This window comes from Marinomonas posidonica IVIA-Po-181 (genome assembly GCF_000214215.1).
GTDB lineage: Bacteria > Pseudomonadota > Gammaproteobacteria > Pseudomonadales > Marinomonadaceae > Marinomonas > Marinomonas posidonica.
The window spans coordinates 2591237-2706579 of record NC_015559.1; the positions used below are offsets into that span (position 1 = coordinate 2591237).

At 44.9% G+C, this 115343-nt stretch carries 105 protein-coding genes, 1 pseudogene and 1 riboswitch (2 of these 107 running past the window's edge); of the genes and pseudogenes, 52 read left to right on the forward strand and 54 right to left on the reverse strand.

Translation table 11 applies throughout. The annotated features are described in order from the left end of the window. From MAR181_RS12020 to MAR181_RS12065, 10 genes are all read left to right on the forward strand, one after another. Positions 1-207, forward strand: partial view of a non-heme iron oxygenase ferredoxin subunit gene (locus MAR181_RS12020; RefSeq protein ID WP_013796869.1) — the 3' portion only. The gene continues 108 nt to the left of window position 1, outside the view; only the last 207 of its 315 coding nucleotides appear in the window; the start codon falls outside the window, past its left edge; it ends in the stop codon at positions 205-207. A gap of 77 nt (positions 208-284) precedes the next feature. Beyond that, positions 285-1247, forward strand: coding sequence for a TAXI family TRAP transporter solute-binding subunit (locus tag MAR181_RS12025; RefSeq protein WP_013796870.1), 963 nt, complete (start codon positions 285-287; stop codon positions 1245-1247). 41 nt (positions 1248-1288) lie between these two features. After that, the gene (locus MAR181_RS12030; protein WP_013796871.1) at positions 1289-3232 is read left to right on the forward strand and encodes a TRAP transporter permease; all 1944 of its coding nucleotides are present in this window, start codon (positions 1289-1291) and stop codon (positions 3230-3232) included. 9 nt (positions 3233-3241) lie between these two features. Further along, the gene (gene maiA, locus MAR181_RS12035; protein WP_013796872.1) at positions 3242-3883 is read left to right on the forward strand and encodes a maleylacetoacetate isomerase; all 642 of its coding nucleotides are present in this window, start codon (positions 3242-3244) and stop codon (positions 3881-3883) included. A gap of 38 nt (positions 3884-3921) precedes the next feature. Beyond that, complete coding sequence (locus MAR181_RS12040; RefSeq protein WP_013796873.1) at positions 3922-4953, forward strand: cupin domain-containing protein; 1032 nt, start codon at positions 3922-3924, stop codon at positions 4951-4953. 35 nt (positions 4954-4988) lie between these two features. Continuing rightward, positions 4989-5687, forward strand: coding sequence for a fumarylacetoacetate hydrolase family protein (locus MAR181_RS12045; RefSeq protein WP_013796874.1), 699 nt, complete (start codon positions 4989-4991; stop codon positions 5685-5687). A 260-nt stretch (positions 5688-5947) separates the two neighbouring features. Then, positions 5948-7021: a TRAP transporter substrate-binding protein gene (locus MAR181_RS12050; protein WP_013796875.1), complete on the forward strand. Its 1074-nt coding sequence runs from the start codon at positions 5948-5950 to the stop codon at positions 7019-7021. Positions 7022-7274: 253 nt separating this feature from the next. Further along, complete coding sequence (locus tag MAR181_RS12055; protein WP_013796876.1) at positions 7275-7907, forward strand: TRAP transporter small permease subunit; 633 nt, start codon at positions 7275-7277, stop codon at positions 7905-7907. An 8-nt stretch (positions 7908-7915) separates the two neighbouring features. Beyond that, positions 7916-9265 (forward strand): TRAP transporter large permease, encoded by a 1350-nt coding sequence (locus MAR181_RS12060; protein WP_013796877.1) that lies wholly within the window; start codon positions 7916-7918, stop codon positions 9263-9265. Between the two features lie 190 nt (positions 9266-9455). After that, positions 9456-10226 (forward strand): IclR family transcriptional regulator, encoded by a 771-nt coding sequence (locus MAR181_RS12065; RefSeq protein ID WP_013796878.1) that lies wholly within the window; start codon positions 9456-9458, stop codon positions 10224-10226. A gap of 34 nt (positions 10227-10260) precedes the next feature. On the opposite strand, the gene MAR181_RS12070 is transcribed toward MAR181_RS12065, so the two are convergent. Beyond that, positions 10261-11265: an AraC family transcriptional regulator gene (locus MAR181_RS12070; protein WP_013796879.1), complete on the reverse strand. Its 1005-nt coding sequence runs from the start codon at positions 11263-11265 to the stop codon at positions 10261-10263. Between the two features lie 189 nt (positions 11266-11454). On the opposite strand from MAR181_RS12070, the gene MAR181_RS12075 reads away from it, so the two are divergent. The 13 genes from MAR181_RS12075 to MAR181_RS12135 all read left to right on the forward strand — a co-directional run bounded on the left by MAR181_RS12075 (position 11455) and on the right by MAR181_RS12135 (position 28375). Next, positions 11455-12906 carry an FAD-binding oxidoreductase gene (locus MAR181_RS12075; RefSeq protein WP_013796880.1) on the forward strand — a complete coding sequence of 484 codons (1452 nt, stop codon included), beginning with the start codon at positions 11455-11457 and terminating at the stop codon, positions 12904-12906. Positions 12907-12950: 44 nt separating this feature from the next. Next, positions 12951-14237 (forward strand): (Fe-S)-binding protein, encoded by a 1287-nt coding sequence (locus tag MAR181_RS12080; RefSeq protein ID WP_013796881.1) that lies wholly within the window; start codon positions 12951-12953, stop codon positions 14235-14237. Next, a complete protein-coding gene (locus tag MAR181_RS12085) occupies positions 14237-15913 on the forward strand; it encodes an FAD-binding oxidoreductase (protein WP_013796882.1) in 1677 nt (558 codons plus the stop codon). Before MAR181_RS12080 ends, MAR181_RS12085 begins: the two co-directional genes overlap by 1 nt. 62 nt (positions 15914-15975) lie before the next feature. After that, positions 15976-17496 carry a class I adenylate-forming enzyme family protein gene (locus MAR181_RS12090; RefSeq protein WP_013796883.1) on the forward strand — a complete coding sequence of 507 codons (1521 nt, stop codon included), beginning with the start codon at positions 15976-15978 and terminating at the stop codon, positions 17494-17496. Positions 17497-17531: 35 nt separating this feature from the next. Next, positions 17532-18962, forward strand: coding sequence for an aldehyde dehydrogenase family protein (locus tag MAR181_RS12095; RefSeq protein WP_013796884.1), 1431 nt, complete (start codon positions 17532-17534; stop codon positions 18960-18962). A 138-nt stretch (positions 18963-19100) separates the two neighbouring features. Then, complete coding sequence (locus MAR181_RS12100; protein ID WP_013796885.1) at positions 19101-20033, forward strand: NmrA family NAD(P)-binding protein; 933 nt, start codon at positions 19101-19103, stop codon at positions 20031-20033. Between the two features lie 366 nt (positions 20034-20399). Then, entirely contained in the window at positions 20400-21371 is a 972-nt protein-coding gene (locus MAR181_RS12105; RefSeq protein WP_013796886.1) for a fumarylacetoacetate hydrolase family protein, read from the forward strand. 2 nt (positions 21372-21373) lie between these two features. Further along, the gene (locus MAR181_RS12110) at positions 21374-21886 is read left to right on the forward strand and encodes a cupin domain-containing protein (protein ID WP_013796887.1); all 513 of its coding nucleotides are present in this window, start codon (positions 21374-21376) and stop codon (positions 21884-21886) included. Between the two features lie 113 nt (positions 21887-21999). After that, positions 22000-22935 carry an NAD-dependent epimerase/dehydratase family protein gene (locus tag MAR181_RS12115; protein ID WP_013796888.1) on the forward strand — a complete coding sequence of 312 codons (936 nt, stop codon included), beginning with the start codon at positions 22000-22002 and terminating at the stop codon, positions 22933-22935. A 22-nt stretch (positions 22936-22957) separates the two neighbouring features. After that, entirely contained in the window at positions 22958-24565 is a 1608-nt protein-coding gene (locus MAR181_RS12120) for a carboxyl transferase domain-containing protein (protein WP_013796889.1), read from the forward strand. A 95-nt stretch (positions 24566-24660) separates the two neighbouring features. Further along, positions 24661-25452: an enoyl-CoA hydratase/isomerase family protein gene (locus MAR181_RS12125; protein ID WP_013796890.1), complete on the forward strand. Its 792-nt coding sequence runs from the start codon at positions 24661-24663 to the stop codon at positions 25450-25452. A gap of 5 nt (positions 25453-25457) precedes the next feature. After that, positions 25458-27479 (forward strand): acetyl-CoA carboxylase biotin carboxylase subunit, encoded by a 2022-nt coding sequence (locus tag MAR181_RS12130; protein ID WP_013796891.1) that lies wholly within the window; start codon positions 25458-25460, stop codon positions 27477-27479. After that, positions 27476-28375, forward strand: coding sequence for a hydroxymethylglutaryl-CoA lyase (locus tag MAR181_RS12135; protein ID WP_013796892.1), 900 nt, complete (start codon positions 27476-27478; stop codon positions 28373-28375). The genes MAR181_RS12130 and MAR181_RS12135 overlap by 4 nt, the downstream gene beginning before the upstream one ends. Positions 28376-28404: 29 nt before the next feature. Here the strand turns inward: MAR181_RS12135 and MAR181_RS12140 are convergent, their stop codons facing one another. Further along, entirely contained in the window at positions 28405-29316 is a 912-nt protein-coding gene (locus MAR181_RS12140) for a LysR family transcriptional regulator (RefSeq protein ID WP_013661360.1), read from the reverse strand. A gap of 147 nt (positions 29317-29463) precedes the next feature. On the opposite strand from MAR181_RS12140, the gene MAR181_RS12145 reads away from it, so the two are divergent. The 10 genes from MAR181_RS12145 to MAR181_RS12190 all read left to right on the forward strand — a co-directional run bounded on the left by MAR181_RS12145 (position 29464) and on the right by MAR181_RS12190 (position 41835). Next, positions 29464-31059, forward strand: coding sequence for a DUF1302 domain-containing protein (locus MAR181_RS12145; protein ID WP_013796893.1), 1596 nt, complete (start codon positions 29464-29466; stop codon positions 31057-31059). Between the two features lie 15 nt (positions 31060-31074). Beyond that, positions 31075-32436 carry a DUF1329 domain-containing protein gene (locus MAR181_RS12150; protein WP_013796894.1) on the forward strand — a complete coding sequence of 454 codons (1362 nt, stop codon included), beginning with the start codon at positions 31075-31077 and terminating at the stop codon, positions 32434-32436. A 158-nt stretch (positions 32437-32594) separates the two neighbouring features. Next, positions 32595-33752, forward strand: coding sequence for an alpha/beta hydrolase family protein (locus tag MAR181_RS12155; RefSeq protein ID WP_013796895.1), 1158 nt, complete (start codon positions 32595-32597; stop codon positions 33750-33752). 22 nt (positions 33753-33774) lie between these two features. Beyond that, positions 33775-34728, forward strand: coding sequence for a VOC family protein (locus MAR181_RS12160; protein WP_013796896.1), 954 nt, complete (start codon positions 33775-33777; stop codon positions 34726-34728). Between the two features lie 242 nt (positions 34729-34970). Further along, complete coding sequence (locus MAR181_RS12165) at positions 34971-36137, forward strand: MFS transporter (protein ID WP_013796897.1); 1167 nt, start codon at positions 34971-34973, stop codon at positions 36135-36137. Beyond that, positions 36134-37195 (forward strand): WD40/YVTN/BNR-like repeat-containing protein, encoded by a 1062-nt coding sequence (locus MAR181_RS12170; protein ID WP_013796898.1) that lies wholly within the window; start codon positions 36134-36136, stop codon positions 37193-37195. Before MAR181_RS12165 ends, MAR181_RS12170 begins: the two co-directional genes overlap by 4 nt. Next, positions 37192-39711, forward strand: a complete 2520-nt coding sequence (locus MAR181_RS12175) for an efflux RND transporter permease subunit (RefSeq protein ID WP_013796899.1) — start codon at positions 37192-37194, stop codon at positions 39709-39711. Before MAR181_RS12170 ends, MAR181_RS12175 begins: the two co-directional genes overlap by 4 nt. Next, complete coding sequence (locus MAR181_RS12180) at positions 39708-40073, forward strand: Rieske (2Fe-2S) protein (RefSeq protein WP_013796900.1); 366 nt, start codon at positions 39708-39710, stop codon at positions 40071-40073. Before MAR181_RS12175 ends, MAR181_RS12180 begins: the two co-directional genes overlap by 4 nt. 1 nt (position 40074) lies before the next feature. After that, positions 40075-41205, forward strand: coding sequence for an FAD-dependent oxidoreductase (locus MAR181_RS12185; RefSeq protein ID WP_013796901.1), 1131 nt, complete (start codon positions 40075-40077; stop codon positions 41203-41205). Between the two features lie 45 nt (positions 41206-41250). Beyond that, positions 41251-41835: a cupin domain-containing protein gene (locus tag MAR181_RS12190; RefSeq protein WP_013796902.1), complete on the forward strand. Its 585-nt coding sequence runs from the start codon at positions 41251-41253 to the stop codon at positions 41833-41835. A gap of 201 nt (positions 41836-42036) precedes the next feature. Here the strand turns inward: MAR181_RS12190 and MAR181_RS12195 are convergent, their stop codons facing one another. Further along, positions 42037-42276, reverse strand: coding sequence for a hypothetical protein (locus tag MAR181_RS12195; protein WP_013661371.1), 240 nt, complete (start codon positions 42274-42276; stop codon positions 42037-42039). Continuing rightward, positions 42273-43859, reverse strand: coding sequence for a phytoene desaturase family protein (locus MAR181_RS12200; RefSeq protein WP_013796903.1), 1587 nt, complete (start codon positions 43857-43859; stop codon positions 42273-42275). Before MAR181_RS12200 ends, MAR181_RS12195 begins: the two co-directional genes overlap by 4 nt. 116 nt (positions 43860-43975) lie before the next feature. On the opposite strand from MAR181_RS12200, the gene MAR181_RS12205 reads away from it, so the two are divergent. The 4 genes from MAR181_RS12205 to MAR181_RS12220 all read left to right on the forward strand — a co-directional run bounded on the left by MAR181_RS12205 (position 43976) and on the right by MAR181_RS12220 (position 51113). Beyond that, on the forward strand, positions 43976-44923 hold the full coding sequence (locus MAR181_RS12205; protein WP_013796904.1) for an AraC family transcriptional regulator: 948 nt from the start codon (positions 43976-43978) through the stop codon (positions 44921-44923). A gap of 375 nt (positions 44924-45298) precedes the next feature. Then, positions 45299-46675, forward strand: a complete 1377-nt coding sequence (locus MAR181_RS12210) for a TolC family protein (RefSeq protein ID WP_013796905.1) — start codon at positions 45299-45301, stop codon at positions 46673-46675. After that, the gene (locus MAR181_RS12215; RefSeq protein WP_013796906.1) at positions 46672-47934 is read left to right on the forward strand and encodes an efflux RND transporter periplasmic adaptor subunit; all 1263 of its coding nucleotides are present in this window, start codon (positions 46672-46674) and stop codon (positions 47932-47934) included. The genes MAR181_RS12210 and MAR181_RS12215 overlap by 4 nt, the downstream gene beginning before the upstream one ends. After that, complete coding sequence (locus tag MAR181_RS12220) at positions 47931-51113, forward strand: efflux RND transporter permease subunit (protein ID WP_013796907.1); 3183 nt, start codon at positions 47931-47933, stop codon at positions 51111-51113. The genes MAR181_RS12215 and MAR181_RS12220 overlap by 4 nt, the downstream gene beginning before the upstream one ends. A 98-nt stretch (positions 51114-51211) precedes the next feature. Here the strand turns inward: MAR181_RS12220 and MAR181_RS12225 are convergent, their stop codons facing one another. Beyond that, positions 51212-53104, reverse strand: a complete 1893-nt coding sequence (locus tag MAR181_RS12225; RefSeq protein ID WP_013796908.1) for a methyl-accepting chemotaxis protein — start codon at positions 53102-53104, stop codon at positions 51212-51214. Between the two features lie 131 nt (positions 53105-53235). Continuing rightward, a complete protein-coding gene (locus MAR181_RS12230; protein WP_041651332.1) occupies positions 53236-53436 on the reverse strand; it encodes a hypothetical protein in 201 nt (66 codons plus the stop codon). A 173-nt stretch (positions 53437-53609) separates the two neighbouring features. On the opposite strand from MAR181_RS12230, the gene MAR181_RS12235 reads away from it, so the two are divergent. Together MAR181_RS12235 and MAR181_RS12240 are read left to right on the forward strand one after the other, a co-directional pair. Next, the gene (locus MAR181_RS12235) at positions 53610-54083 is read left to right on the forward strand and encodes an Lrp/AsnC family transcriptional regulator (RefSeq protein WP_013796910.1); all 474 of its coding nucleotides are present in this window, start codon (positions 53610-53612) and stop codon (positions 54081-54083) included. 38 nt (positions 54084-54121) lie between these two features. After that, positions 54122-55804 (forward strand): aminotransferase class V-fold PLP-dependent enzyme, encoded by a 1683-nt coding sequence (locus MAR181_RS12240; RefSeq protein ID WP_013796911.1) that lies wholly within the window; start codon positions 54122-54124, stop codon positions 55802-55804. Positions 55805-55830: 26 nt separating this feature from the next. On the opposite strand, the pseudogene MAR181_RS18620 reads toward MAR181_RS12240, so the two are convergent. The 4 genes and pseudogenes from MAR181_RS18620 to MAR181_RS12255 form a co-directional block, all read right to left on the reverse strand. After that, positions 55831-56106, reverse strand: a pseudogene (locus MAR181_RS18620) (MOSC domain-containing protein); the annotation flags it as partial. 18 nt (positions 56107-56124) lie between these two features. After that, positions 56125-56286 carry a hypothetical protein gene (locus MAR181_RS18625; protein ID WP_245546155.1) on the reverse strand — a complete coding sequence of 54 codons (162 nt, stop codon included), beginning with the start codon at positions 56284-56286 and terminating at the stop codon, positions 56125-56127. Between the two features lie 9 nt (positions 56287-56295). Beyond that, the gene (locus MAR181_RS12250) at positions 56296-56718 is read right to left on the reverse strand and encodes a GNAT family N-acetyltransferase (protein WP_041651334.1); all 423 of its coding nucleotides are present in this window, start codon (positions 56716-56718) and stop codon (positions 56296-56298) included. Then, a complete protein-coding gene (locus tag MAR181_RS12255) occupies positions 56700-57350 on the reverse strand; it encodes a DUF6500 family protein (RefSeq protein WP_013796913.1) in 651 nt (216 codons plus the stop codon). Before MAR181_RS12255 ends, MAR181_RS12250 begins: the two co-directional genes overlap by 19 nt. A gap of 152 nt (positions 57351-57502) precedes the next feature. On the opposite strand from MAR181_RS12255, the gene MAR181_RS12260 reads away from it, so the two are divergent. The 5 genes from MAR181_RS12260 to MAR181_RS12280 all read left to right on the forward strand — a co-directional run bounded on the left by MAR181_RS12260 (position 57503) and on the right by MAR181_RS12280 (position 60793). After that, entirely contained in the window at positions 57503-57763 is a 261-nt protein-coding gene (locus tag MAR181_RS12260) for a DUF4212 domain-containing protein (protein ID WP_013796914.1), read from the forward strand. A 6-nt stretch (positions 57764-57769) separates the two neighbouring features. Next, complete coding sequence (locus tag MAR181_RS12265; RefSeq protein WP_013796915.1) at positions 57770-59536, forward strand: sodium:solute symporter family protein; 1767 nt, start codon at positions 57770-57772, stop codon at positions 59534-59536. An 89-nt stretch (positions 59537-59625) separates the two neighbouring features. Then, positions 59626-60132, forward strand: coding sequence for a hypothetical protein (locus MAR181_RS12270; protein ID WP_013796916.1), 507 nt, complete (start codon positions 59626-59628; stop codon positions 60130-60132). 61 nt (positions 60133-60193) lie between these two features. Then, the gene (locus tag MAR181_RS12275; protein ID WP_216086343.1) at positions 60194-60457 is read left to right on the forward strand and encodes a nitroreductase family protein; all 264 of its coding nucleotides are present in this window, start codon (positions 60194-60196) and stop codon (positions 60455-60457) included. Positions 60458-60589: 132 nt separating this feature from the next. Beyond that, entirely contained in the window at positions 60590-60793 is a 204-nt protein-coding gene (locus tag MAR181_RS12280) for an RSP_7527 family protein (RefSeq protein ID WP_013796917.1), read from the forward strand. Positions 60794-60941: 148 nt separating this feature from the next. On the opposite strand, the gene MAR181_RS12285 is transcribed toward MAR181_RS12280, so the two are convergent. From MAR181_RS12285 to MAR181_RS12295, 3 genes are all read right to left on the reverse strand, one after another. After that, positions 60942-61469 carry an Mpo1 family 2-hydroxy fatty acid dioxygenase gene (locus tag MAR181_RS12285; protein WP_013796918.1) on the reverse strand — a complete coding sequence of 176 codons (528 nt, stop codon included), beginning with the start codon at positions 61467-61469 and terminating at the stop codon, positions 60942-60944. A gap of 247 nt (positions 61470-61716) precedes the next feature. Further along, a complete protein-coding gene (locus tag MAR181_RS12290; protein ID WP_013796919.1) occupies positions 61717-62199 on the reverse strand; it encodes an FKBP-type peptidyl-prolyl cis-trans isomerase in 483 nt (160 codons plus the stop codon). Positions 62200-62414: 215 nt separating this feature from the next. Further along, on the reverse strand, positions 62415-62777 hold the full coding sequence (locus tag MAR181_RS12295; protein ID WP_013796921.1) for a DOPA 4,5-dioxygenase family protein: 363 nt from the start codon (positions 62775-62777) through the stop codon (positions 62415-62417). 153 nt (positions 62778-62930) lie between these two features. On the opposite strand from MAR181_RS12295, the gene MAR181_RS12300 reads away from it, so the two are divergent. Then, positions 62931-66374 carry a PAS domain-containing hybrid sensor histidine kinase/response regulator gene (locus MAR181_RS12300; protein WP_013796922.1) on the forward strand — a complete coding sequence of 1148 codons (3444 nt, stop codon included), beginning with the start codon at positions 62931-62933 and terminating at the stop codon, positions 66372-66374. 269 nt (positions 66375-66643) lie between these two features. Here MAR181_RS12300 and MAR181_RS12305 read toward each other — a convergent pair whose 3' ends face one another. The 17 genes from MAR181_RS12305 to ppsR all read right to left on the reverse strand — a co-directional run bounded on the left by MAR181_RS12305 (position 66644) and on the right by ppsR (position 80077). Next, positions 66644-67264: a TetR/AcrR family transcriptional regulator gene (locus tag MAR181_RS12305; RefSeq protein WP_013796923.1), complete on the reverse strand. Its 621-nt coding sequence runs from the start codon at positions 67262-67264 to the stop codon at positions 66644-66646. Between the two features lie 81 nt (positions 67265-67345). Continuing rightward, positions 67346-67717: a DUF2750 domain-containing protein gene (locus MAR181_RS12310; RefSeq protein WP_013796924.1), complete on the reverse strand. Its 372-nt coding sequence runs from the start codon at positions 67715-67717 to the stop codon at positions 67346-67348. A 24-nt stretch (positions 67718-67741) separates the two neighbouring features. Then, entirely contained in the window at positions 67742-68431 is a 690-nt protein-coding gene (locus MAR181_RS12315) for a 16S rRNA pseudouridine(516) synthase (protein WP_013796925.1), read from the reverse strand. Between the two features lie 18 nt (positions 68432-68449). Further along, positions 68450-68980 (reverse strand): GNAT family N-acetyltransferase, encoded by a 531-nt coding sequence (locus tag MAR181_RS12320; protein ID WP_013796926.1) that lies wholly within the window; start codon positions 68978-68980, stop codon positions 68450-68452. Between the two features lie 145 nt (positions 68981-69125). Beyond that, positions 69126-69746: a YitT family protein gene (locus MAR181_RS12325; RefSeq protein ID WP_013796927.1), complete on the reverse strand. Its 621-nt coding sequence runs from the start codon at positions 69744-69746 to the stop codon at positions 69126-69128. A gap of 129 nt (positions 69747-69875) precedes the next feature. Further along, positions 69876-70175: a S24/S26 family peptidase gene (locus tag MAR181_RS12330; RefSeq protein WP_013796928.1), complete on the reverse strand. Its 300-nt coding sequence runs from the start codon at positions 70173-70175 to the stop codon at positions 69876-69878. A gap of 84 nt (positions 70176-70259) precedes the next feature. Continuing rightward, positions 70260-70763 (reverse strand): superoxide dismutase, Ni, encoded by a 504-nt coding sequence (gene sodN, locus MAR181_RS12335; RefSeq protein WP_013796929.1) that lies wholly within the window; start codon positions 70761-70763, stop codon positions 70260-70262. Continuing rightward, the gene (locus MAR181_RS12340) at positions 70753-70974 is read right to left on the reverse strand and encodes a hypothetical protein (protein WP_013796930.1); all 222 of its coding nucleotides are present in this window, start codon (positions 70972-70974) and stop codon (positions 70753-70755) included. Before MAR181_RS12340 ends, sodN begins: the two co-directional genes overlap by 11 nt. 31 nt (positions 70975-71005) lie before the next feature. Further along, entirely contained in the window at positions 71006-71449 is a 444-nt protein-coding gene (locus tag MAR181_RS12345; RefSeq protein ID WP_013796931.1) for a tetratricopeptide repeat protein, read from the reverse strand. 213 nt (positions 71450-71662) lie between these two features. After that, a complete protein-coding gene (gene cobO / locus MAR181_RS12350; protein ID WP_013796932.1) occupies positions 71663-72277 on the reverse strand; it encodes a cob(I)yrinic acid a,c-diamide adenosyltransferase in 615 nt (204 codons plus the stop codon). A gap of 22 nt (positions 72278-72299) precedes the next feature. Next, positions 72300-72914, reverse strand: coding sequence for a trimeric intracellular cation channel family protein (locus MAR181_RS12355; protein ID WP_013796933.1), 615 nt, complete (start codon positions 72912-72914; stop codon positions 72300-72302). 46 nt (positions 72915-72960) lie between these two features. Then, entirely contained in the window at positions 72961-73575 is a 615-nt protein-coding gene (locus MAR181_RS12360; protein ID WP_013796934.1) for a histidine phosphatase family protein, read from the reverse strand. Beyond that, entirely contained in the window at positions 73572-74357 is a 786-nt protein-coding gene (locus tag MAR181_RS12365; protein ID WP_013796935.1) for an adenosylcobinamide-GDP ribazoletransferase, read from the reverse strand. The genes MAR181_RS12360 and MAR181_RS12365 overlap by 4 nt, the downstream gene beginning before the upstream one ends. 46 nt (positions 74358-74403) lie before the next feature. Continuing rightward, positions 74404-75465 carry a nicotinate-nucleotide--dimethylbenzimidazole phosphoribosyltransferase gene (gene cobT, locus MAR181_RS12370; RefSeq protein ID WP_013796936.1) on the reverse strand — a complete coding sequence of 354 codons (1062 nt, stop codon included), beginning with the start codon at positions 75463-75465 and terminating at the stop codon, positions 74404-74406. A gap of 10 nt (positions 75466-75475) precedes the next feature. Further along, entirely contained in the window at positions 75476-76243 is a 768-nt protein-coding gene (rlmB, locus tag MAR181_RS12375) for a 23S rRNA (guanosine(2251)-2'-O)-methyltransferase RlmB (protein ID WP_013796937.1), read from the reverse strand. 44 nt (positions 76244-76287) lie between these two features. Beyond that, positions 76288-78864, reverse strand: coding sequence for a ribonuclease R (rnr, locus tag MAR181_RS12380; RefSeq protein WP_013796938.1), 2577 nt, complete (start codon positions 78862-78864; stop codon positions 76288-76290). Positions 78865-79237: 373 nt separating this feature from the next. After that, the gene (gene ppsR, locus MAR181_RS12385) at positions 79238-80077 is read right to left on the reverse strand and encodes a posphoenolpyruvate synthetase regulatory kinase/phosphorylase PpsR (protein ID WP_281001628.1); all 840 of its coding nucleotides are present in this window, start codon (positions 80075-80077) and stop codon (positions 79238-79240) included. A gap of 210 nt (positions 80078-80287) precedes the next feature. Here ppsR and ppsA point away from each other — a divergent pair, with 210 nt between their 5' ends. After that, positions 80288-82684 carry a phosphoenolpyruvate synthase gene (ppsA, locus tag MAR181_RS12390; protein ID WP_013796940.1) on the forward strand — a complete coding sequence of 799 codons (2397 nt, stop codon included), beginning with the start codon at positions 80288-80290 and terminating at the stop codon, positions 82682-82684. 169 nt (positions 82685-82853) lie between these two features. Here ppsA and MAR181_RS12395 read toward each other — a convergent pair whose 3' ends face one another. Both MAR181_RS12395 and MAR181_RS12400 read right to left on the reverse strand, forming a co-directional pair. After that, complete coding sequence (locus MAR181_RS12395) at positions 82854-84026, reverse strand: enoyl-CoA hydratase/isomerase family protein (protein WP_013796941.1); 1173 nt, start codon at positions 84024-84026, stop codon at positions 82854-82856. A gap of 175 nt (positions 84027-84201) precedes the next feature. Then, positions 84202-85401: an MFS transporter gene (locus MAR181_RS12400; protein ID WP_041651789.1), complete on the reverse strand. Its 1200-nt coding sequence runs from the start codon at positions 85399-85401 to the stop codon at positions 84202-84204. A gap of 101 nt (positions 85402-85502) precedes the next feature. On the opposite strand from MAR181_RS12400, the gene MAR181_RS12405 reads away from it, so the two are divergent. The 3 genes from MAR181_RS12405 to MAR181_RS12415 all read left to right on the forward strand — a co-directional run bounded on the left by MAR181_RS12405 (position 85503) and on the right by MAR181_RS12415 (position 89494). Next, complete coding sequence (locus MAR181_RS12405; protein ID WP_013796943.1) at positions 85503-86384, forward strand: LysR family transcriptional regulator; 882 nt, start codon at positions 85503-85505, stop codon at positions 86382-86384. A gap of 100 nt (positions 86385-86484) precedes the next feature. Next, positions 86485-87126, forward strand: a complete 642-nt coding sequence (gene tmpT / locus MAR181_RS12410) for a thiopurine S-methyltransferase (RefSeq protein ID WP_013796944.1) — start codon at positions 86485-86487, stop codon at positions 87124-87126. 124 nt (positions 87127-87250) lie between these two features. Then, a complete protein-coding gene (locus tag MAR181_RS12415; protein ID WP_013796945.1) occupies positions 87251-89494 on the forward strand; it encodes a YgiQ family radical SAM protein in 2244 nt (747 codons plus the stop codon). Positions 89495-89534: 40 nt separating this feature from the next. Here the strand turns inward: MAR181_RS12415 and MAR181_RS12420 are convergent, their stop codons facing one another. From MAR181_RS12420 to iscR, 19 genes are all read right to left on the reverse strand, one after another. Beyond that, the gene (locus MAR181_RS12420; RefSeq protein WP_013796946.1) at positions 89535-90146 is read right to left on the reverse strand and encodes a hypothetical protein; all 612 of its coding nucleotides are present in this window, start codon (positions 90144-90146) and stop codon (positions 89535-89537) included. Between the two features lie 220 nt (positions 90147-90366). After that, positions 90367-91707 carry a ribosome biogenesis GTPase Der gene (gene der, locus MAR181_RS12425; protein ID WP_013796947.1) on the reverse strand — a complete coding sequence of 447 codons (1341 nt, stop codon included), beginning with the start codon at positions 91705-91707 and terminating at the stop codon, positions 90367-90369. An 87-nt stretch (positions 91708-91794) separates the two neighbouring features. Further along, positions 91795-92928 carry an outer membrane protein assembly factor BamB gene (bamB, locus tag MAR181_RS12430; protein ID WP_013796948.1) on the reverse strand — a complete coding sequence of 378 codons (1134 nt, stop codon included), beginning with the start codon at positions 92926-92928 and terminating at the stop codon, positions 91795-91797. Positions 92929-92930: 2 nt separating this feature from the next. Beyond that, positions 92931-93572, reverse strand: a complete 642-nt coding sequence (locus MAR181_RS12435; protein WP_013796949.1) for a YfgM family protein — start codon at positions 93570-93572, stop codon at positions 92931-92933. Positions 93573-93632: 60 nt separating this feature from the next. After that, positions 93633-94904, reverse strand: coding sequence for a histidine--tRNA ligase (gene hisS, locus MAR181_RS12440; RefSeq protein WP_013796950.1), 1272 nt, complete (start codon positions 94902-94904; stop codon positions 93633-93635). 9 nt (positions 94905-94913) lie between these two features. Beyond that, positions 94914-96026, reverse strand: coding sequence for a flavodoxin-dependent (E)-4-hydroxy-3-methylbut-2-enyl-diphosphate synthase (ispG, locus tag MAR181_RS12445; protein WP_013796951.1), 1113 nt, complete (start codon positions 96024-96026; stop codon positions 94914-94916). Positions 96027-96034: 8 nt separating this feature from the next. Continuing rightward, the gene (locus MAR181_RS12450; protein ID WP_245546156.1) at positions 96035-97204 is read right to left on the reverse strand and encodes a RodZ domain-containing protein; all 1170 of its coding nucleotides are present in this window, start codon (positions 97202-97204) and stop codon (positions 96035-96037) included. 1 nt (position 97205) lies between these two features. Next, positions 97206-97931, reverse strand: coding sequence for a hypothetical protein (locus MAR181_RS12455; RefSeq protein ID WP_013796953.1), 726 nt, complete (start codon positions 97929-97931; stop codon positions 97206-97208). Between the two features lie 132 nt (positions 97932-98063). Beyond that, positions 98064-99179 carry a dual-specificity RNA methyltransferase RlmN gene (gene rlmN / locus MAR181_RS12460; protein WP_013796954.1) on the reverse strand — a complete coding sequence of 372 codons (1116 nt, stop codon included), beginning with the start codon at positions 99177-99179 and terminating at the stop codon, positions 98064-98066. A 145-nt stretch (positions 99180-99324) separates the two neighbouring features. Next, positions 99325-99732 (reverse strand): nucleoside-diphosphate kinase, encoded by a 408-nt coding sequence (gene ndk / locus MAR181_RS12465; protein ID WP_013796955.1) that lies wholly within the window; start codon positions 99730-99732, stop codon positions 99325-99327. Between the two features lie 166 nt (positions 99733-99898). Then, positions 99899-101050 carry an IscS subfamily cysteine desulfurase gene (locus MAR181_RS12470; protein WP_013796956.1) on the reverse strand — a complete coding sequence of 384 codons (1152 nt, stop codon included), beginning with the start codon at positions 101048-101050 and terminating at the stop codon, positions 99899-99901. An 18-nt stretch (positions 101051-101068) separates the two neighbouring features. Next, positions 101069-101494, reverse strand: coding sequence for a SufE family protein (locus tag MAR181_RS12475; protein ID WP_013796957.1), 426 nt, complete (start codon positions 101492-101494; stop codon positions 101069-101071). A 132-nt stretch (positions 101495-101626) separates the two neighbouring features. Next, complete coding sequence (gene sufT, locus MAR181_RS12480; protein WP_013796958.1) at positions 101627-102157, reverse strand: putative Fe-S cluster assembly protein SufT; 531 nt, start codon at positions 102155-102157, stop codon at positions 101627-101629. Between the two features lie 5 nt (positions 102158-102162). After that, positions 102163-102513, reverse strand: coding sequence for a HesB/IscA family protein (locus MAR181_RS12485; RefSeq protein ID WP_013796959.1), 351 nt, complete (start codon positions 102511-102513; stop codon positions 102163-102165). Between the two features lie 8 nt (positions 102514-102521). Beyond that, positions 102522-103739, reverse strand: a complete 1218-nt coding sequence (locus MAR181_RS12490) for an aminotransferase class V-fold PLP-dependent enzyme (protein WP_013796960.1) — start codon at positions 103737-103739, stop codon at positions 102522-102524. A 12-nt stretch (positions 103740-103751) separates the two neighbouring features. Next, positions 103752-105011, reverse strand: coding sequence for a Fe-S cluster assembly protein SufD (gene sufD / locus MAR181_RS12495; protein ID WP_013796961.1), 1260 nt, complete (start codon positions 105009-105011; stop codon positions 103752-103754). A gap of 3 nt (positions 105012-105014) precedes the next feature. Beyond that, positions 105015-105791 carry a Fe-S cluster assembly ATPase SufC gene (gene sufC, locus MAR181_RS12500; protein ID WP_013796962.1) on the reverse strand — a complete coding sequence of 259 codons (777 nt, stop codon included), beginning with the start codon at positions 105789-105791 and terminating at the stop codon, positions 105015-105017. A gap of 13 nt (positions 105792-105804) precedes the next feature. Beyond that, positions 105805-107241, reverse strand: coding sequence for a Fe-S cluster assembly protein SufB (gene sufB, locus MAR181_RS12505; RefSeq protein ID WP_013796963.1), 1437 nt, complete (start codon positions 107239-107241; stop codon positions 105805-105807). A gap of 74 nt (positions 107242-107315) precedes the next feature. Next, positions 107316-107804 carry a Fe-S cluster assembly transcriptional regulator IscR gene (gene iscR / locus MAR181_RS12510; RefSeq protein ID WP_013796964.1) on the reverse strand — a complete coding sequence of 163 codons (489 nt, stop codon included), beginning with the start codon at positions 107802-107804 and terminating at the stop codon, positions 107316-107318. Positions 107805-108068: 264 nt separating this feature from the next. Between iscR and MAR181_RS12515 the strand changes: the two genes are divergently transcribed. Further along, positions 108069-108581 carry a hypothetical protein gene (locus tag MAR181_RS12515; protein WP_013796965.1) on the forward strand — a complete coding sequence of 171 codons (513 nt, stop codon included), beginning with the start codon at positions 108069-108071 and terminating at the stop codon, positions 108579-108581. Positions 108582-108632: 51 nt separating this feature from the next. Here the strand turns inward: MAR181_RS12515 and MAR181_RS12520 are convergent, their stop codons facing one another. Then, the gene (locus MAR181_RS12520) at positions 108633-110654 is read right to left on the reverse strand and encodes an NADPH-dependent 2,4-dienoyl-CoA reductase (RefSeq protein ID WP_013796966.1); all 2022 of its coding nucleotides are present in this window, start codon (positions 110652-110654) and stop codon (positions 108633-108635) included. A 123-nt stretch (positions 110655-110777) separates the two neighbouring features. On the opposite strand from MAR181_RS12520, the gene MAR181_RS12525 reads away from it, so the two are divergent. Further along, positions 110778-111377 carry a TetR/AcrR family transcriptional regulator gene (locus MAR181_RS12525; RefSeq protein ID WP_013796967.1) on the forward strand — a complete coding sequence of 200 codons (600 nt, stop codon included), beginning with the start codon at positions 110778-110780 and terminating at the stop codon, positions 111375-111377. A gap of 26 nt (positions 111378-111403) precedes the next feature. Here MAR181_RS12525 and MAR181_RS12530 read toward each other — a convergent pair whose 3' ends face one another. Next, complete coding sequence (locus MAR181_RS12530) at positions 111404-112084, reverse strand: energy-coupling factor ABC transporter permease (RefSeq protein ID WP_013796968.1); 681 nt, start codon at positions 112082-112084, stop codon at positions 111404-111406. Positions 112085-112144: 60 nt separating this feature from the next. Further along, positions 112145-112369: riboswitch (cobalamin riboswitch) on the reverse strand. A 269-nt stretch (positions 112370-112638) separates the two neighbouring features. Here MAR181_RS12530 and MAR181_RS12535 point away from each other — a divergent pair. Continuing rightward, positions 112639-114030: an EAL domain-containing protein gene (locus tag MAR181_RS12535; RefSeq protein ID WP_013796969.1), complete on the forward strand. Its 1392-nt coding sequence runs from the start codon at positions 112639-112641 to the stop codon at positions 114028-114030. A gap of 330 nt (positions 114031-114360) precedes the next feature. Here the strand turns inward: MAR181_RS12535 and MAR181_RS12540 are convergent, their stop codons facing one another. Next, positions 114361-115343 carry the 3' portion of an FUSC family protein gene (locus tag MAR181_RS12540; RefSeq protein ID WP_013796970.1) on the reverse strand. It continues 88 nt past the right edge of the window, so 983 of the gene's 1071 nt are visible here — the last part of the coding sequence; the start codon falls outside the window, past its right edge; it ends in the stop codon at positions 114361-114363.

Here is a 115343-nt window from a genome sequence, read left to right on the forward strand (position 1 = left end):
GAAATCTTTGCGACAGACAATGTCTGCACACACGGGCATGCCCTATTAAGCGATGGATTTTTAGAAGACGGAGAAATCGAATGCCCGCTTCATCAAGGGAGATTCTGTATAAAAACGGGAAAAGCCATGAGCGAACCCTTGACTGAGGATATCAAAGCATACGCAACTCGAATGGAAGACGGGCAGGTTTTCCTAAAGTTTAGATAAGATTAATAGCTCGTTCGTAGAACCATCGCGAACCACTTAGCCAGCAAAAAATAACTATAAATAACCTGGAGAGAACAATGAAAAAATCAATATTAGCACTGATCACTGCAAGCGTTATTACACTAATCTCTACCAATGTATCGGCACAAATTTTGTCGATCGCGTCACCACCACAAGGTTCTATTTGGAACACCATGAGTAACGGCATGGCCAATGTTGGGCGCTCTAAAGCCAATATCAATTTGGTTGTTCAACCCTATAGTGGTAATCGCGCTATGATGGATGCCGTTAACCAAGGCTTAGCCGAGTTTGCTATTAATGATATCAATGACGCCATTGTCGCGGTACAGGGAAAGGCTGATTATAAAGGTAAACAACGTCGTCATTTAAAAGTAGCACTGCGCATTAGCCCTCAGCCGATTGGCATTTTTGTCAAAAAGCAATCCGACATTAACCGCATCGAAGACCTAAAAGGGAAACGAGTCGCTTCGGGGTGGAATGCGTTTCCGATTGGCCGCCCTCATATGGAAGCTATGCTGGCGACTGGCGGCTTAACTTGGGAAGATGTAAAAAAGGTTCCTGTCCCTGACCTAATCCGTGCCGCAGACAATCTTTCATCAGGCCGACTGGACGCCACTTATTTTGCCATTGGTGGACCAAAAGTAGCGGAAGTAGATGCTTCCGTAGGCGGTGTAAAATTCTTACCCGTTAACACAGATCAAACGGCACGCGATGCCATTCTTAAAGTACGTCCAGCCTTTTATTTTTCCGAAGTAAAACCAGCGCCACATCTAGTTGGCATAGACAAACCAACCCAAATGCTGACTTGGGATAACGTTCTAATCGTTAACGATAAAGTATCTGACGAAGATGTTTATCACATGGTAAAAGCCATTCTCGAGAACAAAGACGCTTTAATTAAAATATTCCCAGGTTTCAAAGCACTCGCGGTTAATACCGTGAATAAAAACTATCCGGGGATTCAATATCATCCTGGTGCCATTCGTTACTTCAAAGAACAGGGCCTTTGGGAGGAATAACCTCCTTTCATCACCCTATTTTTTCTGAAAAGGTACTTTAAATGAACGTTGAATCGTCCAACCCAGAAACCATGATGACTGAACCTGCGATAATGTCAGCATTAAGAAATGGCTTAGGTGTCCTGATTGCTTTGGCAGCCATTGCTTTTGCTGCTGATCTGTTTAGCCGAATTGGGATTGCCATTTATACCGAACAATACCTTGCCGTGGTGTTGGGAATAAGTCTCTCGCTGGTTTTCCTAAAACCACAAGAAAAGGCCATTCAACGCCTGTGCAATGCTGCTATTGCTGTCATTGGTTTGCTGACCAGCTTGTATTTAGCGATACAGTACCCTGATTTAGTTGAGCGCCAAATGGATTTGCCTTTGGATGCATTGGTGATCTCCGCATTGTTGTTTATTTTAGTGTTAGAAGGTTTAAGACGAGTTGTCGGCATTACCCTCGTCATTGTTGTTTTGTTGTTTATGGGCTTTGCCCTGCTCGGCAGTCACCTTTCCGGCCCTTTGCAAACCCGCGAAATAACCCTAGATAGACTGTTCGTTTATCTAGGGGTGGACACTAACGGCATGCTGGGCTTAACCCTAAACGTTGCCGCCACCATAGTGATTGGTTTCATCTTGTTTGGACAACTCTTATTGCGCTCTGGCGGTGCCGATTTTTTCAATGATGTGGCACTGTCACTGATGGGGAAAAGTCAGGGTGGTTCAGGTAAAATCGCCACCATTGCTTCGGCCTTATTTGGCTCTATTTCTGGCGTCGTGGTGTCCAATATCGTGGCAACGGGCGTCGTGACCATCCGCATGATGAAGAAAGGCGGTTTTAAACCCCATACTGCGGCGGCCATAGAAACAGTCGCCTCGACAGGCGGGCAAATTATGCCACCTGTCATGGGCGCTGTGGCGTTTTTAATGGCTGAGTTCTTACAAATCAGCTACAGCCAAGTGGTTCTAGCCGCTTTGGTTCCAGCCATACTCTATTATGCTGCTCTTTATATTCAAGTGGACTTGGAAGCCGCCAAACAACAAATAAAACCCATCGACCCTAAACTGATACCTTCCAAACGAGACGTTATCAAAAGCGGTTGGGTGTTTATCATTCCTTTCAGCGCCGTGATCCTAGCTTTGTTTACCTTTAATCAACGACCTGAAACCGCCGCGCTTTGGGGCGCTCTTGGCGCACTTTTTGTTGGCCTATTAAAGGGCTATAAAGGCAAACGCATGCATGCCAAAGACGTAGTGGCCAGTTTAGAAGAAACAGGTCATTCCATCGTCGACATCATCATGATTGGCGCCGCCGCCGGTTTCATTATTGGCATACTGAACATTACAGGTTTGGGTTTCGGTTTAACCTATTTCTTGGTGGAGTTAGGGCAAGGTAATCTATTCCTCTTATTGGTCATTTCAGCTGTGGTTTGCATCGTTTTGGGAATGGGGATGCCAACCGTTGGTGTCTATCTATTGCTCGCGGTTTTGGTCGCTCCTTCTCTGATTCAGGTTGGCGTAGAGCCTATTGCAGCGCACCTATTTATCTTCTATCTGGGCATGATGTCCATGGTTACACCGCCCATTGCCATTGGCGCTTTCTTTGCCGCCAGTATCGCCAAAGCCAATCCGATGAAAACCGCTATGACGTCAATGAGATTGGGCTGGACGGCTTATATTATCCCCTTCTTATTCGTTACTACGCCCTCTCTTTTGCTCATCGGCGAGACGTCGCAAATTGTGATTACCGTGATGAGTGCCTTGGTCGGAGTTTGGGCTGTATCCATCGGCTTTGCAGGCTACTTCAGAGACAAACTCAAGCCCTTCTTTCGAATCAGTTTTGTCATAACTGGAGGCTTGTTTCTACTGCCTAATTTACAAGGTGGAGAGACACCTATTATGCCGAAAATAGTAGGAATTGGAGTATTAATGACCTTGATATTCGTTACTTATTTGATCAAAAAAACAGCATCAAAACCGTCACCTAATTCGACCCAATCATAGGAAAAAACCATGCAGTTATATAACTTTTTTAACAGTTCAACGTCCTACCGAGTGCGAATTGCACTCGCCTTGAAAGGACTAAGCTACGAGCATCACGGCGTCAACATTCGTATTGGTGAGCAAGCAACCGAGAGCCATATAAAACTCAATCCAGCAAAGGGCGTCCCTGTGCTGATTACGGATGACGGCCAAACACTCACACAATCCATGGCTATTTTGGACTATTTAGAACTCACCTACCCTGACTCGCCGTTACTGCCTAAAGACACATTAGAACGGGCAAGGGTTTTAGAAATCTGTCACATGATTGCAAGCGACATGCATCCGGTTAATAACCTTCGCATCCTAGGCTATCTCAAGCAGCAACTAGAGGTTACGGATGAACAAAAAACGGCGTGGTATCAACACTGGATTCAAGAAGGGTTCGAAGCACTGGAAAGCCGTTTAAACGAATACGGCTATGGAGATTATTGTTTTGGCGATCAGGCCACATTGGCGGATTGTTGCTTAGTCCCACAAGTGGCCAATGCTCTGCGTTTCGGCTGTGATTTGTCGTCTTTTACGAAAGTCTTAAGCATTTATGAGCACTGCCAACAAAACACGGCTTTTCAACAAGCCGCGCCCAACCAACAACCCGATTTCATCGCTTAATTTTGTGAAATTGAAAAATAAATAATAAGGAGTTTCCCATGCAATCATTAGGTACTCTTGAGGATTTACCTCAATCCTACCGCGATAAATTAACCGATTTAAACCTGGTGCCACTCTGGCCCAATATGCGTGCCGTTTTGCCTCATAAGGTCCCGAGCCGTAAAACCCAAACGTTAAATTGGCAATTTGACACACTTCGTCCTCTGTTAATCGAAGCTGGCGATTTAACGCCGATGGAAAAAGCCGAACGTCGCGTATTGGTGCTGGCTAATCCAGGACACGGGCTGACCAACATGCAAGCCACTCCCAGTATTTATATGGGCTTGCAGTTAATATTACCGGGCGAAACCGCCCCCAATCACCGCCATACACCCAACGCCGTACGCATTATCATTGAAGGCGAAGGGGCAACCACCATTGTCGACGGCGAGCCTTGCATCATGGAACGAGGTGACTTGATTCTGACGCCATCTGGAAAATGGCACGAGCACCAGCACGACGGCGACGGACCGATTATTTGGTTAGACATACTCGATCTGCCTTTGATGTATCAATTAGAAGGCTCTTGGGCCATTGAGGGAAAAACTCAGACCAAGGTGCTTGAACGGGATAAATCCTTTGCCGAATACAGCGCCGCAGGCGTGGTGCCTGAATTGGATTTTAAAAGAGAGAATACGGATTCGCCGATGCTGCGCTACCCATGGACAAGAACACGGGCTTGTTTGATGGAAATGGCTCAGCACTACAGTGACAGTCCAATCCGCATCGCTTATGTCAATCCAGAAAACGGAGCCAGCTTATTCCCCAGCATTGGCTTTGGCGCCATGATGCTACGCCCTAACGAAACCCTATCTTTGCCTAAGCGCACAAGCGCCTGTGTTTTCCATATTGTCGAGGGTCAAGGCTCTCTACAAGTGGATTCAAACGACGCTTTGCAATGGACAGAAAAGGACACGCTCAGCGCGCCCGGTTACAGCAAGGTAACGCTCAGCAACAACTCTGCAACTGAGCCTGCGTTCATTATCACTGCCGACGAAGCGCCACTACATCGTTACCTCGGTATTTTTTAACCCTTATCAATACACCATTAATAAAAGGAAAAACCATGACAAATAAACTCGTATTCCCCGCTAAAGAAACCATTTTGGCGCCCATTGAAGGCTCTGATAGCCTGTTTCCTATCCATCGTATTTTTTGTGTGGGACGAAATTACCATGCTCATGCGGCGGAAATGGGTGCCACCGTTGATAAAAGTGTACAAAGTCCTTTTTACTTTATTAAGGATGCCAGTACTTACGTGGCAACAGGGGCAAGCATTGATTACCCTCCCCAAACAGACAACTACCATTATGAAATGGAATTTGTCGTTGCGATTGGTGAAGAAGGCTTCAATGTCAGTGAAGAGAAAGCCGAAGACATCATTTTCGGCTACGCATGCGGTTTGGACATGACCCGTCGAGATCTCCAGTTAAAAGCGAGAGAAACAGGCCGTCCTTGGGATCTGGGTAAAGACTTTGAAGAGTCTGCGATTCTGGCCCCCATTGTGCCAATAGGTAAAACAGGTGTGTTAAACGACGGCAAAATCGAATTGGCCGTGAATGGTGACACCAAACAATCTTCGGATATAAATTTGTTAATCTGGAACGTGCGTGAAATCATCGCCGACTTGTCCAAATTTTACCATCTACAACCCGGCGATTTGATTTACACTGGTACGCCAGATGGCGTTGGGCCTGTCGTTTCTGGAGACAAAATAACCGGAAGTATCGAAGGTGTCGGCGATATTCAGCTAACCATCCGTTAATCCCCCCGTCAAAACATCATCAATAAAAGCTCCCAAATTAATGAAATATAGGGAGCTTTTTCTTAAGTGCTAAAAAACGACCATGACTAAAACCGAAAAATAATTTATATCGATAAAATAATTATCACTATAAGATGATTAGTAGGTTGACTGAACAAAAAATATACATAATGATAAATATCGTATTAGAACGATACACCTGTGTAGGACAATAAAAATAAAACTGAGAATATTCTCGGACACTTACAAGGAAAATAGTCATGTTTCGCATTAAAACGTTGGTCAAACAAACTTGTGTTGCTGCCACTGTCGCAACGCTTCTCGCCACCACAGCAAACGCCACATTCGCTGCTGAAGATAAAATTCGTTGGAAAGTCCAAGCCGTCTTTGGTACTCATCTCCCTGGATTAGGAGATCCCATCATTCACGTTGCCAAACAGCTCAAAGCCGCAACAGATGGCCAGATCCAATTTAAGGTCTATGAACCAGGTAAAATTGTTCCTCCTTTCAGCATCACTGAAGCCGTCAGAAACCACCAACTCGATGCTGGCTATGCTTGGCTAGGTTACGATCAAGGTAGAATTCCCGCTTCGGCCTTGTTATCCGCCGTCCCCTTTGGCATGGAACCTTGGGAATACTCCGCATGGTGGTATGACGGCGAAGGTAAAAAATTAGCCGAAGACTTGTACGCCAAACACAATGTACACCCTGTGTTATGTAGCATCATTGGTCCTGAAACAGCAGGTTGGTTCAAAAAAGAAGTCAATGCCATGGAGGATCTGCAAGGTCTTAAAATTCGCTTTGCGGGTTTAGGAGGTAAAGTCCTTCAAAAAGCAGGAGCATCGGTGACCGTTCTGCCCAGCGGTGAAATATTCCCAGCGTTAGAAAAAGGCGCGATCGACGCGACTGAATTTTCTATGCCTGCGATAGACAAGATCATGGGCTTCGACAAGGTCGCCAAAAATAACTACTTTCCCGGTTGGCATCAAACCTTCACTGCGTCTCATTTAGTCATTAACAAAGGCGTTTGGGATGACCTGTCGAGTGCCACTAAAGCCACCATTGATATGGCCTGCACAGCAAGTACGTTCCGCGCGCTGACCCACGGTGAAGCGATCCAAGGGAAAGTACTGGCTGAACTAAAAGACAAAGGCATTAAAACTCGAACGCTGAATCCTGAGATGCTCACTGGCCTCAAGAAAATTACCGATCAAGTCATGTCTGAACTGTCTGCAGAAGATGAAGATTTTAAAAAGATCTACGACTCTCAACAGAACTTTAGAGCGGAATATAAAGAGTGGCGTAAACTCGCTTATCTTCCTTTAGATCTTTAGATTTCTAATCACGGTTTCCATTCCCATTAACGACCTAGTTAGCACCTAGGAAACAACGAATAAATACACGGACGGTCATTAGAGAAGGTATCTCTCCTCCTCTAATGACCCCTAAACGTCTGCGTTTTCTAACTAGACTGACGCCATAGTGCTTAATCCAAGCCTAACGAAGTGATTTTTCATCGTCACACCTGGTAGGAAATAGGCATGGGAATGTTGGTGTGACTTAAGCGTATTTACTCAGGAGGATATTATGCAAATGGCCCCTAATAATAAGACTGATAATGTTGCGGCGACGAAACTATCTAGTTCTAAGCTATCTAGTTCTCAGCGACCGAATACGAAACTTCCCGAGACCAGACTTTCCAAACATATCGACAGCCTATTAAAAGCCATAGGTAACGCAGCGTCTTGGATTTGGGTGGTACTTATGGGGGTTATCATTCTGAATGTCTTCATGCGTTATGCATTGGGCGAAGGGCGTATTGAATTTGAGGAATTGCAATGGCATTTTTATGCTATCGGCTGGCTTATTGGTCTTTCTTACTGTTTTGCTTATGACCAGCACGTCCGAGTGGATCTGATTCATGGTCACTTAAGCTTGCGAGCTAAGTCTTGGATTGAGCTATTCGGTATAGTGCTGCTTCTATTGCCGTTTACCTGCACGGTGATTTGGTATTCTGTTCCTTTTATTAGCTATTCATGGGAAATGCATGAAATTTCCTCTGCGCCCGGTGGCTTACCTTACCGCTGGATCATCAAATCGAGCCTATTAGTGGGTTTCGTTTTGTTGGCACTGGCGATCATCTCGCGCCTCTCTCGTGTTCTTGCCTTGCTGTTTTTGCATCCGCGTTCTGACACTCAGTCTATTACGACACAAGCTTAGGAGAGATCATGGAAATTAACGAAATCCTCGCTATCTCAATGTTTGCGACCTTTATTGTTTGTTTATTCAGTGGCTTTCCGGTTGCTTGGGTATTGGGGGGCATTGCCATTGTGTTTGCAGTGATCGCCATGGCAGCCGATTATTGGTTAGACGCTTTTATCGGTGTCGATTGGAATTATGTATCGATCACGGTCCAACGTATCTGGGCCGTGATGACAAACTGGGTTTTAGTGGCATTGCCCATGTTCGTGTTTATGGGGTTGATGCTGGATCGATCAGGTGTTGCCGAAGATCTCATGGGGAACCTAGCGCGACTATTTGGTCGAGTGCGTGGTGGACTTGCCGTTACCGTGACCTTCGTCGGTCTGCTATTGGCGGCCTCTACCGGAATTATAGGGGCATCTGTCGTATTATTAGCGGTGCTGGGTATTCCGATGATGTTACGGGAAGGCTATAGTAAAGAATTGGCTTGCGGCACAGTCTGTTCAACAGGCACTTTGGGGATTTTAATTCCGCCCAGTATCATGTTGGTTATGATGGGAGACCGTGTTGGCATTCCTGTCGGTGACTTGTTCCTCGGTGCATTATTACCGGGGCTTTTACTGGCAGCTATGTATGTTGCTTACATCATGATTTATGCGTGGTTGAAGCCACACGCTGCCCCCGCCCCACAAGACAGTGAAAACGTCACCTTTAGCATTCTTTGGAAGGTTTTTAAGGCGGTATTACCCACTGCCGGCCTTATTCTCGCCGTACTTGGGTCCATTTTTTTCGGTATAGCTACCCCCACTGAAGCGTCTGGTGTTGGCGCATTTGGAGCCATGCTTCTGGCTTGGAGCAAGAAACGTTTAAGCATCAAAGTACTTCGTGAAGTGGGTCGTGAAACCACCAAGACCACCGCTTTTATCTTCGCCCTTCTACTTGGTGCAACGGCTTTTTCATTGGTATTTCGAGGGCTCGGTGGCGACGAAATCATTGAAGGCGCCTTAACCAGCTTGCCGTTTGGCCCAACTGGTATCGTGATCACCATATTATTTGTGACCTTCCTATTAGGTTTTTTCCTAGATTGGATCGAACTCACCTTGATCATCCTTCCATTGGTTGCCCCCGTTGTCTCAGGGCTCGGGTTTGATCTTGTATGGTTTACGATATTGTTTGCCGTCTGTCTGCAAACCTCTTTCCTGACGCCCCCCGTTGGTTTTGCGCTCTTCTATTTAAAAGGGGTAGCCCCTAGTGGCATCAACCTAGGCCATATTTATCGGGGTGTTATACCCTTTATTTTAATTCAGCTGCTTGGATTAGCGATCGTCTTTTATTGGCAAGGTATCGTGACTTGGTTGCCTAAGATTGCTTATTAGGGCTTGAACAAGGCGGTGATTCCAACGTAATAAATCTGACCTCACCGCCTAGCTATGAAATACATTATTTTAGATATGAGAGGCATTAGTCGATTCGAACGTCAAACGCCAAATTGCGCTTGTTGTATGCCTATTCGGCATTTATTATTTTTTAATGAAAAATGCCGAAAGACAAGATTAAGGTTTATTTATGAGCACGCAGCGTCGCGAAAAAGGTTCAAGTATTTCCCGTGTACTTGAAATTATAGAAGCCATTTCTAAATCCGAGCACCCTCTCAGTGCAGCGGATCTCTCCGAGTTATTAAATATCCCTAAACCCAGTGTGCACCGTCTATTACAGCAATTAGAAGCCGAAGGATTCTTACAAACCAATATGCGAGGCTTGTTAGTGCCTGCTGATCGCCTTCATGATATTGCCTTGGGTATTATCTATTCCAGTCGTTTTAAAGCACAACGCCAAGCAATTTTGCAACACTTGGCCGAGAAAATTGGTGAGACCTGTGGCCTCTCCATTCCGAGTGGCACAGATATGATTTATTACGATCGCGCACAAACAAACTGGCCATTGCAAATCCATTTACCGGTTGGTATTCACACGCCTATTTGCTGTACTGCCAGTGGTAAACTCTATCTGAGTTCCTTAAGTAAGGAGCGCCGTCAACGTATTCTTGGCGCGATACCCATGAAGCAGTACACACGAAACACAAAAACGAACCCAGACTGTTTAGAACATGAACTGCTCTATATCCAGAAAACCAATGTAGGTACCGATAATGAAGAATTTATCGACGGCATGGCGGCGGTCTCTGTGCCAGTTGTCGACAGTCATGGACGGCTGATCGCTTGCCTATTCTGCCATGCTCCCGTTATTCGTAAGAACCTCGAGGAGTTGCTGCATTTTCTCCCTGAATTACGTGCGGCGGCAGTTGACATCGGAAAACTAGCGGAAGAAGTGGATTAGAACAGGTTACTGACGATTTATGTTTAAACATTCATCATGACTTAGAAGCGTTGCTTTTCGAATACTCTTTAGGGCTTTGTCCGGTCATTTTCCGAAAGGCGGTCCGAAAAGCCGATTCTGACTGATACCCTAATTGCTGAGCCAATGTGGTGACGGTTGTATCAGTGGTTTCCAATGCTAATCTGGCCAGATGCATGCGCCATGCACAAACATAATCCATCGGAGACTCCCCCATGACGTCGGTAAAACGTTTGGAAAAAACCGATCGAGACATCCCCGTTGCTTGCCCCAGCGTCTCAACACTCCATTTATAGCCAGGATCTCGGTGAATACAGGTTAAGGCTTTGGCGATTCTTGGATCAGAAAAACCCTTTAACCAACCTTCTCTATCACTGCCATAAGTCACCGCAAAGGTTCTAATGGCATGAATTAGAAATAATTGTGCTGTTTGTGCAACAAGGGAACCAAAACCCGATTGCTCAGGGTGCGCCTCTTTGAATAGAAAGCTCACCATAAGGTTTTGCAAGGTGGTACCTGCCTCTTCAGCATTGATCCTCATTAACTCAGGCAAGGTATCAATCAGAGGACCATAACATTGATCAAACCAATGAAAGGCAAACGAAAAAATGCGGACCATACTGCCGCCACCGCCCCAACTAATATGTTGAGGATCGGCCAAGTTAAATGGAATATGCTGACCTTTATCAAACAGCTCGTTCGCGGTGATCCAGCTTTGCGGAAACTCTTCTGAAGACGAGATATAGTAAGGCTTACCACGCATGCCTTTCGGTAAAATAAAGGTATCCCCCGCTCGAAAACATTGCGTTACCCGGTTTTGATCACTCAACCACAGTTCACCTTCCACCACAGTACAGCTGATGGGAACTTCATACTCTATTTTGATGGCCCATGGCGAGGTAAATTCAAAAAATACCACAGCGGAATCGGCCACCAACAAAGAGGACAAAACGTCATCAAGAAAATCTCGCTCTGAGTTGGCTTCAATTGGAATATAAGGCGCACGTGTTGGAAGTTTCATGGGCAAATTATGTCAGGTTTAAAAAAAAAGTCATCGCTAATCTAGTTAAATTAGTCGTTATTTTCTAATTGAGATACAAAATTCAGGACGATTTAGACCATATGAGAGATTTATTCGGCGGTATAGTCTCTAATCAATCCCTATAGTAACTCTCGTAATCTAATAATAATAAATGATGAGAAGATGCTAATGATTAATGACGCGTTTCCGCTTCCAAAATTTGTCACCTTTGAAAACGCCACCATAGCGAAAGAATTTTTAGGTGTTTCTACCGAGAATTCACTCAAGGTTCAAGGTATTGCTAGGCCAGAAGACGAACAACAAGTCCAACAACTTGTTCAGTGGGCCAATGAACACGAAGTGACGCTTGTCCCTTTGAGTTCACCATCAGGAAATCGTCGACACGGACTCGCCGGCTTAAAAGATGCGCCTTTTGTCGTGCTTGATATGTCGAAAATGTCTCGGGTAATTCATGCTGATGGCGAAGATGCCATTGCCATTATCGAACCTGGGGTTACCTTTCCTGAGTTCGATGCTCAGTTACAAAAACATAACCTACGATCGATCAAACCTTTCCTCCCCAGAGCAAGCAAGTCAGTACTAGCCTGTTACCTAGAACGTGAACCGACAACCTTACCCAATGAGCACTGGGATTCAACCGATCCATTAGCAAGCCTAAGCCTCACTATGGGCAGTGGAGAAAGTTTTCGAACCGGTGGTGCCGCACTGTACGAAGACCTTGATGAAGCTTTAAAAAATGGTGCTCGCCAAATGATGGCTTCCGGTCCAATCGGCACAGATTACACCCGTGTTATGTTAGGCTCTCAAGGCACATTAGGCGTTACTTCTTGGGCCTCCATTTATTGTCAACGAATCCCCAGCATTGAACAGGGATTCCTTTACGGTGCCGAAGACGTCACCACGCTAATCTCCATTGTACGTCATCTGGCATTGCATCAGCTTGGCGCACAGTATTTTATGCTTAGCCGAGTTCAGCTCGCCGCAGCATTAGCCAAGGACAGCACCCACTTTGCGGAGTTACACCAACTCTTTGGCAAAGATGCGATGCCCGCTTGGTACCTCTATGTCAACATTGCTTCGCGTGACGTGTTACCCGAAGAAAGCATGCAGTGGCAGTTAGCAGACCTCTCTTCCTTAGTCGATACCTTGCCGGTAACCACCATATCGCAACAGTATCCCAGCTACCTTGCTGAGCTGGAAGCGCGCCTAAGTACACCCTCTAAAGAATTTTATAAAGACGTGCCTTGTGGCACCCATACCGAGGTGTTCTGCATCACCCAAATGAGCAAGGTCGCCAACCTTGTAAACCTTGCTCAAAACCTACTGGCGGACCTATCGGATGTCCAAGTGGGCTTCTATTTACAGCCGATGATTCAAGGCACGAATTGTCACCTCGACATTTCCCTATTCCATACAGATGAGCAAACAACACAACTGGCTGACATCGAAATGCAATTGGTAAAAGTATTAGCAGATAACGGAGGTTTCTTCAGCCGACCTTATGGCAAATGGTCCGAGGATGCGTTTGCTCGCAATGAAACCATTGTGCCTCACCTTCGCAGGGTAAAAGACATTTTTGACCCTGCTGGAATTTTAAGCCCTGGGAAACTGTGTTACTGAGTTTTTCGAGACCTATCTAATAACAATAACCTGGTAGAAAAATTATGTCCTTAGAAGATCGAATTCATAATATTGAGCAGTGTAACCGCTGCTCTCAGTGCAAATTTGTGCACATGCCTAAAAGTCAGGAATTTTCGAGTATTTGTCCCAGCAAATATCAGAGCCGCTTTCATGCCTCCTCGGCGGGAGGGCAAGTTATTTCAGCCTATGGCTATCACCACAAATTGATTGAAGCATCACCAAAGATGATCGACAGCGTTTTTGCATGCAGCATGTGCGGTGCCTGTGAAACCATGTGTAAAAGCCATATGGGTGACAATGTTGAACCCTTTGATACCATTTTAGAATTCCGTGCGCAGTTGGCTGAAGATGGCAAGGTTCCCGAAACCTTGAGCAACATGGTCAAACACCTAGAACAAGAAGGCGCACCTCATGGCAAACGTGATGAGCGTAGTCGCTGGGCGGAAGGGTTAGACATCAAAGATGCCCGTAAAGAAACCGTCGACGTGCTCCTGCATATCGGCAGTGGCCAAGCTTATAGCGAAAAACAATGGGATAACCTTCGTTTTATCGTCAAATTGTTAAAAAGCGCAAAAGTCGACTTTGGCATTGCTTATGATTCAGAAAGTGACAGTGGGGGTTTAGCGTACGAAATTGGCTACCGCTCTGTTGCCGACAAACTGGCTCAAGAATGGGCGGATTTGGTTCAAAAAAGTCAGGCAAAAACCCTTCTCGCCATCAGTGCTGAAGCCTATTCCGCGTTTAAGAATGTCTACCCTCGTTTAAACAAAACACTCTCCTCAGTACGGGTTCTGCATACTACCGAGTATTTCGAAGAATTGCTTCAACAGGGCAAGTTATCACTGGGCATGAAAAACACCGGCAAGGTTGCCTACCATGATTCTTGTCGTCTTGGACGACGCAGTGAAGAGTACACACCTTGGAACGGTGAATACATTCGAGTTCTGAACACTATGGCGGTGACCGACACGCCTCGTAAAGTCAATTATGGTAACGATGGTAACTATGACGCGCCTCGCCAGTTGCTATCAAGAGTCGACGGATTAGACATGGTCGAGCTAGAACGCACTCGACAATATTCTTTTTGTTGCGGTGGCTGCACAGGTGTCAAAGAAACCTACCCTGAGATGGCCGACGGCGCAGCTCAAGAGCTTTTGCGCGAAGCCGAATCCGTGGGAGCTGAGGTGTTAGTCAGTGGTTCTTCGTGCTGTCAAGCAAACATGGCGGCGGCGGCAAAACGCAGCAACTCCTCCGTCAAGGTCGCCTATCTTTTTGACTTGCTAGCCGACTCAATTCAGGAGGGCGCGTAATGAGTAATCTACCTCCACACATATTAAAAGCCTTTGAAGCCGTCGTTGGTCCAGACAATGTGTCTGACGAAGATTTTGTTGTTAACTGTCACGACTGGATGGGCTTAGGCGCAGACCCTTCTACCCGTACTTTATTAGGTAAAGCACCGGCCGCAGTGGTGATGCCGGGATCAACTGAAGAAGTGGCGGGGGTCGTCAAGGTATGTAATCAATATAAATTGAAGTTTAAAGCGCACAGTACAGGATACGGTAACTATTCTGGTGTCGGCACTAAGGGCTCCATTTCCATCGATTTATGCCGTATGAAAGGCTTAGAAATTGACCCAGAAAGTCGTATGGCGATCATCCAACCCTATACCACCGCAGGTGAATTGGTCTCTGAAGCCCATAAGCATCAATTAATGTGCCACATCATTGGTGCTGGCCCAATCCATTCCCCGCTCGCCTCTGCCACCTCATTTGTGGGGGTTGGGGTCGCAGGTAATCATACCAGTATCAACTCACGCAACATGTTGTCCTTAGAATGGGTCACACCAGAAGGTGAAATCGTGCGTATTGGTAGTAGCGGTTCGGACGCAGGCTGGTTTACCGGCGAAGGCCCTGGGCCTGGATTCCGCGGCATGATACGTGGTCTTTATGGGGCCGCGGGTGGCTTAGGCGTGTTTACCAAAATAGGCATCAAACTTTATCCTTGGGCAGGCCCTAAAACCCTTGAATGGAGTGGTCCACATCCATACAGAGGCACACCGCCGCCAGAAAATTTCGCCACCTACCAGCTTGATTGGGATAACTGGGAAGACGCGACGAAAGCCACCCAGATGATGAAAAACAGCAAGGCAGTGGCCTTCATCAATCGTATGCCACCCGCCGCCGTTGGACACTGTCTCACGGCGACCAATCGTGAGTATTATGATTTACAACGCACCGGCAAATTACCGGACATTGCCACAAAAGCCAATGCAGTCGGCTGGTCTGTCACCACCATGGCATGGACTAAGGCGCAATTTGACTGGAACGAAGCGGTACTGAATAAAATCCTCGCCGAAACCAATGGCCGTAAAATGGACATTTCCGAACGCGAGCGAGATATCCTCACGGCAGCCGTGCTGACCTCTCATTACGTCGCCCGTTTCAACCGTATGGGTGACTGTGCGGGAGTCAGTATGGGCGTACTCGATTCCATCAATCTTATTCCAGAAGTTGTCAAACGAACCAACGACGATATTGGTGATAAAGAAACCAAAGCTGGTGGCAAGATGATGGAAGTCGACACCGAACAAAACTGGATGTGGTTATCAGAAGGCCGACACTTCTGGACAGAAAATAACCCTGCCAGTACCCGTAGTTTTGTGAAAAACATTGTCGTTTGTGTGGACTTTATCCTCAGTAGCTTTATTAGCAATGAGAAAAAACCACTGGGTGCCGCGCTCTTTGTTCATGGTGAAGCGAGTGATTTATTTGGCCCCAAACTTGGCCACCCCAATAAATGGATGCGCAAGGTAAAAAATACTTGGGATCCAAACAATCTCTCAGATTCAAAGCACTTTATTCAACCCGAAGCGGCAAAAGAGTCAAAAGCTTGGCCAATTGCTAAAAAGATATTTTTCCACCCTTGGGGCAAGCCTATCTTTCGGAAGATCCTGACCAAAGAGTTTGGTAAAGACGATCCCAAGTAAAAAGCTACTGCGTTGCTGATCTCAAAATATAACCAATAAAAAGAAATTTAGAGGTGAGAACAATGATAAAAAATTTAAGCGACGTCATCACCCTGTCGGCAGAAAAGTTCGGTGATAAAACAGCCTTAATCTACAACCAGCAGTCTTTCACTTACCGTGAAATAAATCGTCTGGTCAACCGATTAGCCAGTGCACTTAAGAAAAAAAGCATTGGCCCTGGCGATAAAGTCACCCTTTACGGTGAAAACTCATGGCAATGGCTGGTCAGCTATTATGGCATTTTGAAAACCGGGGCTGTGGTCAACCCTGTTAACGTCATGTTAACCCCTAATGAAGTCGAATTTGTCGTCCAAGATTGTGATGCAAAAGTCATCATTGCCTCTCAATCTAAAGGCACGCCTCTTGTAGGAATTCAGCAAAAAACGGGGGTTGAATCCCTTATTTTGTATGGTGAGGATATCCCTGAAGGCGCGGAATCTTTTGATCACTTTTTAGAACAAGGTCGTGATGACTTTACCAGCTTTGAGGTTAACACCAATAGCCTTTCGACGATTTGCTATACCTCTGGCACTACTGGCAATCCGAAAGGCGCCATGTTGTCCCATCGTTCGGTAATCAGCAACTTCTTGATGACGGCACAAATGCACGGTCGCTCAGAGAAAGACACGGTTGTTTCAGCCTTACCCTGTCCGCATGTTTACGGCAACATTGTCTTCAACAGTACCTTTTACAAAGGTGGCACCTTAGTTATGCATAGTCTGTTTAATGTGGAGGAGGTATTTACATCAATCAACCAATATCAAGCCACCATGTTTGAAGGGGTACCGACCATGTACCTATATATGCTGGATCACCCCAACTTATCCAGTGTGGATTTTTCTCATATGCGGATCTGTACGGTAGGCGGACAAACCATGCCAACCAGCAAGATGGAAGCCGTTGAGGAAGCCATCGCCTGCCCGCTCATCGAACTTTGGGGAATGACTGAAATCGGTGGGCTTGGCACCACCTTCGCTCACGATGGCGAATACAAACATGGCTCTATTGGCGTGGCATTACCCTATACCGGAGCAAAAATTGTCGATGTCGACAACGCAGAAGTAGAGGTAGCACGTGGAGACGTCGGCGAACTGATGATCTCCGGTCCTTTGGTTATGCAAGGCTATTATGGCAATCCTCAAGCGACCCAAGCAGCCATCACTGCCGATGGCTGGCTACATACCGGTGATCTAGCCAAAATGGACAAGGACAACTGCATTTTTGTCGTCGATAGAAAGAAAGATTTAATTATTACCGCAGGGTTCAACATCTACCCCGCCGAATTAGAACGGGTGATCGCCAATCACCCAGATGTCGCCATGGTGGCAGTGGGGCCTATTGCAGATGAAGCCAAAGGTGAACTCGCAAAAGCCTATATTGTTGCGAAACAAAATACCACCCCCGACATCGACCAGATTATCGCTTATTGTCGTGAACATTTGGCCGCCTATAAGGTGCCTCGTGACATTCAATTTGTCGATGATTTACCCAAAACCTCCAGCGGTAAAGTGATGCGCCGCAAACTCCATACCTTAGATAAATAACAATAAAAACTGTCATTCAGTTAGGAGCGATACTCATGTTCGATGCACATAATCACTATCAAATGGTCATTAATGGCGAGCTCATTGCCACAGAAAAAAGCTTGCCTGTGTATAACCCAGCAACCAAAGCAATCATTGCACAGGTGCCAGACTGTCCAAAAGAGTGCCTTGATACGGCGGTATACAGCGCTAAAATCGCCTTCAAAACTTGGTCAAAAACCAGTTTTGATCAGCGTAAGGCTGTACTTACTAAGCTTGCCGACGCATTGGAAGAAAATGCCGAAGACTTCATGGCTCTATTAACTCGTGAACAAGGTAAACCTCGCTCCGGTACAGAATGGGAAGTATTTGGCTCGGTTGCTTGGTTACGTGCCATTGCCGAACAAAAACTGGAAGACGAAGTCGTTGATGAAAATGACGAACGCTCTGTTATCACTCGCTACACGCCACTGGGTGTGGTCGGCGCAATTGTGCCTTGGAACTTCCCTATTTTGCTATCGGTATGGAAAATCGCACCCGCATTAATGGCTGGCTGCACGGTAGTCGTCAAACCTTCGCCTTATACCCCACTGTGTAATCTTAAATTTGCTGAAATGGCAAAAGACATTGTGCCACCAGGTGTGCTCAATTGTGTCAGTGGTGGCAATGAACAAGGTCAATGGCTAACAGAGCACCAAGACATCGCTAAGATTGCTTTTACCGGCTCAACGGCTACTGGTCGTAAGGTAATGAGTGCCTGCTCTGAAACCGTGAAACGGGTCACGTTGGAACTGGGTGGCAATGATCCGGCCATCGTTCTGCCAGATGTCGATCCGAAAGAAGTTGCTCCAAAACTTTTCTGGGCTGCTTTTCAAAATAATGCACAATTTTGTAACGCCACCAAACGACTCTACATTCATGATGCTGTCTATGACCAAGTACGAGACGCCTTGGTGGATTATATTAATAATGAAGTCATTGTTGGCGATGGTGCCAAGGCCGATACCACACTCGGTCCGATTCAAAACAGCATGCAGTTTGAAAAGGTAAAAATGTACTTTCAAGACTGCATAGATCAAGGCCAAAAATTTGCAGTCGGCGGAGACATTGACGATAACGCCGACGGCTGGTTTGTGCCTGTGACACTGGTTGATAATCCATCAGACGATTCTCGTATTGTCACCGAAGAACCGTTCGGTCCTATTCTGCCATTACTGCGCTGGTCCAATGAAGAAGACGTTATTGCCCGTGCTAATGACACGATTTATGGCCTAGGTGCCAGTATTTGGGGTAATGACGCAGCCGCAACCCAACGCATCGCGGAGCAAATCGAAGCCGGAACCGTATGGATTAATGAAGTGCATCAATACTCTCCGGCACAAGCTTTCGGGGGCCATAAACAATCCGGTCTTGGCTGTGAAAACTCGCTGCATGGCTTGATGGAATACACTAACTGGCAAACCATTACTCGCAATAAACAGGCTTAATACACGGTTTTTAACAGGATCAAATAACTTATGAAGAGCACTGTTTGATCCTGTTCACCCAGCTTATGGTCGTTAAAGGTTTACAACACATTCTTAGTATTTGCTTACTTAGTATTAAATAATTTTTAGGAAACATTTATGAGCTATATCAAAAAACAAATCCCCAGCAGCATTTTGATCTTTGGCGCGGGAAATCACATTGGCAAACCCATGGCCAAATTTATTGAGAAGAACGCCCCTCAAATTAAACTGCGCTTGGTTTCCAGCCGAGAAGAAGGCATTGAACCACTGCGTCAAGAATTCCCTAACGCTGAAATCGTACAAGCAAACTACCTCGACTTGCCTTCCATGGAGGCTGCCGTGGATGGCATGGAAGGGATTTATATGTCAGTCCCCAATCACCTGCCTTTCTTACCCGTTACAAACAACTTTGTCGCAGCGGTTAAAAAGAGCGGCACAGCCATTCACATTGTCCGTCAGGTGGCCATGGTACCAGGTTACAACTACCGCCTAATGCCAGAAGCGATGAAGAAAATGATGGGTGACGAATACCCTGATTTGGTCACCAAACGAATTTACGAAGAAAATGATTTACCGACGACCTTTTTGAACTTTGGTGCCAGTTTTATGGATAACTTTACCACTCGTGCCGGTAGAGCCATTAAAGAAGACAAGCAGTTGATTTGGCCACCAAGAAAAGTCCCTTACATAGATGCCAACGAGATAGCAGAAGTAGCGGCACAACTATTGCTCTCCGATAACCAAGGTCACATTGGTCAATTGCACACGTTAAACAATGGCCAAGACAACCTACGTGGTCACGAAGTCGCTGACATCATGTCAGAAGTTCTAGGCACTAACATCGACTATGTCGGAAACAAAGAGGCGTTTGTCAAAGAATACACTCGTATCTTTGGCCCAGCCGCGCCGATGATTTGGGGATTTTTTGAGTTTGAAGCCACCTATGAAGAAGGTTGGGTACTGAGTGATTTTGTTGAAAGAATGATTGGCCGTAAGCCCAAATCACTCCGCACATGGCTTGCAGAAAATCGTGATGCGTTAATGAGCTAACCTTTACGATTTAACACACTGACCATGTCCCCAAAGCAAGGTTAGTTGATGAATTGATCATTCGATAAAGCTGAATGATCAATTCGATTTAAAGGGTTTTTCTGCAAAACCAAGGGTGCTCTATATTGATTGACATTGTTCTGAACAATAAAAATAAAACTTACTCGGTAGGAAGAACACGTGAAAAAAATCCATATTTTCCTCTTAAAGATCTGCTTAATTTTTTCAGCTGTTATCTCTGTCAAGGCGACGACCAATAGGTTTGATCAATCTGCGATTAAATCGATTTCAAATTAGACAAGCTAGTCGACTATTAAGTTGTTTTTTCTGCCTAACCCTATCTATCTAAAATGAGAACCTATCAAGATGAAACTTGCGACATTCAATAATAATACTGCAGACGGTCAATTGGTCGTTATCTCCAACGATGGTACACGTTTCGCGCCAGCAGGCACTAGTATGCAAGCTGCATTAGAAAATTGGGCGAGCTTTGAAGCATCATTAGAAGCCATTTCAACCGCACTGAATAGCGGCACACTTGCAGGGCAAACCGTTCAAACCACAGAACTCTGTGCCCCACTCCCTCGTGCATGGCAATGGCTTGATGGCTCAGTATATAAAAGCCATGCCGACCTGATGGGCGCCGTGACGGGGATGGAAGTAAAAACACTCGAAGGCCGCCCATTAATGTACCAAGGAATGTCCGATACCTTTCTCAGTGCGACGGCGGATGTGCCGATGGCCAGCGAAGCCGATGGCATCGATTTTGAAGGCGAATTTGGCATCATTGTCGATGACGTTCCAATGGGTGTTACCCCAGAACAAGCACGTCAACATATCAAATTAATCGTGCAAATAAACGACTGGTCATTACGGGCGTATTCCGGCCCTGAAATAAGCACAGGCTTTGGTTGGATTCACGCTAAGCCACCTTGTTCAGTAGCCCCCTTTGCCGTGACGCCTGAAGAACTTGGCGAGCACTGGGAAAATTGCCAAGTACAACTTCGTCTTAATATCGAGTGGAATGGCAAAAAATTTGGTCACGCTCACGGCGGTCACATGCAATACGGCTTTGATGAGCTTGTTGCCCACGCCGCTAGAACACGCAATTTGGTTGCTGGCACCGTCATTGGATCAGGAACCGTTTCCAATTACGAGTACCGAGAAGTGGGGTCATCTTGCATTGCTGAACGTCGTGGCATTGAACTGCTTGATCAGGGCGAAGCAAAAACCGGCTTTATGCATTATGGCGACACGGTTCGCATGGAAGCAAGAACACCAGACGACCAAGTTGTATTTGGTGCCATTGAGCAAAAAGTGACGCAGCCTGGGAGCTAACGATGACAGTCTATAAACCCTTTCAACGTGTGGTCACCGGACATGATAAAAGCGGTCATGCCATTATCCGTTCAAATGAGAATATTGTTCCAACAGAAATGCCCGGTGCAGATGGTGCTGGCTTTGCGACAATTTGGTCCGCCCCTGAGATCCCAGTGGATAACAACGATGAAACGGATGGCCGTGACCGCAACGCTGGCATCACGCTCCCCGGAGGCTCTGTGATACGCATGGTTGATACACCTCCAGGCTCAGAATCCCCAATGCACCGTACCAACTCCATTGATTACGGCATCGTGTTAGAAGGCGAAATCGAGCTTGAACTCGATAAAGGCGTCAAAACCATAGTCTCAACCGGAGGCGTTATTGTGCAGCGCGGAACCATACACGCATGGCGAAACGTCAGCGACACGCTGTGCCGTATTGTCTTTGTATTAACCGAAGCCAAGCCCTATTTGGTCAATGGCGTACCACTGGACGACCTTAAACCTGAGGATATGGACGGCTTTCATTGATGTAACTGAGTTTATATGGCGCCATTCGCTTAAACACCGATTCCTGTGAGTTCGATCACTTACGAATGCGGTATTCATATTATAAAAACGTTTTAAAGCACTGGAGAATACAGATGACAGTTTTAGTAACAGGCGCGGGCGGCTTCATTGGCTCCGGCGTTGTAGAAGCACTGTTAAAGGCTGGCAAGTCTGTCGTTGCGACAGATCGTGAATTAACGGCACTAACACAACATCAAGCCTTAACCCTTAAACAAGGTGACCTAGCCGATGCCGGTTTCCGTGCGTCACTGTTTGATCAAACCATAGAATCAGTGATTCACCTTGCAACCATTCCAGGCGGTGGCGCAGAAAGTGCTCCCGAGTTATCTTTCAAAATTAATGTAGAAGCGACCGTTGACCTTATTCAATTAGCCGGCGCAAGCACAGAAAAGTGCCGTTTCGTCTATGCCTCGGCCATTGCGGTATACGGTGATGCAATTCCCCCTGAAGGTGTGAACGATGACACGCCGTTACAACCTAAACTGCATTATGCCATGCATAAGATGATGTCTGAGGTCGCACTGGGAACCTTTACCCGTCGTGGCACAATTGATGGTGTCGGTGTTCGCTTACCCGGTATCGTGGCTCGACCACAAGGCGCTGAAGGGTTTAAATCAGCGTTTATGAACGATATTTTTCATGTCATGCTCGCTGGTAAAACGATGACGATGCCCGTCTCTAAAACGGCACAAGTTTGGTTAATGTCCCGCACTCAAACAGTCAACAATCTCGTTCATGCGCTCGGTTTAGACAGTCAAACCATGCCAGAAGACAGAGTCGTCACCCTACCGGCTATTCACGTCGTAATGGGCGACCTTATTAATGCTCTTTCAAAGACGACAAGCACCTCAGTAGATAATATTCGTTACGACTCTGACCCTCAGTTAGAAGCCGCTTTTGGCGCTTACCCTCCCCTTACAACCTTGAATGCTGAAAAAGCCGGTTTTGTACATGATGGTAGTGTAGAACAGCTGATCAGCAACACATTAGCCGACATTCAGTCACGTTAATCAATGACGATAAGGCATATTTATGGCAATTTTAAATACCAAAGTGAATACGCGTAGTACCGAATTCACAGAAAATCAGGCCGCTATGCAAACTCAAGTGGATGACCTTAAATGTAAAATAGCGGAGGTCAGTCAAGGCGGGGGGGATAAGTATCGCCAACGCCATGTTTCACAAGGCAAGTTGTTAGCCAGAGATCGAATTAACGCGTTGCTGGATAAAGGATCGCCTTTTTTAGAGTTGTCTCAGTTAGCCGCCTATCAAGTGTATGATAGCCCCGTACCGTGTGCCGGGGTGGTAGCTGGCATTGGTATGGTTTCAGGCCAAGAATGCATGATTGTCGCTAATGACGCCACCGTAAAAGGCGGCAGCTACTTCCCGTTGACCGTTAAGAAGCACATACGCGCACAAACCATTGCCGAAGAAAACAATCTACCCTGCATTTACATGGTGGATTCCGGCGGTGCAAATTTACCCAATCAAGACAACGTCTTCCCCGACCGAGAACACTTTGGTCGTATTTTTTTCAATCAAGCCAATATGTCCGCACAGGGGATCCCGCAAATTGCCGCTGTGATGGGGTCTTGTACTGCTGGTGGAGCCTATGTACCAGCAATGGCGGATGAATCCATTATCGTCAAACAACAAGGCACTATTTTTTTGGCGGGCCCCCCCTTGGTCAAAGCCGCGACGGGGGAAGTGGTCAGTGCTGAAGAACTCGGAGGCGCGGATACCCACTGTCGCACGTCCGGTGTCGCCGATCATTATGCTCAAAATGACCAGCACGCGATTTCACTGATCCGTCAATCCGTGTCTCGACTTAATCGAGTTAAGCCTAGCCAACTTGATACACAAGCCTCCCGTGAACCTTTGTATGACAGCCAAGAGATTTACGGCATCGTACCGAAAGATAAACGACAGCCATTTGATGTTCGCGAGATCATTGCTCGTATCGTCGATGCTTCGGAATTTGATGAGTTCAAAGCACTTTATGGCACCACCCTAGTCTGTGGTTTTGCTCGGCTTTATGGTTACCCCATCGGCATAGTGGCCAACAATGGCATTATGTTTGGCGAGTCCGCTGAAAAAGGTGCACACTTTATCGAGCTCTGTACTCAGCGAAAAATCCCGCTCATTTTCTTACAAAATGTCACCGGTTTCATGGTGGGTAAACAATATGAAGCGGGTGGTATCGCCAAACATGGCGCAAAAATGGTCAATGCCGTGGCGTGCGCAAAAGTGCCCAAACTGACGGTGTTAATCGGCAGCTCATACGGTGCAGGTAATTATGGTATGTGTGGCCGCAGTTACGATCCACGTTTCCTGTTTATGTGGCCAAATGCGCGCATCTCAGTCATGGGCGGTGAACAAGCCGCTGGCGTACTGGCGCAAGTTAAACAAGCGCAATATGAACGTGAGGGCAAGCCTTGGACAGACACCGAAGAAGCGGACTTTAAACAACCTATCTTAGACATGTATGAGCATCAAGGGCACCCATATTATGCCTCAGCAAGACTTTGGGATGATGGCGTTATTGACCCGGCAGACACCCGAAAAGTACTCGGTTTAAGCCTTTCTGCTGCATTGAATAAGCCTATTGAAGAAACACGATTTGGTGTCTTCAGAATGTAACGAATGCTAATTATTGCGGATTCACTTGTTATACCTTGCGAGGTCTATTTCGTAATCCGTTGAATAAGTGAGTAAAACCATTAAAGAGAACACTTATGTCTGACTCAATTGTCCTTTATAGCCTGAATAAGTCGGGGGTCGCAACGGTGTGTTTAAACCGAGCGGAAAAGCATAACGCCTTTGATGACAAGGTCATTGCCGATTTGGAAATGGCGTTCCAACGTGCTGCTGACGACCCTAAGGTGAAGTTGGTGATATTGGCCGCAGAAGGAAAAAGCTTTTCCGCTGGCGCTGACCTGAATTGGATGAAGCGCATGGCGCAATATGATTATCAAGACAACCTTCGTGATGCTCAAGGCTTAGCAAGTATGTTGAAAACGCTCAACTTTCTTGAAAAGCCCACCATTGCCCGTGTTCAAGGCGCGGCCTTTGGTGGCGCGGTGGGTTTGGTATCCTGCTGTGATTTTGCGATTGCCAGTGAACAGGCTTCTTTTAGCCTCAGTGAAGTAAAACTCGGCTTAATTCCCGCCACCATCAGCCCTTATGTCATTGCCGCCATCGGTCAACGAGCCGCTCGCCGTTACTTTCTGACTGGCGAGCGCTTTTCGGCCAAAGAAGCTGAACAGTTAGGACTGGTAACAAAAATAGCCAGTCACGATGAACTGGATTCAACCCTAGATCAGTTAGTTAATCAGCTACTTAACAACAGCCCTCAAGCACTCAAACAGGCCAAGCAATTGGTTTTTGATGTGGCCGACAAAAACATTGATGACGCTTTAATACAAGACACTTCTGAGCGCATTGCTGCCATACGTGTGTCGGATGAAGGTCAAGAAGGATTAAGCGCCTTTTTCGACCAGCGCCCTGCCGCGTGGATAGGAGAATAACCAAGATGTTTGACAAAATACTCATTGCTAATCGAGGCGAAATCGCCTGCCGAGTGATTAAAACCGCTCGAAAAATGGGCATTCGTACTGTTGCTGTGTATTCTGATGCTGACCGTCACGCCCTCCATGTTGAGATGGCGGATGAAGCCGTACACATAGGTCATGCCCCTTCTCGCGAATCGTACCTCGTCATAGAAAAAGTCATTGCAGCGGCAAAACAAACCGGGGCTCAAGCCATTCATCCGGGTTATGGTTTCTTAAGTGAAAATGCCGATTTTTGTCGAGCTTGCCAAGACAACAACCTAGTCTTTATCGGCCCGCCTGTTGGTGCGATCGAAGCCATGGGGTCAAAATCGGCTGCCAAAGACATCATGGGAAAAGCCGATGTGCCATTAGTACCGGGTTATCATGGCGCGGATCAAGACCCAGAGTTACTTAGAGCAAGTTCGGAACAAATGGGCTACCCCGTACTGCTAAAAGCCGCCGCCGGAGGTGGTGGTAAAGGCATGCGCCAAGTTTGGCAAGCCGAGGATTTTGATGAAGCTTTAGCGGCCGCTAAACGCGAGGCGATGAATGGTTTTGGTGACGACACCATGTTAGTGGAGAAATACTTGACCGAGCCTCGTCATGTGGAAATTCAAGTTTTTTGTGATCAACACCACAATGCCGTTTATTTATTTGAGCGCGATTGCTCATTACAGCGCCGTCACCAGAAAGTTATTGAAGAAGCTCCTGCTCCCGGCATGTCAGACTCTTTACGCCAACAAATGGGTGAAGCCGCAGTCAGAGCAGCCCAAGCGATTGATTATCAAGGCGCTGGTACAGTGGAATTCTTGCTTGATCATGATGGCCGCTTTTACTTTATGGAAATGAATACTCGCTTACAAGTGGAGCACCCTGTTACCGAAATGATTACGGGGCAAGATTTAGTAGAATGGCAACTGCGTGTCGCCGCGGGACAAACATTACCCTGCCGACAAGAGCAATTAACGATTCATGGGCATGCATTTGAAGCTCGGGTATACGCTGAAGACCCCGATAAGGATTTCTTACCCGTTACCGGTCAACTGCATTTGCTACGCCCCCCAGCCAGTAACGATAATGTTCGAGTGGATACCGGCGTTCGACAAGGCGATGAGGTCAGCGTTTACTACGACCCCATGATTGCCAAACTCATCGTTTGGGATGAAGACAGAGAAACGGCGTTACAACGCTTACGCCAGTCCCTACGTGACTACCAAATTGCAGGCATGAAAACCAACCTACCTTTTCTCTACAAGTTGGCCAGTGTCGATGCGTTTGCCCATGCTGATCTGGACACGCGATTCATCGAGCGCCATGAGCAGGAGATCTTCAAGCCCGATGAACATGACCAGACAAAGCATTTACTACTCGCCACATTATTCATGCTCCTGAAAGAAAGTCCGTACCATTCTAGCGACGCTCATTCATCTGTCGATAACCTTTCACCTTGGTTGGAAACACATGACTGGCGCATGAATTTAGTTCATTGCCAACACATCACGCTATTGATCGATGACGAGCCTCATCATCTCAAAGTCCAAGCCACCACGCGAGATACACTTGATGGCTACAGGATTGAATATGACGGACAAGACTATTTTGTCGCTGGGGAACGGTTTGAACACGAGCTTATCGCTCACATTGAAGGACACCGACAAACAGCAACCGTGTCGCTCCAGGATAACAAAGGGATGCTATTTACTCAGCAAGGAAGGCTTGAATTCACCTTGCCGGAAGTCGATTTAGGCATGGAGGATGCCAGCCAGTCACAAGGCGCGCTAGCGGCACCCATGAACGGCACAGTGGTTGAACTGACCGTCAAAGCCGGTGAGAAGGTTAGCAAAGACAGCCTATTACTCGTCATGGAAGCAATGAAAATGGAGCACAGTATTCGTGCGCCAGCCGACGGTTACGTAGAAGAATTCTATTTCATCGCTGGTGATTTGGTCGACGGTGGTGCGCAACTTATGTCCTTTAATACGGAGGCAGAGACCGCCCTATGAGCTTACCTAAAAGGGTCAAAATCGTTGAAGTCGGCCCAAGAGATGGTTTGCAAAATGAGTCGCAGATCATCTCAACTGAAACCAAGATTGCACTGGTTAAAAAGCTCGCTGAAAGTGGTTTAGGCTATATTGAAACAGGCAGCTTTGTTAACCCTAAGTGGATTCCCCAGATGGCCGACAGCGAACAGGTATTTAGCGGCATAGAACGGCTGCCCGATATTACCTATGCGGCCTTAACGCCCAATCTAAAAGGCTTCCAACGGGCAATGGACGTAAAGGCTTCTGAGGTAGCTATTTTTGCCGCTGCTTCAGAAGCTTTTTCTCAAAAAAACATTAATTGCTCGATAGCCGAAAGTTTACAGCGGTTTGAACCACTGATCGCCGCCGCCAACGAGCAAAAAGTAGCGGTGCGCGGTTATGTATCCTGTGTTTTAGGCTGCCCCTATGAAGGCGATATTGCCCCCAGTAAGGTCGCAGACGTGACAGAACAATTACTCGCCATGGGCTGCTATGAAGTCTCCCTTGGCGACACGATAGGCGTGGGCACCCCAGCTGCCGTTGAACGCTTGTTAGATGAGGTTTTAATCAATACCCCAACAGACAAACTGGCGATGCATATGCACGATACTTATGGGCAAGCGTTGGCCAATATCTATGCCGCCCTATTGCGTGGTATCTCCGTGGTCGATGCGTCCGTGGCTGGATTAGGCGGCTGTCCCTACGCCAAAGGCGCGTCTGGGAACGTGGCGACAGAAGACGTGGTCTATCTACTCAATGGTTTAGGTATTGAGCATAAGGTGAATCTAGGAAAACTGATCGAAGCGGGTCAATTTATCAGCTCTGCTCTTGGGCGGAACAATGCGTCTAAAGTAGCTCACGCCCTTTCTCAGCAATAAAGATGCTTATAAAGCTGACATGGGATCCTTTAGGATCCCATGTTTTGTGCCGCCTCTTGAAAGGCATTTCGTAGCCAAATAAGCCCTTCGTCTTTGTGACGATACTGGTGCCATTGGGCACATTGTTTTAAGACTGGAATATCAAATGGCAGAGGGTGAATTTTTAGCGGCCATGCTTGGGCCATCTTATGCGCTAACCTCGCGTGAATCGTCGCAATATTGTCAGTGCCAATGACTAAAGCGGGCAAGGAGGCAAAACTGAAGGTAGTCGCCGCAATACGACGCTCTATATTGTGTTGGTTCGCAAAAGACAGTTCAAAAAAGCCTTTTTTCATACCACCTGGGCGCATCACCACATGACCTGCCTCAGCATATTTTTGCTTAGTCAACTCGCCTTTTGCCAGCTCACTATGCTGCCATACTACACAGGCAAACTCTTCTTCATACAAAACATCGTTGGGATGCTCCTTCGAAACAAAATCGGAAGGAATGATTAATAAGTCTGCTTCACCGCGCTCTAATTGCTCATGAGGGTTATCGATTTGCGCTAAAAACTCAAAACGTGCTGTGCATTTGTGCTGCCCAACCACCTCAAGTAAGTAGGGAATAAAAACAGTTTGCGTATAGTCGGAACAAAAGATGCTAAAAATTCTATCTGTGTTCTGTGGCTCAAACGTAGGCTGAATAAGAATCGTGCTTTCTATGTTATTCAAGGCATTGCGTACATGCACTTTTAAGTTCTCACCAAACGGTGTAATCAGCATTTTTCGACCCACTTGTGCCAGCAAGTCATCATTAAAATACTCTCTCAACCTAGATAAAGAATTGCTCAGTGCCGAGGGACTCATATTCAGTTTCTCTGCCCCTTTGGTAATGCTTTGCTCCGTCAGCAAGGTGTCTAATGCCACCAGCAAATTCAAATCAAGCTTTTTAAAACGCATGGGAATCTACCCTTCTTTATTATTTTAATCATTCGATAGTATCGAATCATCGATTCAATTTAAAGGGCTCTTGTGAATGATAAAGCTGACTTATAGTGGACTTGTTCTTAACGATAAAAATAAAACCTTCAACGAGAGGAAGAACAAATGAGTAGATTTAACTCCGCGTCATTTCGGCTTACGTCTGTGGCTGTCGCCATTATTTCCAGTACGTCAACCGCCTATGGCTTCAATATCGATACCGGCAGCTCTGATTTTAGGCTCAGCCTAGACAATACGGTTAAATACAGTACGGCGCTTCGCTTAGAAGACGCATCTCCTGGCCTGACAAACAGCGCCAACCAAAACGACGGTAACAATAACTTTGATAAGGGTCTGGTTTCCAACCGGCTTGATTTGTTCAGTGAACTGGATGGTTCCTATAAAAACATGGGCTTTCGAGTGAGTGGTGCCGCTTGGTACGACGACGTCTATAACGGTTCTACCGACAACACCAGCAGTACCGCTAATAACACACCTGCCAGCGAATTTTCTGATAACACCAAAAAAATCATGGGTGATGATGCTGAAATACTGGATGCCTTTGTCTATGGTTATTTTCCCGTTATGAATGGGATGGAAGGAACCGTTCGTTTAGGTCGTCACTCACTCTTATGGGGTGAGAGTTTATTCTTCGGATCTAATGGTATCGCAGGCGGACAAGCGCCTAATGACGTGGTGAAACTGCTATCTGTTCCCAACTCCACATTCAAAGAAACCGTTCGACCAACGGGTAAACTGTCGGTCGACATACCAATCAGTGATGAAGCAACCATTGGCGCCTATATCGGCTATGAATGGGAAGCGTCACGGATTCCACCTGTCGGTTCCTACTTGTCCAGTGGCGACGCCATTGGCTCAGATGTCTTATTGGCTGGTACAAGCACCATTGAAAAAACCGATGATGAAGAAGCCAGTGACTCCGGGCAATATGGTCTGCAATTGCGTTGGACTGATAATGATCTGGATGCAGATTTTGGTTTGTATGCCATTCGCTACAATGCTTATAGCGCCAGTAACCAGTATATGGTTGCACCTAGTGGTTTTCCTGAGCAATTCAAATTTGCCTACGCCGAAGGCATCGAAGCTTACGGTGCCAGTATGGCGAAAAGTGTTGGCGTTTGGGGTCTGGCAATGGAAGTATCTTATCGCCGTAATGCCCCTCTACAAAGTAAGGGCCAAACAATCACAGCAACGGGCGTGCAATACGACAACAATGATAATCCAGGTTATGCGGTCGGTGAAACAGCCCATGCTCAGTTCTCTTGGATGGCAAGTCTAGGACCAAGTTTTATCTCTAAAGAAGCCAGTTTTATGGGCGAAATTGCTTGGAATACTCGAGTCAAAACCACCGAAAACGAAAGTATGCTAAACCCCAATGCTGACCGCTCTGCGGTCGGTTTGAGAATGGTGTATAGCCCAACTTACCGTCAAGCTTTTGATGGCCTTGATCTGTCTCCATCCGTTGGCTTTGGCCACACTTGGGGGAAATCGTCTGCAGTAGGCGCCTTTGGGGTTGATGGGGGCGGTGATGTCAATGTCGGCATTAAAGCTGTCTATCTAGATCGGTGGAATATGTCCTTAAGCTACACCAAATTCTTAGGTGAAGAAGGCAACTTCCTCGATGACAACAATTATGCGCAATATAAGCAAACGTTGAAAGATCGAGACTTCCTTGCAGCTTCTATTAACACCACCTTTTAAGTTTTGGAGAACGAAATGTATAAAAACAAAAAACACCGTTTGAACGTTCTTTTCACCTCAGTACTGTTGAGCGGATTTGCTTCACTAAGCTTAGCCGCGGTCAGCCCAGAAGAAGCGGCTCGTTTAGGTCAGGATTTAACCCCTCTCGGCGGTGAAAAAGCAGGCAATAGCGCAGGCACGATTCCCGCTTGGACAGGAGGATTTAACAAACCTATCCCTGGGGAGATTCTAGGAGGAAAGCGCTTAGATCCATTTAAAGATGAAAAGCCGCTGTATTCCGTCACCGCACAAAATATGGCGCAATACAGTGAACATCTAACAGATGGCGTCAAGGCGATGCTTACTAAGTACCCGGATACCTATCGTTTAGATGTCTATCCTACGCACAGAACGGCGACAGCACCACAGTGGGTCTATGACTTTACGATGCAAAATGCACTCAAAGCAAAGTTAGAGGGGCATAAACTGATTGACGCTTATGGTGGCACCCCATTCCCTATCGCTAAAAATGGTCTAGAAGCCATTAATAATCACAGATTATCTTGGCGTGGCGTAAGCTGGGAAGCCGCATTCAACCAATATCAAATTACGTCAAGTGGCAAGGTGGTACTGACTACCGATGGCTTTATAAAACGTCAAGTTCCCTATTATTTTGAAGATGGCTCAAGTGAAGACTTCAATGGCTACTTTGAGCAGATTCTGCTGGAGAATTATGGTCCGCCAATTCGAGCTGGAGCACTGATTGGTGGACAAACCAATCTCAATTCCTCGAAAACCAAGTCGTACGTTTACTTAGCTGGCCAACGCCGAGTAAGAAAACTCGCCAATCCTTGCTGTGATACACCAACGCCTGCTACCGCTGGCTTGATGTCCTTTGATGAAATAAGTGTGTTTTCTGGACGTACCGAAACCTTTGATTGGAAGTTATTAGGTAAAAAAGAAATTTTCCTGCCTTATAACCAGAATCATTTTTTGCAATACCCAGACAAAGACATCATTACTGGAAATCACTTAAATCCAGATGCGGTTCGCTGGGAGCTACACCGAGTCTGGGTGGTTGAAGCAACTGTGGCGAAAGGCAAACGTCATCAAGCCGCACGTAGCCGATATTATCTTGATGAAGATACTTGGCAAGCCATGTTGGGCGATCGCTGGGATTCAAAAGGACAATTATGGAAAACACTTTGGGGTTTCAATTACATCATGCCGGAATTCCCAGGCACCATCCCTCAGACATTCGGCTTTTATAACCTACTGTCAGGGGAAGGTTACGCGGCTAACGTGATGAACGATAAAGCATTTCATTATCGTCCAAGAAAGCGTTTTCCTACCAGTACCTTTACCGGTCAAGGTATCGCGCGACAAGGTATGAGGTAACTAGAAATAAATTGAGTTGAACGGTTTGCCTTGAGGAGTGAGTAGCCTTACTCCCCTTTAGGTTACCTCATTGCCTTGGGGCAAACTGCTTTTTATCTATCAAGTTATTAAACAATTTAAACCGACTATTAAGCTGAAATAAAACAATTGGAGAACTTATGTTTCGTTATTTTCCGAGCAATTATCCATGGGACCTTTCGATCAATCTGGCACTAGAAATGGGGGCTCGTATAGGGGAAATTGAAGAGATGTGCGCACCGCTAAAAGAAGCGGCTAAAGCTAAAGACGAAGCAGGTTCAATAGCCTTTAGAGAAAGCTGGGAACGCATGGCGGATAAGCTGTGTGATTTGGCACAAGAAGACGAAGACAAGGGTCGATTGTTATCGGCTGGTGACAAATATGCTCGAGCAGCAACCTATTATGGCACAGCTGAACGCTTGCAAGGCCTTGGAAGCGAAAGTCGACTAACCCTATACAAACACTTTTTAAAAGTCTTCGCTAAAGGAACGACCTTAGCGAAAGAAAACTGTGAACGCGTTGAGATTCCTTACGAGGGTAAACACATATCCGCCTTATTTGTTCGCGCCGAAGGCGTCGAAGGCAAAGCGCCCATTCTCGTTCAAGTCAATGGCCTAGATTCTATTAAAGAGATGATCTATCGCGTAGGCGTGCCTCAATTATTAGCAAAACGTGGCATTTCCTCTCTCATTGTTGACCAACCAGGTACAGGCGAAGCCATACGCCTACAAGGGTTTACTGCCCGCTATGACAGTGAACATTGGGCCAGTCGAATTGTCGATTGGTTAGAAACACGTGACGAAATTGATGCCAAAAGAATTGGCTTACAAGGGGTTTCCCTCGGCGGTTATTACTGCCCAAGAGCCGTTGCTTTTGAACCTAGATTTGCCTGTGGCCTTGTATGGGGTGCTAACCATGATTGGCGTGATGTACAAAAACGTCGCTTAGAAAAAGAAGGTGACTTTCCCGTTCCGCACTATTGGGATCATGTACGTTGGGTGTGGGGCGCAAAAGACATGGACGAATTTATGCAAATCGCTGAAAACGTCCACCTTGATGGTGTACTCGATCAAATCAAGGTGCCATTCCTCGTCACCCATGGTGAAAAAGATTCTCAGATCCCTCTTAAATGGGCGTACCGAACCTATGAGCAACTCGTCAATAGCCCTAAACGAGAACTTAAAATTTTCACTGATCGAGAAGGTGGTGTACAGCACTCTAGCTTTGATAACTCCGCCAATGCAGGTGCCTACTTAGTCGACTGGGTGGCAGAAACGCTCGGTGGTCATACAGCCTAACCACTTACTAGAGGAAAGAGATATGAAAGTTGTAGGTTTAGAAACCATTATTTTTGGGGTAGACGATATCCCTTCTTGCGCCACCTTTTTAACCGATTATGGTCTCATTCCAGTCGATGTTACTGATGAGGGTGGGCGCTTTGAGGCGCTGGATGGCACAGGCGTTGTTCTGGCTAAAACAGAGGATCCGAGTCTGCCAGCCAGTGTTGGCAATGGCTGTATGATGCGAAAAACAATCATGGGCGTCGCTGACCAACAAAGTCTTGACGACCTGTATGCTGAGCTCAGTAAAGACCGTGCAGTCGAAACATTAGCAGATGGGTCTATCGAATCTCATGATGACTCAGGTTTCGCCATCGGCTTTCAAATCTCTAAGAAAAAGCAGATTAACCTAGTGGGCGAAATTTCAAACCTTCCAGGCTCGCCATTTCAAAGACCGGTTAACCAACTGGGCGTCGACGTCGATGCAGAACAAATTCGTCCGATAAGCCTGTCTCACATTGTGTATTTTGTGCCAGATGTTAAAAAAGCAGAAGCCTTCTATGTTGAACGACTGGGCTTTCGCTGTACCGATCGTTTTGAAGACATTGGGCCGTTTTTACAACCGAGCGGCAGTTTAGAACATCATACTCATTTTTTAATTGGTGCACCGCCGTTCATGCAAGGTGTTGAGCATTTTACCTTCCATTTTAGTGGCCCGACTGAGTTGATGCAAAATGGCGAGCGTTTTATCAAAAAAGGTTATCAAGCCTTTTGGGGACCAGGTCGTCATATTTTAGGTTCAAACTGGTTCTGGTATTTCAACAGCCCGTTTGCTTGCCATATTGAAATGGACGCCGACATGGATCTTCACGACAAAAATTGGACGCCTCGTGTTTCACCAATGGGAGCAGATGCTTCACAGGCTTTTTTGATGCGAAATCGAGAGAAATGGGCGCCTGGGGCAGACACCCCTCACAACGGTGATTATGAATAAAGGATCGAGAGAAAAAGGGTCGTTCTTCCCTAACAAAGCGTGGTACGAAGCACCATTCCCCCTTGTTTAATAACAAGGGGGTCGGCCTATAACAACGGCCTTTAGACTTCGCGACCACAGAATAAAAATAAATAACGTGGGTGATAAAATATGTTGATACTAAGAATCACAAACCAGATACGCTTTGGCAAAGCAAAAGCCAGAATTTGCCGACCTATTATTTTCCAATTAGGAGAAGTGTTATGAGTCAGCGATTTGGTTTAAAAGGTAATGTCGCTATCATGGCGTCGAACTGCGCAGGCATGCTTGATTTGGTTGCGTTACCCCTCTGGATAGGCGTGTTAGTAGCGGCTTATCATTATGACGCTCAGCAAGCTGGCGCGTTAGTCACTCTCTTTCTCATCGGTGCTGTTTGCGCAAGCCTATCAATTGCACCGCGTTTCAAAAAAATGAATCACAAACTGGTGACTACGGTTGGTTATCTGGCCGCGGGGGGGTGTTTTTTTATTGCCTCACAGACTTCCAGCTTTTTGCATTTAGCCATACTGCACTTGATTGCTGGTGCTTGTGCAAGTTCAGCGCTTAGCATGACCCATGGCACCGTTGCACGGGCTGAAAACCCTCATAGATTATACGCTATGACTGGGTTCGCATCCGGCTTGTTAGGCTTGGCATTTATGGCCGTTACGCCAAACATCATCCAGCTAAAAGGTGGCCATTCCTTGTTTATTATCTTTGCGGGAGTAATGGTCTTAGCCGCTTTAATCTGTGCCCTAGCCTTCCCTAGAGTCAATTTTGACAAGCCAGAGTTAGAGAAAAGCGAAACCCTAACTCATAAAAAAATCCCCACTAATGTTTGGTACGGCATGATAGGCATTAGCTTAATGGTAGTGACACAGGCCATGACCTTTAGCTTTATGGAACGTGTTGCCAATGAGAGAGGCTTTAGCGCAAAGGAAATCACCTTCATTCTAGTGGCGCTTTCCCTATTTAACCTTTTTGCTACTGTCATGGCTGGTATCTCAGAAAAACGTATCTCGACTCGTTTAGTTCTTTTCCTTGGCCCTGTCATACAGGTGATCTTAGCCAATATTATTATGAATTCGTCGTCATTAATGTTATTCGGTGCCGCGTCTATCGTCTTTGTCTCACTCATCATGTTCACCCATACCTTTGTATTTGGCTTGTTAGCCAAATTGGATACTTCTGGACGTGCTTTAGCCGCCACACCTGCAGTACTAATGATAGGCGCCGCCATCGGCCCGGTTCTCGGCGGCACCATTGTCAAGCTAGCCGGCTATCATGGTATCGGTATTGCGGCACTGTGTTTTGGCAGTCTCTCTGTGTTTTGTTTTATGCGGGTTTTTCACCAAGCTCCTCTAATGGTTAAATCGGAGCCTACAGTATGAAGGGACAAGGTGGAAAATTAGGCTTCTATCCTATCGCACTACTGCTTTTGCTTATTTTCTCTATCAGCAAAAGCCAAGCGGCAACCAAGGATGCAATGGAGCGCGCTGCGACCCAATCCGATTTAGGTGATCATTCTGTTCTATTAGGTGCCGCCTACGCGGGCGCTTCTCTTTTTACCGTGGGTGAAAGAGGCTTAATTCTCCGCTCTAACGATAATGGTGAAAGCTGGCAACAGGTCCCCTCTCCAGTGAGCGTGACCTTAACTGGCATAGCCTTCAGCGATAAGAATAACGGTTACGCGATTGGGCACAGCGGCATTGTCTTAGGAACAAGCAATGGTGGTGACAGTTGGCAAGTTAAGTTAAATGGCCAAGCCTTAGCAAAGCAGTTACTCACGGAAGCCATCGATGACGGCGATGACCAAACGATTCAAGAGATGCAGCGTCTCGTGACAGATGGCCCAGACAAACCTTTTTTGGATCTTTTACAACTGGGTCCAAAACATTTGGTGGTCGTCGGTGCCTATGGCCTTGCCGTTGAAACAAAAGACGCAGGAAAAACGTGGCAATCTTGGATGGGGCGCATCGAAAACTTTTTCGGTTACCACCTTTATGCCGTCAGAAAACAAGGCGATCGAGTATTAATCGCGGGGGAACAAGGCTTCATTGCATTATCCGTGGACAATGGACAGACCTTTAAGACACTAGAGTCGCCATATGAAGGCAGTTTTTTCACTGCTGAGTTACTCCCAAATAACGATCTGATTGTTGCAGGCCTTCGAGGCAATGCTTTTGTTTCTCATGACAAGGGTTCTTCTTGGGAAAAAATCATTGATCCGCTACCTGCGTCTATTACCGCCTCGCTGATCAGCAAAAATGGACAGCTGTTTATGTCAAATCAAGCCGGCATGATACTGTCATTAGCAAACGACCAGTTGCTTCCTATTAATCACAAACCACTTCCGCCACTAACTCATCTAATAGAAACCTCTAAAGGTAATCTGCTTGCTCTTAGTATCAGTGGTTCCATTCCAGTACACATAGGAAACTCAAAATGAAGTATGAAGTCCCTGTTTCCGACACTAAAAAAGCGCCTTTCGACCCAAACTCTGGGCAGCTGATTGAGAGAATACTGTTTAATCATAGATTGATTGTGTTGATGATTTTTACCGTTTTGTCGGTCATTCTTGCATGGCAATCCAGTAAACTGACCATTAATGCAAGCTTTGAAAAGACTCTTCCGACAGAACAAAGCTATATCAAAAATTACCTTAATTACGAGACAGAACTGACCGGGCTAGGCAACGCGCTTAGAATTGCCGTCGCCAACCCTGGCGGCAGTATTTATGATGCCCACTATCTTGAACTCTTGCGTCAACTAAGCGATGAAGTCTTCCTTATGCCAGGCGTGGATCGTGTCCAAATGAAATCCCTTTGGACACCTTCTACTCGCTGGATCGGTATCACCGAAGAAGGCTTAGAAGGCGGCCCAGTTATTCCAGAAGGATACGACGGTTCTCCTGAAAGCCTACAACAGCTTAAAGCGAATGTTGCTCGCTCTGGGCAAATAGGCCAACTCATCGCCGCAGACGAAGAATCGACTGTGATTTATATGCCGCTGTTAAATCAAGACGCAACAGGCAAGCCTCTTGATTATGCAAGCTACTCTGAAAAATTAGAGAAGCTACGTGCTAAGTATCAAGAAAAAGGATTAGACATTCACATAACGGGCTTCACAAAAGTGATGGGGGACCTCATTGCGGGAGTGCAAACCGTTATTTGGTTTTTCGTTGTTGCTGTGGTCATCGCCACGTTAATGGTCTTTTGGTACACCCGCTGCGTTCGCTCCACTGGCTTAGTGGTGTTTGCTTCTTTATTGGCTGTGGTATGGCAGTTGGGCATATTGCCAACGCTAGGTTATGACCTTGATCCCTATTCCATCCTAGTGCCCTTTTTAGTCTTTGCGATCGGTATGAGCCACGGGGCGCAGAAAATGAATGGCATAATGCAGGATGTAGGCCGAGGTTTTGACAAACTTGTCGCGGCTCGATTTACCTTTAGACGGCTGTTTCTAGCGGGTCTTACCGCCTTACTTGCTGATGCGGTAGGTTTTGCCGTGCTATTAGTGATTGATATCAAAGTCATCCAAGAATTGGCCATCGCCGCTTCCATAGGTGTGGCGGTACTGATCTTCACCAATTTAATTCTACTTCCTATCCTGCTTTCCTATGTGGGTGTCAGCACTTCGGCGGCACAACGCAGTGTCGTTAACGATATAACGTCCGATGAAAGCAAAAAAGCGCCCATTTTATGGCGTCTTTTGGATAAATTTACTCAACGAAAATGGGCAACCGCGGCCTTAATCTGTGGGTTTATATTAGCGGCAGGCGGCTATTATCAAAGTACTTATCTAAAGATTGGGGATTTGGATCAAGGCGCACCAGAGTTACGTAAAGACAGTCGATACAATCAAGACGTTGCCTTTATGAATAAGCATTATGGCGCTTCCAGTGATGTATTAGCCATTATGATCAAAACCCCGGATGGTCAATGTTCTCAATATCAAACACTGAATAAAATTGATGCGCTAGAATGGCAGTTACGCCAATTACCGGGCGTAGAATCCACCAATTCACTCCCTTTATTGTCCCGCAGAGTGTTAGCTGGATTAAACGAAGGCAACCCAAAATGGTATGAATTTTTAGAAAACCAAAGAATGTTAAATTACATCACTGCTGGTGCGCCCCGTGGGCTGTACAACAACAGTTGTAATTTACTGACTATTTATACCTATCTTGAAGATCACAAGGCCGACACCTTAAGCCGGATTGTGTCCCACGTCGAACAATTCGCTGCACAAAATAATACTGATGATGTCCAATTTCTGCTAGCGGCAGGCAGTGCTGGTATTCAGGCAGCAACCAACATAACGGTTAAAGAAGCTTGGTATAACATGCTCTTTCTTGTTTACGGGGCGGTCATCATTCTCTCCTTTATTACCTTTCGCTCATGGCGCGCCGTCGTGGTGGCGGTGCTTCCGTTAATGCTGACCTCCGTGTTAGCTGAAGCGCTAATGGTGCAACTTGAGATGGGCGTAAAAGTCGCTACCTTGCCAGTTATCGCCCTTGGAGTAGGTATTGGCATCGATTACGCCTTGTATATTTTATCCATTACTCTGATGGAGTTACGTCGAGGTTCAAGCCTATCAAAGGCTTACTTAAGAGCACTTAATTTCACTGGAAAAGTGGTCATGCTCACAGGCATAACCTTATCGATTGGTGTTATTACTTGGGTACTTAGTCCCATTAAATTCCAAGCCGATATGGGACTATTGCTGGCCTTCATGTTCTTATGGAACATGTTAGGAGCGCTTATTTTGCTGCCTGCGTTAGCACACTTTTTATTAAAGCCCAGTTATGCCAATGCAAACCAGCAGGAGGTAAGTGAGGCTCGTGATCAAGATGTCACGCCACCTCAAACAATGAAAGCTGAGAAAGCCGAGTCGATAGCAGACGCGTCATCAGAAAAGACGCTGTCTGATACAAGCAACCGGCCCCTATCAACATCATTATGAGTAAGTTCTCTCCTCTATGTCATGTTGATGACCTAGAGAATGACAGCACAAAAGGTTTTCTAGAAAACGAAAATGGGCAGGATGCCATTTTTATCGTGAAGAAAAACGGTGAGCTTTACGGTTGGAAAAATGCGTGTCCGCATGTGCAGGGAGCGCCGATGGCATGGCGTAAGGATCAGTATCTGAATACTCAGAAAACGCACCTTACCTGCTTTGCTCACGGTGCATTGTTTGACCCTACCACAGGGCTTTGTATTCAAGGTCCCTGTCTTGGTAAGACATTAGAAAAAGTTGAACTCTTCGTCAGTTCTGAAGGCATTGTTTCATTTTTAGACCTAAACAATAAAAATAAGGAGTCATGATATGTCAGCTGTAAATAAAGTTTTGGTGATCGGTGGTGGTTTCTCGGGAATGGCCGCGGCAATCAGGCTATCTCGCAACGGAATCGATGTCGACTTGGTCGAGATTGACCCAGATTGGTGTGAACTGGGTGCTGGTATTACTATTAATGGTGTCTCCATGCGAGCTTTAGAGATCCTCGGTCTTTATGATGACGTCGTTAAGCAAGGGTGTGTAACCGATACCATCGGCATGTATTTAAGTAATGGTCAGCTGCTAACCAATCTACCGACGCCAAGCCCGGTCGGTTCGAGCGTAGGGGGTTGTGGCGGTATTTTTAGACCGACCTTGGCACGCATTATGTCCAATGCAACACTTGAAGCAGGCGTTAACGTGCGTTTGGGTTGTACTTATAACAGCATTACTCAGGCAGAAAATGGGGCGGAAGTGACATTCACTGATGGTACGACAGGCCAATATGATCTCGTCATCGGTGCGGACGGTATCCACTCAAAATTACGCCAAGAATTTTTCCCAGAGGTGCCAGATCCTGAATATGTCGGTCAAGGTGTATGGCGTGCCATTATGCCTCGCCCAGAAGAAATTGACCGTGTTCATATGTGGTTGGGTCAACACCTAAAACTGGGTGTTAATCCTGTTTCTGATTCGCTCATGTATATGTTCATCACCGAAGATCGTCCAAACAAAGAGCACATTGATAAATCTACCTGGCCAACCCTGTTTGCCGAGTTAATGTCGGAATTTTCCGATCCCATTGTTCAAGCCTTGATTCCTCGTGCTTATGATGAACGAGCCAGTATTGACTACCGCCCTCTGATGAACATCTTAGTCAAAATGCCTTGGAACCGTGGTCGCCTTGTTTTAATCGGTGATACCGTCGCCGCCACCACTCCTCACCTGGCCTCAGGCGCTGGTATTGGCATTGAAAGTGCCATCGTTTTAGCAGATGAGTTAGCCAGAAATGAGGATCTAGACAGCGCGTTTGCAAGATTTCACGAACGTCGTTGGGAACGCTGCAGAATGGTTGTTGAAAACTCGGCTCGCCTCTGTGACATCGAGATTCATGGTGGTGACAAAGAAGAACATTCCGCCATTATGCGTGAATCTTTAATCGCTCTGTCTCAACCTATTTAATGAACCTTCTTTTTTTAACCTGCTGTACTATAGGAGTGAAGCCGTATGACTCTTCCGACAACTCATCGTGTTATAACGGGTCATGATGAAGAGGGTAATGCCATTATTGTCGAAAATGGCCCAATACCCACTACGATGGATTTCGACGCCATTCCAGGGACAAAATTTCATGAGATATGGAACACCACGGAAACACCAAGTCTCATTAATCTTGATGATCAAGACCCAACATTAGGACCAGTTGTTTTATCGCCGCCAAAGAATGGGACACGTATTCGTTTTGTCGATATCCCGCCAGATACGGAAGAGTTTTTAACTCAGGGTAAAGACAAAATGGAGGGGGTCTTTTCGAGCATTGGTAGTAGTGAGTTTTCAACGGTAAAAGAAAATTCACCTCATCCCCTAATGCACAGGACAGAATCCGTCGATTACGGCATCGTCATAGAAGGAGAGCTGACCCTCATTGTGGACGATGGAGAGACACAGCTAAAACCTGGCAGTGTGGTCATACAACGAGGGACAAATCATGCTTGGGCGAATAAATCCAACAAGATGTGCCGAATTGTCTTTATCTTGGTTGATGCTTGTTATGACGCGGAATTAGACAAGGCTTTAACAGCTAACAATTAGCCAATAATCAAAGTTCAAAAAGCCATTCCAGCGGAATGGCTTTTTTTGTTATTAAACAGGATAAGTCTTTGCAGTGACATTCCTGAAAATAACGGATTCTCAGGAAAATAGAATAGATGGCGAGCGTCCAAATTGAAACGTCCTGCATTGAGAATAGCAACATAAAACCATCGTTACTCTCAATACAGGACGTTTAATTGGTTACGATTTCGAACGACGAAATAAAATGGTCAGTACGAATAATATCGTTTTGAAATTAAGCAACTTAAGAGCGGCTCTGGCTTCTTCAGGCTTAAGTCGCGCTTTCATTGGCATCGATCCAAATATCTTTCCCGTTATGACCAGATCGTCACCATCTTGCTCCAGCGCTCGGATGGTCATCAGCTCCTTACCTTGACCATCGTATACCATCATCTGTTTTTTCTTGTCGGAACGGCTCATCGCACTTCCTCATTGAATACTTTATCGTAGTCAATACCAAGGTCGTCCATCATTTGAATAGCAGTTGCACGGCCTCCGCCTGTCACGCCACCACCTGGGTGCATAGCGGGGCCCACTAGATACAAGTTTTCTACTTCAGGGACTCGGAAATCGCCAAGGTCAGGGGTCGGTCTATGCCCCATACTTTGATAAAAGGGATTTGCCGCACCATGAATATCGCCATTCAGAAAGCTGTTCGGGCTATAACGTTGATGGTCCATTGGCGAACCAATATGACGCGCTATAATATTGTCATCCTCAAGGCCGTCATAAAACTTACGATATTGTGCTAAAGCTTCATCAGCAATGGCTTCTTTGCTCTCATCCCACCCTTCTAATCCGCCTTCATGCAGTTTGGCAGGCACTAGATGTACACCGTAAAACACCCCACTGCCCGCCGGCGCTCTGGATGGATCAGTGTGAGTGACATCAAACCCACCAATCAAACGAGATGACGGTACTCCGCGTCGAATTTTATCAAACTCCATGCACATGTCGCGAACCGTATAAAAGTCCATCAGTTCTACCGCATGTGAGTGATACTCTTTGCCGACCTTCAGGGTCGCTTGCTTTTTCAAATTTAGGTGAATCATATTGACCGATATTTCAGTGGTCGTAACGCGCTTTGCACGCTTAACAACAGGCTCTGGAACCCCCTCAACGAACTTATCCAAAACGTGCGGATGGATTGCGCCAATCACACCATCTTTCGCCATAAAGGTTTCGCCGTTTGTTAGTTCAAGTCCTGTCGCTTTTCCAGAAGAGACGATGACGCGTGCCACTTCAGCATCACATCGCACTTCCCCACCATAATGCTCAATACATTTAACTAAGGATTCAGAGAGTTTGCCAGATCCCCCTTTCGGGACACCACCGCCATAGGTATGAAGCATGGCGTTAGACAAGAAAGCCGCAATACCCGTACCCAAATCGTCAGGATTAATCAAGGCTTCAGCGACGGCACGAAGCAAATGCAATTTAACCAGTTCATTTTCAAATGTTTCTTCGATAATGTCGCGAGCGCTACGCTGCATCATATCAAACATAAAACGTCCCTGATCGGATTGATCCATCATGGCGACAAACGCACCTAATGGCGTTGGCGGAATAGCAAGTCCTGTCATCATCATGGGCAAAACTTTCTGCCCCGCTTGAACAAACTGTCGATACACTTCGGCATCACGAGGAGAAACTTTCGCAAACTCTTCACAGGTCCGATCAAGATCTTTCCATGAAACGAGAACAGTGCCATCATCCCACACACTCACGACACTGCGATCCATGTAGTCATAACTCAAACCAAACTTAGACTGCAAACCCAGTTCGTCATTTTGTATTAAAGGGTTCGCTAAAATCATAACGTGCGTTGCGGAATGCTCGTCATTAAAATAACCAGGGGTCATCAACTCTCTTGTTGTGACACCACCACCGTAAAAAGGCTGCCGCTCCAAAACAATTACTTTTTTGCCAGCTTTCGCCATGTAGGCAGCAGCAACCAAACCATTGTGGCCGGCGCCCATTACAACAACGTCATAATGACTCATCTCACTTACTCCTATTATTTTTTTTATAGATTGGGTTATAGTCTATCCTTCCTGAAAAACACCAATAAGTGCGAAATACACCTCTTTTTAGATCAAATCGTACATAAGGAAGGGCTATGGATCTCTTAAGCGAAACGTTACTTTCCCTAAAAATAAAAAATATGTTGATCGGAACCTATCACTTAAGCGCCCCTTGGGGGTTTAGCTCACAGGGTTTTGACTATGGCTTCAGCTTTAATGTGATTGAAAACAGTTGCTGGATAACACCAGAGGGAGAAGAGCCAATTGAACTTCACTCAGGCGATTCTTTTATCTTTCCCCGTGGTGGGCCTATGTCTCTCAGTTCTGATCACCAAGTAGAGATTCATCCTGTTGCTGACGTCTGGAACTCAGAGGAGGAAAGCTTTATTGGGTTTGAGCAACATCCACCTGGTGCCTATTACGAAACTCATTGGGGAGGCGGTGGTGAAAAAACTCGCTTGCTGAGTTTAGTGTTTGAAATCGAGGAACAAAGCCGAAGCAGTTTATTCAATGCCTTGCCACATTTTTTAGTATTACGTAAACATGAATGCCAAGAGTTTCATTTAATTCGTTCTGCCCTCTATGCCATTGCTCAAGAAAAAACCAATATGCAACCGGGAGAATATGCGATTAGAAACCACATCAGTGAAGCGCTTTTAGTCAGCCAGTTACGCGCCCATGTCGCTCAAACACACTATTCATCGGGGTTACTGGCCGCCATTAAAGACCCCTATTTGCAACCGCTATTAATTGCGTTACATAAAACGCCACAGAAAAAGTGGAGTGTGGAATTGATGGCCAAAGAAGCCGGATTGTCGCGGACAGCGTTCGCCAAACGATTTAACAACATACTGGATAACACGCCGATGAATTACTTACATCAACATCGAATGGAGCTGGCCGCAACCAAACTAAAAGAGACTCAAGCTAATGTTGAAACCATTGCTCAGGATTTGGGGTATGCGAATAGTCAGCACTTTAGAAAACACTTTTTACGCACTTATCAACAATCACCAAGTGCATACAGAAACTCATCGTCTTAAGGTGCTTCGTTCTTTTTTACAGTACCCTTTTGTGCGAGGCGAAATAAAGATACATCATCGTATTTACAAGACACTTTGCTCTTTTTAAAAGTAGTGTTTTGGGTGTTAGCTAGGCCCCATGCTAGGCAAGAAGCTTTACAGGGAGATAATGGATTAGGACAATGCAGTGGCTGTTTCTTGTCACCAATAAGCTTGCTCGAACCTTCCCTAAAAAAACATTTCTATGCCTTCATGTTAATGTAAATAAATGAAAATATACTTTATGGAAAATGCTTTTAAACCAATAATCTAATGCAACTCTCCAGCTTTTTAAAGCAAACGTACTCTAGTGCGAACCCCTTATGTTCCCATTAGAAAATAATCAGGATTGATTCAATGACAAGCAAACCGTTCCGTTGTGCCGCTCTGTTATGCATCAGCAGCGCCTTGGTCGCTTGTAGTAGCTCACAAGAAAGAGTGGATTACGCTGATCTGGCGCAGCAAGAGTTCGAGAGCACCAAGATCCAAGCCAGCCAATGGCAATCCTTGGATCAAGCGGGCGAAATCAGTTACCTTACCGATTTAGTTCAAAGTGATGAACTGGGTCAGCTCATTAAAGAAGCCTTAGCGGCCAATCCAAGCCTGCAAAAAACCGCACTGACCCTACAGGCAAGCTTATGGGAACTAAAAAAATCCCACGGTGCAAATTTGCCCTCAGTGGATGCCAGCGTCGGTGTCAGTGAAGAGAAAAACAGTGAGACTGACTACTCTGCAAAAATCAGTGTCAGCTGGGAATTGGACTTATGGCAGAAACTCGCGAATGCGGAGTCAGCTTCGGCAAAAAGTCTCGCCAGTGATGAAGCCTTATACCAATCCAGCCAAGACACACTAGTGGCGAGTGTCATGAAGACGTGGCTCTCTTTGACCGCCAAGCAACATGCCATAGAAATAGAAACTAAACGCTTAAACCTGTTAGAAGCCAACGAGCAACTGATCGTCAAACGCTTCAAAAGTGGCATGGATAATCTTGAAACATTAGACGAAGCACGCACCTCTACGTCTCAATCTCGTGCGACCTTGGCACAATACCAAGAAAACCTGCAGATTCAAAAACGTGAATTACAAACCTTATTGGGCCGTAACACGCCACTGATTTTATCTCCCCAACAGGAGTATCCAGAAGTCAGCTATTCCTTATCCGGTTTACCCGAGCAAAACCTACAACGCCGCCCGGATTTAAAATCGGCCTATTTGACCATAGAAGCCGCAGATTTAAGCACCCAAGTCGCCTATAAAGACATGTTGCCTTCCATTAGCTTAAGCGCTGCCCTTTCGGATGCGGCAGAATCGCCTCGAATGGCCTTATTTACGTCCCCTATTTGGAGCTTGGCAGCGCAGTTAACCCAACCTCTTTATCAAGGAGGTCAATTAAAAGCCGCAGCAGAAGTGGCCAAGCTGCAAACAGCGCAAGCCTTTCAAGGCTATCGAGATACACTATTAACCGCAGTGAACGAAGTCAAAGACGCATTAGGTCAAGAAAAAGTATTACAGCAACGCTTAACTCATATTCGCAACGCGTTACAAAGTTCGCGTAGCAATTTAACCCAATATGAAACCAAATATCGCAATGGTTTGGTGGCGTTGAGCGATCTTATTTCCGCGCAAACCACCATGTTTGATCTTGAAGCACAGCTTGACGAACTGATCTATGAGCATTTGGCAAACCGAATTACCTTAGGGCTGGCATTAGGACTTGGAGTAAAACCAGAATGAAGCATTATTCACGCTGGATCATACTAGCATTATCAATTGTTTTGGCGGTGGCCAGTTACTTTTACATTGACAGCAAATTGAATACCGACAAATTTGCAGGACAAATGGGCCAAGGTCCATCAGGTCGAGGTGGTCCAGATGGGCCAAGAGGTGCGCCCGGTCCGGGGAAAGGCCCAACCATGTCTGATAGCAGAGCCCACCAAGATACTAACAATGATGAAAGTGCCGTTAAAGTATCAGTCATCAAGGTGCAATCCGGCGAATACGCCCCTATTATCCAAGGTACTGCAGTTACCGCTCCACGCTACTCTCTAACACTAACCAGTCAAGTAAGCGGTGAAGTGATTGAAATCTCGCCGCAACTGGAAGCCGGAAAACGCGTTAAACAAGGTGATGTGTTAGCGGTTTTGCGTAATCGCGAATTAAACAGTGCTGTTGCCAGCGCAGAAAAAACCTTAGCCAGCGCAGAATTAGCTTTAAAAGAAGAAGTTCGACAAGGTGACCAAGCCAAAGCAGAATGGCAAGCCGCTGGTTTTACCGATCAACCCGACTCCGATCTGACATGGCGTATTCCACAATTGGCCGAAGCCAAAGCCGAAGTCAATTCCGCTAAAGCCGCCCTTATGGAAGCCAGAGAAAACCTGCAACACACCAAAGTTGTGGCCCCATTTAATGGGTTAGTCACAGCCCGCACTATCTCGCCCGGCTCTTATCTGAGTTCCAGCAGTGAAATTGCGACGTTATACAGTACCGACCGTGTGGAAATCACATTGGAGCTGGCCAGTTCAGATTGGGCGAAATTGCCTGACGCGAAAGCACTTCTTGCTGGTGATTGGCCCGTCACAGTAAAGAGTATTGATAGTCAAGCAAGCTGGGCTGGAACGGTGATCAGTGTCGGCCAACATATAGACACCACCACTCGCATGCGCAGTCTGAATCTAGCGGTGGAAGCGCCACTGGATCAAGCCTCCCCTTTATTACCGGGCGCGTTTGTGACGGTTGAACTGCAAGGTAAGACCCTGCAAAACTTGTGGAAATTACCCAATTCAGCCTTAAGCCAGCGAGGGGACATTTGGTTTATAGACGAGAACCATCGTCTCGATTACTTCCCTACTACGCCATTATTCGTTGATGCTCAGTATACCTATATCTTAGTACCAGAAATGATGCGAGACACCCCTTATTCGGTACTGACCAAACCCTATAACAGTTATCAGAAAGGCACCCTAGTTGACGCCATGGAGCAAACTGAAAAATGAGTCCGAATGATCAACAAAGAGGCATCATTGCTTGGTTTGCTGGAAACCCAGTAGCCGCCAACTTACTAATGATTTTTATCATTACTTTGGGGGTGATCAACATAGGTTCGTTAAGCAAAAAAAGCTTCCCAACCTTACCTCCAAATGGCATAGACATTGATGTCAGTTACGACAGCGGCTCAGCCAAAGCCACTGAAGAAAGTGTCACTATTTTGATTGAGCAGCAATTGGAAGGCTTAGAAGGCATCGACAATGTCATGTCGACTTCCACTAGCAATGGCGGTTCAGTCAATGTTGAGATCAAAGACGGATACGATCTGGATGAAGTCTTTAATCATATCAAAGACAAAGTAGATGAAATCTCCTCGTTCCCAAGTGATGCCGATCCTGCGGTTATCACCAAAGATACCCGTTCTGAATTGGCCATTATCATTCAGTTATTCGGCGACACAGATCGTCGAACCCTGCAAAATGCCGCCTACGATTTAAAAACCGAGCTGTTACTAGACAAAGAAATCAACTCGGTGTCCATTTCTGGCTGGCGTGATCCGAGCATGCTAATTAAGATCGATAAAAATCAGCTAGAAGCTTACGATCTCACCCTAGCAGATATCAGTACCGCGATTAACACTGAATCCGCCAGCGCATCGGTTGCAACACTGAGCAACGAGGACCTGTACCTCAAAGTCAGCACATCCGAACAAGCGTATTTCAAACAAGAGTTTGCACGCATTCCCATCAAAACCAGCAGTAGCGGAGCCGAGCTGACACTCAGCGACATCGCTAACATTGAAGACGCGTACGATGAAGACGACTTCGTCTTGTCACGCTTTAATCAGCAAAACAGCTTGTCACTGCGCATTAATACAATCGGCAAGGACGACATCATCAACACAGTGGAGGCCACTAAAAAGCGTGTTGAAAACTGGCAAGCATCGGGGAAACTGCCTTACAAGGTTGAATTGACCACCTGGAATGACCGCAGTGAATCCATTAACCAACGTCTTGAGCTAATGGTGAAAAACGCCATAACTGGGGTGATTCTAGTCTTTGTACTACTTGCCATATTTCTCAACATCACAGTGGCTTTTTGGGTGGCAGCGGGCTTGCCTTTTATTTTCTTTGGCACACTCTTTTTAATGGGCACCAGTCAGGTTGATTTAACCCTGAACATGATCACCACCTTTGGCTTTATTCTGGCCTTGGGTATCGTCGTGGATGATGCTGTAGTGGTTGGCGAGAACATCTATTCGGTGCGCTCACGAGATGGCGACACCCTCAACAACACCATCAAAGGTACGATGGAAGTCGCTGTGCCTACGCTATTTGGCGTCTTTACCACAGTGGCCGCTTTTTGGGCCCTGTCCAACATTGATGGTCGTTTAGGAAAAATTTATTCACAATTTGCCGAAGTCGTGGCCATTTGTTTAGTGTTGTCTATCATTGAATCCAAAATCATTTTACCCGCGCACTTATCACACTTGAATACGCACAAAGCGCCCGCTAAAAATTGGCTTGCAAAATGGTGGGGGATGGTACAAAAAGGCGCCGATGGCGGTCTGCAGTTTTTTAGCCATCGCATGTATAAACCCTCTATTGAATTTTGTCTGAGTCACAGATACGCCATGAGTTTGATCTTCATCAGCATGTTTGCTTTGGTGATTTCTATGCCACTCACGGGTGAAATTCGCACCAGCTTTTTCCCTCGTATTCCTGGCGACACAGTGCGAGCCTCCTTGACCATGTTAAGTGATGCGAGCTATGGCCAAACCGAAAAAGCCTTGATCAAGATAGAGCAAAAAGCCTATCAGGCGGACAAAAATCTCACCAAAGCAGCTCATGCCAAACTGGCCGATCAAATGGATTTGCCAAGCAGTTATTTGAAAAACATTGAAACCTACACTTCCAGTGATCAATCAGGCAGTTTCCGTGTCGAATTGGTTAATGGTGCGCCCTATTCATTGACGCAGTTTTCTACCGAATGGCAGCGCTTAGCAGGCACACCAGAAGGGGTAAAAAGTTTGCGCATTCGTAATGGTCAAAATGGCGCCGTGGATGCACTTAATGTAGAACTCGCCAGTTCTAATGCCACATCACTTGACGAAGCGTTGAATACACTGATCGAAGCGTTAAACCAAGTCCCTGCGGTGACTGGCATTGAAAAGTACGATACACCTCCTGAGTCTCGCTTAGAATTAAGTTTGAGCGAGCAAGGTCGCTTACTGGGTTTGAGTACCTCCGAATTGGCCAGTCAGGTAGCCAGCAACTTTGATGGCACAGAAGTGCAGTCATATCAAAGAGATAATGACGAAATAGAAGTTCGCATTGGCTATCCAGAAGCGCAGCAAGAGTCACCAGCGGCCATAATGAACACTAAGATTACGCTTGATAATGGCTCACGTGTGCCCCTAGATACGGTGGCAACATTAGGACAGATTGAGGTGCAAACTGAGATCATCCGTATTGATGGTAAGCGTTCTTACTACCTGTCAGCCGAAGTCGATAAAGACATCATGTCTTCAACCGAAGTGGTTGAATTGCTACAACAATCAACCATGCCGAACATCAAAAAACAATTTTCAGAAGTGGATTTTAGCTTTTCAGGAGAAGCAGAAGAACAAGCGGAAACACAATCTTCTTTGTTTAAGATGTTTATGTTGGCGTTGTTAATTATCTATGCCTTGCTGGCCATTCCGTTGAAATCCTATAGCCAGCCAATCATCATTATGATGGCCATTCCCTTTGGTATCATTGGCTCTTTATTAGGCCACTGGATGAATGGACTTGCCTTGAGTATCTTCTCATTAAACGGCATTTTGGCGTTAAGCGGCGTAGTGGTAAACGACAGCTTATTACTGGTTTCCCGTTACAACGATTTGCGCCAAGAGACCATTCACATTCGCCGCGCTATCATCATGGCTTGCCAAAGTCGCTTACGTGCCGTGTTATTGACCTCGTTCACCACTTTTGCAGGTTTAGCGCCCATCTTGTATGAAACATCACGTCAAGCTCAAGCTTTGATTCCGGCAGCAGTTTCGCTAGGTTACGGCATTATGTTCGCCACTCTGATCACCTTGGTACTAATGCCAATTCTCTTGATGATCAAAGAGGATGTGGAAAACGTGATCAAGCGCATCAAACGCAAAATGACCCCAAAGTCGGATGTACCTGTTTTGTAACCCCATTATTCGCCTTGGGAAAATGAAAAGAGACATACACCCCAATGCTGACAACAGCATTGGGGTGTATGTCTCTAGGAAAAGGACTAGGACTAGGATTAGACCTTAAAACGTGCCACCAATTCGTCAAGACTACTGGACAATTCACGTAGTACTTTACTGTTGTCTGAGACATCATTTGCTGTCGTGACACTGGTTTCAACCGAATTCTGAATCCCCGTCACATGACTCGCGACGTCTTCAATCGCGAGCAATTGCTGCTCTGTTGAGATGGCTACTTGCTGATTAATGGCATTCATGGTTTTCACTTGCTCAGCAATGCTGTTTAACGAGGCTTGCGCTTCTTGCATCGACTCTACGCCTTCTCCCGCAATTTTCTGCCCCGCCTGAGATGCTGCTAGGGCTTTGCGAGATTCCGTTTGCAACTGATCAATCATCTTCTGAATTTCATCCGTAGATTGTGCCGTTCGTTTGGCAAGATTACGAACTTCATCAGCCACCACAGCAAAACCACGACCGGCCTCACCTGCTCGTGCTGACTCAATCGCCGCATTCAATGCCAATAAATTGGTTTGTTCAGAAATATTGCGAATAACCTCAAGAATGCTGCCAATTTGCTCAGAGTTTTTCGCCAAATCTTCGATGACTTGCGCAGTCTTCTGGCTTTCCGACGCTAGGTTCTCTACAGTTGCTTTGGCCGATGACACCACATTTAGACCAGAAGTCACTTCACCTTCTACTTGGTTAGCACTCTTCGCAGCTTGCGCGGCATTTCCAGACACTTCACGTACAGACGCTTCCACTTCATGAATCGCGGAGGCAACCATAGAGGTTCGTTCGCTTTGCCCTTTAGCATCAGATTGCATGGTATTGGCCGAACTTAGCATCTGTTCTGAAGCATTATTAAGCTGAGCACTCGTTTGGCTCACTTGTATCACCATGTTGTGAATGACACTCACAAATTTATTAAAGCCAGAACCGATATTGGCTAACTCAGCTGGACCTTTATCGTCCAGTCTGTGCTTCAGGTCACCATCGCCTTCGCCAATTTCGGTTAGATTATTGGCCACTACTTGCAGTTGTTTAACCAGCTTTGTACCCAAAAATAAAGCCGCGAAAACAGTGATGATACTTAAAATGATTCCCATAATAAGCAAAGAATGCCCCATGGTAGTCACGCCACCAAACACGGCTTTATGCGGAATCTCCGCCACTAAAGTCCAGCCCATCGCCGGAATGTATTCACTGGCCAGTACTGAATTATCAGACATGATGATGTTCAAGCCATCGCGTTTCAACAGTGTCTTACCAATTTCATCGCCATATAAATCTGTAACTTTGGTATTTTCTAAAAGAGACTCATTCCGGTGGACTTTAAGCGTACCATCAGCGGAGACTAGATAAACAAAGCCACTACCGTTAAAGGTAAAACTGTTTAAATAAGCGGTCATCTTCTCTAAGTTCATACCAAAACCCGCTAAACCACGGCCATTAACGTTTTGATAATTCACAAAGAGTTTCACTTCACCACTAGATTGACTGCGATACACACTGACATTGCGATCATTCGCCGACTTAGTGAAATCAAAGAACCAAGTATCGCGCTCTGGCGACAGAGTCCGTAAGAAACCGTCTTGGTTCCAATATTTAGCCGTTTGACGATCCGCCCAAGAAGCCGTATCTAATCCTAATTGATTTTTAATATTGCCAAGTAAGTCAATCAGCTTCGCTTCGTTTGCTGGATCAAAACCTTTTTCAGCCCAATCTAAAATCAATGGATTATTCGCTAAGGTTTGCGCTGTTGCAGCAAGGTTCTCAATCTGATTTTCTACCTCGATTTTAATCTGATTAATTTGAGCGGGTAACTCCGTATTGGTGGTTCGCTCTAACATGACCGATCTGGCTTGATAAAAGCTTAATAATCCCATGGAGATGGTTGTAATCAGAACCACTGCCACAAATGCATATATAAGTCGTATTTTTAAAGACACGTATAGAAATCCTTTAATATCGCTAGGTTGAAAAATCAATACTGACCTTTTGGTCAATTGTTATAGTAAATCATTTAAATTAAAATTTAATGACTTTCTAACCATCGCGATCCATGACCACCGAGAATTTTCTATGAAAAACCTATTTTATTTTGTCCTTTTAATAAATCTTGTTGGTTTACAAGCATCTTGCACAACAAAAGGCGTTTATGAAGCCCTCCAAGATAATCACCAGAATTACTGTCAACAATATCGTGGCCAGCAACAAGACGATTGTCAGTCAACTTATCGTCAATCTTATGAGGAATATCAACACCAATGGGAAATCTCACCTTAAAAGTGTCTTAATCTCACAAAAAAGCCCCCATTATTAAAAAAATTTGAACGGCATGACTGAATTAAAATTCCTCTTACAGGTTAAACCCAGAAACCCTATTGCGATAAATTTATTTTGCTCTATCCTTTTGAAACATAAATTCAGAATAAACAAAAAAAAGAGTACAAAATGAACTTAGATGAAACAGACTTGCAACTTCTTGCCTTAATTCAAAGCGATGATAGTATTTCTACAGAAGCCATGGCTCAACAAGTTGGATTATCAAAAACCCCTTGTTGGCGACGTATTCAACGCTTAGAAAAATCAGGTTATATCAAACGCCACGTGGCGTTATTAGACCCTGAAAAACTTGAATTGGGGGTGTCTGTATTCGTGCAGGTCAAAACCAATCAACACGACGCGGATTGGGCAAGTGAATTTGCCAACGTCGTTGCGCAATTCCCCGAAGTGGTTGAATTCTATCGCATGGCAGGAGAATACGATTATTTGCTTCGTGTCTTAGTCAAAGATATTCCGGCTTACGACCAATTTTATAAACGCTTAATCAGTGCCACTGCGTTAACAGATGTGACATCCAACTTCGCCATGGAACAAATCAAATGGACCACGGAGTTACCTTTACCTCTAGCCAATCAAGAATAGAGGGCATCTGTCGATCATGGCAAAAATAGGACAAATTCATGATAACGACAGACTTCTCTCATGTACCATCGACTCATCAAGCGGAAGCAAATTCGGCTCTCATTAGCCAAATTCGCAACAGCATTATTGGTGCTCAGCAGACAATTGATACCCCTTTTGGCAAACGTAAATTAACCTATGCGGATTACACCGCATCGGGTCGAAGTCTGGCCTTTATTGAGGAATTCATTCAACAACAAGTCTTGCCCTATTATGCCAATACTCATACCGAGGCTAACGCAACAGGTCAACAAACCACCGCCTTTAGAGAAGAGGCTAGACAACAGATTCGCCGTTCCGTAAAGGCCAATGATGAGGATCTAGTGATTTTTTGTGGCAGTGGTGCCACCAGCGCCATTAATACCTTGATCAGTCAATTAGGATTAAGAACACTGGATAAGGCCGACAAAAAGCAATGCGTCATTTTTATCGGACCCTATGAACATCATTCAAATGAATTGCCTTGGCGAGAGCTAGGTTTTCAGGTCATTCGCATTCCAGAAGCAGAACAAGGTGGCGTCTGCTTAAGCACTCTTGAAGCACAACTAAAACGCCATCAAGGCAAACGTATGATTGGCAGTTTCAGTGCGGCTTCGAATGTGACTGGCATCCTTTGTGATCAAACCGCCATTACCAGCTTGCTGCACGCTTATCAGGCTTTGGCTTTTTGGGATTTTGCCGCGGCGGCGCCTTATGTCGCAATGGATATGAACCCAAGCGACCATCCTCAAGCACACAAGGATGCGATCTTCTTTTCACCGCACAAACTGATTGGCGGTCCAGGCACACCGGGCATACTGGTGGTGAAAAAGGCCATCATTACCAATCAAAAACCCAGCCATATTGGTGGCGGCACAGTATCCTTTGTGACGCCACAAGATCACACCTTTTTACCCATTAGTGAAAGACGCGAGGAAGGTGGAACCCCCGCCATCATAGAATCCATTCGAGCAGGTTTGGTGTTCCAATTAAAAGAAGCCGTGGGTGATCACATCATTGAGGCAAAAGAGCAACAGCTGGTGAATATGATCCATCAGCATTGGGCGCTTAACCCCAATATCGAACGTTTAGGCCATCATGATGCAGAACGTTTGTCGATCACGGCGTTTCGCATCAAAACACCATTAGGCTATTTGCATCATGGCTTTGTGACAGCCCTATTAAACGATCTGTTTGGTATTCAAGTACGAGGAGGTTGTTCTTGTGCAGGGCCTTATGGCCACGCTTTGCTTAAGATTGACGAGCAGAAATCCGAACACATTCAACAGGCTCTAGAAGCCGGTGAAAAACTGCTAAAACCAGGTTGGGTTCGCTTTAATCTGAACTATTTCATCTCTCAAGCTGAAGCTCTTTTTATCTTACAGGCAATTGATTTCATCACGGAACATGGTCTAACTCTGCTGCCCTTTTATGCCTATGATAACACCAAAGATTTATGGCGTTTTCAAAATCAATCACAGCACACACTCAGTTTAAACAGCCTTTTCCAAGCACCAAGTGGGCAAGGTAAAACGCTCACTAACACCGAGCACACTGAGTTTCAACGCTATTTAAAGGAAGCAGAGCAACTCGTCGCCACTTGTCAGAATACGCAAACCCCTCAATATTCTTGGCAACAACAAGAATTTAATGACGACTTTGCAGTATTAAGGGACTTTGTATTAGTGCAAGATCTTGTATGAGATTCTTCAGGCAGGGATGCCATGAATCAATCCTTTACTTGTAATGGCATTCCAACCCGAATCACACCCGAGCGAACGACGTTCGCTCGCAGACCGCCGCGATGCAGCCAGGCTTTAACCACTTGTGGTGGCGTTAAGGTGTCATTGGCTAATAGACGTCCAAGAAAAGCACAAGGTTCACACAACTCCACACCATAAAATTCGGTCTCACCAATCCAAAAGGTTTTGCCCACTAACGCATTTAATCGCACACCATCCGTCACCACATTACGGCGGGTTTCCGATAACGCGATGTGTTGCTCAAAATTTCGATTAAAGGCTTAAATTTCTTCCTTTTCAACAAAGGTGATATTGGGGCCGTCATGCCCTTTTTTACCGTAATAACGATCTCCCACAATGCCTTTTCCGGCATCGACCTTAACAGCATCAATCGCCATTTGCGCTTGCTTGGCATTTTTCGCCACAAAAATAGCTTCAATCATGTCGGTCCTTCACTCAATCAACACAGACATTCGACGATAGGGAATGTCACCTTTATAAAAACGCTCACCCGATTTTGTCATGCCGAATCTTTGATATAAAGAGCATGCACTTTCTCTGGCATCACACCAAAAAACACGGACGCCACTCGCTTTCAGATCGTCAAGGATACGATGTAACACAAACTGACCTATGCCCTGCCTCTGATACGTTTCTAAGGTGGCGAATTTTCTTAGCCTTGCCGAGTCTTGCTGAATAAAAACAGAGGCCACGCAAACCAACAAACCTTGCAGATATACACCATAGTGCTCACCTTGAGCATCTTCTTCAACACGGCATTTCTCTAGGGTTTTATTTGGCCACAATACTTGCTGACGTAATGGCAAAGCCGTCTCAGCCTCAATTTTTCGAATTATTAAGCCTTCTTGTGACACGATAACCACTCCAAATCCTGATAGGGTGTTTCTTTTAACGAGGCTAAACGGGATGACAAAGAGCCAAGGTGAAATTCCAATTGATGACCATCAGGGTCTCTTACATACAAGGAGTCCCCTTCACTTTGGTTGGTTTGCCAAATATCCAGTGCTGGATTATTACGCATCTCAGCCAAGGAAGCCGCATCAATGTTGAACGCGTAGTGGGTATAATGTTCGCTCACCTCCTCTTTTTTATCCAAACACAAGGATAAGCACAGCCAGGCACTCCCATAAGATAAGTAGGCTCCTTTTGCCCAGCGAACCTCAGCCCTAAACCCTAGCTGATTCACATAGAAATCAAGTGAACGAGTAATATCCTTCACGGCCAGTGTCAGGTGATTAAAGCCTTTTACAAATGACTCAAGGCCTTTGTCATCATAAGCCTTGACCATGGCATAGATCTTAGTCGCTTTTTCAAAATGATTGAGTTGATGTTCTTCAATCCACCAACGCGCCACGGACATTAAGGCTTCAGGTTGGTCATTTTTATTGGCAAAGAAAGCATAGAATGATACCTGAACCTTTTCGCCCTTTTGTCGTATTTTTTCTTGGCAAACTGACAGAATCTTTTGTCTCATCTCTAAATTCATGAATTTATTCCATTTTTCATATTTGAACTGCTTGATGCTTGCACCTATAAGCCTCGCTAATACTCCTTATGCGACTAAAGTCTGACTTCTTATTCAATTCGCCCCTGCTAGATTAGAGAAGCGTAATAAAAATAATTATAAGGAGATCTACTGTGTCAGATCATAGCATTAATGCAGAAAAGTATTGGCAAGCCAACCTCCGGCTCATCCTCGGAAGTCTGGTGGTTTGGGCTCTCGCCTCTTACGGTTGTGCCATCCTACTACGTCCCATGCTCTCTGGGATTCATATTGGAGGAACAGACTTAGGTTTCTGGTTTGCCCAGCAAGGGTCCATCCTCGTTTTCATTGCTTTGACTTTCTTCTATGCCTGGAGAATGAATAAGCTCGACGAAGAATTCGGCCTGCAGGAGTAATTCAATATGAGTCAATTTGCTATTAACTTGTTATTTGTCGGTGGGTCCTTTGCGCTTTACTTCGGTATCGCCTTTTGGGCACGCGCTGGATCAACCAAAGAATTCTACGTGGCAGGTGGTGGTGTTCACCCAGTCCTTAACGGTATGGCAACAGCAGCCGATTGGATGTCTGCGGCGTCCTTTATTTCCATGGCAGGTCTCATTGCGGCCGGCGGTTATGCTAACTCGACTTTCCTCATGGGCTGGACGGGTGGCTATGTCCTGCTCGCGATGTTACTCGCACCTTATCTACGTAAATTTGGTAAGTTTACTGTACCAGACTTCATCGGTGATCGATTCTACAGTCGTACCGCTCGTCTGGTTGCGGTGGCATGTTTGATTACTGCGTCTGTCACCTATGTCATTGGTCAGATGACCGGTGCTGGTGTGGCTTTCTCACGCTTCCTAGAGGTAGATAAAAATACTGGGTTAATGATCGCCGCTGTTGTGGTGTTCTTCTATGCCGTATTGGGTGGTATGAAAGGTATTACCTATACGCAGGTAGCACAGTATGTGGTCTTGATCATTGCCTATACCATTCCAGCTGTCTTTATCTCCTTACAACTCACGGACTCTTTCATTCCAGCGTTAGGATTGTTCTCAACTCATACTGAATCCGGTATGCCGTTGTTGCAGAAACTGGATGAGGTGGTACGAGAACTCGGCTTTAGGGATTACACCGCCGATGTGGATAATAAACTGAACATGGTCCTCTTCACGCTATCCTTGATGATAGGTACAGCAGGTCTGCCTCACGTTATTATTCGTTTCTTCACCGTACCAAAAGTGGCGGATGCACGTTGGTCTGCTGGTTGGGCGTTAGTCTTCATCGCCTTGTTGTACTTAACCGCACCAGCGGTAGCCTCTATGGCTCGTTTGAACCTAATGACAACCATCTACCCATCTGGTCCAACTGAGCAACCAATCGAATACGCCGAGCGTCCAGACTGGATTCAAACTTGGGAAACAACCGGTTTGATCAAGTACGAAGACAAAAATGGTGATGGTCGTATCCAGTTCTATAACGATACACCAACCTATGAAGCGGAAGCGACAGCACGTGGTTGGGAAGGAAATGAGTTGACAGTTAACCGTGACATTCTGGTATTGGCTAACCCTGAAATTGCCAATCTTCCAGGTTGGGTCATTGGCTTGATCGCAGCAGGTGGTCTCGCGGCCGCACTCTCCACCGCCGCAGGCTTATTACTGGCCATTTCTTCTGCCGTCAGTCATGACGTCATAAAAGGCTCGATTAACCCCGATATCAGTGACAAGGGGGAATTAACGGTCGCACGGATATCCATGTTTGTCGCCATTATCGTCGCCACCTATCTCGGTATGAATCCGCCCGGTTTCGCTGCACAAGTAGTGGCACTGGCATTTGGTATCGCGGCGGCGTCCATCTTCCCTGCGTTAATGATGGGTATTTTCTCCAAACGCGTAAACAGTAAAGGTGCTGTAGCAGGCATGCTAGCTGGTTTGATTTCAACCTTGATTTATATTTTCTTATTCCTTGGTTGGTTCTTCATTCCTGGCACAGCCACCCTAGCAAATACACCAGATAACTGGTTACTTGGTATTTCTCCATTGTCCTTCGGTGCCATTGGTGCGGTGATTAACTTCGCAGTTGCCTTTACGGTATCATCGATGACAGAGCAACCACCAAAAGAAATCCAAGATTTGGTTGAAAGTGTTCGTTACCCACAAGGTGCAGGGAGCGCAGTGGATCACTAACGGAGCCCTTCCTGTTCAAAATCGAGCCTTGCTTTCCGCGAGGCTCGATTTCCTTATAATAAGAAAATCAAACAAAGGAACACATCCGTATGATTTGGGAATTGGTCGCAACTGTTTTTGCAGGTCTTGGCGGTGCAGGTATCGCTTTATTAATTCGTAAACTGTCTAAGCAGACGGCGCCTAAATGGTTAGTGCCTGCCTTTGCTGGTCTTTGCATGCTTGGCTTTCAAGTACAAGGTGAGTATGACTGGTATGATCATCAAACCAGTTTACTGCCAACCGGTGTCGTGGTCGTTAAGGCGGTTGAAGAAAAAGCCATCTGGCGTCCATGGAGTTATGTCTTTCCTCAAACCACTCGCTTCATTGCTGCGGATGTCGCCAACTCAGCACAAAATAAAATTGACCCGAATTTGATCTTGGTAGATCTGTACTTTTTTGAACGTCGTTCAACGGCAAAACGAGTCCCACAAGTCATTGATTGCGTGCAATCAGCTCGAGCTGATTTTACTGACTCTTTCAGTGCAGAAAGCGACTCAACGACCCAATGGTATTCATTAGGCCACAATGATCCATTAATCACAGCGGTTTGTAGTTGAAAAATGCCATCTTAAGCTTGAATATAATTGCCTTGGCAGAATCACCTGCTCATATCATAATGTGCTCTTTGACAGTACTGAGCCGATGTTATGGCTGGCCGCAAGAGCGGAAAATATTGGACTTGGTTGGGTAAGCATTCTGCATGATCAAGTACGCCGCGACCTTCTCAAAATCCCAGATAATATTGACATTATTGCTTACCTTTGCATCGGCTACGTAGAAACATTTCAAGACATGCCAGATTTAGAAAAAGCCGATTGGCTAACACGTCGCAATGTCGAATCGGTTATTCATCACGACGTCTGGCAAAAGAAAAATGATTGATGAAATAAATTCACCTTTGAGGGTATTTTTTATCGTTTGTCTTCTTTGTTGACTCTTCTTATCATTAACACATCGAAAAAATTCACCATAGACCAGCACAAAGCGGGTCACTTGATAAAGAAGGAAAACACTATGAACAACTCAAAATCTGTCGCTGAACTAATCAATAACGTAAACGCTGCTTACCTATCTGACGCCGACGTTCGTATCGCTGTTGCTCGTGCTGAACGCGCTGAATTCATCGTTGCTTCATTCGCCTCAGCTGGTAAAGCCATCAAATCTGCTATCGCTAAAATCAAATCAAACTTAGTAACGTCTTCTGCACAACACGCTTAAGATTTGCTAAAAAGAGTTTAGAGTAAGCGCTTTTCTTGAGAACCCTCACGTGAAAGTTCATTGGCTTACTCCTACGGAAAAGGCGCTAAAATAATAATTGATAGCGCTTCCCCGCTTTCTTCACCTACCAATCATGTCATAAGAATGATCAAAAACCGTCAGTAACCTGATTTTTTTGATTTTTCAAATCACAAAATTGTTCTATCTGTTTCTGCCATTCAGGCTTTATTCCCAATACAAAAAGAAACTCAACAAAGACAAACAATGGCCCAATGATCAAGCCTATAACATCATCCAAAAAAGCAGGCTTCTTACCCTCAAAGTAATGACCAATAAATTGAAAAATCCAGCCAACAATAAACAAGCCTAATCCACTCACTAGCCATATGACGGTCGTTTGTGCCGCAAGGTAGTCTGCGATAAACAAACTAAGTATCAAGAGACTAGACATAGCGAGTCCAATCACCAAATGCAAAGATAAATAAAATAAACTGCTCAGTACCACCACAATAATTGCTGGCGTAAGAGACACATCAAAAACGGAGAAATTCGGGCGAGATAGCAAGACAGCAATGGCTAAAACGATCATTGGAATACCAATGAAATGCGTTGCCACATTGCGTCTATCTTGATGGTAGTATGCATATTGGGATAAATGCTCCAGTAGGCTCTTCATGATCAGACCTCTTTTATTATTGTTTGAGATATCAGTAAAACGCATCGGCATCATATTAGTCAATACCATTTGTTAATATCATATTTCCATTTATATGCTTTGTTTATAACGCGTTTTTCAAGCAAACCCACATCTTCCGTTTTATCAAGAATGACAAAAAGTACGCACTTAAATCTGTTTACAGATATACATAAAAAAACGGCTTCCGAAGAAGCCGTTTTTCTTAATCAATATGAAGCCCTAAAGCTTAGTGTTGATGACCACCTTCACCATGAACATGGCCATGCTCAAGCTCTTCTGCAGAAGCTTCGCGAACGTCGACAATTTCAACATCAAAATTCAATGTCTTACCTGCTAGCGGGTGATTACCATCTAACATTACACCGTCTTCTTCGACACCAATTACCGTCACAGGCTGCTGACCGCCTGGCGTTTGCGCCATAAACTGCATACCCACTTGAATGTCATCGACACCTTGGAAGTTTTCCGATGGTACTTTTTGAATCAGTTCTTGATGAATCTCACCGTAACCCTCTTCAGGAGCAACCGACACAGTCAATTTCTCACCAGAGGCTTTGCCTTGAAGGGCTTTATCTAGGCCGTCGATGATGTTTTGCGCACCGCTCAAGAACACCAATGGTTCTTGACCGACAGAAGAATCAAGTTGCTGACCTTGATCGTCTGTCAATGTGTAGTGCATGCTCACAACGGTGTTTTCAGAAATTTGCATTGTATTCTCCAGCTTTATCTTAAATAAGGGAACGAGCGCTTGATACAAGCAAACTATTTTGCGATACACCGCCACAACACGAACCCGAGCGTTAGCTATAATAACGTCCTAATAACGTAATCACCAGTTCGTAGATCTTGGTCTTATAAGGCATTTTTAAAGGGTTAAGGTTAATTTTTTTGGGAAAAAAGCAAAAAAAGTCCCTTATCCCAGTGTTATCGTACATTTTTCACTCGAAATTGAGATGTATCCAAGGTATGAGACTGCCCTAACCAACTTACGCCTTGGGTATGATCTAGGTAGTCATCTCCAGTTAAAGGATGCACAAACACATCAAGGCTTCGACGGTTCATCATTAGCCATGGTATAACATCAGCAAACGCATCTGCCGCAAAAGACAATTGGCAACTCCACAAAGGATGAGGTCCTACTGGCTTTTGATGGAATCGTCCCACACGAATGTCAAACAAATCAGACGCCTGCTGAGCTAATGCTTGCGCCATTATCAGCCCTTCTTGATCTTGGTAGTACAGATGAGCGTGATAAGCCTTAATCTGAATACTGTCTGGTAACGTCATGAACTCCTCCTCAATGCTCCTAAGCATTCTAACATGCCTTGGATCGCTTAGGGTCCGCTAACACGACCTAAGTCTTAGAGGATTATCAGAATAAGTGTGCTACCTTTTCTCATCAAAGAATAAAACAATGCTTTATATTCAGGTGCTTAGACCATGACGGTTTTTTGGATTCTATTAGCAATTTTATATGTAATGGGCCTATTCTTTATCGCCTTATGGGGGGATAAAGAAGGTCCTCAAGCGAAAAAGTTAACCAGACACCCACTGGTTTACAGCCTCTCATTGGCGATTTATTGCACCGCTTGGACGTTTTACGGCTCGGTTGGTGAAGCCACCCGTTCTGGCTGGAACTATCTGCCGATCCTATTAGGTCCTATCCTATTGTATTTATTCGCCTTTCCATTGCTGCGAAAAATGATCACCGTCAGTCACAAGCAAAACATCACTTCCATTGCCGACTTTATCTCTTGCCGTTATGGCAAACGACCAATAACAGCCCCACTGGTAATTTTAATTTGTATGCTCGCAGTCATTCCCTATATTGCGCTACAACTCAAAGCCATCGGTTCTAACTTTGCTCTGTTCGTCCACCAAGAGGAATCCTCATCTACGCTTATTGTGCTGATTGCGTCCATATTAATGGGCGTCTTCGCTATGCTGTTCGGCACTCGCAAGGTAGAGGTTACCGAGTACCGATCAGGCATGATGTTGGCGATTGGTGCAGAATCTCTCTTCAAGCTAATTGCGATTATCGCCGTGGGATTAGTTGTCTGGATCATGACACAGGACTTAAACTTTGCCACCTTGGAAGAAAGGGTTGATGTGTCTGTTTGGCATCCGGATGCCTTCCTATCTTTCCCCTTTTTAATGCAAACCTTTATGGCCGCTGCTGCGGTAATTTGCTTGCCACGTCAATTCCACGTCACCGTAGTCGATCATCAAGACAAGCGTCAATCCAACATGGCTCGATGGATGTTCCCTTTGTATCTGGCGATCTTTGCACTCATCATCCCGCCTATCTCTCTCGCCGGCCAAGGTCTATTCTCGTCCAGCATCAATCCAGATACTTATGTGATTCAATTCGCTTTGGTTTCTGACAACCTACCATTACAAATATTAATTTTTCTCGGCGGCATCTCAGCAACCACCGCTATGACCATAGTCGCGACTTTTGTCTTAAGCATCATGATCAGTAACGATGTGATTCTGCCCATTATGTTGGCTCGCGCTAGCGCGCAACAGCAAGCTTTGCCTTTATATCGTCGACGTATTTTAGTAATTCGCCGTTTAGCCATGATGGGGATCTTAACTTTGTCTTTCTTGTACTATCAGAAAATGGCCAACCACGAGTCCCTATCCGGGACAGGGGTTTTAGCCTTTTCTTTAGTATTGCAATTAATGCCCGCCGTATTCGGAGGGCTCTACTGGAAACGAGGTCACGCTTATGGTGTATACACTGGTCTAACGTTTGGCTTTATCAGTTGGATATTACTCATGATGTTGCCATTAAGTGGTAGCATCGAATGGGGCTTAGACAGTGAACAGTCCCGTTCTGAAGTCATTAGTTACGGTGCTTTCATCAGTTTATTAGCAAACATTTTTGGTTACGTCGTTGGTTCTTTACTATCAACCGAAAGATTGATTGACCGAATTCAAGCGACCGCCTTTGTCAGCCCAACAACCGAGCTCGAAAAAGGCTTCTTTAAACCCAAAAGCAAGGCAACCAACAGTGATTTCTTTGTCTTGCTGAGCACCTTTTTAGGTAAGCAAAAATCACAGCAGGTGCTGGACAATTTCGAACGTGATTACAATCAGAGCATGACGCCGAGCGATTCGCCAAACCGTTTGTTTGTCGATTATTGCGAACGCATTTTAGGGGGGGTTTTAGGCGGTTCCTCAGCGCGTACCATCATTAATTCCATCTTGATCGACAAACAAATCAAGGTGGAAGAAATGGTGACCTACTTAGACGAAACCACGCAAGCGATTCAATTCAGTCAGAACCTACTGTTCGTCTCTATGGACAATCTTGATCAAGGCATCAGTGTGGTAGATAAAGAGTTACGCATTGTTGCTTGGAACAAAACCTATTTAAGACTCTACCCCTATCCGGAAGGCATGCTGAAAGTCGGTTTACCAGTTGAGCAACTGATTCGCTTTAATGCCCAACGTGGCGAGTGTGGCGTTGGGGAAATTGAGGATTTGGTTAACAAACGCCTTGATCATTTAAAGAAAGGCACAACCCATCGTTTTTTACGCCGTCGAGCCAATGGCCGAGTTATTGAAATGGTCGGAAATCCATTACCAGACGGCGGTTTCGTCACCAGTTTTACTGACATTACAGAGCATATTGAAAGCCAACAAGCTCTCAAAGAAGCCAACATTGATCTCGAAAAACGCGTTGAAGCACGCACAGAAGAAGTACAAAGCGTCAACCATGAACTGCTTCAGGAGATCAATCGTCGAAATAAAGCCGAAAAAGCCTTAATGGATGCCAAAGGCGAAGCCGAACAAGCCAATGCCTCAAAAACCGAATTCCTCGCGTTGGCCAGTCACGATATTTTACAGCCACTGAACGCCGCAAAGCTCTATATGGGCATTCTTAATTCAACCGAATTAGAAGATGACACAGGGCATGTCATTCGAAAATTGTCTGATTCATTAGAATCCACTGAAGCCCTGATTTCGACCTTATTAGAAATAGCACGATTAGATCAGGGGGCGATTCAACCTACTCTTGAAACCTGTAACTTAGACAATATTCTTAGACCCATCATCGCTGAATTTGATGTCATCGCGGCCAGTAAAAAGATTCAATTTAGCACCCATTTACGCTCATTTAATGTGTATTCTGACCCCATTTACTTACGTCGTATCATCCAGAATTTCGTCTCAAATGCCGTGAAATATACCCCAAAAGGTCGAGTTTTATTGAGTGTTCGTCCGCGCAAACATCAAGTGTTATTGCAAGTCTGGGATACAGGGGTTGGTATTCCTGATGCTGAACAAGACAAGGTATTTGATGACTTCTATCGTTGGGAAAACACGCAAGAACCCGGTATGGGATTAGGGCTGGGTCTGGTACGTCGCATGCAAAAACAGCTAGGACTCGTTACCCAAGTACATTCAATTCCAGGTAAAGGGAGCTGCTTTAGCATTCAAATTCCGATGGCGACCAACCAGACAACCCCACTTCCTAAAACAAAAATAGAGCCCGATGAGAAAACACAGGATCATAGCAACTGTCGTGTCTGGTGTATTGACGATGATGCGAACAACTTAGCCGCTATGGCAAGTCTTTTGGCACACTGGCAATGCGAATGCCGCAGTTTTCAGAACTATGAGCACGCTTTTGCAGCAGAAGGAGAAGCGGAATTGTTATTAGTAGATTATCATCTGGATGGTGATAAAGACGGTCTTAATCTGATTCAAGCTTTGCGAGAGAAAGCCGGTCACTGCATTCCTGCGGCCTTATTAACCGCTTCCCGCGAGCCGGATTTAATTGAAACCTGTAAAGCTCAACAAATCAGTTATATGGCCAAACCGGCTAAGCCAGCCAAGCTCAGAGCCTTAATACGCCATGTACAAAAATCCTGAACTTAGCCTAAATAGACACAAATACTTAGGGAAGGTGCGAATAAGTCTTCTGAACGTCAGTCTTATCAGAGAAACGGTCTCTCTGAAAGACCAGAAGGGCGTGGGCTAAGCTCTCTTTATCCTTTATTAAGCTTGTTACAATATACTTGGGCGCTAAACTTGCCTCGAATAAAAGAGAGTTATTCCCACGCTGACCCCTACATGGATGTAGGGGATTAGAGCAACGCAGGAGCACGTTGCCGTAGCCAGTGAACTTGTTCGTACCTTTCTTAAGCTTTAGTGAGACCACAACCCGCTAAAATTATGCTACTAATCGCATCACCAATGCGTATTAAGTCGTCCTCGGTATAGCCTTCTTTGCCACTTAACGCGAGCACTTGTGCTTCAAAATCAGCATAGTGTTGAGTGGTTGCCCAAATCATAAAGATCAGACTAGCAGCGTCAGTTTGGCGCATTTTTCCAGCGTCCATCCAAGCCTCTAGAAGTTCTGTTCGTGACGCAAACCATGGACGTAGATCTTCTTTTAAGTAATCGCCTATGTGATTCGCCCCACTGACCACTTCCATGGCAAATAATCGTGATGCAACAGGCTTTTCAAAGCTATTTTTTAGCTTCACTCGAATAAAGCTCTCCAACACTTCTGCCGGATCATCTTCCACCGTTGCTCGGTCAAACAGGTCATTCCAGCCCATCAACGTCTGATCTAATACCTGTTTATACAAGTTCGCTTTCGACTGAAAATAGTAAATAATATTTGGTTTTGGTAGACCTGCACGTTCCGCAATATGCTGCAAACTAGCACCGTTATAACCCTTTAATCCGAACTCAACCTCGGCGGCATCCAGTATTTTAACAAAGACTTCTTCACGATGATTTTGGCGCTTACTCATAAGGGTCAGTTCCTTAATTTTGATATTCCATAGCACATACGCCCATCCGCTTTGATCACGGATGGCTTATTGTTGAACGCATTATTCAGCAAAAAGAGCGGTTAGTTCTTCCGCTGTCGACAATTTCCCTTCGTCTTCAATGTTAGGAAAAACCGCCACTGTGATCTTGTCCATTGCCAGACTCGGCAACCATTCTGTTTGAAAGGTTTCAAGAGAGACCGCCACGGGTTCACAATCATCCCAATCGTCAATCGCCCATTGGCTCGCAAACTCTGCATCTGGCCAAACCATGACACAATCGCCGTCATCTGTTTCAACCATAACGAAACCCTCTTCGTTACTTAAACTCCAGACTTGCTGAGTGGTCTTAGCTTGTTCAATAAAATACGCTAGACGTTCACTGTCTGGCGACACCAGCAATTGTACTCTTTGATCCATCGATAATTCTGTCATAGTGTTTTCTCTTTATCTTAGTCTTTAAAAGTAGGCTACTTCATCACTCGTTAGCGCTCGATATTCTCCCGCCGAAATTCCTTCACCTAGCTGTAAAGGACCAATCTGATCACGATGAAGTGCTTCCACTCGATTGCCTACCGCCGCCAGCATACGCTTTACTTGATGATACTTACCTTCTTGGATGGTTAAGTAAATCTCATTGCTTGCGAGGCGCTCTACCTTAGCAGGCTTAGTCAATTGATCTTCACCGTTTAACAACACCCCTACTTCGAGTTGCTGTATTGCTTCATCCAAAATAGGATCCGCTAAGTGGACCCGATAACGCTTATCACAAACATGTCGAGGGGAAGTAATGCGATGCAACCATTGACCATCCGTCGTCAGCAACAGCAACCCCGTTGTGTCTTTATCCAGTCGACCAACAATGTTCAATTGTTGACCCAGGTGCGCAGGCAACAAATCCAATACAATAGGATGTTCAGGATCCTGATTGGCACAAACGTAACCCGCCGGTTTGTTCACCAAATAATAACCTTCTGATGGCCATGCAAGTAACTCAGCATCCAGACAAATTTGATCTGACTGTTGCACCATATAGTTGGCTTTTTTGACCACCTCTCCATTAACGGTTACTCGACCTTTCGCCGCCGCTATTTTAGCCGCTTTACGAGCAAGTTCGGTTACATGGGATAAATAAAAATCAAGTCTCAATGGATGGGCCTACGCTGATTAAGAAAATACTTCATGAGTGGTTTCAATTTCTTTATAAAAGAAAGTAGAGTTGTGCAGCATGCCGTTCGCGCTACGAGTGTAACCAGGCACGTCTCCAAATGGAATGTATCCCATGTTGACATACATATCGTGAGCAATGTCATCACTTCGTACTTCTAGGATTAATAATTGTCTCTGCATCGCCGCCGCGACTCGCTCGACACCTTGCATCAAGGTACTGCCTAAGCCATTTTCACGCGCTTGGGTGTGCACCATGAGTTTTTCGACGTCACATCGATGCAAAGCATTCGCTTTAGGTGACATACCGATTTGCACACTACCAACAACTTTGTCGTCTTCCCGAACTAATAAGACTTGGCGAGCATTTTCCTGCAATTCGTCATTTACAGACAACCAATAGGCTTTTGCTTCTGGTTCACTCATTGGCGGTAAAAAACCAATCGGGGCACCTGAATCAACAGCATCAATAAGTAGCTCAACAAGGTCATCTAGATAAGGATTAAGGTTATCTACCTTTAATAACTCCAAACGCTTATTTCCTCTGTTTTACATTTGGCGTAATCATACCCGAGAGGCCATATTTTAGGAAATCCTAAGTATCAAAAACCATGATTTGAACAGATAAAGAACAAAAAAAAGCGGCAAATGCCGCTTTTAGAAAGGCTAAACTATTTTATACGTTGCCCATATATCGTCCCGGTTTATGATTCACAGCAATAATCATATTTAAGGCAATCGCCCCAACGAAAGAAATTAAGATCAAGCGATAATCCACCACCAAAATAGACGTCATTACTATGGTGCAATCAATCGCCATTTGGAATTTACCCATGGAAATCCCATACTTCTCTGCCAAGTAACGAGCTAGAATGTTCACACCACCAAGGCTAGCATTGTGACGAAACAGCATTAGAAAGCCCACTCCCATTAGAAAGCCACCAGTCATGCTGGCATAAATAGGATCGAGTGCTTCGAACGTTACCAGCATGGGCGTTATATCCGAAAAAGCTGATACACAGAAAACCGCAAAAAAGGTTTTCAATGTGAAATTCCAACCAAAGTGCCAAATTGCTAATATGTAAAACGGAAGGTTAATTAAGAAAAACGCCTGACCAAAGGTTAGCGCCGTTGAATACTGGATCAAAAACGCTAAACCAGCGGAGCCACCAGTTAATAACCCAGCTTGAGTAAACAAATTCACTCCTAACGCGATGATTAATGTGCCGATCAGCATCGCCTGAATATCTTCTGAGCGGGTATGCTTTTGAACTTTTGGTAACTCTGCTGTGGACATGCTTTTCCCTTGAGTATTTAACTTGGTTCGTAATGAGCAGGATTCTAGAGAAAAAGCGGAACCAGACCAAGGTCAAAGACGCACACAAATTTTAGCATTAAGAGGAAAGTGTCCAGTTTTATAGACACTTTACTGACATTTGCTTTGAGAAGCACAGATACGACCAATCACCTTACCAATAACGCGTCTTGGTGAGACCCAGCCAATGCGCTCTGACTGAAGACTTTTATTATTCTCGCCACCAAGCCATAGCTGTCCATCCGGTGCGATATGCAATATTTTTTTGACTATAAAGCCATATAACGCATGATCAACCACAACCAACTGGCCAATTTTGAGCTTACGATACCAACGGCTAATAAACACAAAGTCGCCATCATGAAGATTTGGGGCCATGCTTTCCCCTTGAACTTTGATGAAGCGCAACATAATCCCTCCTTCATCAATAGATAATACGGTTCGAACAAAACATCAGGAAAAGACATTAGCCTTTCCTGATGTTGATAAACCAGCCTATCCCTTAAGATCAGGGTAGACAGTGTCCAGCATAGGCGGATAAGGACAAGGTGCTGTATAGGTTGCCACCCCTTTGGTTAACCAAAAGGCTGCGGCGAATTCATTTACCAATGACACCAGTTTTTCACCCTCTTCACGTTTGATTCCTTGCTTACATTTTGATGCTTGCAGCATAATACTGTGGGTCAAATCATGGGCATTAGGCACTTGTTCGAATTGAGGCGCTTTAAAGTAGTCTCCCCAGATGATACGCACGGCTTCTTTTACTTCTGTGCTCGCCGACTCTTTTTCACCCACTAAGCGCGCGATTTGAGCATAATCGGCAACCGTTAATGTGTCTTTGTCTTCGATCTCTTTAATTAGATCCATCAAGCGAACACAGCTTAAAGCCGCCAATAATGCGGTTGAAGGATCGTAAATTTTACATGGAATATCACAGTGAGCTTGGGCCGTTTTAAAGCCGATCACCTTGTCTAACACTTTAACCATATTATGCATCATGGTTTTTATCCTCCTGCTTAGAATCCTTACGACCTAGTACTTGCTTATAAATTAAGCCGCCTACAATCACACTAGCAATGGCTAGCCAAGTTAACATATGAATCAACTCACTAGACCAATGAGCATGGTCGTGACCTGGGTGTGCTAGCAGCATTGAACTCATCAGAGCCAAACAGAGAGCAGCAACGATCGATGTAACAGCAGATTTCATATATTTATCCTTATATCTATTTAAAGCGAATTTAATGGCGCACCATGGTGGCCTGACTGGTAACAACATTTGTAATAGAACGCATCAGCGCCTTACTTTGAGCCATAACATGTTTGCTATGACTTTGTGAGAACAGCTCCCATTCAAAGCGAATGTGAGTCGCTGTTCTCATAATCAATCCCCGTTGGTCCTCATCCATATCAGGACGCACAATGACGGCCTGTAAAAAGTTCACAGCACTCTCGTATTGCGTGTTTGCGGAAAGAAAGTCGCCTAATGCTGTATAAGACTCAGCGATATTGAGAAAACTCACAGCCGCCGCCGCAACAACAGACTCAGCATCTTGATGAAAATCATCGTCAAAGGACTGCTCAACCTGCTGAAGTGCTTGTTGATTGAGTTCAATTGAGTCTGAGTAATCATGGTTTGAGTAAGCTTTATTGGCTTGTCTTGTCAAACGTTCCCAGTTTTGCATCGTTTCCTCCGCGACCAAGTAGGTCAATCATTTAGATCTAATGAGAATCATTATCGTAAAGAAAGCAAAATAAATCCAGCTATTTTGAGAATAAATCTCATTATTAATACTAAATTTAGCAGAGAAAAAAAGAAAAGATAGGCACAAAAAAAAGCCAGCTTATCGCTGACCTTCTTGATGGCATTCAGAAATGGTTTATTGGCTTAGAAAGCGCTACCACTCAATACCCGATTGGGCTTTTACGCCACCAGCAAAAGCATGTCGTTCATTGGCAATCTTGCTGTGAGTATCAACAGTATCGAGTAGAATTCGTGGCGCCGTTCGCCCCGTCATCATGACATTCTGGTGTGCTGGACGAGAGGCTAAAGCATCAATTAAATCTTGTTCGTTTAAATAGCCATACTTGTACATATAAGTGATTTCGTCCAACAAAACAAAATCCACACTATCATTTGCTAACATGCTCTTAGCCAAAGACCAAGCTTGGTCTGCAGCCTTTTGCTCTAGCTCAGGATCACGAGTCTCCCATGTAAAACCATGCCCCATTACATGAAAATCAACATGCGGATGTTCTCCAAAAAAGAGTTGTTCACCTGTGGCTTTGCGGCCTTTGATGAACTGGATCACGGCGCATTTTTGACCATGACCTAATGCCCGGGCCATAGTACCAAAGGCACTGGAACTTTTGCCTTTGCCATTGCCCGTTAGCAAAATCGTCACGCCACGTTCCTCTGTCGCAGCAGCAATACGCTGATCCACAACCGCTTTCTTTTTTAACAAACGCGCTTGTTGTTTTTCAGCTTCACTTTGCATAACTGTATTTGCCATTAGCCTTGTCCTCTTTTATCTCTTAACGCTTTTTATAAAGTAGCCAACTTGGATAATATAAGCCTTTATGGATTGCAAAGACCCTCAGTATAAAGACTAACGCCACTGCGTAAATCGAGTTAAATTCATGTGAAGGTATGTTTTTTTCTAGTAGCACCAATAACAAGGCCCCCAAAAAAGCAGGCGTTGCATAAAACTCTCGACCCAATACTAATGGCGGGCGATGACTCAGTACATCTCGAATGATGCCCCCTGCAATGCCAGTAATCACCCCCATGGTAATGGCAATAGTGGAGGGAAAACCAAGGTTCAATACTTTTTCCGTTGCCACCACGGTAAACAGGGCCAAGCCAAAAGAATCTGCATAATGAAAAACACTCTGTCGATCTTCCATTAACCGAACGGCAAAAAAAGCCGCCAAAGAAGATAAGAAGGCCACCCAAAGATAAGACGTGTCACTGACCCAATAGACATCTTCAACGCCTAAAACCGTGTCTCTAATCGTACCGCCCCCAAGTGATGTCACCATGCCAAGAAACACCACACTGAACAAATCCATGTCTTTTTTGCCGGATGAGATCACTCCTGTCACAGCAAAAGCCGCAATCCCAAACATACCTAATAGATATAACAACATTCTATATTTTGTCTCTGTCGAACTCAGCGATTGCCAAGTCGTTTTATTATGATTCGTTTGATTGTTCTGGCGTATTAAGAAACCAATCCCCTGCGCCTAAACGTTTTAATGACACCCATTCGCCTTGTATGGAGAACTCACTCACACTGGTAAAATCAACATCGATACGAAAGCATTTTGACAAAGGCCATTCACACAATAGACTGACAAGCACCTTAATTACCCCTGAATGCGCCACCAGCACACAAGTATCCATCGGCTCGTCTTTCACGCTTAGCCACCATTGCCACACTCGATCCGCCACAACCTGCAAGGTTTCACCTTGAAATGGGTTTTCATTGACGATGTCGCTGGCCCAAATATCCATCTCTTGTCGCGGTATTTCAGACCAACATAATCCTTCCCAATGACCAAAATCCATCTCTCTTAAAGCATCAATAGGTTGAGACAGACCATCACTAATGTGGTTCGCCAATAAAGCAGCTCGACTTAAAGGACTGTGATAACAACGAGTTTTTTTATTGTCATAAACTAAATTCAGTGAGGCTTTTAACGCCTGAGCATGAGTTTGCCAACCTTCCAGCAACGGCACATCCATATCGCCATAACATAAACCAGCTTTCACATCCGGTTTGGGGTGTCGAACAAGGTATAATTTCACGATGCAAATACCAACAAAGCCGCAATCACAAAAATTTCACCAAACTGTTCGCTGGCACCCAATGCATCACCATTAAAGCCTTGAATCTTATGCTGCAAATACTGACGTATCGCCAATAAAAACAACGCGGCCAAAACAGCCACGAGGGCAATTTCCAATAGACTCAAAGATAAAATGGCCAAAATTGCACAGGGCACCAAAGCCACAATCCATTCTTTCATGCCAAATCGGGCAATCATACTCTGCGCTTTACTGTCCCCTAACGTGACGTAATCCAGACAATGCATCAAAACAAGAGGAAAAACGCGCGCCAGTACATGAACAGCGCACCAAGAGGTAATCAAATAGATTAAGCCTAAAAAGGAATTAGAACCGGTATTTAATAGCTCGCTCAACAACAACCATTTCAAGGTTAAGGAAAACCAAATGGATAAAGCCGCATAACTGCCTAAGCGAGAGTCTTTCATAATGGTCAGGCGTTGTTCTTTATTCCAACCACCAACCAAACCATCGCTCGTATCCATCAAACCATCTTCATGAAAGCCGCCAGTTAAAAGCACAGCCGTCAGTAGCATGAAAAGCGCCTGCAACGAGGTTGACCAGTCAAACCATAATGGCCAAGTACTCACAATCGCGACCACTATCCCAACCCATGGTAAAAAGCTCACAGCCGGCAGATGTTCAACATCATCACGCCAATCGACTCTAAGTGGAATGCGGGTATATGTCGCCAAACTGCGTTTAAAACCTTGCCAATAAGCGCCAGTCAGTAAGTTTTTCATGCTATTCCCATATCCTTCAAGCAACTCGTCAAGCCATCAATAGACATTATGTTTGATCACTTACACCAGCACTTTCAAAACTGGCCATTTGTGCCATAAAAACACAGGCACTTTGAATTAAAGGGTAAGACAGAATTGCACCAGAGCCTTCCCCTAAACGTAAATCTAAGGACAAAATCGGCTCGACATTCAGGTAATCAAGCAAGCGTTGATGTGCCTGTTCATTTGATTGGTGGGCAAAAATGGCATACTCCTTCACCAAGGGTGCCACTTTATGAGCGAACAATAAGGCCACTGAACAAATAAAACCGTCTACCACAAAGGCCGTTTGACACTTCGCCGCCTGTAGCATAGCCCCAGCCATCGCCAATATTTCAAAACCACCCACTTGCTCAGCAAGGGTTTGCGGACTCCAGTCCACCATGAGCTGGCCCGTATCCTGTTCCGCTCGCAACAAAGCCTGCTGAATGATATTGGCTTTGTGAGACACACCATGCTCATCCAAGCCTGTCCCTCGCCCCGTCGTCAGTGTGGCGTCATCACCTAATAAAGCCGACATCATGCAAGATGAGACACAGGTATTACCTATGCCCATTTCACCAAACATCAACAACTGACACCCTTCTGCTATGGCCTGATCCACCTCTTCTACACCCGCTTGCAACGCCTTAGCAACTTGCTCAGGGGTCATTGCAGCGGTTCGACTAAAGTCTTGAGAGGCATAGGCCACTTTGCGTTTGGCTAACAAGGGATGATCGTCCAAATCCACTTTTACACCGACATCGACAACTCGTAATGGCACATTATGCTGTTGACAGAATACGCTCACAGCCGCACCTCCCATCAAAAAGTTCATCACCATTTGAGGCGTCACTTCCTGTGGAAATAAGCTAATACCTTGATCGACCACACCATGGTCTGCCGCAAACACGATCATCTTGGCGCTGCTGACGTCCGGCGTTGTCTTCCCTTGAATTCGGCCCAGTTGAAAGGCAATGTGTTCAAGAGATCCTAACGAACCTGGTGGCTTGGTTTTGGTGTCTATCTTGTGCTGCAAATTCACATCAAGAGCCGACTGTGGTGCTTGAATTTGGAACGACTGAAACAAGGCTAACTCCTTAACTCTGAGCTTTTACAGCACGCTGTCGAACAACTTCATACAAGCAAACACCCGTTGCGACCGATACGTTCAAACTGGATACCACACCAGCCATAGGTAGCTTAACGAGATAATCACACTGCTCACGAGTCAAACGTCGCATGCCTTCCCCTTCTGCGCCCATCACAATGGCCGTCGGAATGGTTAAATCTTGCTCATAAATGGTACCAGTCGCTTCGCCTGCCGTACCGAAAATCCAAATACCTTGATCTTGCAGTTTTTTCATTGTGCGAGCCAGATTTGTCACCGCATACACTGGCATGCTTTCAGCCGCACCACAGGCCACTTTACTGACAGTTGCATTCAAGGGTGCGGAATTATCTTTTGGCATAATGACAGCATGAGCCCCAGCGGCATCGGCACTTCGTAGACAAGCACCAAGGTTGTGAGGGTCGGTCACGCCGTCCAGAATGATGACCAAAGGCGTTTCATCCAATCCCTCAATATAAGCGTGTAAATCAGCTTCATTGCCCGCTTTTGTCATGGTGGTATAGGCTACAACACCCTGATGCACGACTCGCTCTTTGGTTTTGGTAAAAAGTTGGTCCAAATCGCGACGTGGCACTAAGCTGTAACGAACCTTATTGGTTTTACATAACGTCATTAATCGCTGTGTTTTCTTGTCATCACGACCTTCTTGAAAACGCACTTCTTTAATACGTTCGGCTTGCTGTGACAATGCATTCTCTACGGCATGAATACCGTATATCCATTCTAAATCGGACATGTGTTATTTCATTCTCTCTATATCGGCATTTAATCGACTATTTGTTAGTCACGAGATCTTGGTTTCGCATTGCTTTTTTTCGCTTTGCTAACCTTTTTCACTTTTTTGTGCTTCTTCGCGCTGCTCGACGACGTTTTCGTCTTAGCTGCCGCTTGAGCTGTTTTCTTTTGCCTAATGCGTTTGCCCTTGGAAGGGGCACGACGCTTCTTATTCTTCGGTTTATCAGACGCTTTGTCTTTCGCGGCTTCTTTTTTGCTGCCCGCACTCTCTTCCGAACTGTTTTTTGCCTTTGGCTTAGGACGACCACCTAATTCAATCGGAGGCAGTTGCGCCAATTGCATTTCCAATTCGGTCAGGTCATCACGCTCCACCTTCTTACGAGGACGTGAAGCCGACTCGTCTAAGGTCAGATCAATCTTGCGCTGTTCTAAATTGACGCTAGCAACCCGAACTTTCAGACGATCACCAAGACGGAACACCCGACCAGTGCGTTCACCAATAATGGCTTGATGCTCAATATCATGAACAAAGTAATCCTGACCTAAACCAGAAATATGAACCAAGCCATCGACAAATAATCCCTGTAGCTCGACAAACAAGCCAAAAGACGTCACCGCAGTGACCACACCATCAAAGGCATCACCTAGATGTTGCTCAACATATTGGCATTTTAGCCAAGCCTCAACGTCGCGTGTGGCTTCATCTGCACGTCGCTCTGTCAGTGAACAAGAATCACCCAAGCCATCCATATCGGCATGGTCATAACCGTAGATTTTCTTCTCTTTTAATAAAGGACTGCCGGCCACTCGATGTGCTTGAGTAACATTCGGTCGGCCTTCACCACGAATCAAATAACGAATCGCCCGATGAACCAGCAAATCAGGGTAACGTCGAATCGGCGAAGTAAAATGCGTATAAGCTTCATAATTCAAACCAAAATGGCCCATGTTATCGGCTTGATAAACCGCTTGTGACATAGAACGCAGCATCATGGTTTGAATGCTTCGAGCGTCCGCTCTGTCTTTGATCTGCTCGGCCACCATAGCGTAATCCGCTGGCGTCGGTTTAAGACCACCAGTGAGCTCTAAACCAAGCAATCCAAGATAGCTACGCAAGGTCAGTAATCGATCTTCTTTTGGTCCTTCATGAACTCGAAACAAAGCCGGTAAATCCGCTTTAATCAATAATTCCGCCGCCGCCACGTTCGCACACAACATGCACTCTTCAATCAGCTTATGGGCGTCGTTTCGTTCTACCGGCACTATGTGTTCGATCTTCGAATGCTCATCAAACACCATACGGGTTTCAACGGTATCAAACTCCATCGCACCACGTTCTTCACGGGCCGATTTAAGCACCTGATACAAACCGTTCAAATCATCAATATGAGACACAATGCTTTGATATCGATCACGCAGTGCCGCCCCTTCGTCTTCCACCTCATCAGCGATCATTTTAGCGACTTTGGTGTACGTCAAGCGGGCATGGGAACGAATCAAACCTTCATAGAATTTAAAGCCACGCATCTTGCCTTTTGTCGTCAGAGAAATCTCAGCCACCATAGCAAGACGGTCAACATCCGGGTTCAATGAACACAAACCATTGGAAAGTACTTCCGGTAACATTGGAATCACTCGACCTGGGAAGTACACTGAATTGCCACGCACAATGGCCTCTTCGTCTAATGCGGTGTCTTTTTTAACATAATGAGACACATCTGCAATGGCGACAAAAAGCTTCCAACCACCCGGTGTTTTTTCACAATACACGGCATCATCAAAGTCACGAGCGTCTTCACCATCAATGGTCACAAAGGGGGTATCGCGTAAATCCACTCGATGGGCTTTGTCTTCTTCCGCTACCTCAGGAGTAAAATGTTTGACTTGTTGCTCGACAGCCGTCGGCCATTCATTAGGAATTTCATAACGATGCATGGCCACTTCAATTTCAACACCTGGCGCCATGAAGTCACCTAGCACTTTCTTCACTAAGCCTTTTGCAGATTGCCCACGATCGGCGTAGGAAACAATCTCGACCAGCACATATTGACCATGTTTAGGCGACAACCCAGAATCTTTACTAATCAGAATATCTTGCGAGATTCTAGGATTTTCAGGTGTAACGAAAGCCGTTTGGCTCTCTTCATAATAACGCCCAACTAACTGAGAATGTTTTCGTTCTAACACTTCAACTAAAACGCCATCTAAGCGGCCTTTTACACTGCGACCAGACAAGCGGACTTTTGCTTTGTCACCATCCATTACGTTCATCATCTGACGAGCGGATAAAAAGATGTCGTCATCACTGGCACGTAGTAAGAAGCCATGCCCTTCTTTATTGCCTTGTACATACCCTTCGATGAAGTCACTTTCTAACAGTGGTGTATATTCGTTATTGGCATTACTGGTCAACTGGCTATCACGACACATGGCAATCAAACGGCGTCGCAATGCTTCGATCTCATCTTCTCCCTTAAGAGAAAATAAATCACACAACTGAGGATGACTTAAAGCGGTATTTTGTGTAGCAAGATATTCTAAGATGTATTCACGACTAGGCACCGGATTATCGTATTTTGATGCTTCGCGCTGCGAGTGTGGATCGTTAATTTTTTTACTCAATGTATGTATATCCTTGGTTTTTTAGTAAGACATCCTGTTATAAATCACCAATATGAACATCTTACGATTGAGAATGTGGTTTTGGCTTTGGCCATATGCCCTTTAATAAGCCCACATAAGTTATCGTCATTATAGAGTATTCTCGGGGAATACTCTCTATAAAAGCCTTGTTCTCTCTATTATCTGCACACTGTAGAAAGGTTATTTTGTAATTCGACAACAAAACAGGAAAGAAAGCCTTATTTTGCCCAACAATAACGGAGCATTTGTTGTGCCAATATCGTCATAAATAAAAAATATGACATTTTTTTGTCTAAATATTCGACACAAACTATGAATAGATCGAATAATCCGATCTATTCTGTCTCAAATTTCATTGACGGTGACGCTCTAAATTCATCTCAGCCATCACTTTGGTGGAAATTTCTTCCACCGATAGGGTCGTAGAGTTTAAGGATGGAATTCGCTCTTGACGATACAAAGACTCCACTTCCTCAATTTCATAACGGCATTGTCTGAAAGATGCGTATTTACTTTGCGCCATGCGACCAGTACGAATTTCATGCAATCTTTGCGGATCAATGGTCAAACCAAACAGCTTTTTCTTATGTAGTTTTAATACCTTAGGCAAGCCTGCAGAGGAGAAATCGTCTTCCGTTATTGGATAGTTAGCCGCACGAATACCGTACTGCATAGCCAGATATAAACTCGTTGGCGTTTTGCCGGATCGAGACACCCCAAGTAGAATAATATCGGCTTGATCGAAATTTTTGATGGATGCCCCATCATCATTCGCCAAGGCATAGTTAATGGCGTCTATCCGACCATCATAAACCCCGGCTTTCATCCCATGGGCTTTTTGTGCCGAAGGCTGAGCTTTGACCCCTAATGCCTGCTCAATGGGCGACAACATGTCACCAAACACATTGTAACAATGGCACTGGCAGGACTGCACTATGTCACTGATAGACTGGTCTGAAATGGTATAAAAAACCAATACTGACGCACCTTGCTCAACCTCTAAATCAATTTGCTGTTTTAGACCATTGGCTTGGTCTTTGGTACTCAAAAAAGGCACACTTTTGGTTATGATGTCGACTTCAAAAAAAGACAACATAGCAGAACCAAACACTTCGGCGGTGATCGCCGTTCCATCGGAAACAAAATACACTTTCATGTCATTTTTACTCATTTTGTTGTTATCTAACGACATCCGTTTTTTCGATTGAAATAAAACTACATCGAATAATCGATTTTATTCAACGCATACCAGCTACATACAATGGACCCAGAGTTAAGGCTTTGACAAGCCCTGAAATGGCATTGTCAGCAGACACTCTCGCTTGGCGGGAAAATCATACATCCCCATCAAACGATTTTTTATTGATTCAATAATAAAAACACTCAACCATCGGAGTCTCTTGTGAGCAAATTTATTAAGTGGTTTAAAGATCTTCGTTTAGAAGATGTCGGTCAAGTAGGCGGAAAAAATGCCTCCTTGGGAGAAATGATTTCTAACCTGACAGACCTTGGTATCCAAGTACCAAATGGTTTCGCAACCACTGCTTATGCCTATCAGAGCTTTTTGGTTGAAACCGGTTTAGAAGACAAAATCCACCAGACACTAGACAGTCTGGATGTTGATGATGTTCATGCCCTCGCCGAAACGGGCGTTAAAATTCGTCAATGGATTGAGGACGCGTCTTTTTCAAACGAGTTCAACCAAGAAATTGAACAAGCTTTTGCGGTTCTGTGTGAAGACAATGCTGATGGCACATCCTTTGCGGTTCGTTCTTCTGCCACCGCGGAAGATTTGCCTGATGCGTCCTTTGCTGGCCAACAAGAAACCTACCTTAACGTAATAGGTTTAGCGGACATTAAAGCGTCCATCAAACGTGTCTTTGCGTCTTTATTCAATGACCGAGCCATCTCATACCGTGTACACCAAGGTTTTGAACATCAAGGCGTTGCTTTATCTGCTGGCATTCAAAAAATGGTTCGCAGTGACATTGGCGCATCTGGCGTCTTATTTACCTTGGATACCGAATCCGGTTTCGACGAAGTGGTCTTCATTACCGCCGCATACGGTTTAGGGGAAATGGTGGTACAAGGTACCGTCAATCCTGATGAATACTATGTTCACAAACCTACCCTCGAATCCAATCGCCCTGCAGTAGTGCGTAAAAGCCTTGGCAGCAAAGCACAGAAAATGGAATACGCAGAAGCCGGCAGCGAAGAGTTTGTTAAGGTTGTCCCCGTTGCCCTCGACGACCAAAATCGCTTCGCCTTGAGCAATGAAGAAATAGAAGATTTGGCACGACAAGCTTGCATTATCGAGAAACATTACCAGCGCCCGATGGACATAGAATGGGCCAAAGATGGCATCGATGGAAAACTCTACATAGTTCAAGCTCGGCCTGAAACGGTCCGCAGTCAAACCAGCGCTCAAAGCATGGAGCGTTACAGTTTAAAAGAAACCTCTCCAGTGATGATTACAGGCCGTGCTATTGGTCATAAAATTGGAACAGGGGCGGTGAAAGTCTTGTCATCCATTACTGAGATGGATCGCATTCAGCCAGGTGATGTTCTTGTTACAGATATCACAGATCCCGATTGGGAACCCATCATGAAGCGCGCCTCCGCGATTGTGACGAATCGTGGTGGTCGAACCTGTCACGCGGCCATTATTGCACGAGAATTAGGCATTCCAGCCGTGGTCGGTTGTGGTGATGCGACGGAAGTCTTAAAAAATGACCAGCAAGTCACAGTATCTTGTGCTCAAGGCGATATGGGCTTTGTCTATCAGGGAGCATTGCAATTTGATGTGATTACTTCTGAAGTGGGCAACATGCCAGACTTACCCGTTAAGGTCATGATGAACGTCGGCAACCCAAATCGTGCTTTCGATTTCGCGATGCTACCGAATGCCGGCATTGGCTTAGCTCGTCTCGAATTCATCATCAACCGTATGATTGGCATTCACCCAAAAGCCTTACTGAATTACGAGGACATGGACGCTCCTCTAAAAGAAGAAATCGATCATCGCATTGCTGGTTACCAAGGCCCTGTCGAGTTTTATGTCGATAAGCTTGTCGAAGGGGTCGCTACATTAGCGTGCTCTTTTTCTCAGAAGCCTGTCATTGTTCGTCTTTCTGACTTTAAGTCCAATGAGTATCACAACCTAGTTGGAGGACCATTGTTCGAACCGGATGAAGAAAATCCAATGTTAGGTTTCCGCGGTGCGGCTCGCTACATTGACGACTCATTCCGTGATTGTTTTGCCATGGAGTGTGAAGCCATTCGTCGAGTTCGTAACGACATGGGGCTGACCAATGTACAGATTATGATTCCATTTGTGCGTACTTTAGAAGAAGCTCAGCAAGTCACAGAGTTGCTTGCGGAACAAGGCTTGGCTCGCGGTGAAAACGGCCTCAAAGTCATCATGATGTGTGAACTACCGTCTAACGCACTTTTAGCTGAGGAATTCCTACAGTACTTCGATGGCTTCTCTATTGGTTCCAATGATTTAACACAACTGACTCTCGGGCTCGATCGAGATTCAGGCTTGATTGCAGACAAGTTCGATGAACGTAATCCAGCAGTGAAAAAACTCTTAAAAATGGCCATTTCCGCTTGTCGTGAACAGGGAAAATACGTGGGTATCTGTGGCCAAGGACCATCGGATCATGCAGATTTCGCTGATTGGTTGGTCGCTCAAGGCATCGAAAGTGTTTCTCTTAACCCTGATACCGTGGTCGAGACTTGGTTACATTTAAATGAAGTCATTGAAAATGCGTCGTTAAATAAAGACGCTGTGTAAGACTTTCACCTGCCACTGAATAAACAGAACCATGGCAGGTACCAACTGCATCTTGATAGGTCATCCTATTAAGTCAGAATGCCGTTTCATCGCGGTTAGTGGCCTTATTGTTGTCACGCTCTCGTTTAAGCCCTGCTATGCAGGGCTTTTTTTATACTCAAGACAAACATCAAACAAGGTCATTTTGAGTTGTCAGAATCGGGCGCTCTTGCAGTTGTGCCTCGTTTAATGAGGGTGAAAATTGCTCCACATCTTCTAGACTCACAGTATTAACGCTGCTAAATCGCCATTTTGGTGCTTTGTCTTTATCTACCAATAAAGCCCTAACACCTTCAGCAAAGTCTCCTTTATGGCACAAAGCGGTTACTAGGTTTAACTCAGACTCAAATACCTCTTGCAGACTTGATTGTCGGTGCGCTTCCAACTGACGAAGAATAACATGAGCGGATAACGCACTGCCGGAAAGAAAACTCTGCTTTGCTTTTTTCAACCAAGCCGTCTCAGGTTGCCACTGCCTAATTTTCTGATCTATTTCCTCAATGGAATCAGTCATTAAAGGGGCTATTTCGGCTGAATGCTCGCTCACATGATTGTCCACATTATGATTAAAAGCGTCATGTTGCTGGGATATCGATAAAATTACCTGTTTGAGACTTACTAACGATTGCTCCTTGTTCTGTACATCCCAATGAACCATCTCCAGTTTTTCTAATACCTCCTGTTTGACCTCTTGCGAGACTAGAACATTGGCCAATCCTAATGCTATTGCATCCGAGCAACTCAAGTGACACGCCGTTAATGCAATAAATCGCGACCAAGAAACGTCTATTTGATTGAGAAAATAACTGGCCCCAACATCAGGAAATAAGCCAATGGCGATTTCAGGCATGGCCAAGCGACTTGTCTCTGTCACCACACGAATATCAGCGGCCATAAATAAGCCCATGCCACCGCCCATCACGATACCTTGTCCCCAACAAATAACTGGTTTGGGGTAAGTATGTAAGCAGAAATCTAACGCATATTCTTTTTTAAAATAGTCCTCTACGACGGCTGGATTTGGCCTCTCTGCGACAACAGATTCATAAACCTCCACCACATTCCCACCAGCACAAAATGCCCGCTCCCCTTCGCCTTCTAACCACACCGCCACAATGGCTTCGTCATCTTTCCACACTTGCAACTGCTGTGACATCAATTCAATCATTTGCAAACTCAACGCATTCAAAGAAGCTGGCGTATTAAGACGAATAATGCCCAATTTATGATGACCTGCTAGTGCTTTTTCAAAAACACGAATAGGTGCTTCTATGCTTTCATTTGTGAGCTGAATTTCCCGCATGATATGACCTCATCATTTTTATTATTAAGATAAGAAATAGCTTAACAATTCATCAAAGCCGCTTCCATGAATACCTAAAAAAACCAATTCACTATCTCAAATAGTCATTATTCAATAACGAGTCATTTTAGTCATCTGCTTGTGTCCTATCCCCAATAACAAGATTTTAACGTTATCAGCTCATTCCATGACTAAGAGACGACGATTTAAGACGAACCAAGCTCATGCCTGCCAATGCCACAAACGCTAAAATGATCCAGGACCCTATGATGACGCCAGTCCATCCGCTGATCTGCCAAAAAGGGTCAAGGTAAAAACCACCCAGACTTGCTCCCAAGTAATAAAACACAAGATACAAAGAGGACGCGCTGGCTTTGGCATGCTTGGCATGACAGCTGACAAAACTGCTGGCAGTCGAATGGCATAAGAAAAAACCAAAACTGTTAATCAACAACCCCGTCATAATCATCCATATAGAACTGCCCAGTGTGACCAAAGAGCCGAGCATGAAAATGCAAGTACCCAGTACCAAAATATTCGCCTGAGCATAGCGTTTCGCTAGCTTACCTGAAATGGCGGAACCTAGGGTGCCAGCTAAATAGGTCAAAAACAGTAAACCAACAAATTTAGGCGACAAATGATAAGGCTCAGCTTCCAACACAAAGGTAACGTAGCTGTATTGATTAATAAAAATAAAAAAACTAAAACCACCTATCAGGTAACAGGTTAGCAAACGACGATTATGTAAATGGCTTTTGATATTTTGCAGAATAACACCAACACGTAATGGCTTAGATTCGAAATGTTTAGAAGAAGGCAAAAGAATGTAAAAAGCCAATAAACACACTAAGCTGATGGCCGCCATCACAGAAAATGTTGCAGAATAACCCAGCCACTCACCCGCAAATCCTCCTATTAAGCGGCCACCAATTCCTCCTAGGGTATTGCCACTGATGTACAATCCAACGGCTACCATCAAAGCATCAGGCGTGTATTCATCTCCCAGATACGCCACCGCGATGGCTGGCAGCCCTGCCAAGAAAAAACCTTGTAATGCTCGTAAAGCGAGTAGTTGCTCATATTGCTGAACCAAAGACAAACACGCTGTCGTTAGGGTAATCCCCACCATAGTAAAAACCATGATGCCTTTTCGTCCCAAGGCATCGGAAATGGGGCCATAAAATAATAATGAGATTCCCAAAGTCAAAGTTGTGATGGTGAAACTGGCGCTGGCTTGCAACGGACTTATGGAAAACACTGTGGCTATCATGGGCAATAAAGGTTGGGTGACATACACATTGGCAAAAACCATAAAAGAGCCAATCACCAGAGCGAATGTGCCTCGCCAGAATAAACGACTACCAAACTCAATCACATTCACCTCATCCCAATCTAAACTAAACAGAGACTTCACTATACGCCCAGACATTTTATCAATAAAATATATCTAACTTATCAAAACTATAAGAATTGCTGATGGAAATAAAACCACTCCGCTACCTTGTTAGCATTGCTGAAACAGCCAGCTTTACTAAAGCCGCACACCAGTTGGGCGTAGCTCAACCGGCTGTTAGCATGGCCATCAAAAAACTGGAACAGGAATTAGGCTTAACCCTCATTCATCGAGCAGATCGAAATGTCAGCTTAACGGACGAAGGCAACAAGCTTTATCAGCATGCGAAAAAAATTGTTCAGGCTGCTGATGAAGCCATCCTAGAAATGTCTGAGTTAAACGGGCTCACTCAAGGAGAAGTCAGAGTTGGTATTCCCAGCATGCTTGGTTCCTATTATTTTCCACCTATTCTGATGGCGTTTCGAAACCGTTACCCCAGCATTGCCCTTAAAGTCATCGAAGGGGGAACTTGGCAATTGCAAAAAATGCTGGAAAAAGGCGAACTGGATCTCAGTGTCATTGTGGCTGAAACCTTACCCACCAGCCTACAGGCAGAACACTTATTAGAAGAAGAAATGCGGGTCGTTGTGGCCGAAGATCACCCTTTTAGTCAGCTAAACAAGGTCTCCCCTGCCGCGTTTTTTAACGAAGAACTGGTGATGTTCAAAGAAGGTTTTTTCCATCGTCGTATTGTCGACAAACTAGCAGAAAAAGCAGGAATTAAGCCAAATATAGGATTTGAAACTAACCTGATCCCACTCATCAAATCCATCACCAAACAGGGTTTTGGTATTTCAACCATGCTGTCCATGGTAATCGAAGACGATGATCAGCTTATTACCCGATCATTTGATCCTCCTATCTGGTTAGATTTAAACATCGCTTGGCGAAAAGACGGGTACTTATCCAAAGCCAATCAAGCCTTTCTGGAGTTTGTCTGCCTGCAGGGTAAATCCGTCTCGTAACACCATCATGAATTTACAAACTTCATGATGATTTCCCCCATTAAACTGCAACCAAAATAACCTATAATGAAAAATCACTGTTTTTGTTTGAGAGGTCTACATGATTACCAATGACTTTTGGTTAGAGCGCTGGCAAGCTGGTCGTATTGGCTTTCATCAAGAAGGCGTTAACCCTAAATTAATGGATTATTGGCCGATTCTTGCCAAGCAAAGCAAGGTTCTTGTGCCCTTGTGCGGCAAAACCAATGACATGATTTGGCTGGCTGAACAAGGCTATCAAGTAACAGGCGTGGAGCTGTCTTCCCTTGCCATCATTGAATTTATTGGTGACAACGATTTAACCTACGAAACACATCAACAAGGCAGCCTTAAGATCCACAAGGTAAATGAGCTGTCGATTCGCCTCATTGAAGGAGATTATTTCGCCTTCAATGAACAAAACTTTGACGCTTGCTATGATCGAGCAGCATTGGTCGCTATGCCCGAACCATTAAGAAAAAAATACGTTCAACACACCTTGCAACGACTAACGGATAAAGCTTTTCTGTTACTTATTACGTTGCAATACCAAGGTGACAAAAAAGGCCCACCATTTTCAGTCGGAGCAGAAGAAGTGATTCAGCTTTGGGGGAATCAAATTAAGAAATTGGCTTCAGAAAATCTCATGGAAACCAATCCAGACTATCGTGATGGCAGCTACACTTCATTTGAAGAAAGCGTTTGGCACATTGATCAAAATTAAGTCAATTTCCCCCTAAGCAAAGGCTGTTTACCTGAGTCGTTTTCTGGGATAATGCCGCACATTATATAAGGCTAAATTATGACAATCTCATAATGCCTAGCGATTCACCTAGCAAGAGCAACCCATGATCAAACGACACAAAACCGCCCAGCATTTATTTTCCTACCCAGCTTATTGGGCGGAATGCTATGGCGTATCTCCTTTTCTACCCACTACTCGAGAAGAAATGGATGCTCTGGGTTGGGATAGCTGTGATGTCATCATTGTCACTGGAGATGCCTATGTTGATCACCCAAGCTTTGGCATGGCGGTACTGGGCCGCTTATTAGAATCGAAAGGTTATCGAGTTGGTATCATAGACCAACCAAACTGGCGAAATACTGAGGACTTCATGCGCCTTGGTCGCCCTAACCTATATTTTGGTGTCACAGCGGGCAACATGGACTCCATGATTAACCGTTATACAGCGGATCTTAAAGTACGAAATGATGATGCCTATACACCTTACGGTGAGGGCGGCAAACGTCCAGATCGTGCGGTCATTGTTTATTCACAACGCTGTAAAGAAGCTTTTAATGATATACCTGTCATGATTGGCGGCATTGAAGCCAGTTTACGTCGCATTGCTCAATACGATTACTGGAGCAATGAGGTTCGCCGTTCAGTATTGATCGATTCCACTGCCGACATCTTATTGTACGGTAACGCAGAACGTGCCATGTTAGACGTTACCCATGAGCTGGCCATGGGCAAAACCTTAAACCAACTCAAAAACATACGCGGTACCACCATTGTTAGAGATACACCGCCAGGTGGCTTTACTGAGATTGACTCTACGCGAGTCGATTGGCCTGGTCAGGTCGACAAGATTTACAGCCCTTATGAATACATTCCTGAAGGCAAATGCCAAACAGAGGAAGACAAAGATGTGATGCCGATTCGCGTCATTCCGGCACCTCTTCGTCGAGGCGAAAAACTTGATCCCGAAAAAACCTATATCCGCTTACCTTCTTTTGAAAAAGTATCAAAAGACCCTGTACTTTATGCGCATACCTCACGCATATTGCACCTAGAGTCTAACCCTCATAATGCGCGCGCCTTAATTCAGAAACACGGAAAAAAAGAAATCTGGGTAAACCCACCACCAATTCCGCTGGAAACGGATGAAATGGACGGTGTATTTGACTTACCTTACGCTCGAGTCCCCCATCCGAAATACAAAAAAGCACGCATTCCAGCTTACGATATGATTAAAACGTCCATCAATATCATGCGTGGTTGTTTTGGGGGGTGTACTTTTTGCTCAATTACTGAACATGAAGGACGCGTCATTCAGTCCCGTTCTCACGAATCTATTCTGAATGAAATCGAAGACATTAAAGCTAAAGTACCTGGTTTTACCGGCCACATCTCTGACCTAGGTGGGCCAACATCAAACATGTACACCTTGAATTGTAATGATGATGAAGTTCAAGCTTCATGCCGAAAACTGTCTTGTGTATACCCTACTATTTGCTCAAACCTAAATACAGATCATAGCCCGACCACTCAATTGTATCGAAAGACACGAGCTATCGAAGGCATTCATACTGTCTCCATTGCGTCTGGGCTACGTTATGATTTAGCCGTTGAAGACCCTGAATACGTTCGTGAATTGGTGACACATCATGTGGGTGGCCTATTAAAAATTGCCCCTGAGCATTCAGAGACAGACACGCTTTCGAAAATGATGAAGCCAGGCATGGGAACCTATGACCGCTTCAAACGTATGTTTGATAAATACTCTAAAGAAGCCGGCAAAAAACAGCACCTTATCCCCTATTTCATTGCAGCCCATCCAGGCAGCTCAGATGAAGATATGATGAATCTAGCGGTTTGGCTAAAAACCAACGACTTTAAACCAGATCAAGTGCAAACCTTTTATCCATCACCAATGTCACTGGCGACGGCCATGTACCACTCTGGTAAGAACCCGTTAAAACAAGTGACCTATAAAAGTGAAGACGTTTATACACCAAAGGATTATGAACAACGACGCGTACAAAAAGGCTTTCTTCGCTACCATGATTCAAGTAACTGGCAAGGACTCCGCGATACCCTCATTAAAATGGGTCGAGCTGACTTAATCGGTCATGGAGCGAATAAACTCGTGCCGCCAGCCGAGCAAGATAAACGCGTTCCGCGACGCCCTAAAAATGCCAAACCGGGCCAAAAAACGGGCGCATCGCATACGTCAAATCGCCCGACAATCAGTAAAAATGCAGCCGCTGAAAAAGCCCGTAACAAGGCCAATAAAAGCAAGTCTGGCGCGAGACCACAAACAAATAATCAGCAGAGTAAAAAACGCCCGTCCAGCAGAACGAAATAAAAAAATCCCCTAGGGGATTTTAGACTTTTCTACTAAATGATTAGTGCGCCTTCACTTTTCTTTTTTGGCGACGGCAAGCTAACATCAGCTCCACGGCTGATATGAGAATTAAGGTATAGCCAAGGGTCTCAATACCTTCTTCTACAATGTTTTTAACCACTCGCATATAAGCATCCCCCATTACGGCTTCCCAAAATGAGCCACGCCCCATCAAACGGGAAAAGCCCAGAATCGTCACAAAACCAGCCAGAAATGTACCAAAGCAGGCTTGATCGGCATAAACCTTAATAGAAGGATAAATTGCCTTAAACTGTCCACAAAGAAACACCAATACACAAGCGATAATGACCAGCACGACACTTTGCCAAGCCCCATCAAAAACATATTGATCCAGCAAAGAATCAGATTCACGCACAAACATCATGCCCATCAAAGCTGCCAACAAAGTCGCTGCAATTTTCATAGATTCAGAATGACGAGCCACATATAAAAACAGCATACAACTCAAGAACGACATTATGTCTTGCAAATGCTCTGTCACTGAATGCTCACTGTATTCGGCGGCAGATAACATTTCGTAGCCTTCCAAAGAAATTAATTGGGCGACGACAGACACTAAAAGAAGATAAACAAAACCACGTAAAAATAACATTATAGACCCCACAATAGATGCAGAGATACTAATGAAAAAAAAGTAAAAATTCGACGTAACACATTAAAATGACACAGTTATTACCATATTCATCCCTTAATGATTTCATTTATATAAAAAAGGGAATAAGTCAGTAAACAGTGAACCATCTATATAGTTAGCACAAAAAAATCCCTTGCCGTACGAACAAGGCAAAGGATTTTTTAAAACAGAATAGAGCCTATTTTTTCTTAGGCGCAAATGGGTTATCAGAAGACTTGAATTCAAAAATAATGGGCGTGCCAGTTATCTTTAAAACTGAGCGAAACTTATTTTCTAAATACCGTTTATAACTGCCAGGTAACGAATTCACCTGATTCCCATGCACCACAATACGAGGAGGATTCGACCCGCCTTGGTGAGCATAGCGTAATTTTATACGACGACTGTTCACCATAGGTGGCTGATGCTCCGACACCGCATCTTCTAAAATTCGAGTCAAACGATTGGTTGACCATTTCGCATAGCAAGACTCATAGGTAGTTTCTATGGTGTCATATAAGTCACCGACCGCCGTACCATGCAAAGCTGAGATGTAATGCACTTTCGCGTATGGCACAAAGCCCAATCGACGCTCAACTTCACTTTTAATGTGCTCACGCTCATCTTTTTGTAGGCCATCCCACTTATTGATGGCAATGACCACACCACGCCCTGCATCCAAAACATAACCAATCATATGAAGATCTTGCTCGACTAGATCTTCATGGGAATCAATCACTACAATCACCACATTGGCATCTTGGATAGCCTGAAGTGTCTTCACGATAGAAAATTTTTCCACGGCTTCTTTCACATGCTTACGTCGACGAATACCGGCGGTATCAATCAAGGTGTATTCTTTATCGTGACGTAAATAAGGAATGTAAACACTGTCACGAGTCGTACCTGGCATGTCATAAACCACGACTCGGTCTTCACCCAACATACGGTTAACCAGAGTGGATTTTCCAACATTTGGACGGCCAACCACACCAATGCGAATACCACGAGAATCCAAATCAATTTGATTTTTTGCTTCTTCAACTTGCTCTGCAAAAGGCAACATCACGTGATCAATTAACACGTGAACACCTTTTCCATGGGCCGCTGCAATGGGTTGCAATTCACCAAACCCCAGAGAATAAAAATCCGCCAAGGCAATGTCTTCGTTAATACCATCCGTTTTATTCACCACCAAGGTGACTGGCTTGTTGGAGCGGCGAAGATGATTCGCAATCATTTCATCCGCAGGATTCAAACCATGACGACCATCAACAAGAAACAGTACAGTGTCCGCCTCTTCTATTGCCAACAAAGACTGGCGTGCCATTTTTTCATCAATGCCTTGCTCATCACCACTGATACCACCGGTATCAATTACAATAAACTCATGACCACCCACTTTGCCATCACCGTATTTACGGTCACGGGTTAAACCTGGATAATCTGCCACCAACGCATCACGCGAACGTGTTAGCTGGTTAAACAAAGTGGATTTGCCAACATTGGGTCTACCTACCAATGCAATTACTGGTATCATTTTTTTACCTTTAAAAATAGAAAGTGGCCGCCATCCCAATTTAGCGATGGCAGCCCCTTAAAAAATCACAATTGTTCGAACTAGGCTTCAATACGTAAGAGAAGTCACATCCGAGTCTGGTGTTAATATGAACAGCTGCTTTTCATGAGCTAGCATGCGACTGCCAGGTGCTACATTTTTTTCATTGGCTAATTCACGTGCCACCACGGCACCTGTTCCCAAATCGATTAGATGTACATAACCTGCACGATCCATTAATGCAACATAATCACCAAAAAACTCAGGTGAGATCAGATCTCTGTCTAATAAATCTGAATTTTTCCATGCTTCAGAGCCATTCTTAGCGTTCAATGCAATCACGTTACTTTTCATATCAACAGCAACCAATAATTCGCCTTTTACCGCCACACTTACGGTACTGGAAATATTACGTTGCCAAAGTGGTCGACCCGTTTCTAAAGCAAGCGCCACAAGGGTACCATTATAAGCAATAGCATAAACCACATTGTCTTTTACCACTAAGCGACCATCCACATCACTTAAGCGTTCAATTTCATAACGCCCTTCTGGCTTGCCCACGGCATAAGACCAAAGCTCTTCACCTGACTGAAGAGAGAAAGCTTTCACCTGACCATTGGCAAAACCAGCAACGACTTTGCCATTTGCAATGACTGGCGTGCCCGTACCACGCACCGTTAACGCTGGCAAATCTTGTTTAGCGCGCCACAGTGTATTACCCGTATCGGCCTCTAACACATTTAACCAACCGTCTGCAGTCTGAATGGCAATTTTACCAGCGGCATAAGCGGCTTCAGATAAGACTTCCGAGCTCAAGTTCTTTTCCCAAAGAACGGACTGATTGGCTAACGACATCGCCACTAACTGGGCGTCATAAGTACCAAAATAGACTGAGTCACCTTGCAGCGTAACGCCTGAACTAGGGGAATAATCCGTCTCAGTTTCATTAACTTCATCGCCATCCGCTTGGTTCAAGGTATAAAGCGTTCCCTGATCCGTAACGAAATAAAGGTTACTATTTTGAGCCACCAGGTTGAAACGCTCACTGGTTTCACCAAAGTTACCGTCTACACTGGTTCGCCAATCTTTATGAAGATCCACTTCATTCGAAAGACTTGGTAAATCTGGCAAAGTCGGGCGAGCATTGGAGCAGCCTTGAATAATAACGGCAGATAATAACAGCAGAAAAAGAGACTTTTTCATTATTAACCTTTTACTAAATCCTGAAGTTTAATATCAAGCAGTGGATGATTTACACCCGCTCCGAGTGCTTCACTGGCTTTTTCATAAGCCATACGAGCGTCATCACGCATACCTTGCTGTAAGTAAATATCACCAATTACTTCTTGTTGCTGAGCGAGGTATTCAGGCTCTGTTACTAACTGAGAACGATTCATAGCAGCTTGGTAATCACCTTTTTGCAATAACAAGCGAGCAATTCTCAGATTAGCAATAGCAATAAAAGACGCATCTTCTGTTTCTTTTATTGCCAACTCTAATGCACTAATCGCGTCATCATAATTACCTTGTTCCGCATCAACACGGGCCAGAAATAATTGACCAAACATGGCATAACCCGTATCACTGTAATCTTCAGACAACTGTTTCGCGATAAAGCTAACTGTCTTCTGATTATTCTCATCATCCAAATTGGCCGCTGCTTTCACCAGATTTTGATACAAAGCAGATGCTTCGCTTAAATGCGTTTCCTGGCCATTTTTCCAAGCTTGCCAGCCAAAGTAACCTGCTACAGCCACAGCCACAGCCACCACTAGGGCTGTACCATTTTTCTTCCACCAAGCCTTAAAGGCTTCGATTTGTTCTTCTTCCGTCTTTAATTCAGACACTTCTTACTTCCTCATACAAAGCCTGCTAAACAACAGGATAAGACTTAATTTATAAAGGGTTTATAGGGATGCTAGATAGCTCGGCAATTCGCCAAAAGAGCAAGACGCCTGCTCACCTGTTTGCATCTGTTTCACCTGACAAATGCCCTGATCAACCTCGTCTTGTCCAATAATAATGGTCACTGCCGCTCCTGAACGATCGGCTTTCTTCATTTGATTTTTAAAATTACCACCACCACAATGACGCTGTACCACAAGCTCAGGACTGACGTCACGAATTTGTTCAGCTAACACGGTTGACGCCAATTCGGCCTCCTCCCCTAAGCTGATCACAAAGACATCCGTTTGATATTTTGCCTTTTCAGGAACCAGATCAAGCGTTTCCAGTAACAAAATTAAACGCTCAACACCCATTGCAAAACCAACCGCTGGGGTAGCTTTACCGCCCAGTTGCTCAACCAAACCATCGTATCGTCCACCAGCACAAATAGTCGCTTGTGCTCCCAAATGAGTGGTAACCCATTCAAATACGGTTTTACCATAGTAATCTAAGCCTCGAACAAGACTATTATTAATCACATAAGGCACATTATTAGCGGTTAAGATGGCTTGCAGTCGATCAAAATGCGCTTTTGACTCTTCACCAATAAAATCATCAAGACAAGGGGCATTTTTCAATACTTCTTGCGTCTTCGCATCTTTTGAATCCAAAATACGCAATGGATTCGTCGTCAAGCGACGCTGACTGTCTTCATCCAACAGGTCTTTAAACTCAGTGAGATATTCCACCAAACTAGCTTTAAAAGTCTCACGTTCAGACGCTAACCCTATGGTATTTAGCTGTAGCTCAACATGCTCAATTAACCCTAGCTGTTTCCATAGCTTTGCAGATAAGACAATCAGCTCGGCATCGATGTCAGCACTGGCCATACCAAAAGATTCTACGCCAATTTGATGAAATTGACGGTAACGTCCTTTTTGCGGACGCTCATAACGGAACATGGGACCAGCATACCAAAGGCGCTGAACCTGATTGAATAACAAGCCGGCTTGATCTGCGGCACGAACACAACTGGCCGTTCCCTCTGGACGCAAGGTAAGAGACTCGCCATTGCGATCATCAAAGGTGTACATTTCTTTTTCAACAATGTCTGTCGTTTCACCAACACCACGTTTAAACAGATCCGTGTTTTCAACAATTGGGAAACGAATTTGTTGATAGCCGTAGGACTTAACCACATCGGCAACTGTCTTCTCTAAGTAGAGCCAGACGGATGATTGATCAGGCAGGATGTCATTCATTCCTCTGATCGCTTGAATTTTACGAGCCACTATGGATCCTTAACTTTTAACAATGATATCAGCCATTTTTTGTTCTTTTAAAACGGCTTTCTCACGAATCTTCTTCTCTAAATCGTCTACTAGTGAAGCATTCTTAGTTTTACTTTCTGGTTTGCCGTCTTGGTAAATCAAATTATTCGGTGTGCCACCCGTCAAACCTATGTCTGCTTCTTTTGCCTCACCTGGACCATTTACAATGCAGCCGATTACAGCAACATCCATTGGAATAGTGACGTCTTCTAAGCGCTCTTCCAACTCATTCATGGTTTTGATCACATCAAAATTCTGACGAGAGCAGCTTGGGCAAGCAATAAAGTTAATACCACGACTGCGCAGCTTTAAACTGCGAAGCATATCCCAACCTACTTTAATTTCCTGAACCGGATCCGCAGCCAACGACACTCGCAAGGTGTCACCGATACCATCCATCAACAACAAACCTAAACCAATGGACGATTTCACTGTACCAGAACGTAACCCGCCCGCTTCCGTAATCCCTAAGTGCAATGGATTATCAATTTGGGAAGCAATTTTACGATAGGCTTCCACCGTCATAAAAATGTCGGATGCTTTCAGACTTAATTTGTATTCATGAAAGTCCAATTCATCAAAATATTGAATTTGACGAAATGCCGATTCAACCAGCGCATCCGGTGTCGGTTCACCGTATTTTTTCTGCAAGTCTTTCTCAAGGGAGCCGGCATTAACGCCGATACGAATTGGGATATTTTTATCACGAGCACAATCAACGACGGCTCGCACTCTGTCTTTGTTGCCAATGTTTCCTGGATTGATACGCAAGCAATCCACACCATATTCGGCCACTTTCAACGCAATTTTATAATCGAAGTGAATGTCAGCCACTAATGGAATAGACACCTCTTCGCGAATTCGTTTAAAGGCTTCAGCCGCATCCATCGACGGGATAGACACTCGAACAATATCGGCTCCAGCATCCGCAATCGCTCTAATTTGTGCGACCGTTGCGTCAACATCACAAGTTTCTGTATTCGTCATACTCTGAACACTGATTGGCGCACCACCGCCAACCGGCACATCACCCACCATGATTTGGCGTGACTGACGGCGTTTAATAGGTGATTCAAAATGCATAAATGTCTCTACTTGAGCTCAAAACGAGCCAAATCTTTACGAACATAAGATGAAAAATCAAACTCTTGGCCCTTATACTTCAAAGAAGAAACCCCTCTTGAATAGCCAAACACCACTCGATATGGAGCCTCTCCTGACAGATTCAACTCACTGCCAGCGGCTTTCACACCAGAAAATAAGATTTTACCCGTACTATCACGAATCTCAGTCCAGCAGTCTTCGCTGAAAGCTATCTGTACGTCATCTAAATAAAAAGGTTGTGCAGGCACATCGTCAATGTCTTTAACGGGTTCTTGGCTCGCCTTCACCACGTCTTCTGGACTAACACCCGCTTCTTCTAGTAAAGCCACAGTTTCTGGAGACAGCCCAGTGACCACTTGATCATCAGATAAATTTTGAGAGTCTGCTACGATCACCGGAGAATTTTCAACAACGGTTTCAGGCTGAGAATCGGCCTTTTCCACAGGTTCAATATTCTCAGTAGCAGCGACTTCAGACTTAGTCTCAGTTGTCTCTTGCTGGATGGTTTCTGAACGCTCGACCTGGGACGAGTTTGCATCACTTGTCGCTGCATCATCAGAACTTTGCGAAGGCCACCAAAATACAAAAAACACCAATACCGCCACAATCACCACTGACACAAAAATAACGATTGGGTCACCTAAATGAGACTGCTTATGGACAACCGTATCGACTGGTTCAATGCTAGGTTTGGATACTTGCTGTTGTTCATTAAATGCGACAAGAACCTCTTTCGCATCCAATTCCAACAAACGGCAGTAGCTCTTTAAAAAACCACGTGTAAAGGTAATGGAACGGAAGAAACTAAAATTATTCTCTTCCAACGCATTAACTTGATCTTGCGTTAGTTTTAAATCAGCTGCGACTTGTTTTTCTTCGTACCCCATGGCCAGACGCTTTTCTCTTAACGTTTGACCAATATTCATCATGGACGTTTGTTCGGCCTGTTCTTCCTCAATCTGCGTCTCTTGAATGTGTTCTGTTTGAAGAACCGCTTCTGCGCTTGCTTCATTATTTGATGTTACCGCAATGTCTTCATTGGATCCGACCGATGGTTCTTCTTCTGTTGAATTGTCTGTTTGGCCAATGTCTGTTTCGAAAGCGTCTAATGGTTGTTCTTGTTCAAAAGGAGTGTCGATTTGTTTATCAGTTGTCATGTCAATACCTTGAGCCATTGAGGCATGTAAAATCGCTCGCATACGAGTACTTTGCCGCGTCATCCTCGTGTCGATGTATATACTTGGATAAACATTTGAACTCATCAAAATGTGCCCATCCTAGAGCAACATTCCCAAAAGTTTGGATATTATTAAAAATTATGCGAGCTTTGTCATTATTACCCTGTATTAAAACAAGATTGAGCTCAGTCAGCAAACCTATAACAGGCAATTCTGCGATTTCTTTTGCCTGATCTAAGTGCTTTTCAGCCAATTTTACATCTTCCTGACGTAATGCACATCGAGAAAGGTTTATTTGCACAGATTGGCGCTTCGGAAAGGAAAAATCATTTGCCTGCTGAAAAAAAGAACAAGCGCTTTCCCAGTCATTTTTCGTTCCCAATATCACACCATAATTATTAAGCAAAAAACCATCTCGCGGATAATGTGACAAGCCTACTTTTGACACTTTTAACGCTTCTTCTAAATTCTCAACACTCAACCAATACAAGCTTAATAAGCGCCAATATTCACGCCCATGAGCGTCGCTTGCAATTTGCTCCAACTGCCCTTTCGCAAGAGACCATTGCCCTAGCAATAAATGCGTTTGCGCTAAGGACAAACGCTTTGAATCCGTTAAAGGCACAATAGGAAAAGAAGAGGTATGGTTGGTACATGCGCTTAGCCACAACAGACTAATCGCCCAGATCAATTTAACATTAGGCATACAGACATCCTTGTCTTATTGTCGCTTCACTAGGGAAGGTACCAACAAGTTCACTTGCTTCAGCAGACTTATTCGCACCTTCCCTAGCAGGAGCGCATCCTTTGCCCTCGCTGCGACATTTTTAGATATTGCTTACTGACTCACTTCTCTTAGCTCAATGTACTTCTGACTGCGACGGGTTTTATCGTGAAAATCGCCGACTAATTGACCACAAGCCGCATCGATATCATCGCCACGAGTGGTTCGCACTGTCACTGTATAACCGGCATCCGCTAAGATTTTTTGGAAACGACGAGTCCGATTGTTCGATGGTTTCTCATAGCCAGAATGAGGGAAAGGGTTAAAAGGAATCAAATTCACCTTACACTCTAAATCTTTTAGCAATTCCACCAACTCATGAGCTTGCTCCTCATTATCATTCACCCCTGACATTAAAGTATATTCAATCGTGATATGACGCTTATCTGGCAAATTCGCTAAGTAGTGCTGGCAAGCTTCAATCAGCTCAGCAATTGGATACTTACGGTTAATGGGAACCAATTCATCACGCAGCGGATTATTTGGCGCATGTAATGAGATCGCCAAAGACACATCGGTCCGTTTGATCAATTCATAAATTTTTGGCACTACGCCAGATGTACTAAGCGTAACGCGTCTTTTTGATAATCCATAAGCGTTATCATGCATCATCAGAATCATCGCATCGACAACAGGCTCAAAGTTCATCAAGGGTTCGCCCATTCCCATCATCACCACATTGGTGACACGACGGGGACCATTCGGATCCATAGGACCGAAAGACTTAATGGCAATCCAAACTTGCCCGATGATTTCCGCCGGTGTTAAATTGCGATTAAATCCCTGCTTACCAGTAGAACAAAAACTGCAATCCAGTGAACAACCAACCTGTGACGAAACACACAAGGTCGCTCGGTCGCCGTCCGGAATCAGAACCGTTTCGACGCAATCATTTTTGCCACCTTCCGTGCGAATAATCCATTTACGGGTACCATCTTTGGAAATGTTCTGAGATACCACCTCTGGTGCGCGAATTTCACAAATAGTCTCCAACTTTGCTCGCAACGCTTTACTGACATCCGTCATTTCGTCGAAACTTTCCGCCCCTTTTTGATGAATCCATTTCATCACTTGAGTGGCACGAAATTTTTTCTCACCGATGGATTCAAAGAATTCAATCAGTTTGGTTGGTGATAAACCCAGCAGGTTTACTTTTTTGATGTCAGTCATAATTCCAGATCGCTTGCTATTTGTAGCATTAAGTGTAAACGAAAAAAGCCTCTGAAAAGATTTTTCTTTTCAGAAGCCTCTATAAAAAAGCGGGCCAAGGGGCCCGCCTTTTCAAATGCGTTGAGCGAATCGCTCAGGCAGTCAATTACTTACCGAAGAAGTAAGCAATTTCACGAGCGGCTGATTCTACAGAATCAGAACCGTGTACAGCATTAGCATCGATAGACGTTGCGTAATCTGCACGCAATGTTCCAGCAGCGGCTTCTTTCGGGTTAGTTGCGCCCATTAGTTCACGGTGACGAAGAACCGCACCTTCACCTTCAAGAACAGAAACCACAACAGGGCCAGACGTCATGAAAGCAACCAAATCTTTGTAGAAAGGACGCTCTTTGTGCTCAGCGTAAAAACCGCCAGCCAATTCGTCGTCAAGTTGAATCATTTTCGCTTCAACAATTTTAAAACCAGCACGCTCAAAACGAGTGTAGATTTCACCGATTACATTTTTAGCAACCGCATCTGGCTTGATGATAGATAGAGTGCGTTCTAACGCCATGGTATAACTCCAAATTAATTTTTTATGGGTGATGGCTATTTAACAAAAAACACAAAAGCCATGACCCAGGACTTAAAAGTTTCAGCGCGTGGATTATACGCATCAATTTATGAAAATTGTATGCTCAAACTAAGATATTTTTCGATTTATGGCTTTTTTCCGTTTATTAAGCAACTCTAAGGGCTGTCACTGCGTTTTTAATGGTTTGAATCGCAAAATCCACCTCTTCTTCTGTGGAAAAACGCCCAACCGATAAACGCAATGAACTGTGAGCCAAATCTTCTGCCAAACCGATTGCTCGCAATACATACGAAGGCTCTAGACTGGCGGACGTACAAGCCGATCCTGACGAGACCGCAATATCACTCAAGGACATTAGCAGAACTTCGCCATCCACATCCGCAAACCCCACATTAATCACCCCAGCGACACGCTGCTCAGCATCACCATTTAAATGTACACCATCCATAGCAGACAAGCCTTGCCATAAGCGCTCTCGCAGACACTTAATACGCTCACAATCAACCGCCATATCAACTGCAGCAATACGAAACGCTTCTCCCATACCAACAATTTGATGTGTCGCTAACGTACCAGAACGCATACCCCGTTCATGACCGCCACCATGGATTTGTGCTTCCAGTTTCACTTTTGGTGAACGTCGAACAAACAAAGCCCCTATGCCTTTTGGCCCATACGTTTTATGGGCAGTTAATGACATCAGGTCGACATTCATAACATTCACATCGATCGCAACCTTGCCTGTGGTTTGCGCCGCATCGACGTGCAAGAAAACCCCTTTCTCTCGAGTCAGCTTACCGATCGCCTGAATATCCGTTAACACACCTAACTCATTATTACCGTGCATAAGAGAAACCAGAATCGTGTCTTCTTTTAAGGCGGCTGTGACTTGCTCAGGCGAAATCACACCATGGCGATCAGGCTGTAAATACGTTACCTCAAAACCTTCTTTTTCAAGTTGCTTACAAGGATCCAATACAGCCTTGTGCTCAATCATCGAAGTAATGATATGACGACCTTTCTGACGATACGCATAGGCCACGCCTTTTAATGCAAGATTATTCGCCTCTGTTGCACCTGAGGTCCATACAATCTCACGCGCATCAGCATTGATCAGGCTCGCAACCTGCAATCTAGCTTCTTCAACAGCCTCTTCGGCTTTCCAGCCAAATAAATGCGAGCGCGAAGCAGGATTACCAAAATTACCATCTTGCGTCAGACAAGCCATCATTTTCTCAGCGACCCTTGGATCTACAGCTGTCGTCGCCGAATTATCTAAATACACAGGTATATTCATTTACTCTTCTCCACCTGTTCAAGCTGCCGCTTGAGCAATCGTTTGGATGCGCGTCACAATTGATCGCAGTCCATTACCACGGGTTGGGCTCAAGTGACGCTCTAAATCCAACTCAGAGAAGTAATGAGCAATATCAAAATCAATGATTTCTTGCGGTGTTTTTCGATCAAATGCCGCTAACACTAATCCCAACAAACCACGAACAATAATGGCATCACTGTCGACGGCAAAGGTCAGCACTTCTCCTTTTTCAGCATCTTGATCATTATCAGGCTGAATCCAAACACTGCTTTGACATCCCTTCACCAATCGCTCGGCCGTTCGCCATTGCTCATCAAATTCCGGTAGAGACCTCCCAAGATCAATGATGTATTTGTACTTATCTTCCCAGTCATCAAAGAAAGAAAGATCATCAACAATGTCGTCTGTGCTAGGTAAAGACATAAATCCTCTCTGTTCATAACCCCGAAGAAGTGGGGCTTACTAAAAAACAAAACGACCTTAATGATACCATTAAAGTCGTTCTAATTTGTGTCAGTCATTAAGACCTAGTAAGGCAAACAGCACTCACTCTTACTAAAAAAACAACCCAGCTTCCAACTGAGCCTCTTCGCTCATCATATCGCGAGACCAAGGAGGATCAAACACTAAGTCAACCTTCACTTCTTGGACATTTGGTACCTTTTCAACACGATATTTAACATCACTAACCAATACCGGTCCCATACCACAACCTGGCGCCGTGAGCGTCATGTTAATCGACACAGACTTATTCAACTGATCCAATGCCACATCATAGACTAGACCAAGTGACACTAAACTAATCGGGATTTCTGGATCATACACTGTCTCCAGCGCCTGCCAAACCTGCTCTTCACTGATGTCTGACGAACCTAAATCTTCAAACTCTAATACATCGGCTTGCTGACCAATCGCTTCGGCATCCGTACCATCAATGCGTAGCATATTGCCCTGCCACGTCACCGTATAATTACCACCTAAACTCTGATTAATGGTAATAAATTGGCCTTCAGGAATGACTGTCGGTTCACCACTCGGTACCCGACGAGCAGGACAATCCCGCTGTGTTACAACCATTTTTTGCATGAAACTTAACTCACACTAAAGCTTTCGCCACAGCCACATTCCGCTACAACGTTAGGGTTATTAAATTTCACCACCTGATTAACACCCTCTCGAACCAAATCGATCTCGGTACCACTCAACATAGCCATGGATTCAGCATCGACCGCCAGAGTCACGTCACCAAATGACATGACAGTATCTTGCGCCTCTGCTTTGTCAACAATATCCAAAACATAAGCAAACCCGGTACAACCACTTTCTTTAGTACTTAAGCGAATTAAATTGCCTGATAAAACAGCCAATTTCGCCGCAAAATACTTTTCAGCGGCCGCGGTCAAAGAAACACGAGAACCTGGGTCAAATGTAGTCACTGTCATAAAACCTCCTACACCAACATGCTGCGCACTTTCTTCAATGCAGCAAATAAAGCATCTACTTCCTCTAACGTATTGTAAATCGCAAACGAAGCACGTGCCGTACCAGGAACATTAAAACGCGCCATTAAAGGCTGAGCGCAATGGTCCCCAGTTCGAACGGCAATACCTTGGCGATCTAATAAAAAACCAATGTCTGCCGGATGACCTTGGTCCATCACAAAGCTTAATACACCAATCTTATTCTTAGCTCGACCGATCACCGTCAAACCGTCAAATTCATCCGCCAGTTTCGTTGCATGAGCCAACAAAGCCTTTTCATGCGCCGCCACAGCTTCTTGATCCAATGCGGAAAACCAACGAATCGCTTCGCCCATAGCAATGACATCCGCCACATTCGGTGTGCCTGCCTCAAAACGATAAGGCAACACATTCCAAGTAGCGTCTTGCAGCGTCACAGTGGAAATCATTTCCCCTCCCGTTCGCCACACAGGCCAATCTGCTAAGACAGCCTCTCGCCCCCACAACACACCAACCCCCATAGGGCCGTATAGTTTATGAGCCGAGAAAGCATAAAAATCACAACCAATGTCTTGTACATCCGCCCAGCCATGCGCGGCACCTTGAGCACCATCAATTAACACCAAAGCCCCAACAGCTTTTGCCTTCGCCGTCATCTCTTTGACTGGATTAATGGTACCCAGCGCATTGGAAACATGAGGTATGGCGACAAACTTAGTACGTTCATTTAGCAGAGCTTGATACGCCACCAAATCCAACTCACCATCGTCGGTGACAGGCACCGTTTTAAAGGTTGCCCCAGACGTTTTGCAAGCTTGCTGCCAAGTCACCAAATTCGCATGATGATCCATCCCTGTTGCAATGACTTCATCACCCGGTTGCAACAAAGCCGATAACCCGTTGGCAACGATGTTAATGCCTTCCGTCGTCCCTGTTGTCCAGATGACCTCTTCACGCTTAGGGGCATTCAAAAACGCTTTAACAATGTCGCGAGCGTTCTCAAAATGGCGAGTGGCTTCATCCGCCAAACGGTGAGCACCACGATGAACATTGGCATTGCACCTAGTGTAATAGTCAACCAGTGCATCAATAACACATTGTGGCTTTTGGGTCGTCGCTGCGTTATCAAGGTACACTAAAGGGTTACCGTCGATTTCACGCTTTAAAATCGGAAACTCGTCACGAATGGCGGAAACATCAAAACTCATTCTATTCCTCGCTTACTTCACTTCCATCTGCGCAAAGCGCTCACGGATAATAGGACGAACCCATTCAGCTAACGCTTCATTTGGCATCAAATCGATCAATTCATTAATGAAACCAAAGTTCAGCATTACTTGCGCTTTTGACTTACTAATGCCACGCGTCTCTAAATAATAGAGCGCCTGTTTATCGATTTCAGCGATGGTCGCACCGTGGGCACAACGGACATCGTCAGCGTATATTTCCAATTCAGGCTTAGTATTGATTTCCGCTTTATTCGACATTAACAAATTGCGATTATTCAATTCAGCTAAGGTTTTCTGCGCGTCACGGTGAATATGAATTCGGCCGTTAAACACAGCACGCGCTCGATCCGCCACAATACCACGCACATTCTCTTCCGTTGTGCCGTTTGGCATCGCATGCTCAACCGTAGCATGCAAATCAAATAACTCTTTACCATCCAGCAAATACATAGCATTCAGCTTGGCATCGGCAAATTCACCAGCGTGAATAATATCCGTATCCAAACGAGACAACTCGCTGCCAAAGCCAACAATTGTGCTGTGCATTTTTGACTTATCGCTCAGCTGAAAGTGACTACCACCAATCGTTAAATTCGACCCTGTTTGCAATGCAAAACGATAATGTTCTAGAGAAGCGTCTGCCGCCACATCGTATTCAACAAATGCTGTGCTAAGACTGTCACCCTGCGACTGAACATCTTCAATCACGGCTAACTGAGCCCCTTTCTCTAAACGCACTAAAACACGGGTATGAGATTCAGCCCCGGCACTTAACAAAGAACTGATTCGCAATGGCTCAGCAATCTTGATGCTTTCTGCCACAGTAACCAATAACACGTCACTAGCTAACACATCATTCACTAAACCGAACAGATGACGCTCAGGCTTAACGTTTGAAAAAGAACGCAAGGCTTCTGCTTGCTGCTGAGAAGACAAATCTTGACCAAGCTGAACCGTTAAACCTGTTGGCAAGGTTTTAGTAGATTGCAATGCATCAAACTGACCGTTCACAAACACCAACTCAATTGCTGAAACATTCGGAATGGCTACAGGTGTTAAACCAGACACACGATCTAATGCTTTCGCCGAACTCCGTTCAACCGCCTTTAGAGGGGTATAGCGCCAAGCTTCTGTTTTACGCGTTGGCCATTGAGTATTCGCCAAAATATCAAGCGCTTGAGCACGCTTTGGCGCCAACCAATCTTGATTTTCTTGCCCTCGAGCGATGGCACTTTCTAACCATTCACTCATGCGTTACCCCTCTAACTCATCTTCAGCTGGTTCTGTTTGCAACCAAGCATAACCTTGCGCTTCCAATTCATGAGCCAAAGAAGCATCCCCACTTTTGACAATTTTGCCGTCTGACAAAACATGTACAAAGTCAGGTTTAATGTAATCTAACAAGCGCTGATAGTGAGTCACAACGATGAAACTACGATCCGCTGAACGCTGACTATTTACACCTTCTGCGACCACTTGCAAAGCATCAATATCCAAACCTGAGTCGGTTTCATCCAAGATGCAAAGCTTCGGTTTAAGCAACAACATCTGCATTAGCTCGTTACGCTTTTTCTCACCACCAGAGAAACCTTCATTGACGCCACGCTTAAGGAATGACACTGGCAAATTGACCTGTTTACATGCGGCCTTTGCTTCTTTCAAAAAGTCAGCCGATGTAATAGCGTCTTCACCACGCGCTTCACGCTGAGCGTCAACCGCCGCCTTTAGGAACTCAAGATTGCTGACGCCTGGAATTTCAACAGGATATTGGAATGCCAAAAACAAACCAGCACGAGCACGCTCTTCTGTTTCCATGTCAAGTAGGTCTTCACCACCCAATGTCACACTGCCGCTTTCAACAGAATAACCATCACGTCCAGATAACACATAACCCATGGTACTTTTACCAGCGCCATTTGGCCCCATGATGGCATGCACTTCACCAGGCTTAACCTCAAGGTTAAGACCTTTAATAATGTTCTTTTCTTCCACGCTGGCGTGTAAATCTTTAATCGTCAATAAATTCGACATGCTAAACAATTCCTTAACCTACAGAGCCTTCAAGGCTAATTTCTAGTAACTTGCCTGCTTCTACAGCAAATTCCATCGGTAATTCTTTAAAAACTTCTTTACAAAAGCCGTTGACGATCATAGAGACCGCTTTTTCTGGATCCAGACCACGTTGCTGACATAAGAACATTTGCTCGTCACTGACCTTCGAGGTCGTCGCTTCATGTTCGACAATGGCAGAAGGGTTTCGACTTTCAACATAAGGGAAGGTATGGGCACCACATTGATCGCCGATCAGCAAAGAATCACATTGAGTAAAGTTACGCGCGCCTTCCGCACCTGGATTCATTCGAACCAATCCACGATAGCTGTTATTACTCTTACCGGCTGAAATGCCTTTCGAAATAATGGTCGACTTGGTGTTTTTTCCAAGATGGATCATTTTAGTACCGGTATCCGCTTGCTGACGACCTCGAGTCAAGGCAACCGAATAAAATTCGCCAATACTGTTATCCCCTTTCAATACGCAACTAGGGTACTTCCAAGTCACGGCAGAACCAGTTTCAACTTGCGTCCAAGAGATCTTGGCATTGGTATGACAAACACCACGCTTGGTCACAAAGTTGTAAATACCACCTTTGCCTTCTTCATCACCTGGGTACCAGTTCTGAACGGTAGAGTATTTAATTTCTGCGTCGTCCAACGCAATCAACTCAACGACAGCCGCATGCAACTGATTTTCATCTCGTTGTGGCGCCGTACAACCCTCTAGATAACTAACATGGCTACCTTCGTCCGCGATGATCAAGGTACGTTCAAACTGACCAGTATTTTGCTCATTGATACGGAAGTAAGTAGACAGTTCCATTGGGCAACGAGTGCCTTTGGGAATGTAAACAAACGAACCATCCGTAAACACAGCACAGTTAAGCGCCGCGTAATAGTTGTCTTTCTTAGGCACCACACTGCCGAGGTATTTTTTAACTAGATCAGGGTGCTTGTGAATGGCTTCCGAAATCGGACAAAAAATCACACCCGCTTCTTCGAGCTTTTCCCGGAAAGTCGTGACAACAGAGACAGAGTCAAATACCGCATCAACCGCAATACCAGCCAACATTTGCTGCTCAATCAAGGGGATGCCAAGCTTTTCATAAGTTCGCAAGAGCTCTGGGTCCACCTCATCTAAAGACTTAGGTTTGTCTTTCATGCTTTTTGGCGCGGAATAATACGAGATCGCCTGAAAATCAATTTTTGGGTAATCTACTAATGCCCAATCCGGCTCATCCATTTTTAGCCAATCACGAAAAGCACTTAAACGCCATTCGAGCATCCATTCAGGTTCACCTTTCATTTGTGAAATACGACGAATGACATCTTCATCTAATCCCGGCGTAAATGTTTCCGATTCAACATCAGACACAAAACCCGCTTCGTATTCCCGTGCCAGCGCCTTATCTATCTGCTCTGTCATATAAAACTCACTCATTTTTGGAACCGACTAAGGGGATATATTCCCAAGAAGGCTCCACATCATTAATTGATTATCTAGTCGAGAATAGCCGCACTAATTTTGCTGCTATCAAAGCCGAGCGTTCGACTTTCTAGCTTCTGCCGCTCCGCTACCTGGCGCACATCCTTTCGGCACACCAATTGCTCTAAACTAATTTGACTTAAAAAGTCATGTATTTGATCACTCAAGTCACACCACAAGTGATGGGTTAAACAGGTATTACCACTCTGGCAGTCACTGCGCCCTTTACAGCCTGTCGCATCAACTGACTCATTCACCGCATCCACAATTTGTGCAACGTAAATATCATTATTAGAACGACTCAAGCGATAACCGCCGCCGGGGCCGCGCACACTGATAACCAAAGCCTTCTTACGAAGCTTGGAAAACAATTGCTCAAGATAGGAAAGGGAAATCCCCTGTCGCTCAGAAATATCCGACAAGGAAACAGGCCCTTGGCTCGAATGTAATGCCAGATCCAGCATGGCAGTTACTGCATAGCGACCTTTTGTTGTAAGACGCATAAGCTATCCAATTAATACTTTCTGTAAGCCTAAATAATACACAAAACCTAGTGTTTTGATCAAGTATTTACCTGACTAAAATACTAGGTTATTCGTCAGCCAACCAAATTTCCGTGCGCATTTTACGTGGACTAGCATAAAAACTAAACCGAAGAATGCGTTTTGCACAAAAATTCATCTCTAAACTGCCGCATAAAAAGCCTCCTAAATCCCCAAAAATCGCATAGAATAAAAAGAAATCCATTCACCGATAGAAGAGTCATTATGAAAGACAAAAACGACAATTCATCAGACAACGCTGGGCAGAAGCCCAAAAGCGTACTCGTGCCATTTCTTCTTTGCTTTCTCCTCAGCGTAGGCGCCTCTGGTGGCGTCAGTTTCTTCCTCGTCAGTTCCGCTAAGGATGACCCAGTGCTAGACAGCACGTTAAGTAAGTACGATGCTCGCATCACTGACGTGCAAAATGCTCAAAAAAAATACAGCATTCAAATTGATAAAATTGAAAAGGACAGCGATGAGCTCAAGCTATACCTTCGGCACAGTAGTGCCACCGCGCTGAAAAACATCCTGATCAACCAAGAAGAAAACATTCAGTCTTATCTGAAAGTAATGAAATCGGCCATCAATGACCTATCCAGAATCACGCCAGACAGTGCGGATTGGAATAGCCAATATCAATATAGAATGGATCTGGCATTGAAAAGCAGCCTTGAAAGAGAAGACCTGTTAAGGCTTTTGAAAACCGGTGAGCCTATCGAAAAAGCCTCACAAGAGTGAGGCTTTTTATGGTCATCAATTACTATCATCCCTCCGCGAGAACAAGCTTATTTAAATGCTCGCGGCGAGAGTTGTACCTTGCTTTATCGCCCGCTTGGCATCCAATTCAGATGCCACATTAGCCCCGCCAATCAAATGCATTGGCTTATCCAATCCAGCTTCTAATAAACGGTTCGATTCTTGCCCAGCGCAAATAATCACATTATCCACATCCAATACCTGAGACTTACCGTCTACAGACAAATGCAAACCTTGATCATCGATCTTGTGATAATCACAGCTAGATAACAAAGTAGCCCCTTTTTTCAATAACTCAGTGCGATGAATCCAGCCTGTGGTTTTGCCTAAATTTTCCCCTACTTTGCTTTTCTTACGCTGAAGCAGAAAAATATCACGCTCGGCGGGCTCAAACTTTGGCGTCATACCTTCAACGCCACCACGAGCACCTAAACTCATGTCCACTCCCCATTGGGACATAAAATCTTCAATTTTCTGAGCTTTATAAGCTTCAGCATGAATAAGGTATTCCGAAATATCGAAACCAATACCACCAGCACCGATGACTGCCACTCGCCTACCAACTGGGTGACCATCCATGACGTCTAGATAGCTCAATACTTTCGGATGATCAATGCCTTCGATTCCTGGGGTACGAGGCAAAATCCCCGTGGCCAATACCACTTCGTCTACATCTGACTGATTCAGAAAATGCGCATCCACTTTAGTATTTAACTGTAAATTTACCCCGGTTAATTCCACCTGACGCTTGAAATAGCGCAAGGTTTCATAGAATTCACCTTTACCCGGAATACGCTTGGCGATATTAAACTGACCACCTATCTCACTCGCAGCATCGTATAAGGTCACATCGTGACCACGTTTAGCCGCCGTCGTAGCGAACGCTAAACCAGCAGGCCCAGCACCAACCACCGCAATGCGTTTCTTTTCTTCGGCAGGCGCAATGACCAATTTGGTTTCATGACACGCACGAGGATTCACTAGGCAAGAAGTCAATTTGTTTGCAAACACATGATCTAAACAAGCTTGATTACAACCAATACAAGTATTGATCTCATCCGCTCTATTTTCCTGCGCTTTTAGCACAAATTCTGGGTCAGCCAAGAACGGCCGCGCCATCGACACAATATCCGCATCACCACGAGCCAACACCTCTTCAGCCACATCTGGCGCATTAATACGATTTGACGTGACCAAGGGAACATTTAACGACGCCTTTAGCTTAGCGGTTACCCAAGTAAAGGCCGCTCTTGGCACCTTTGTTGCTATCGTTGGAACACGCGCTTCATGCCAACCGATCCCAGTACTGATGATGCTAGCACCGGCTTTTTCAATTGCTAAACCAAGCTCTACCACCTCTTCTAACGTACTCCCGCCCTCAACAAGGTCCAGCATAGACAAACGGTAAATAATGATAAATGCTTCACCAACCACTTCGCGCACACGACGCACAACTTCGACAGGAAGACGAATGCGTTTTTCATATTCACCACCCCATTCATCCTCTCGCTGATTAGTACGGACCGCGATAAACTGGTTCAAAAAGTAGCCTTCCGACCCCATGATCTCCACACCATCATAACCAGCCTGCTTAGCCAGCTGCGCAGCGTTCACAAAGTCATTGATTTGCTTTTCGATTCCTTCATCAGTCAATGCTTCTGGCTTGAATGGATTAATCGGGGCTTGAATCGCGGATGGTGCCACCAGCTTTGGATTATAGGAATAACGACCGGTATGTAAGATTTGCATGCAAATCTTACCGCCTTCTTGATGCACGGCCTTGGTTATAACCTGATGCTCTGTTACATCTTTTTCAGACGCCATCACCGCCGCTCCAGCATACACCACGCCTTCTGCATTTGGCGCAATACCACCTGTCACAATTAGGGCAACACCACCACGAGCACGTTCTGCATAAAAAGCCGCCATACGCTCAATGCCACCTTTGACCTCTTCTAGACCTAAATGCATTGAACCCATTAGCACACGATTTTTTAGCTGAGTAAAACCAAGATCCAAAGGCTGAAATAAATGTGGGTAAGTTGCGTGACTCATAAGCGGCTCTCTTATTATTTTGACTTAAACGTTAACCATTGCAGCTGCCCGATCGCAATGTTGACACTGTCAAGATAAGTTTTCATTTTGACATTGTCAAGTTAGCCAGATAATAATCACCACATGACAAACTCAAAAAAATATCATCATGGTGATCTCACCAAGTCGTTACTTGATTCCGCTTCCAACTTAATCAAAGAGCATGGAGTCGAAAGTTTAAGCATGCGCAAACTAGCCGACGTTGTTGGCGTATCACGCACTGCCCCCTACCACCACTTTAAAGATAAAAATGCACTCTTGTGCGCCTTAGCGGAAAAAGGTTTTTACGAACAGGAAGAACTGCTTTGTCAGTTGCTCAAAAAAACGCTGCCAACAGCAGACCTGTTTAAACAGTATGTACACCTTTACTTAGAATACGCACAACAACACAGTGAAACTTACGATCTCATGTATGGACGGGTCATCTGGAAAGCTGGCACCCCAACAGAAAGCTTAGTCGCCGCCTCGCGACAAACCTTTAAAACCTGGATTGATTGGGTTGAGAAATTACAACAGGAAAACATCTTACCTGCCGACAATAGCGCTTTAAGAATTGGTCAAACGACCTGGGCCAGCCTACATGGATTGGCGAGATTCTACCTAGATGGGATTTACTTAGACAAACAAGATTTAAGCGGCATGGTTGATCAAATGATCAAAAACCTATGCCGCTCAATTCAATGAGCCCCTTATTCACTTCGGGGCATCACTCATAAAAATGAATGAAACAAACGCGCTTCAAATAGACCGGACTGTTTGAAGCGATCTAATGTCTTCGCACCTGCTAACACAGCCAAATCAAGCAAAGGCTCTAATAGCACAACACTCATGTAAGCAAGGCCAAAACTGGCAACGGAACTGAGGTTTTCTGCGCCAAATCCTTGACCGTAAAAAGCCCAGAAGGCCACCCAAGCCACAATACCACCTTGGTACATGAGGGACAGCTGCAGCGTTTGCTTATAAGAAATATCAACGTAAGCCGTATTAGGCGAAATAATTCGTTTCGCCACCATAGACATGGCAAACAAAGGCAACAATAAGGTCGTCATGTTCATACCATATTGCGGCAAATCAAATGGTGCAAAGAACATCCCTTGAATGAATAAACCAGATGCCAAACCAATGGCCGCCGCCGCTGGACCAAATATGAGAAATAAGGTGGAACCTAAGATAAAGTGAACTTCTGATACACCAACGGCCTGATGAGGCAGCACTTCAAAAAAGAAGAAAACCAATAGACTGGTTATCACGCTTCGTCCCAGTAATGAGAACAAACCAGACTGTTTAATCAATTCCGTCGCGGCTTTGAGGGTCAAACCTGCTGCCGCCAATGCGGTTCCGTAACTCAATAAAATTTTAGCGCCATCAACAACGCCTGCTTCAATATGCATTTTTCATCTCCTAATATGCAACACACTCACCCGTATGTGCTAAATCAGTGTCTACATGTATAGACTCAATCTACGAAGGCCGGTCTCCGGACTTGTCAGCCTATTGATCGATCAACATTCACGACTCAACTCCTTCCCACCTTCGCAGTGCAATTGAATCTGTCAACCAAAGCTTAAACATACCGTTGCGGGGGCAGCACAGGCTTAGTATTCACGTACCTGTTTCCCGTTTACTCTGCCGCATGTTTTAGAGTGCGACATGACACCTTCATAACCCGTTATTCTGACTCACTCAAATTAAGCGTCTGAATACGCCACAGAGACTACTGCCTCTGTTCTCATTAGGCAATTTTTAAAGTTGGATTATTCTCTTTTGAGGGAAAAACGTCGCCTTTAAGCAGGAGCAGCATCAATAAGATGTACTAGCTCGCTATCGATTTAAACTCAAAACACTTAGTAAACTTGCTACCTTCATTCACAAAAAAACACCATATCAACACGCTGAAAAGGTTAAAATTAATACTCAACAATAGCGGTTAACTTTGTGAGTCAGCATGCCACATGGAAAAGTGAAGATTTTACTGGTTAGTTTATTATGCTCATTTGCCCTAGCATTCTTTTTAGGCGAAATCGAAAGTAAGCGACTCTCGCATCAGGCCTCCATCAAACTGACGCAAAGTAACGAAAAACAAATCGCCTTCCTAGAGAATTTATTTCTCTCCATTTCGGTTGCTCTAAATCAGACCTCAGACCTCTATCAAGGACAATGTAATGCCGATGTTCTGAAATTCATGCGCAAGTCCATTTATAATATTGATGGGGTGATTGAAATCGGCATTGTAAAACAAGGAGATACTAGAGGCATTTTAACCTGTAGTTCTTGGGGGAAAAGCAAGGTTCAGGTTCGCAACCCTGAGCCACATGAAGGTTTCCAATTTTCCGGCCCACACAATTCTAATTTGTATAATGAAACAATTTACATCATCAAAAAGTCGACTGAACAAAACGAATTCAATGCTCTGATCAAACACACATCCATAGATAATTTATTGCAGAACATCAGAATTGATACGAAAAGCAAAGGCGCCGACCTCAAATATAATGAGGCAGAAATGCCATCAGAGCACGTAAGCAACCTATATTACAGCTACCAAGACAAACAAAACCTTAATGCATCAAGTGTGTATTACATCTCTATTTTTGTATTGTCCTTTTTGTTTTTCCAATTTGTCTCTATTCCATTTTTAACCTTCTTGTCAGGCAAAAAAAGATTAAAACGGAAAATCTATTCCGACAGCTTTTTCAATGTATACCAGCCTATTATTGACTCTCAAAATGGCGCGGTTTTTTCCTATGAAATTTTTACTCGCTGCAAAGATCAAGAACACGCTGCAGGCATTATTAGCAGCATCAAAAAATATAACCTCTACGTCGATCACACCTTATGGCAACTGGATAAACTGTCAACCGAACGCAATCATTTCCATTGTAAAAACTTTCAAATCAACTTGTCTGCCAAGCATTTGCTAAACAGTAAATTGATGGCCTATTTATCCTCTATTAATTCAGCGTCACGACAAGAAATCATCATTGAAATCACCGAAGACGAGGACCTATTTTTAAACCGGGAAAAAATCCAAAAAGCCATTATGATGCTGAAGCAACTAGGGTACCGGTTCGCATTGGATGATTTTGGTTCTGGCTTTTCGAACTTTTCGTATATCTTTGAATTTGATTTTGATTTCATCAAAATAGACAAAAGCATCCTCAAATCCAAAAATGCTGAATTCCTTGTGCCTTTCATTGAAATATTTAAAACCCTCAATTTACCTTGCATTATTGAAGGTGTTGAAGACAGTGATGACCAGCAACGGCTCACCAGCATTGATGTCCGCTACCATCAGGGGTGGTTCTACGGCAAACCACAAAAAGCCGGCATGGCTTAGGGAAGGTGCGAATAAGTCTTCTGAACGTTGGCTAAGCTCTCTTTATTCTTTGTTAAGCTTGTTGCCAATAGACTGATATTGGACGGCAAAACTTGCCTCGAATAAAAGAACGTTATTCCCACGCAGCCCCCAACAGGGATGTAGGGGATTAGAGCAACGCATAACCACAAGGATGTAGTGTAATAGGGCAACGCAGGAGCGGTTGCCGAGAAGCACCTTGCCGTAGCCAGTGAACGTGTTCGTACCTTCCTTAGCTAGAATGACTAAATATGAAATGGATAGAATGAGACTTGATAGAAGAGAATACTCTCTTCTATCAAGGATAAATGCTTAATCAGAAGGTCGGCGGCCAGACAATGAACTGCGGGCATTCATCTTAGATTCAATACGTTTTAACCAAGATGTACGATGAAAAATTGTGCCGCCAATAATACCAATAGAACTACCAATAAGAATGTCCAGCAATCGATGTTGCAACAAGACTTCGGTAGACATATTGGCACTGGTAAATTCCGCCATAATCACCGTCAAAGGGGTAATAAAAATCACCGCAGCACCGTAGTTTTTAACAATGAAGACTTCAATCAAAAACTGAAACACAAACATAAACAAAGCCAAATGCCAGTAATTGGGCTGAATGGAAAAGACACACCAGGCCAACCCCATGCCAATAACCGTTCCAATAATTCGATGTACATTTCGATGCCAAATCATCCGATAGGTCGCCCCTTGTAGAATCGCCGCACAGGAAATCGGCACCCACAAAGCATTGGCTAATTGTAACCACATGGCGACTAAATAAGATAAGCCGATGAAAAAAGCGACCAAAAATCCTTCCAGCAAAATCGCATTCACCCGAGGGTCGGTTTCAAATTGACTGAGTGGCAGATCATTCGCCCCTGTCATCAAGCTGTAAATAAACGCGATGATACACGCCATCATACCGCCAAGCGCGACCATACCAATATTGGCTGGAAGCTTGGTCAAATCAAACGGTAAATAAATGGCCAATGCCGACACCAAAATAAAGAAGAAACTCCCTGGCGTTGGCAAACAGTAGTATCGAGTAATCACGATGGCACCGAAGGATAAAATAGCCAAGGCTAAGGCCGCGACATAAGGATTAAAACTCGACAAGGCCCCCACACTGAAACACAGCATAAAACCAAACGAACACATTGCCATGGTCACCATACGATGTGCTGTGCGGGTTTTCGGTAAATATAAAATCACCATGGCCCCCAAACTGGCTAAGGTGGCGATGGCAAACTGCCCTAACGCCGCACCAATAAGAGGAGGGATACCGACACAGA

Bases quoted from the DNA above. Each gene is read 5' to 3' on its own strand.
- MAR181_RS12080 (WP_013796881.1), top strand. From the start codon at position 12,951: ATGTCCTTAGAAGATCGAATTCATAATATTGAGCAGTGTAACCGCTGC.
- MAR181_RS12185 (WP_013796901.1), top strand. From the start codon at position 40,075: ATGTCAGCTGTAAATAAAGTTTTGGTGATCGGTGGTGGTTTCTCGGGA.
- sufT (WP_013796958.1), bottom strand. From the start codon at position 102,157: ATGCAAAAAATGGTTGTAACACAGCGGGATTGTCCTGCTCGTCGGGTA.
- MAR181_RS12405 (WP_013796943.1), top strand. From the start codon at position 85,503: ATGGAAATAAAACCACTCCGCTACCTTGTTAGCATTGCTGAAACAGCC.
- MAR181_RS12130 (WP_013796891.1), top strand. From the start codon at position 25,458: ATGTTTGACAAAATACTCATTGCTAATCGAGGCGAAATCGCCTGCCGA.
- MAR181_RS12160 (WP_013796896.1), top strand. From the start codon at position 33,775: ATGAAAGTTGTAGGTTTAGAAACCATTATTTTTGGGGTAGACGATATC.
- MAR181_RS12165 (WP_013796897.1), top strand. From the start codon at position 34,971: ATGAGTCAGCGATTTGGTTTAAAAGGTAATGTCGCTATCATGGCGTCG.
- MAR181_RS12045 (WP_013796874.1), top strand. From the start codon at position 4,989: ATGACAAATAAACTCGTATTCCCCGCTAAAGAAACCATTTTGGCGCCC.
- MAR181_RS12515 (WP_013796965.1), top strand. From the start codon at position 108,069: ATGAAAGACAAAAACGACAATTCATCAGACAACGCTGGGCAGAAGCCC.
- sodN (WP_013796929.1), bottom strand. From the start codon at position 70,763: ATGATGCATAATATGGTTAAAGTGTTAGACAAGGTGATCGGCTTTAAA.
- MAR181_RS12270 (WP_013796916.1), top strand. From the start codon at position 59,626: ATGATTTGGGAATTGGTCGCAACTGTTTTTGCAGGTCTTGGCGGTGCA.
- MAR181_RS12175 (WP_013796899.1), top strand. From the start codon at position 37,192: ATGAAGTATGAAGTCCCTGTTTCCGACACTAAAAAAGCGCCTTTCGAC.
- MAR181_RS12195 (WP_013661371.1), bottom strand. From the start codon at position 42,276: ATGAGCCGTTCCGACAAGAAAAAACAGATGATGGTATACGATGGTCAA.
- MAR181_RS12485 (WP_013796959.1), bottom strand. From the start codon at position 102,513: ATGACAGTGACTACATTTGACCCAGGTTCTCGTGTTTCTTTGACCGCG.
- MAR181_RS12520 (WP_013796966.1), bottom strand. From the start codon at position 110,654: ATGAGTCACGCAACTTACCCACATTTATTTCAGCCTTTGGATCTTGGT.
- MAR181_RS12470 (WP_013796956.1), bottom strand. From the start codon at position 101,050: ATGAATATACCTGTGTATTTAGATAATTCGGCGACGACAGCTGTAGAT.
- MAR181_RS12140 (WP_013661360.1), bottom strand. From the start codon at position 29,316: ATGCGTTTTAAAAAGCTTGATTTGAATTTGCTGGTGGCATTAGACACC.
- sufB (WP_013796963.1), bottom strand. From the start codon at position 107,241: ATGACAGAGCAGATAGATAAGGCGCTGGCACGGGAATACGAAGCGGGT.
- MAR181_RS12040 (WP_013796873.1), top strand. From the start codon at position 3,922: ATGCAATCATTAGGTACTCTTGAGGATTTACCTCAATCCTACCGCGAT.
- MAR181_RS12170 (WP_013796898.1), top strand. From the start codon at position 36,134: ATGAAGGGACAAGGTGGAAAATTAGGCTTCTATCCTATCGCACTACTG.
- MAR181_RS18625 (WP_245546155.1), bottom strand. From the start codon at position 56,286: ATGATTGAAGCTATTTTTGTGGCGAAAAATGCCAAGCAAGCGCAAATG.
- MAR181_RS12110 (WP_013796887.1), top strand. From the start codon at position 21,374: ATGACAGTCTATAAACCCTTTCAACGTGTGGTCACCGGACATGATAAA.
- MAR181_RS12155 (WP_013796895.1), top strand. From the start codon at position 32,595: ATGTTTCGTTATTTTCCGAGCAATTATCCATGGGACCTTTCGATCAAT.
- MAR181_RS12135 (WP_013796892.1), top strand. From the start codon at position 27,476: ATGAGCTTACCTAAAAGGGTCAAAATCGTTGAAGTCGGCCCAAGAGAT.
- MAR181_RS12055 (WP_013796876.1), top strand. From the start codon at position 7,275: ATGCAAATGGCCCCTAATAATAAGACTGATAATGTTGCGGCGACGAAA.
- MAR181_RS12210 (WP_013796905.1), top strand. From the start codon at position 45,299: ATGACAAGCAAACCGTTCCGTTGTGCCGCTCTGTTATGCATCAGCAGC.
- MAR181_RS12105 (WP_013796886.1), top strand. From the start codon at position 20,400: ATGAAACTTGCGACATTCAATAATAATACTGCAGACGGTCAATTGGTC.
- MAR181_RS12265 (WP_013796915.1), top strand. From the start codon at position 57,770: ATGAGTCAATTTGCTATTAACTTGTTATTTGTCGGTGGGTCCTTTGCG.
- MAR181_RS12305 (WP_013796923.1), bottom strand. From the start codon at position 67,264: ATGAGTAAGCGCCAAAATCATCGTGAAGAAGTCTTTGTTAAAATACTG.
- MAR181_RS12395 (WP_013796941.1), bottom strand. From the start codon at position 84,026: ATGCGGGAAATTCAGCTCACAAATGAAAGCATAGAAGCACCTATTCGT.
- MAR181_RS12125 (WP_013796890.1), top strand. From the start codon at position 24,661: ATGTCTGACTCAATTGTCCTTTATAGCCTGAATAAGTCGGGGGTCGCA.
- MAR181_RS12120 (WP_013796889.1), top strand. From the start codon at position 22,958: ATGGCAATTTTAAATACCAAAGTGAATACGCGTAGTACCGAATTCACA.
- iscR (WP_013796964.1), bottom strand. From the start codon at position 107,804: ATGCGTCTTACAACAAAAGGTCGCTATGCAGTAACTGCCATGCTGGAT.
- MAR181_RS12525 (WP_013796967.1), top strand. From the start codon at position 110,778: ATGACAAACTCAAAAAAATATCATCATGGTGATCTCACCAAGTCGTTA.
- MAR181_RS12065 (WP_013796878.1), top strand. From the start codon at position 9,456: ATGAGCACGCAGCGTCGCGAAAAAGGTTCAAGTATTTCCCGTGTACTT.
- MAR181_RS12145 (WP_013796893.1), top strand. From the start codon at position 29,464: ATGAGTAGATTTAACTCCGCGTCATTTCGGCTTACGTCTGTGGCTGTC.
- MAR181_RS12530 (WP_013796968.1), bottom strand. From the start codon at position 112,084: ATGCATATTGAAGCAGGCGTTGTTGATGGCGCTAAAATTTTATTGAGT.
- MAR181_RS12535 (WP_013796969.1), top strand. From the start codon at position 112,639: ATGCCACATGGAAAAGTGAAGATTTTACTGGTTAGTTTATTATGCTCA.
- MAR181_RS12300 (WP_013796922.1), top strand. From the start codon at position 62,931: ATGACGGTTTTTTGGATTCTATTAGCAATTTTATATGTAATGGGCCTA.
- ndk (WP_013796955.1), bottom strand. From the start codon at position 99,732: ATGGCGTTAGAACGCACTCTATCTATCATCAAGCCAGATGCGGTTGCT.
- der (WP_013796947.1), bottom strand. From the start codon at position 91,707: ATGATACCAGTAATTGCATTGGTAGGTAGACCCAATGTTGGCAAATCC.
- MAR181_RS12075 (WP_013796880.1), top strand. From the start codon at position 11,455: ATGATTAATGACGCGTTTCCGCTTCCAAAATTTGTCACCTTTGAAAAC.
- MAR181_RS12095 (WP_013796884.1), top strand. From the start codon at position 17,532: ATGTTCGATGCACATAATCACTATCAAATGGTCATTAATGGCGAGCTC.
- rlmB (WP_013796937.1), bottom strand. From the start codon at position 76,243: ATGTCCGATTTAGAATGGATATACGGTATTCATGCCGTAGAGAATGCA.
- MAR181_RS12475 (WP_013796957.1), bottom strand. From the start codon at position 101,494: ATGTCTTTACCTAGCACAGACGACATTGTTGATGATCTTTCTTTCTTT.
- MAR181_RS12295 (WP_013796921.1), bottom strand. From the start codon at position 62,777: ATGACGTTACCAGACAGTATTCAGATTAAGGCTTATCACGCTCATCTG.
- MAR181_RS12115 (WP_013796888.1), top strand. From the start codon at position 22,000: ATGACAGTTTTAGTAACAGGCGCGGGCGGCTTCATTGGCTCCGGCGTT.
- MAR181_RS12070 (WP_013796879.1), bottom strand. From the start codon at position 11,265: ATGAAACTTCCAACACGTGCGCCTTATATTCCAATTGAAGCCAACTCA.
- sufD (WP_013796961.1), bottom strand. From the start codon at position 105,011: ATGAGTGAATGGTTAGAAAGTGCCATCGCTCGAGGGCAAGAAAATCAA.
- MAR181_RS12340 (WP_013796930.1), bottom strand. From the start codon at position 70,974: ATGAAATCTGCTGTTACATCGATCGTTGCTGCTCTCTGTTTGGCTCTG.
- MAR181_RS12330 (WP_013796928.1), bottom strand. From the start codon at position 70,175: ATGTTGCGCTTCATCAAAGTTCAAGGGGAAAGCATGGCCCCAAATCTT.
- MAR181_RS12325 (WP_013796927.1), bottom strand. From the start codon at position 69,746: ATGTCCACAGCAGAGTTACCAAAAGTTCAAAAGCATACCCGCTCAGAA.
- ppsR (WP_281001628.1), bottom strand. From the start codon at position 80,077: ATGTCGTTAGATAACAACAAAATGAGTAAAAATGACATGAAAGTGTAT.
- bamB (WP_013796948.1), bottom strand. From the start codon at position 92,928: ATGAAAAAGTCTCTTTTTCTGCTGTTATTATCTGCCGTTATTATTCAA.
- cobO (WP_013796932.1), bottom strand. From the start codon at position 72,277: ATGGCAAATACAGTTATGCAAAGTGAAGCTGAAAAACAACAAGCGCGT.
- MAR181_RS12215 (WP_013796906.1), top strand. From the start codon at position 46,672: ATGAAGCATTATTCACGCTGGATCATACTAGCATTATCAATTGTTTTG.
- MAR181_RS12220 (WP_013796907.1), top strand. From the start codon at position 47,931: ATGAGTCCGAATGATCAACAAAGAGGCATCATTGCTTGGTTTGCTGGA.
- MAR181_RS12455 (WP_013796953.1), bottom strand. From the start codon at position 97,931: ATGCCTAATGTTAAATTGATCTGGGCGATTAGTCTGTTGTGGCTAAGC.
- MAR181_RS12200 (WP_013796903.1), bottom strand. From the start codon at position 43,859: ATGAGTCATTATGACGTTGTTGTAATGGGCGCCGGCCACAATGGTTTG.
- MAR181_RS12240 (WP_013796911.1), top strand. From the start codon at position 54,122: ATGATAACGACAGACTTCTCTCATGTACCATCGACTCATCAAGCGGAA.
- MAR181_RS12420 (WP_013796946.1), bottom strand. From the start codon at position 90,146: ATGTTATTTTTACGTGGTTTTGTTTATCTTCTTTTAGTGTCTGTCGTC.
- MAR181_RS12085 (WP_013796882.1), top strand. From the start codon at position 14,237: ATGAGTAATCTACCTCCACACATATTAAAAGCCTTTGAAGCCGTCGTT.
- ispG (WP_013796951.1), bottom strand. From the start codon at position 96,026: ATGCATTTTGAATCACCTATTAAACGCCGTCAGTCACGCCAAATCATG.
- MAR181_RS12415 (WP_013796945.1), top strand. From the start codon at position 87,251: ATGATCAAACGACACAAAACCGCCCAGCATTTATTTTCCTACCCAGCT.
- MAR181_RS12050 (WP_013796875.1), top strand. From the start codon at position 5,948: ATGTTTCGCATTAAAACGTTGGTCAAACAAACTTGTGTTGCTGCCACT.
- MAR181_RS12030 (WP_013796871.1), top strand. From the start codon at position 1,289: ATGAACGTTGAATCGTCCAACCCAGAAACCATGATGACTGAACCTGCG.
- MAR181_RS12255 (WP_013796913.1), bottom strand. From the start codon at position 57,350: ATGAATTTAGAGATGAGACAAAAGATTCTGTCAGTTTGCCAAGAAAAA.
- MAR181_RS12365 (WP_013796935.1), bottom strand. From the start codon at position 74,357: ATGAAAAACTTACTGACTGGCGCTTATTGGCAAGGTTTTAAACGCAGT.
- rlmN (WP_013796954.1), bottom strand. From the start codon at position 99,179: ATGACTGACATCAAAAAAGTAAACCTGCTGGGTTTATCACCAACCAAA.
- MAR181_RS12280 (WP_013796917.1), top strand. From the start codon at position 60,590: ATGAACAACTCAAAATCTGTCGCTGAACTAATCAATAACGTAAACGCT.
- MAR181_RS12090 (WP_013796883.1), top strand. From the start codon at position 15,976: ATGATAAAAAATTTAAGCGACGTCATCACCCTGTCGGCAGAAAAGTTC.
- MAR181_RS12450 (WP_245546156.1), bottom strand. From the start codon at position 97,204: ATGACAACTGATAAACAAATCGACACTCCTTTTGAACAAGAACAACCA.
- MAR181_RS12205 (WP_013796904.1), top strand. From the start codon at position 43,976: ATGGATCTCTTAAGCGAAACGTTACTTTCCCTAAAAATAAAAAATATG.
- MAR181_RS12310 (WP_013796924.1), bottom strand. From the start codon at position 67,717: ATGACAGAATTATCGATGGATCAAAGAGTACAATTGCTGGTGTCGCCA.
- sufC (WP_013796962.1), bottom strand. From the start codon at position 105,791: ATGTCGAATTTATTGACGATTAAAGATTTACACGCCAGCGTGGAAGAA.
- MAR181_RS12060 (WP_013796877.1), top strand. From the start codon at position 7,916: ATGGAAATTAACGAAATCCTCGCTATCTCAATGTTTGCGACCTTTATT.
- MAR181_RS12025 (WP_013796870.1), top strand. From the start codon at position 285: ATGAAAAAATCAATATTAGCACTGATCACTGCAAGCGTTATTACACTA.
- maiA (WP_013796872.1), top strand. From the start codon at position 3,242: ATGCAGTTATATAACTTTTTTAACAGTTCAACGTCCTACCGAGTGCGA.
- MAR181_RS12100 (WP_013796885.1), top strand. From the start codon at position 19,101: ATGAGCTATATCAAAAAACAAATCCCCAGCAGCATTTTGATCTTTGGC.
- MAR181_RS12345 (WP_013796931.1), bottom strand. From the start codon at position 71,449: ATGCAAAACTGGGAACGTTTGACAAGACAAGCCAATAAAGCTTACTCA.
- MAR181_RS12490 (WP_013796960.1), bottom strand. From the start codon at position 103,739: ATGAGTTTTGATGTTTCCGCCATTCGTGACGAGTTTCCGATTTTAAAG.
- MAR181_RS12180 (WP_013796900.1), top strand. From the start codon at position 39,708: ATGAGTAAGTTCTCTCCTCTATGTCATGTTGATGACCTAGAGAATGAC.
- MAR181_RS12235 (WP_013796910.1), top strand. From the start codon at position 53,610: ATGAACTTAGATGAAACAGACTTGCAACTTCTTGCCTTAATTCAAAGC.
- MAR181_RS12290 (WP_013796919.1), bottom strand. From the start codon at position 62,199: ATGCAAATTTCTGAAAACACCGTTGTGAGCATGCACTACACATTGACA.
- MAR181_RS12285 (WP_013796918.1), bottom strand. From the start codon at position 61,469: ATGAAGAGCCTACTGGAGCATTTATCCCAATATGCATACTACCATCAA.
- MAR181_RS12150 (WP_013796894.1), top strand. From the start codon at position 31,075: ATGTATAAAAACAAAAAACACCGTTTGAACGTTCTTTTCACCTCAGTA.
- MAR181_RS12355 (WP_013796933.1), bottom strand. From the start codon at position 72,914: ATGTTGTTATATCTATTAGGTATGTTTGGGATTGCGGCTTTTGCTGTG.
- MAR181_RS12190 (WP_013796902.1), top strand. From the start codon at position 41,251: ATGACTCTTCCGACAACTCATCGTGTTATAACGGGTCATGATGAAGAG.
- tmpT (WP_013796944.1), top strand. From the start codon at position 86,485: ATGATTACCAATGACTTTTGGTTAGAGCGCTGGCAAGCTGGTCGTATT.